This is a genomic window from Methanosphaera sp. (assembly GCF_022768985.1).
In the GTDB taxonomy this organism is placed as follows: domain Archaea; phylum Methanobacteriota; class Methanobacteria; order Methanobacteriales; family Methanobacteriaceae; genus Methanosphaera.
The window spans coordinates 1-115,343 of record NZ_JALEKL010000009.1; the positions used below are offsets into that span (position 1 = coordinate 1).

At 29.4% G+C, this 115,343-nt stretch carries 92 protein-coding genes and 2 tRNA genes (1 of these 94 running past the window's edge); 57 read left to right on the forward strand and 37 right to left on the reverse strand.

The genetic code is table 11. The features are described 5' to 3' along the window. Nucleotides 1–621 precede the first annotated feature (621 nt). Nucleotides 622–1,644, forward strand: a complete 1,023-nt coding sequence (locus MRZ80_RS03365) for a class I SAM-dependent methyltransferase family protein (protein ID WP_292536171.1) — start codon at nucleotides 622–624, stop codon at nucleotides 1,642–1,644. Nucleotides 1,645–1,685: 41 nt separating this feature from the next. Here the strand turns inward: MRZ80_RS03365 and mtnA are convergent, their stop codons facing one another. From mtnA to MRZ80_RS03420, 11 genes are all read right to left on the reverse strand, one after another. After that, entirely contained in the window at nucleotides 1,686–2,627 is a 942-nt protein-coding gene (mtnA, locus tag MRZ80_RS03370) for an S-methyl-5-thioribose-1-phosphate isomerase (RefSeq protein ID WP_292536917.1), read from the reverse strand. Nucleotides 2,628–2,699: 72 nt separating this feature from the next. Further along, nucleotides 2,700–3,572 carry a radical SAM protein gene (locus MRZ80_RS03375; RefSeq protein WP_292536172.1) on the reverse strand — a complete coding sequence of 291 codons (873 nt, stop codon included), beginning with the start codon at nucleotides 3,570–3,572 and terminating at the stop codon, nucleotides 2,700–2,702. A 109-nt stretch (nucleotides 3,573–3,681) separates the two neighbouring features. Continuing rightward, entirely contained in the window at nucleotides 3,682–4,236 is a 555-nt protein-coding gene (locus tag MRZ80_RS03380; protein WP_292536173.1) for a methanogenesis marker 17 protein, read from the reverse strand. A 24-nt stretch (nucleotides 4,237–4,260) separates the two neighbouring features. Then, entirely contained in the window at nucleotides 4,261–5,517 is a 1,257-nt protein-coding gene (locus MRZ80_RS03385) for a methanogenesis marker 15 protein (RefSeq protein WP_292536174.1), read from the reverse strand. A gap of 4 nt (nucleotides 5,518–5,521) precedes the next feature. Next, on the reverse strand, nucleotides 5,522–5,971 hold the full coding sequence (locus MRZ80_RS03390; RefSeq protein WP_292536176.1) for a methanogenesis marker 5 protein: 450 nt from the start codon (nucleotides 5,969–5,971) through the stop codon (nucleotides 5,522–5,524). Between the two features lie 93 nt (nucleotides 5,972–6,064). Continuing rightward, nucleotides 6,065–6,676: a DUF2112 family protein gene (locus tag MRZ80_RS03395; protein ID WP_292536178.1), complete on the reverse strand. Its 612-nt coding sequence runs from the start codon at nucleotides 6,674–6,676 to the stop codon at nucleotides 6,065–6,067. A gap of 157 nt (nucleotides 6,677–6,833) precedes the next feature. Then, the gene (locus MRZ80_RS03400; RefSeq protein WP_292536180.1) at nucleotides 6,834–7,373 is read right to left on the reverse strand and encodes a methanogenesis marker 6 protein; all 540 of its coding nucleotides are present in this window, start codon (nucleotides 7,371–7,373) and stop codon (nucleotides 6,834–6,836) included. After that, nucleotides 7,357–8,889: a methanogenesis marker 3 protein gene (locus MRZ80_RS03405; protein ID WP_292536182.1), complete on the reverse strand. Its 1,533-nt coding sequence runs from the start codon at nucleotides 8,887–8,889 to the stop codon at nucleotides 7,357–7,359. The genes MRZ80_RS03400 and MRZ80_RS03405 overlap by 17 nt, the downstream gene beginning before the upstream one ends. 262 nt (nucleotides 8,890–9,151) lie before the next feature. Next, on the reverse strand, nucleotides 9,152–10,138 hold the full coding sequence (locus tag MRZ80_RS03410; protein WP_292536920.1) for a methanogenesis marker 2 protein: 987 nt from the start codon (nucleotides 10,136–10,138) through the stop codon (nucleotides 9,152–9,154). A gap of 120 nt (nucleotides 10,139–10,258) precedes the next feature. After that, the gene (locus tag MRZ80_RS03415) at nucleotides 10,259–11,392 is read right to left on the reverse strand and encodes a DUF2117 domain-containing protein (RefSeq protein WP_292536184.1); all 1,134 of its coding nucleotides are present in this window, start codon (nucleotides 11,390–11,392) and stop codon (nucleotides 10,259–10,261) included. 27 nt (nucleotides 11,393–11,419) lie between these two features. Then, nucleotides 11,420–11,944, reverse strand: coding sequence for a ribonuclease VapC (locus tag MRZ80_RS03420; protein ID WP_292536186.1), 525 nt, complete (start codon nucleotides 11,942–11,944; stop codon nucleotides 11,420–11,422). A 285-nt stretch (nucleotides 11,945–12,229) separates the two neighbouring features. On the opposite strand from MRZ80_RS03420, the gene MRZ80_RS03425 reads away from it, so the two are divergent. The 3 genes from MRZ80_RS03425 (at nucleotide 12,230) to MRZ80_RS03435 (ending at nucleotide 13,833) form a co-directional block, all read left to right on the forward strand. Next, on the forward strand, nucleotides 12,230–12,508 hold the full coding sequence (locus MRZ80_RS03425; protein WP_292536188.1) for a PRC-barrel domain-containing protein: 279 nt from the start codon (nucleotides 12,230–12,232) through the stop codon (nucleotides 12,506–12,508). Between the two features lie 46 nt (nucleotides 12,509–12,554). Then, complete coding sequence (gene pyrE, locus MRZ80_RS03430; RefSeq protein WP_292536190.1) at nucleotides 12,555–13,100, forward strand: orotate phosphoribosyltransferase; 546 nt, start codon at nucleotides 12,555–12,557, stop codon at nucleotides 13,098–13,100. 196 nt (nucleotides 13,101–13,296) lie between these two features. After that, nucleotides 13,297–13,833: a hypothetical protein gene (locus tag MRZ80_RS03435; protein ID WP_292536191.1), complete on the forward strand. Its 537-nt coding sequence runs from the start codon at nucleotides 13,297–13,299 to the stop codon at nucleotides 13,831–13,833. A 72-nt stretch (nucleotides 13,834–13,905) separates the two neighbouring features. Here the strand turns inward: MRZ80_RS03435 and MRZ80_RS03440 are convergent, their stop codons facing one another. Both MRZ80_RS03440 and MRZ80_RS03445 read right to left on the reverse strand, forming a co-directional pair. Continuing rightward, nucleotides 13,906–14,253: a hypothetical protein gene (locus MRZ80_RS03440; RefSeq protein ID WP_292536193.1), complete on the reverse strand. Its 348-nt coding sequence runs from the start codon at nucleotides 14,251–14,253 to the stop codon at nucleotides 13,906–13,908. 45 nt (nucleotides 14,254–14,298) lie between these two features. Continuing rightward, nucleotides 14,299–15,147, reverse strand: coding sequence for an MBL fold metallo-hydrolase (locus tag MRZ80_RS03445; protein WP_292536194.1), 849 nt, complete (start codon nucleotides 15,145–15,147; stop codon nucleotides 14,299–14,301). A gap of 325 nt (nucleotides 15,148–15,472) precedes the next feature. On the opposite strand from MRZ80_RS03445, the gene MRZ80_RS03450 reads away from it, so the two are divergent. Further along, on the forward strand, nucleotides 15,473–16,996 hold the full coding sequence (locus MRZ80_RS03450) for an Ig-like domain repeat protein (protein WP_292536196.1): 1,524 nt from the start codon (nucleotides 15,473–15,475) through the stop codon (nucleotides 16,994–16,996). A 416-nt stretch (nucleotides 16,997–17,412) separates the two neighbouring features. Here MRZ80_RS03450 and MRZ80_RS03455 read toward each other — a convergent pair whose 3' ends face one another. Next, entirely contained in the window at nucleotides 17,413–17,556 is a 144-nt protein-coding gene (locus MRZ80_RS03455; RefSeq protein ID WP_292536198.1) for a hypothetical protein, read from the reverse strand. Nucleotides 17,557–17,587: 31 nt separating this feature from the next. Between MRZ80_RS03455 and MRZ80_RS03460 the strand changes: the two genes are divergently transcribed. From MRZ80_RS03460 to MRZ80_RS03470, 3 genes are all read left to right on the forward strand, one after another. Then, the gene (locus MRZ80_RS03460) at nucleotides 17,588–18,955 is read left to right on the forward strand and encodes an Ig-like domain repeat protein (RefSeq protein WP_292536922.1); all 1,368 of its coding nucleotides are present in this window, start codon (nucleotides 17,588–17,590) and stop codon (nucleotides 18,953–18,955) included. 190 nt (nucleotides 18,956–19,145) lie between these two features. Further along, entirely contained in the window at nucleotides 19,146–20,447 is a 1,302-nt protein-coding gene (locus MRZ80_RS03465) for a phenylacetate--CoA ligase (RefSeq protein WP_292536200.1), read from the forward strand. Between the two features lie 22 nt (nucleotides 20,448–20,469). Beyond that, the gene (locus tag MRZ80_RS03470; protein WP_292536201.1) at nucleotides 20,470–20,913 is read left to right on the forward strand and encodes an acetolactate synthase; all 444 of its coding nucleotides are present in this window, start codon (nucleotides 20,470–20,472) and stop codon (nucleotides 20,911–20,913) included. Between the two features lie 174 nt (nucleotides 20,914–21,087). Here the strand turns inward: MRZ80_RS03470 and MRZ80_RS03475 are convergent, their stop codons facing one another. Further along, on the reverse strand, nucleotides 21,088–21,675 hold the full coding sequence (locus tag MRZ80_RS03475; protein ID WP_292536202.1) for an indolepyruvate oxidoreductase subunit beta: 588 nt from the start codon (nucleotides 21,673–21,675) through the stop codon (nucleotides 21,088–21,090). A gap of 3 nt (nucleotides 21,676–21,678) precedes the next feature. Further along, nucleotides 21,679–23,544, reverse strand: a complete 1,866-nt coding sequence (gene iorA / locus MRZ80_RS03480; RefSeq protein WP_292536203.1) for an indolepyruvate ferredoxin oxidoreductase subunit alpha — start codon at nucleotides 23,542–23,544, stop codon at nucleotides 21,679–21,681. Between the two features lie 308 nt (nucleotides 23,545–23,852). On the opposite strand from iorA, the gene tfrB reads away from it, so the two are divergent. Next, nucleotides 23,853–25,364, forward strand: a complete 1,512-nt coding sequence (gene tfrB, locus MRZ80_RS03485) for a fumarate reductase (CoM/CoB) subunit TfrB (RefSeq protein WP_292536205.1) — start codon at nucleotides 23,853–23,855, stop codon at nucleotides 25,362–25,364. Between the two features lie 109 nt (nucleotides 25,365–25,473). On the opposite strand, the gene MRZ80_RS03490 is transcribed toward tfrB, so the two are convergent. After that, the gene (locus MRZ80_RS03490; protein ID WP_292536206.1) at nucleotides 25,474–25,794 is read right to left on the reverse strand and encodes a YbjQ family protein; all 321 of its coding nucleotides are present in this window, start codon (nucleotides 25,792–25,794) and stop codon (nucleotides 25,474–25,476) included. A gap of 217 nt (nucleotides 25,795–26,011) precedes the next feature. On the opposite strand from MRZ80_RS03490, the gene MRZ80_RS03495 reads away from it, so the two are divergent. From MRZ80_RS03495 to MRZ80_RS03510, 4 genes are read left to right on the forward strand one after another with little or no spacing between them, the layout of a single operon-like run. After that, complete coding sequence (locus tag MRZ80_RS03495; RefSeq protein WP_292536207.1) at nucleotides 26,012–26,731, forward strand: RNA methyltransferase; 720 nt, start codon at nucleotides 26,012–26,014, stop codon at nucleotides 26,729–26,731. Between the two features lie 3 nt (nucleotides 26,732–26,734). Then, entirely contained in the window at nucleotides 26,735–27,325 is a 591-nt protein-coding gene (dcd, locus tag MRZ80_RS03500; RefSeq protein ID WP_292536209.1) for a dCTP deaminase, read from the forward strand. 6 nt (nucleotides 27,326–27,331) lie between these two features. Next, nucleotides 27,332–29,068: a glycine--tRNA ligase gene (glyS, locus tag MRZ80_RS03505; RefSeq protein ID WP_292536211.1), complete on the forward strand. Its 1,737-nt coding sequence runs from the start codon at nucleotides 27,332–27,334 to the stop codon at nucleotides 29,066–29,068. A 46-nt stretch (nucleotides 29,069–29,114) separates the two neighbouring features. Then, complete coding sequence (locus MRZ80_RS03510; protein WP_292536213.1) at nucleotides 29,115–29,885, forward strand: TatD family hydrolase; 771 nt, start codon at nucleotides 29,115–29,117, stop codon at nucleotides 29,883–29,885. Between the two features lie 160 nt (nucleotides 29,886–30,045). On the opposite strand, the gene MRZ80_RS03515 is transcribed toward MRZ80_RS03510, so the two are convergent. The 5 genes from MRZ80_RS03515 to MRZ80_RS03535 form a co-directional block, all read right to left on the reverse strand. Beyond that, complete coding sequence (locus tag MRZ80_RS03515; protein ID WP_292536214.1) at nucleotides 30,046–30,522, reverse strand: hypothetical protein; 477 nt, start codon at nucleotides 30,520–30,522, stop codon at nucleotides 30,046–30,048. Beyond that, complete coding sequence (locus tag MRZ80_RS03520) at nucleotides 30,522–31,583, reverse strand: DUF1611 domain-containing protein (RefSeq protein WP_292536216.1); 1,062 nt, start codon at nucleotides 31,581–31,583, stop codon at nucleotides 30,522–30,524. Before MRZ80_RS03520 ends, MRZ80_RS03515 begins: the two co-directional genes overlap by 1 nt. Before the next feature lie 246 nt (nucleotides 31,584–31,829). Beyond that, nucleotides 31,830–32,837, reverse strand: coding sequence for an SIS domain-containing protein (locus MRZ80_RS03525; RefSeq protein ID WP_292536218.1), 1,008 nt, complete (start codon nucleotides 32,835–32,837; stop codon nucleotides 31,830–31,832). Between the two features lie 199 nt (nucleotides 32,838–33,036). Then, nucleotides 33,037–33,411 (reverse strand): hypothetical protein, encoded by a 375-nt coding sequence (locus MRZ80_RS03530; protein WP_292536219.1) that lies wholly within the window; start codon nucleotides 33,409–33,411, stop codon nucleotides 33,037–33,039. Nucleotides 33,412–33,417: 6 nt separating this feature from the next. Then, nucleotides 33,418–34,263 carry a zinc ribbon domain-containing protein gene (locus MRZ80_RS03535; protein WP_292536221.1) on the reverse strand — a complete coding sequence of 282 codons (846 nt, stop codon included), beginning with the start codon at nucleotides 34,261–34,263 and terminating at the stop codon, nucleotides 33,418–33,420. Nucleotides 34,264–34,500: 237 nt separating this feature from the next. On the opposite strand from MRZ80_RS03535, the gene MRZ80_RS03540 reads away from it, so the two are divergent. From MRZ80_RS03540 to MRZ80_RS03580, 9 genes are all read left to right on the forward strand, one after another. Next, complete coding sequence (locus MRZ80_RS03540; RefSeq protein WP_292536223.1) at nucleotides 34,501–35,115, forward strand: hypothetical protein; 615 nt, start codon at nucleotides 34,501–34,503, stop codon at nucleotides 35,113–35,115. A 181-nt stretch (nucleotides 35,116–35,296) separates the two neighbouring features. Then, nucleotides 35,297–35,572: a hypothetical protein gene (locus tag MRZ80_RS03545; RefSeq protein WP_292536225.1), complete on the forward strand. Its 276-nt coding sequence runs from the start codon at nucleotides 35,297–35,299 to the stop codon at nucleotides 35,570–35,572. Nucleotides 35,573–35,579: 7 nt separating this feature from the next. Beyond that, nucleotides 35,580–35,786 carry a TIGR04165 family Cys-rich peptide gene (locus tag MRZ80_RS03550; protein ID WP_292536227.1) on the forward strand — a complete coding sequence of 69 codons (207 nt, stop codon included), beginning with the start codon at nucleotides 35,580–35,582 and terminating at the stop codon, nucleotides 35,784–35,786. A 36-nt stretch (nucleotides 35,787–35,822) separates the two neighbouring features. Continuing rightward, on the forward strand, nucleotides 35,823–35,987 hold the full coding sequence (locus tag MRZ80_RS03555; protein WP_292536229.1) for a 4Fe-4S binding protein: 165 nt from the start codon (nucleotides 35,823–35,825) through the stop codon (nucleotides 35,985–35,987). Nucleotides 35,988–36,006: 19 nt separating this feature from the next. Next, on the forward strand, nucleotides 36,007–37,188 hold the full coding sequence (locus tag MRZ80_RS03560; protein ID WP_292536231.1) for an NAD(P)/FAD-dependent oxidoreductase: 1,182 nt from the start codon (nucleotides 36,007–36,009) through the stop codon (nucleotides 37,186–37,188). 106 nt (nucleotides 37,189–37,294) lie between these two features. After that, nucleotides 37,295–38,224, forward strand: a complete 930-nt coding sequence (locus tag MRZ80_RS03565) for a DUF5591 domain-containing protein (protein WP_292536233.1) — start codon at nucleotides 37,295–37,297, stop codon at nucleotides 38,222–38,224. A 93-nt stretch (nucleotides 38,225–38,317) separates the two neighbouring features. Beyond that, nucleotides 38,318–38,611: an iron-sulfur cluster assembly protein gene (locus MRZ80_RS03570; protein WP_292536235.1), complete on the forward strand. Its 294-nt coding sequence runs from the start codon at nucleotides 38,318–38,320 to the stop codon at nucleotides 38,609–38,611. Between the two features lie 116 nt (nucleotides 38,612–38,727). Beyond that, nucleotides 38,728–38,802: transfer RNA gene (locus tag MRZ80_RS03575), tRNA-Ile, on the forward strand. Between the two features lie 59 nt (nucleotides 38,803–38,861). After that, a tRNA-Ile gene (locus MRZ80_RS03580) sits at nucleotides 38,862–38,936 on the forward strand. A gap of 169 nt (nucleotides 38,937–39,105) precedes the next feature. On the opposite strand, the gene MRZ80_RS03585 is transcribed toward MRZ80_RS03580, so the two are convergent. Continuing rightward, entirely contained in the window at nucleotides 39,106–39,333 is a 228-nt protein-coding gene (locus MRZ80_RS03585) for a HypC/HybG/HupF family hydrogenase formation chaperone (protein WP_292536237.1), read from the reverse strand. Nucleotides 39,334–39,696: 363 nt separating this feature from the next. Between MRZ80_RS03585 and MRZ80_RS03590 the strand changes: the two genes are divergently transcribed. Next, nucleotides 39,697–41,070: a YhgE/Pip family protein gene (locus MRZ80_RS03590; RefSeq protein WP_292536238.1), complete on the forward strand. Its 1,374-nt coding sequence runs from the start codon at nucleotides 39,697–39,699 to the stop codon at nucleotides 41,068–41,070. 137 nt (nucleotides 41,071–41,207) lie between these two features. Here MRZ80_RS03590 and MRZ80_RS03595 read toward each other — a convergent pair whose 3' ends face one another. Further along, nucleotides 41,208–41,708, reverse strand: a complete 501-nt coding sequence (locus tag MRZ80_RS03595; protein ID WP_292536240.1) for an amino acid-binding protein — start codon at nucleotides 41,706–41,708, stop codon at nucleotides 41,208–41,210. A gap of 197 nt (nucleotides 41,709–41,905) precedes the next feature. Between MRZ80_RS03595 and MRZ80_RS03600 the strand changes: the two genes are divergently transcribed. From MRZ80_RS03600 to MRZ80_RS03645, 10 genes are all read left to right on the forward strand, one after another. Next, entirely contained in the window at nucleotides 41,906–42,511 is a 606-nt protein-coding gene (locus tag MRZ80_RS03600) for a hypothetical protein (RefSeq protein ID WP_292536242.1), read from the forward strand. An 11-nt stretch (nucleotides 42,512–42,522) separates the two neighbouring features. Continuing rightward, the gene (locus MRZ80_RS03605) at nucleotides 42,523–43,278 is read left to right on the forward strand and encodes an anthranilate synthase component I family protein (protein WP_292536924.1); all 756 of its coding nucleotides are present in this window, start codon (nucleotides 42,523–42,525) and stop codon (nucleotides 43,276–43,278) included. Between the two features lies 1 nt (nucleotide 43,279). Continuing rightward, on the forward strand, nucleotides 43,280–43,849 hold the full coding sequence (locus tag MRZ80_RS03610) for an aminodeoxychorismate/anthranilate synthase component II (protein WP_292536244.1): 570 nt from the start codon (nucleotides 43,280–43,282) through the stop codon (nucleotides 43,847–43,849). A gap of 17 nt (nucleotides 43,850–43,866) precedes the next feature. Beyond that, complete coding sequence (locus MRZ80_RS03615; protein WP_292536246.1) at nucleotides 43,867–44,661, forward strand: indole-3-glycerol-phosphate synthase; 795 nt, start codon at nucleotides 43,867–43,869, stop codon at nucleotides 44,659–44,661. 52 nt (nucleotides 44,662–44,713) lie between these two features. Further along, nucleotides 44,714–45,400 (forward strand): phosphoribosylanthranilate isomerase, encoded by a 687-nt coding sequence (locus MRZ80_RS03620; protein ID WP_292536248.1) that lies wholly within the window; start codon nucleotides 44,714–44,716, stop codon nucleotides 45,398–45,400. Between the two features lie 70 nt (nucleotides 45,401–45,470). After that, nucleotides 45,471–46,652, forward strand: a complete 1,182-nt coding sequence (gene trpB, locus MRZ80_RS03625; protein WP_292536250.1) for a tryptophan synthase subunit beta — start codon at nucleotides 45,471–45,473, stop codon at nucleotides 46,650–46,652. A gap of 2 nt (nucleotides 46,653–46,654) precedes the next feature. Then, the gene (trpA, locus tag MRZ80_RS03630) at nucleotides 46,655–47,464 is read left to right on the forward strand and encodes a tryptophan synthase subunit alpha (RefSeq protein WP_320786664.1); all 810 of its coding nucleotides are present in this window, start codon (nucleotides 46,655–46,657) and stop codon (nucleotides 47,462–47,464) included. Between the two features lies 1 nt (nucleotide 47,465). After that, complete coding sequence (trpD, locus tag MRZ80_RS03635; protein ID WP_292536254.1) at nucleotides 47,466–48,521, forward strand: anthranilate phosphoribosyltransferase; 1,056 nt, start codon at nucleotides 47,466–47,468, stop codon at nucleotides 48,519–48,521. A gap of 165 nt (nucleotides 48,522–48,686) precedes the next feature. Further along, nucleotides 48,687–49,994 (forward strand): NAD(P)/FAD-dependent oxidoreductase, encoded by a 1,308-nt coding sequence (locus MRZ80_RS03640; protein WP_292536256.1) that lies wholly within the window; start codon nucleotides 48,687–48,689, stop codon nucleotides 49,992–49,994. Nucleotides 49,995–50,196: 202 nt separating this feature from the next. Further along, the gene (locus MRZ80_RS03645; RefSeq protein ID WP_292536258.1) at nucleotides 50,197–51,174 is read left to right on the forward strand and encodes a cell wall biosynthesis protein; all 978 of its coding nucleotides are present in this window, start codon (nucleotides 50,197–50,199) and stop codon (nucleotides 51,172–51,174) included. 136 nt (nucleotides 51,175–51,310) lie between these two features. Here MRZ80_RS03645 and MRZ80_RS03650 read toward each other — a convergent pair whose 3' ends face one another. Together MRZ80_RS03650 and MRZ80_RS03655 are read right to left on the reverse strand one after the other, a co-directional pair. Then, the gene (locus MRZ80_RS03650; RefSeq protein WP_292536260.1) at nucleotides 51,311–52,366 is read right to left on the reverse strand and encodes an acyltransferase family protein; all 1,056 of its coding nucleotides are present in this window, start codon (nucleotides 52,364–52,366) and stop codon (nucleotides 51,311–51,313) included. Between the two features lie 303 nt (nucleotides 52,367–52,669). Beyond that, on the reverse strand, nucleotides 52,670–53,125 hold the full coding sequence (locus MRZ80_RS03655) for a thermonuclease family protein (protein ID WP_292536262.1): 456 nt from the start codon (nucleotides 53,123–53,125) through the stop codon (nucleotides 52,670–52,672). 146 nt (nucleotides 53,126–53,271) lie between these two features. On the opposite strand from MRZ80_RS03655, the gene galE reads away from it, so the two are divergent. The 3 genes from galE to fen all read left to right on the forward strand — a co-directional run bounded on the left by galE (nucleotide 53,272) and on the right by fen (nucleotide 56,330). Further along, complete coding sequence (galE, locus tag MRZ80_RS03660) at nucleotides 53,272–54,243, forward strand: UDP-glucose 4-epimerase GalE (RefSeq protein WP_292536264.1); 972 nt, start codon at nucleotides 53,272–53,274, stop codon at nucleotides 54,241–54,243. A 13-nt stretch (nucleotides 54,244–54,256) separates the two neighbouring features. Then, nucleotides 54,257–55,264, forward strand: a complete 1,008-nt coding sequence (locus MRZ80_RS03665) for a glycosyltransferase family 2 protein (RefSeq protein WP_292536266.1) — start codon at nucleotides 54,257–54,259, stop codon at nucleotides 55,262–55,264. A 79-nt stretch (nucleotides 55,265–55,343) separates the two neighbouring features. Continuing rightward, nucleotides 55,344–56,330: a flap endonuclease-1 gene (fen, locus tag MRZ80_RS03670; RefSeq protein WP_292536268.1), complete on the forward strand. Its 987-nt coding sequence runs from the start codon at nucleotides 55,344–55,346 to the stop codon at nucleotides 56,328–56,330. A gap of 154 nt (nucleotides 56,331–56,484) precedes the next feature. Here the strand turns inward: fen and MRZ80_RS03675 are convergent, their stop codons facing one another. The 4 genes from MRZ80_RS03675 to MRZ80_RS03690 all read right to left on the reverse strand — a co-directional run bounded on the left by MRZ80_RS03675 (nucleotide 56,485) and on the right by MRZ80_RS03690 (nucleotide 62,211). Continuing rightward, nucleotides 56,485–57,738 carry an adenosylhomocysteinase gene (locus MRZ80_RS03675; protein ID WP_292536270.1) on the reverse strand — a complete coding sequence of 418 codons (1,254 nt, stop codon included), beginning with the start codon at nucleotides 57,736–57,738 and terminating at the stop codon, nucleotides 56,485–56,487. 281 nt (nucleotides 57,739–58,019) lie between these two features. Continuing rightward, on the reverse strand, nucleotides 58,020–60,206 hold the full coding sequence (locus tag MRZ80_RS03680; protein ID WP_292536272.1) for a CDC48 family AAA ATPase: 2,187 nt from the start codon (nucleotides 60,204–60,206) through the stop codon (nucleotides 58,020–58,022). A 244-nt stretch (nucleotides 60,207–60,450) separates the two neighbouring features. Next, nucleotides 60,451–61,782 (reverse strand): prephenate dehydrogenase, encoded by a 1,332-nt coding sequence (locus MRZ80_RS03685; protein WP_292536274.1) that lies wholly within the window; start codon nucleotides 61,780–61,782, stop codon nucleotides 60,451–60,453. Between the two features lie 120 nt (nucleotides 61,783–61,902). Continuing rightward, nucleotides 61,903–62,211 (reverse strand): hypothetical protein, encoded by a 309-nt coding sequence (locus MRZ80_RS03690; RefSeq protein WP_292536276.1) that lies wholly within the window; start codon nucleotides 62,209–62,211, stop codon nucleotides 61,903–61,905. 166 nt (nucleotides 62,212–62,377) lie between these two features. On the opposite strand from MRZ80_RS03690, the gene MRZ80_RS03695 reads away from it, so the two are divergent. The 3 genes from MRZ80_RS03695 to MRZ80_RS03705 all read left to right on the forward strand — a co-directional run bounded on the left by MRZ80_RS03695 (nucleotide 62,378) and on the right by MRZ80_RS03705 (nucleotide 66,726). Beyond that, nucleotides 62,378–64,162: a DNA methyltransferase gene (locus MRZ80_RS03695; RefSeq protein ID WP_292536278.1), complete on the forward strand. Its 1,785-nt coding sequence runs from the start codon at nucleotides 62,378–62,380 to the stop codon at nucleotides 64,160–64,162. After that, entirely contained in the window at nucleotides 64,159–65,247 is a 1,089-nt protein-coding gene (locus MRZ80_RS03700) for an Eco57I restriction-modification methylase domain-containing protein (protein WP_292536927.1), read from the forward strand. The genes MRZ80_RS03695 and MRZ80_RS03700 overlap by 4 nt, the downstream gene beginning before the upstream one ends. Before the next feature lie 423 nt (nucleotides 65,248–65,670). Further along, nucleotides 65,671–66,726: an mRNA surveillance protein pelota gene (locus MRZ80_RS03705; protein WP_292536279.1), complete on the forward strand. Its 1,056-nt coding sequence runs from the start codon at nucleotides 65,671–65,673 to the stop codon at nucleotides 66,724–66,726. A 122-nt stretch (nucleotides 66,727–66,848) separates the two neighbouring features. On the opposite strand, the gene MRZ80_RS03710 is transcribed toward MRZ80_RS03705, so the two are convergent. Next, the gene (locus MRZ80_RS03710; protein ID WP_292536280.1) at nucleotides 66,849–67,904 is read right to left on the reverse strand and encodes a glycosyltransferase; all 1,056 of its coding nucleotides are present in this window, start codon (nucleotides 67,902–67,904) and stop codon (nucleotides 66,849–66,851) included. Nucleotides 67,905–68,170: 266 nt separating this feature from the next. Between MRZ80_RS03710 and MRZ80_RS03715 the strand changes: the two genes are divergently transcribed. After that, nucleotides 68,171–68,404, forward strand: coding sequence for a ferredoxin (locus tag MRZ80_RS03715; protein WP_292536282.1), 234 nt, complete (start codon nucleotides 68,171–68,173; stop codon nucleotides 68,402–68,404). A 255-nt stretch (nucleotides 68,405–68,659) separates the two neighbouring features. On the opposite strand, the gene MRZ80_RS03720 is transcribed toward MRZ80_RS03715, so the two are convergent. Continuing rightward, complete coding sequence (locus tag MRZ80_RS03720) at nucleotides 68,660–69,130, reverse strand: hypothetical protein (RefSeq protein WP_292536284.1); 471 nt, start codon at nucleotides 69,128–69,130, stop codon at nucleotides 68,660–68,662. 361 nt (nucleotides 69,131–69,491) lie between these two features. On the opposite strand from MRZ80_RS03720, the gene MRZ80_RS03725 reads away from it, so the two are divergent. The 4 genes from MRZ80_RS03725 (at nucleotide 69,492) to MRZ80_RS03740 (ending at nucleotide 76,152) form a co-directional block, all read left to right on the forward strand. After that, nucleotides 69,492–70,637 carry a DNA double-strand break repair nuclease NurA gene (locus MRZ80_RS03725; protein WP_292536286.1) on the forward strand — a complete coding sequence of 382 codons (1,146 nt, stop codon included), beginning with the start codon at nucleotides 69,492–69,494 and terminating at the stop codon, nucleotides 70,635–70,637. Between the two features lie 65 nt (nucleotides 70,638–70,702). Beyond that, complete coding sequence (locus tag MRZ80_RS03730; protein WP_292536288.1) at nucleotides 70,703–72,223, forward strand: ATP-binding protein; 1,521 nt, start codon at nucleotides 70,703–70,705, stop codon at nucleotides 72,221–72,223. Continuing rightward, nucleotides 72,224–73,399: a DNA repair exonuclease gene (locus tag MRZ80_RS03735; RefSeq protein ID WP_292536290.1), complete on the forward strand. Its 1,176-nt coding sequence runs from the start codon at nucleotides 72,224–72,226 to the stop codon at nucleotides 73,397–73,399. A gap of 20 nt (nucleotides 73,400–73,419) precedes the next feature. Beyond that, nucleotides 73,420–76,152, forward strand: coding sequence for an AAA family ATPase (locus MRZ80_RS03740; protein ID WP_292536292.1), 2,733 nt, complete (start codon nucleotides 73,420–73,422; stop codon nucleotides 76,150–76,152). A 285-nt stretch (nucleotides 76,153–76,437) separates the two neighbouring features. On the opposite strand, the gene serB is transcribed toward MRZ80_RS03740, so the two are convergent. Beyond that, nucleotides 76,438–78,012 carry a phosphoserine phosphatase SerB gene (gene serB, locus MRZ80_RS03745; RefSeq protein ID WP_292536294.1) on the reverse strand — a complete coding sequence of 525 codons (1,575 nt, stop codon included), beginning with the start codon at nucleotides 78,010–78,012 and terminating at the stop codon, nucleotides 76,438–76,440. 250 nt (nucleotides 78,013–78,262) lie between these two features. After that, nucleotides 78,263–78,814, reverse strand: coding sequence for a TATA-box-binding protein (locus MRZ80_RS03750; protein WP_292536296.1), 552 nt, complete (start codon nucleotides 78,812–78,814; stop codon nucleotides 78,263–78,265). 405 nt (nucleotides 78,815–79,219) lie between these two features. On the opposite strand from MRZ80_RS03750, the gene cyaB reads away from it, so the two are divergent. The 3 genes from cyaB to hacA all read left to right on the forward strand — a co-directional run bounded on the left by cyaB (nucleotide 79,220) and on the right by hacA (nucleotide 82,466). Continuing rightward, complete coding sequence (gene cyaB / locus MRZ80_RS03755) at nucleotides 79,220–79,789, forward strand: class IV adenylate cyclase (RefSeq protein ID WP_292536298.1); 570 nt, start codon at nucleotides 79,220–79,222, stop codon at nucleotides 79,787–79,789. A gap of 250 nt (nucleotides 79,790–80,039) precedes the next feature. Next, on the forward strand, nucleotides 80,040–81,209 hold the full coding sequence (locus MRZ80_RS03760; protein ID WP_292536300.1) for a homocitrate synthase family protein: 1,170 nt from the start codon (nucleotides 80,040–80,042) through the stop codon (nucleotides 81,207–81,209). 9 nt (nucleotides 81,210–81,218) lie between these two features. Further along, on the forward strand, nucleotides 81,219–82,466 hold the full coding sequence (hacA, locus tag MRZ80_RS03765; protein WP_292536302.1) for a homoaconitase large subunit: 1,248 nt from the start codon (nucleotides 81,219–81,221) through the stop codon (nucleotides 82,464–82,466). A gap of 156 nt (nucleotides 82,467–82,622) precedes the next feature. Here hacA and MRZ80_RS03770 read toward each other — a convergent pair whose 3' ends face one another. Then, nucleotides 82,623–84,014, reverse strand: coding sequence for an MATE family efflux transporter (locus MRZ80_RS03770; RefSeq protein ID WP_292536303.1), 1,392 nt, complete (start codon nucleotides 84,012–84,014; stop codon nucleotides 82,623–82,625). A gap of 358 nt (nucleotides 84,015–84,372) precedes the next feature. After that, nucleotides 84,373–86,850: an Ig-like domain repeat protein gene (locus tag MRZ80_RS03775; protein WP_292536305.1), complete on the reverse strand. Its 2,478-nt coding sequence runs from the start codon at nucleotides 86,848–86,850 to the stop codon at nucleotides 84,373–84,375. Between the two features lie 280 nt (nucleotides 86,851–87,130). Between MRZ80_RS03775 and MRZ80_RS03780 the strand changes: the two genes are divergently transcribed. Together MRZ80_RS03780 and galU are read left to right on the forward strand one after the other, a co-directional pair. Continuing rightward, nucleotides 87,131–88,204, forward strand: coding sequence for a glucose-1-phosphate thymidylyltransferase (locus tag MRZ80_RS03780; protein ID WP_292536307.1), 1,074 nt, complete (start codon nucleotides 87,131–87,133; stop codon nucleotides 88,202–88,204). A gap of 32 nt (nucleotides 88,205–88,236) precedes the next feature. Beyond that, nucleotides 88,237–89,085 (forward strand): UTP--glucose-1-phosphate uridylyltransferase GalU, encoded by an 849-nt coding sequence (gene galU, locus MRZ80_RS03785; RefSeq protein WP_292536309.1) that lies wholly within the window; start codon nucleotides 88,237–88,239, stop codon nucleotides 89,083–89,085. Nucleotides 89,086–89,275: 190 nt separating this feature from the next. Here galU and MRZ80_RS03790 read toward each other — a convergent pair whose 3' ends face one another. Further along, nucleotides 89,276–92,680 carry a hypothetical protein gene (locus tag MRZ80_RS03790; RefSeq protein ID WP_292536311.1) on the reverse strand — a complete coding sequence of 1,135 codons (3,405 nt, stop codon included), beginning with the start codon at nucleotides 92,678–92,680 and terminating at the stop codon, nucleotides 89,276–89,278. A gap of 450 nt (nucleotides 92,681–93,130) precedes the next feature. On the opposite strand from MRZ80_RS03790, the gene MRZ80_RS03795 reads away from it, so the two are divergent. The 8 genes from MRZ80_RS03795 to MRZ80_RS03830 all read left to right on the forward strand — a co-directional run. After that, nucleotides 93,131–93,832 carry a DUF2162 domain-containing protein gene (locus MRZ80_RS03795; protein ID WP_292536313.1) on the forward strand — a complete coding sequence of 234 codons (702 nt, stop codon included), beginning with the start codon at nucleotides 93,131–93,133 and terminating at the stop codon, nucleotides 93,830–93,832. Nucleotides 93,833–93,909: 77 nt separating this feature from the next. Beyond that, nucleotides 93,910–94,554 (forward strand): MotA/TolQ/ExbB proton channel family protein, encoded by a 645-nt coding sequence (locus tag MRZ80_RS03800; protein ID WP_292536315.1) that lies wholly within the window; start codon nucleotides 93,910–93,912, stop codon nucleotides 94,552–94,554. Between the two features lies 1 nt (nucleotide 94,555). Then, nucleotides 94,556–94,873: a DUF2149 domain-containing protein gene (locus MRZ80_RS03805; RefSeq protein ID WP_292536317.1), complete on the forward strand. Its 318-nt coding sequence runs from the start codon at nucleotides 94,556–94,558 to the stop codon at nucleotides 94,871–94,873. Nucleotides 94,874–95,202: 329 nt separating this feature from the next. Beyond that, on the forward strand, nucleotides 95,203–100,284 hold the full coding sequence (locus tag MRZ80_RS03810; protein WP_292536319.1) for an Ig-like domain repeat protein: 5,082 nt from the start codon (nucleotides 95,203–95,205) through the stop codon (nucleotides 100,282–100,284). A 201-nt stretch (nucleotides 100,285–100,485) separates the two neighbouring features. Then, nucleotides 100,486–103,050 (forward strand): Ig-like domain-containing protein, encoded by a 2,565-nt coding sequence (locus tag MRZ80_RS03815; protein WP_292536321.1) that lies wholly within the window; start codon nucleotides 100,486–100,488, stop codon nucleotides 103,048–103,050. A gap of 227 nt (nucleotides 103,051–103,277) precedes the next feature. Beyond that, nucleotides 103,278–105,803, forward strand: coding sequence for a hypothetical protein (locus MRZ80_RS03820; protein ID WP_292536322.1), 2,526 nt, complete (start codon nucleotides 103,278–103,280; stop codon nucleotides 105,801–105,803). A 243-nt stretch (nucleotides 105,804–106,046) separates the two neighbouring features. After that, a complete protein-coding gene (locus MRZ80_RS03825) occupies nucleotides 106,047–113,861 on the forward strand; it encodes a right-handed parallel beta-helix repeat-containing protein (protein WP_292536324.1) in 7,815 nt (2,604 codons plus the stop codon). A gap of 285 nt (nucleotides 113,862–114,146) precedes the next feature. Further along, on the forward strand, nucleotides 114,147–115,343 hold the start of the coding sequence (locus tag MRZ80_RS03830) for a cobaltochelatase subunit CobN (RefSeq protein WP_292536325.1). The gene runs 4,332 nt beyond the window's last position; 1,197 of the gene's 5,529 nt are visible here — the first part of the coding sequence; its start codon is at nucleotides 114,147–114,149; its stop codon lies off the right edge, out of view.

Consider the following 115,343-nt stretch of genomic DNA (forward strand, 5'->3'; position numbering starts at 1 on the left):
CAGTAGCTTCCGCCAGGATCAAACGGATTTACACATCTAATGTTGTAAATCAGTATCAATCTAAGCAGATTTTGTAGTAATTTACACACTGTTTTTATATTGTCTAGTAAATAAGAAGTATTTATTAGAAAAGTACAAAAAATTTCTTTTAAACTTAAAAAAAATTTAGCAGTTTTTCACAATACATTATTTGCGGATGTATTGCACCACACAACCAAACTTTCAAACATAGTTATGTTTTCAAAGTTTTAGTTGTCTACACTTTGCGTTTAACATACATCAAACTAAATCACTACTTAATTTTAAGTAGCTTTACTTTAGCTTTCAATATTATAAATGTTTCGTTATAATATAATAAGAAATATTATTGCTACACTTGGAAAAAACATTCAATCATAACAAAACATACTTAATGTTCTTGTTCATGTGTCTCGCTTTTTGTAGCACATACTATTCTCACAACATCTACCATAACAATATAATTAGAAAATATTGCATAAATTATTAATTGAAAGTACATAAAAAAGTAGTATTATTATAACTTAAAAAACAAAAATATTTAATAAAAAATTTAACTAACAACTCACCCTAGAAAAAAATAATACAAAAAAGCTGTTTGATATGAAATGTATAAAATCTATTAAAAAAAATGCAAATGATATACGAAAAATTCTACTTAAAAATAATCATATAAGTAGAGACTATAAACTAATGACAGATGAAAAATATGTATACATACCACTTATTGATGAATATGATGAAAATCTAATAGATTCAATAAAAACACAATATTCATTTGAAGTTACAAATCATAACTTCACACAATCCCAACACAGAGCACGTAACTTTATAGACTATCTTGACAATAAAATAGATCCTGAAAAAATTAATGATATAGTAAAATCATTTGATATAATAGGAGATATAGTAGTTGTTGAAATACCTGATGATCTTGAAGATGAAAAATATAACATTGCAGAAGCAGTTCTTAAGTTTACAAAAAGACGAAGTGTATATGCAAAGAAAAGTAAGATACAGGGAATTATGAGAACACGTCAATTTGAATATCTTGCAGGTGAAGAAAATCTTGAAACTATACATAAAGAAAATGGTATAAGATTTAAACTTGATATATCAACTGTATATTTCAGTCCAAGACTTGCAACAGAAAGAGAAAGAATAGTAAGTCAAGTAGAAGATGGTGAGATAATAATTGACTTCTTTGCAGGTATAGGATCATTTCCTATAAATATTGCACATAAAAAGAATGCAACAATATATAGTGTAGATATAAATCCTGAAGCATACAAGTATACAAAAGAAAATATCAAACTTAACAAACTTAAAGGTGAAGTAATACCAATAAATTCAGATATTAATAAGGTAATAGATACTCTTCCAAAAGCAGATCGTATACTAATGAATCTACCAGGAACATCAAAAGACTTCCTTGATGTAGCAGTAAATCATCTAAAAAAGGGTGGAATACTAAACTACTATGAATTTGCAGCAGACTATGAAACACCAATAAATAGAGTTAAAAAAATAGCACATCCACGTGAAATTGAAGTTATAAATAAAAGAAAAGTAAAATCACAAAGTCCTGGAATATGGCATATGGCTGTGGATATAAAAATAAATTAAAAGTATTTAAAAATAAAAAAAAGTAAAGAGGATTAGATGTATTAGAATGGTTTTTTAATACCTTCCTCTGTAATAATCCCCGTAATAAGATCTGATTCTACAATATCAAATGCTGGATTTGAAACTTCTGTATTTTCATTAGCAATAAATTTATCATTAATACATAAAACCTCATTTTTATCTCTTTGTTCTATTGTTGTATCAAAGATATTATTTTCAAAGTCAAATGTACTAATTGGTGCTGCAACATAAAATGGTATATCATAACGATTAGCAGCAACTGCAACCATAAGAGATCCAATCTTATTTGCAACTCCACCTTCAGCTACACGATCTGCACCAATAACTACCTTGTCAACTTTTCCTTGTTGCATCATAAATCCTGCTGCTGAATCTACAATAAGTTGTACTGGAATATTTTCTTGTTGCATTTCAAATACACTTAATCTTCCACCCTGAAATAGTGGACGTGTCTCATCACATATTACACTGATATTTTTACCACTATTATGTGCTGTGCGAATAACACCAAGAGCAGTTCCATACCCTGCACATGCTAAAGCACCAGCATTACAATGTGTAAGAATTGTATCTCCATCATCAATTACTGTATTTCCATATTCTCCAATTTTTTCATTAACTTTTATATCATCATTATACATCTTATTTGCAGCATCAATTGCACTACATCCACTATCAACTGCTTTTAGTACTTCATCAACAGCCCAGAAAAGATTTATAGCAGTAGGTCTTGCCTGTTTTATTTTAACTGCAGCTTCATCTAAGTTAACATTATGACACTCTGCTAATGCCATAGCATATGCTGCTGCAACACCAATTGCTGGAGCTCCTCGTACTTTCATAGTCTTTATTGCATCTATTACATCTTCATATGTTAAACATTCACAATATTTTATATCCCTTGGTATTAATGTTTGATCTAGAAGATATAGTTTATTATCTTTCCAATATAATGTTTCAATCATAATAATCAATATAAAAAAATTTTATTTAAATAAAAAAGGGTTTTGGTGGTGAGTTTAAAGTACTACTCACTAGTAATGACTATTTGGTATCATCTCTAGTGAAAAGTCACTTTCTTTTTTTCCCGGTATTCCAAATGCATCTGCCCTACACTGGGTACATGCCCTAAATACTGGAAGATATTTTTCAACTTCTTCACGTACACAGCTAAGTTCTCCACATCCAGGCTTTTTAAGATCTGCAAACTTATTAAGTGGTATGAGTGGAAGAACATTCATCATAGATGCACCTTTATCTTTTACACAACGTGCAATATCAACTATGTGTTCATCATTAACACCTGGAATTAATACACTGTTAACTTTTACAATTACTCCAAGTTGTGTAATTTTTTCAATTCCTTTTAGTTGATTATCAAGAAGTAGTTGTGCACCTTCAACTCCATGATATACTTTTCCTTTATAGTTTATATCATCATATATCTTAGCACCAATAGTACTATCTACTGCATTTACTGTAACAGTTACTGTTTTAACTCCAGCATCTGCTATTTCTTGTGCATAGTCTGCAAGAAGAAGTCCATTAGTACTCATACATAAGATAAGATCTGGAAATTCATCCTTTATTTTATTGAAAAGCTTAAGTGTATCAGGATTACATAGTGAATCTCCAGGACCTGCAACACCAACAACACTTATAGGCATTGACTGTGTTGTTTTTCTAATATGTTCTAATGCTTCATCAACACTCATAATACATGAGGCAACACCTGGCCTGTTTTCTTTATCTGATATTTTTCTTGTACAAAAACCACACTGTATATTACATGCAGGTGCAATTGGTATATGTATACGTCCTACTTTATCATGTATTTTTTCATTAAAACATGGATGTGCTTGTGTAACATGTGCAAAATGTCTCATCTTTTTTTCATCATCTGACATGATTAATACATTCCTCCCTAGTTATAATAAAAGGGGAAAATATGTTTTTTTGGAGAAAAATATTCCCTTTACTTATTTCTCCAAAAAATATTAAATTGTTAGTACTTATTTATTTTCTATTTTTAACTTCATCTATTAGTTCATCAAATTTCTCATACCATGAATCATCAATGATCTGATCACTACACATAAGACATACCATATTTCCTTCACTAGCATTGTATGTTATACGGAATCCTTCTGGTACAATTCTGAAAAGTGCATCATATACTTTACGTTTAAGTTCTTCATGTGAATTTATAATCATTAATTCATCAGGATCAAAACTTGGATATGGAATCTCTATTTTATAACGACTAGGCTGTGATACATTACTACGTCCTTCAAGATCCCATAATACTCTAAGTAGATCTGGTGTATAGTCTTCTTTTTCAACTTTTATTTTTAATATATCTCCTTCAACTTTATATGAAGCCATATCTTTTAGATATATAGGAGCAGATGGAGGTGCAAGTTTTACAACTCCCATAAATAGTGCATCTCTAGGTTCAATAAATACTTTGATATCATCTATTGCTTTTGCAAGTTTAAGTTCTTGTAATGTATATCTTAGTATTGTATCATATGCCTGTGCACCTTGCTCATCGTAACATTCTACATACATAAGCTTAATACACTCCCTTTAGTTTTAGAATCTTTTACTGTCATCTATATCTGTATCTTTAAGTCCTGATACAAGAAGAGCTGATCCTACAGCACCAATAAATTGTGAATATTCAGGTACTATAATGTCCATTCCACCAAGTACATCTTGTACTGCATCTACAAGTCCACCAAGAAGTGATGTTCCACCTACTTGTATTAATGGTTCACGTACATCAATTTCCTGTAATTGTTGTTCATATACCTGTTCTGCTACAGAATGACATGCTGCACTTGCTGCATCTACATTTGATGCTCCACCTGCAAGTGTTGTTACAAGGTCTTGAATACCAAATACTATACAGTAACTTGCAAGTTCTGCATTTTTAGGATTTCCACGACGAGCAAGTTCTCCAAATTCAGAGATATCTACACCAAGACGTCCACTTGCCATATCAAGGAAACGACCACTAGCACCAGCACAGATACCTCCCATTGTGAAGTTATCAGGTATACCATTGTTTACTGTAATAACTTTGTTATCCATACCACCAATATCTAGTACTGTTGCTTCACCTTTCTGTGCTCCTGCAAGATATACAGCACCTTTACTATTTACTGATATTTCTTCTTGTATAAGTTTTGCACCTAATTCTTTTCCTATTGTTATACGACCATAACCTGTTGTACCTATTGCTTCTACATCATCAAGTGTATAGTCTGTTTCTGCAAATGCTTCATTCATAGCATCATGGGTACATCCCATAATATTTCCAGTTTTTACCCATCCTGTTCCTATAACTTCATCATTTTCCATAAGTGCAACTTTTGTTGTTGTTGAACCACTATCTATACCAAGAGTAAGTCCTTCTTGTTTTTCACGTGCAAGAACACTTTTTCTTGATACAATTGTTGTAAGTGCTTCCATACGAATAAATAATTCTGATGCTTTTGTATTTTCTGTAAATGAATATGTTACAACTGGAAGATCAGTATATTCCTGGATAAGACGACGTACTTCATTTCTTGCAATAGCAGCTTCTGCACATCTGAAACATGTACATATAAATACTGCATCTGCTTCATTTTTACCTTCAACTAGTGACATTGCACGTGCAATCATAAGCTTTAAACTTGAACTTGCACAGTTAAGTCCGAACTTTTCATATGCTTCATCAATTTCATCTAAGTTTACATCAGGAAGTACAATTTCTGCTCCAAACTTCTCTGCTGCTGTTTCAATTTCTTTTTGTACTCCACTGTATTCTGTTCCACAGGAAAGTTGTGCTATTTTTATTGCCATATACTTATTCCTCCTCTGATTCATTTAAACTTTCAAGAAATGTGTTAATTTTATATACCATTTCTATGGTTTCATCACGTGATGTTGGGAAGTCTAACTCTAAAATTGGTACATCTCTATGTCTCATTGAAAAGAGTGTTAATTCATTTGATCTTGCACAACCTACACATCCAAAGCCATATGGTGCATTTTGCATGATAATTGCTGCTTCTGCATTTTCAATAATAGGACCAAATATAGCCATACGTCCACGTACACCTGATGGTACTTCAATTGCTGCATACTTAAGTCCTTTTATTGGATCATCCTCTGTTATGTTAAATGGTGGTGCATCTATATCTGGACTTGTTACTCTTTGATGCATTTCTTTTTGAACAACTAATGCTTCATGTCCATTTCTTTCAACTAGATCAGCTAAGATCATTGAATTTGGTGGAAATACTGCAACTTTCATATTTTTTAAACCTCAATATTTTTTTTCTTATATAAATTCTCCTAAAATAAAATTCTCATAGTATTTCATATGAAAATCATAGGGTGGTGATTTTTATGCTTTTGTAATTTTATTTATTTCATCTTCTATAACATCCAAACTAACCCTGTCATCATAATGATACTTACGTCTGTCAACAACTGTTCCCATTGGCATATCTTCTACATTTTCTAGAAATTCATTTACATCATCTATAATTGATATTAGATCATCACGACATTCAGGATATGAAATTTCAAGTCTTGGAATTTTTTTCTCTTTAAGTATATGTACAATTAAGTCATATGAATTTGGACAACTAATGCAACTAAATAATATTAGCTCATTAAGTTTATCATACATTCCCGTTGCTCCTGTCTGATTTCTTGGATAATCAAGAATAATTGCAGCTTCAGCTTCACGTATTACATTCTCAAAGAGTGTTAATCTTCCCATTACACCAGATGGTGCCTCTGCTGGTAGAAATTTCATAGATTCAAGTAAGTTATATCCACCCATATTAAATGGTGGTTTTTCATAGTCAAAGTTTTTCTCATCACCCTCTTTCACTTCTCTTTTTTCAAGATCTGCCTGTGAAACTGATGATGCTGATAAGTATTCATGACCACTTTTATTTATTAAATTTACAATAAACATTGCAAAATCTGGCATTAAAGCTATTTTCATAATCCTCTAAGTTCCTCCTAAATTTTATTTAATAATTATCTAATGAACTTATATATTGATTATTAAATATGCTATTTTCATAAATTTAATTTTAATATTCATGAAAACTTAACAGTTTATATAAATTAACTTTGAACTTTCCATATTGATACAAATTTTAATCAAATTTAAGATTAAATCTTGACTCACTTTTTTGTTCTTCTTTTTTTGGTGTTATTTCATCTACAACATCTGCAAATTCTTTAACAGATACTCTTTTCTTTGGTGTAATATCAACATGTTTTGGATGTTCAAGAGCATATGATACATCTGCAAGCATTTCATATTCAGCTTCAAGTTGATGGAATCCTTCACGTGCACCTTTCCTTTTTGCTCTACAACGTCTTGGATCACCAACTGGAAATCCTCTGTTTTTTATGAAAATATGTGTTTCATCAAGTTTACGTGCATGTTCTGCTGCAACTTTAACATCTTTTGCTGTACCATTAATATGTGCCCCATAACATGTAAGTCTTACATTAATTGGTAATTCAAGCATGTGAATGTGTGTTACAAGCTCTTTTGTACTTACTTTACATCCAGGTCCAAGTACTACCATTCTATTTATTTTATCCATTTCATTAGATAGACGATATGATCCATCTCCCATTGGAATACGACAAAATCTATTATCTATACTGCTATCTTTCTTTGACATATACTGTATCTCCATCTTTAAAGTTTTTCATATTGTCAAATCCACCAACAATTCTTCCTATAACATTTGTTCCATCAAATGATTCTCCTGTAGGTCCAAAGTCTGAATTATCTGTAAATCTTATACCAATGTTTCCAACTTGTTTACATGCAGTGTTACTTACACAGATATCCCATGCATTTACTTTACCATCTGGTAGTTTTTCTGGAATTAATCCTTTAGCTTCACGTCTTACTGCTTTAAACATTACAAGCTGCATCTCTTTAATTGCCATGTTAACTTGTAGATGTCCAATATCTCCATCAAGTAGTCCTGTAATTTTTCTGAAATACCATACAGAACTTGGACTTTCATCTTCATATAACTCAATTTCTACAAAGTCACCTTTTGGAACACCAAGAGTTTTAATTTTATTTTGTTTTGCAACATCTACAGTATATTGTGGATCTTGTGCAACAATTACAGCATCATCATCTGTAAGTCCATCACGTGTATGTTTAATTGATCTGTCTCCAAGATATTCTCCAGCATCTTTTTGTGTAAGACCAATTGTTGAGATTTTAGCAGGCTGTGTTATGGTTGTGATTTTGTCACCTTTTTGTGCAATATCAAGAAGTTCCATACCCTGTGTTACATAACCTATTTCATTATGTGTTGGTACAAGAATTCTGCTTTCACGGTAGATATATACACGTCCTACACCATGTCCCTGATTTCTTAGTGTTACACATCCTCTGTTTCTTTTTGCTGGAAGTTCTGTGTCTTTTTCAAGTCCTTTAAGTGCATCGTTTTGTATGAATGTTTCAGCTTCATAGTCAACATGGAATGTTCCATCACTTATTATTTTAAGGAAGTGTTCAAAAGACATTGGTGCATCATCATTTGCTGTTACTTCCATGTATGTGTATAGTTCATTGCCTTGTTCTAGTTTTGTTGACAAATCACTTACCTGTGTTGAGTTTGTAACAGTTTTTCTTTCAAGAACCATTTCAATATTTACTACTTTATCAGTATTTTTTAGTTTTTTAATAGTTCTTTTTCCACCCACAACTTTTGCAAGAATACCTTTATTTTCATCAGGAACTCCATAGATTGCTTCATGTTTATCTTTTGAAAATATTATATGAGTACTTTCATTTGAAAATGCTGATAAACTTACAATTACATCCCATTTATCGTATAAATACTCATTATTTGAAGGTTCTAAATCTGATACTATAGAACCAATTGCTGCTTCTTTAGATGAAGTCCATCGTATTGATGTATCTATAAATTTTTCATAATTTGCCTTCCAAAAGTCTGCTAATTTTCCTGCATTGTCATCTAATTCTATAATAATACTACCTTGTGTGGTTGTAATTTTATATTTATTTACATGACCTTCAAGTTCTTGCCTTCCTTTAATTAGGGCAATTGCAGATCCTGGAACATATGGGGCATTAGAAGCATTTATAGCATCTTCAATAGTTGAATCAGCATCCACATCTATTTCAACATTATTGATTTTAACTTGCATTTCTTTCGCCTCAAAAAAAAGTTTGGTAAAATGTATATAGTATAGTTTCTATATGATTTCCATCCTTCTTTTATGTAATTAAATAAATCTTTTTTTCTACAATAAAAATGTTTTATATATTTATTAAAATTTTTATTCTATGATGTTTATTTATAGTAATTATCTTATTAATATGTTATAATTTAATAGAAAAAAATATGGTAAAAAAATAGCTAATTATTAAAAAAAAATTGAAGGGGAAGAATAATAAGAAGTGTGAATTCTATTTACCACTAAATCCCATTATTATATCACTACTAAAGTCAAATACTGTTTTTTTCTCATTTTCATGTTGTAGTGTTAGTTTTGGTTCCTCTGTTACACTTCCTACACATGCAGCATTTATATGTGTTTTTTCAAGCATACTTATTGTTTCATCTGTATTTTCAGGATCTAGTGTCATTACAAATGCACTTCCTGGATACATTTTAAGCCAGCTTATCCAATCTACATCGTCAGGTTTTGGTATCATGTCAAGATCTATTGCTGCTCCCATCTCTGATGCTTCAAGCAGCATACCTAATGTTCCTACAGCACCTGGATTACTTATATCTTTTGCAGCATGTACTAGGTGTTTTTTTCCAATGGTATTCATTACCTTTATCTGATCTTGTACATATTTTGGTGTTTTATCACTTGTTGAATCCCAGTTTATCTCTGTTCCTGGATAAATACTTCCATCAAGATCTATTGCTATGATTACATCATCACCTGCTTGTGCATTTGAACTTGGTATTACACTATCTTTATCTACAATTCCACTTATTGCAACATCTAGTGCATCATATGGTGTGTCAGGATGTGTATGTCCTCCTACCATTGGTACTCCAAATTTCTTTACACCTTCTTTTATTCCATCCATAATTTCATCTACTGTATCTGGATTTGATGATGATAATACATTTGTCATTCCAACAGGTAGTCCTCCCATTGCTGCTATATCATTTACATTTACAAGTACTGAACAGTATCCTGCCCACCATGGATTAAGATTCATTAATGCTCCCCATATTCCATCTGTTGCAAGTAGCATTAGTTGATTGTTTCCTATATTTATTGCTGCTGCATCATCTCCAAATGCTAGATGTACATCTCCTGATATATTAAATACATCATCAAGTTTTTTTTGAACATCTGCTATTGAATGTTTACGTGTTACTCCCTTAAATGTTCTTATTGATTCTACAATTTCATTAAAGTCTGTTATAATTACTCCCCCAGTATTGTATTATTTAAAAATATTTTTTCTCCTTTTTATGATATATTTAGGTTTTTATTTATTGTAGTATAAAAAGTATGATTTAGTTTCATATTAATAAAAAAAAATTTTTCATAGTTTTGTTTCATTTTCAAATTTAAATTCATATTCTATATCTGATTTATTAATTATTTCTATGATGTTATCTTTTAGTTGATCTATTGAATTTATATTTACTGAATTTTTCATATTAAATATCTTTTCATGTATAACTTTTCCTATTTTATCATCATGTCCTGGTGTTAGTTGTATTATTGTTGATTTTTCATGTTTAAATCCTTCAACTACTACACGGTCAAGATCTCCATCTGTTATTCCTATTATTGGTATGTTAAATCTATATACTATATCTGATGTTAGTAGTGTTGTATCATCACCTATACATACAATTACATCAGCATCACGATATTTATATACATCTTCTGCTGCATGGTCAAGATAGATTGCATATAGCTCTTCATTTTCCTGGTGTTTAAGTACTCTTGGTGTTATGTTATCATTACGTCTTAGAAGTCCTGTTTTTATGATTGCACTTTTAAGATCAACACTTCCTAACTTTTCAAGTCCGTGTTGTTTTATAACTCCTCCTTGCATGTCAACAATTTCATCATCTTTTGCAATAATTATAAGTTCATCTGCTGTAACTTGTCCTATTATTGTACCGTTTAACATGATGTTTTCACCAATATTAACACCTGCTACTTTTCTTTTTATAATATTTTCATCTGTAATATATCCTGTTTCATCAACTACCTGATTTTCTACATCTTCGGCATCTGTTATTGGAAGTTTAAGATCACAACTTACACTTTCTATAAGTTCATTATCTGTATTTTTATTCCATTTTATTATTATTCCATCATCTTTATCTGGTCTTTCAATTTGAATAAGATTTACATTAAAATCTATATGTGATAATACCTTATATCCAAATGTATGTCCTGTAAGTGTTGATTTTCCAGAATTTAGTAGAAATACTACATCTGAGTTTTCTGCAAGTATTTTTATTGACTCACTTGGAAGAAGCTTATCTTCTATATTTATTATATCTTCAAGATTTGCATCAATAACTGCTGTTCTTCCCATTGTTCCACCAAGACGTGATGTTACATTTCCATAATTTTCTAGTATTTTAATTATTTTAAGTGCATATCCTGAATCTATAATTCCAGGTCCATGTACAACTACTCCAATTTCTAGCATCATAAATTAATCTATTCTCCTAATATCTTTTTAGTAGTTACTTCGTCCACCAACACGTTTTTGTATAATTGGTGATCCACAAATTTCACATACTTCATCTTTACTATCTGCAGGATACTGTTTTCTACAGCCTTTACATACTCTTTTCCATTTTATTGTCTTTTTTATTCCCTGTGTATTTACAGATTTAAATCTGAGACCTAATAGTTTTAATGCATTTTGCATGGAATAGTCATCTGTTACTGTTGTTGTATCATATCCCATATTTTTATATTTAAGTGATATTGCAACAATTTCCTTATCAGTATCAGATAGTCTTAGAAAATCTCCACTTCTAACAAGAGACTCTTTTATTGATTCATAGTCTTTTTTTGTTATATCTTCAATTGTTATAAATCCCTTTGCTATACAATCTTCAAGTCGTATCTGTGTTTGCATATCTTTTATTTCTGCTACTGTTTTTGATGTCATGATGTTAGGATGTGATTTTGAATAAAATCCATTAATTATTCCTGATGCATCTAGAATAAAAATTTTTTCACTAATAAGAAACACTCCCCCATTTTTTCTATTATTATTTTTTTTATATTTTGATAAAATTTTAATTTTTACTATTATTATGTTCTAGTTTTATGTTGTTTTATTTTTATCTAAAATTTAATAAAACAGTTTTAAATTATAATAAAATGTATTTGTTATAAAAAACATAAATATTAATAATTAAATGAATACTTAACATTCTATTTTATCATCAACTAAATATGAAGATAAAAACTTGTTAAAAGAAGTATTCTTAATTTAAATTAGAAGATTTTTATAATTTATAGGAATTGATTAAAGATGCGCTTAAATAAAATTATAGGAAAAGAAGTGTTAAATGAAAAAGGATCTGTAGTAGGAAAAGTTACAGATATAGAAATTGACACAGCTTCAAATAGAATAGAAAACATTGTTATATCACCCAAAAATAAGGAAAAAGGATTAACAGCATCTTTTATGAAACCAAAAGGTGAAGTTTTAATTCCATATGAAAATATTAAAAAAATTGGTGATATGATAATTCTTAAAAAGCCAATTAGTGAAATTGAAGAAATTATTGAAGAAATTCAAAATCTATAATTAAAAACTAATAACATACTACAAAAAATTGGGGGATTAATTTAGAATGAATGATTATAAAAACAAGTTAATGCAATTACTTAAAGAAAATGAAGTTATTAAATTTGGTGATTTTACACTTTCATCTGGAAAGAAAAGTAACTACTATGTTGACATGAAAAAGGCAATAACAGAACCTGAAATTCTTAGTTGTGTTGCACATATGATAACTGATGAAATTAAAGATTCAGACATTGATAAAATTGCAGGTCCTGCTCTTGGAGCTGTACCTATTGCTACTGCAACATCACTTATATCTGGAAAACCTATGCTTATGATTAGAAAAGAAAAAAAATCATATGGTACAAGTAAACAGATTGAAGGTGAACTTAACTGTGATGATAATGTAATTATTGTTGAAGATGTTACAACAACAGGTGGATCACTTCTTAAAGCTATTGATGTAATAGAAGATAATGGTGGAAAGATTGTTGAAGCATATGTGATTGTTGACAGACAAGAAGGTGCTGTTGATACATTCAATGAACGTGGAATTATATTTAAGCCTTTAATTAAAATAGATGAATTTAAAGCTTTTCTTGATGAAAACTAGAGGTTTAGAGCTTGAAGTTTCTATTAAATCATAATAAGGTTTATATAGAAATATAATAAAAAATATTTAACATGATAAAAATTATTAGTATTTAAACTTTACTAATAATCATAAATAAGATAATTATTATTATTTTATTTTTGGGACTAATCAAATTAGTACAAAAAAATATAGAAAAAAAGAATATGGTGATAAAATGAATGTAAAAGAATTACTTGGAATTAAAATTATAGACAAAAACGGTAAAGAAGTAGCTAAAGTTGCAGATTTAAGATTTGATGTTAAAACATACAACATCTCAGCAATATATGGATCAGCAGGAAACCCAATTAGTAAAAAATACTACGAAGTAGATCCAGCATCAATCATTGCAATGGGAGAATACTTATTAATTAGTCAAACAATTGAAGAATTAGAAGAAACAGTAGTTACAAAAATCCCAACAGAAGATGGAACATCAACAATAAACCAAGGTCTTGAAAAAACAGTTATTGACAAAGAAGGTAACATTGCAGGTAAAATTACAAACATAGAAATTGAAAAAGATCCATTTGCAGTAACAGGAATTATCGTAGAAAAAGCTGGCGGATCATTCGGAAAACCTAAAGCAAAATACAGCATAAACAAAGAAGACATCACAACAAACGGTGACTATGTAATATTAAACAAAGTTATCGAAGAACCAAAAGAAGAAGAAGCAGAAGAAGCAGATGCAGAAGCTGATGAAGAATAGATTCATAATCTATTCCCATAATCCCCATTTTTTATATTAAAAATTCTATTTTTTCTAAAAAGAAATATTTTCTTATAATTTATTTGATATTAATTTTTTAAGTTCATCAAGATTTTTTTCTATGAATTTTTTTGAATTTTTATCTGCAAGTATTTTATATTGTTTTATATTTGATTTTTTATATGCTTCATCCATAAGTTGTTGTATTTCATCTACATTCATGTTAAATACTTTTTTTATTAATGATTTCTGATTATCATTAAGTCCACTTGCAACTAGTAATATTTTTGTTTTAAATTTTGCAACTACATCTGCTGTTGTTTTTATCATTACTTTTAATACCATTGTTGGTGCTTTTGAAAATATAAATTCATATTTTTTAATATCCTCATATGTTATTTTATCATTATCATCTGCCATTATCTATTCACTCCTATTTTATTTTTTAATTTTCTATATTTAATGTTATATATCATGTCCTGGTATTATTTTTATTTCATATTTATCTTTATAATCATCATATAGTTGTATTATTTTCTCAAGTGTTATTTGTGCTTGTGTTATATTTTGCATATAATCAGTGGGTGCTTTTTTATATTTTAATGAATCTTTTATATAGAATACATCACCTGCTATTATTGTTTTTATGTCAGAATTTATTAGATATGCAAGATGTCCATTTGTATGTCCTGGTGTATGTATTGCAAGTAGTGAATTATCACCAAAGATGTCATAGAATGTGCCATATTTTGTAGGTGTAAAATCATTAATATCAAGTATTGCTATATTTTCTTTGTTTTTGAAGTATTCACCATAATAGTATGGTTTTAAGTCCATACTTTTTTCAAGTGATGAAAAATATATTGGTATATTATCATCTAAATCTAGGATTCCAGATACATGATCAAAGTGAAGATGTGTAAGAAATATACCACTTAGTTTTATATCATTTTCTTCTATATAATCTGCTATTGGTTGATGTTGATGTTGTATAATTTCTGTTGCATATTCATTTTTTAGCAATCCTTTCTGTGATCCATATTTATCATCTATAAATGATCTATCAACACCAGCATCAATAAGAAAATAACCATACACATCATGATATATAATATGTGCTAAAACAGGTGCCATAAATGAATCTTTAGCATCATCAGACTTACAACTATGATCTCCCCCTATACATCCTGAATAATTTAACATTACCCTACCTGTAATATGAGAATTTAGTAAATGTATATTTGAACTATCTTCTAGTATCTCATCTAATGTCATTGTAGAATTACTTTTCATTGTATGTTTAAAAATTTGCATAAATTTGATTTTACTCCTAATTGTTAATAATATCTTAGTATAATCTATAATAGATGATTGTATTATAATTTTTACTAAAAACTACTTTAAAAACCGATAGATTATAATTTAAGTTATTTATTTGAATATTTAAATATTATTAAATTCAAAATATTTATAAATGATAAAGAAAATAAGAAAACACTAAGTTTTAAATTATTTTTTTTACATTTAAGAAAAAAAAAGTAAAACTTAAAACAGATGTAGAATAACTTATTTATCCAAATTATATTATGTATAAGGAGGTTTTATAATTAAGGGATACATTGGAATCATCCTAGCATTCATGGTAATATGTTTGATAGGATGTGCATCAGCTACTAACAACACAGACATACCATCAAATCTTGATGAGATACAATCAGACAATTCAGTAACACATACCAGTAGTAATGATGTTGTTTTAAACAGTGCATCAAAATCTGTAAAACAAGCACCAACAACTACCTCAAATTCAGTAAATAGTAGTAGCTCAAAAGCAGTGAAAACTGCAAATAATGCAAAAATTACAACAAAAACATCAGTGGGAAGTCTTACAAGCAACCCTGGAAGTACTGTTACATTTAAAACTACAGTAAAAACATCAGATAATAAAAATGTTAATACAGGAAAGGTTGCCTATAAGATTAATGGGAAAACAATTGGAACATCATCAGTATCTGAAGGTGTTTCAACACTTAAATATAAAATTCCCGCATCTTACACATCAGCTGAATATCAGATAACAGCAAAGTATGGTGAAAATGATAAATATAAAGAATCATCTGATAGTGCAACACTACATTTAAATAATGTTACTAAGACTAAAACAACAGTTGGAAGTCTTACAAGTCATCCTGGATCTAAAGTTACACTTAAAGCTAATGTTAAAACATTAAATAATAAAGCCGTAAATTCAGGAAAAGTATCATTTAAGATTAATGGTAAATCTATTGGAACAAGTAAAGTTTCAAAAGGAGTAGCTACAATAAGCTACACTATACCAACTTCATTTTCATCATCACAATACCAGATAAGTGCCATATATGGACAAAATGGTGAATTTAAAGAATCATCTGATAGTGCAACACTACACCTTAATAATGTTACAAAAACCAGCATAAAAATAGAAACAAATTCTATTATTGCAGGTGAAACTAACAAGATTAAGGCAACAATTAAAAGTTCTAAAACCGTTAAAGATGGTAAAGTATCTTTTAAATTGAATGGAAAGACAATTGGAACAGTAAAAGTTTCAAATGGAGAAGCAGTACTAGATTATGCTGCGCCAGGAACACTTAAAGGATCATACACACTAACTGCAATTTATGGTCAGTGTGGTGAATTTAAAGAATCTCAAACATCTATGAAGATAGATGTAGCTTCATCACAATATCTTAAACCATCAAAAAACTGTGAAGTTGGAGATGCATTATTTAAGAAAGTTGTAAAAGAAGTTACAGCAGAATGTACCACTACATATCAAAAGGCAAAAGCATTATTTGATTATGCAAATCGTAAACTTGTATATAGTGGATACTATAATACACGTTATGGTGCAAAAGGTACACTGCAAAGAGAATATGGTAACTGTTGTGACATGGCACACGTAGTTGTCGCTTTAATGCGTACAGCTGGAATACAAGCAAGATATAACCATGCAAAATGTTACTTTAGTAGTGGTCTTGTTACAGGACATGTGTGGGCTGAAGTACTTGTTGATGGAGTATGGTATAAATGCGATGCAACATCAATAAGAAACTCATTTGGAGTTATAAAAAATTGGTATAAATGCGGTACAATAAATAAATACGCATCATTACCATTTTAGATGAAATTATACTCCCACTTTATTTATTTTTTTTAATCTAACACTTTACTATTTTTTAATTTAATTTTTCATGGCAAAAAAACTCTTTTTTTATTAAATTACATGTTATGTGTAAACTTTCAACCATATATTTTAAAACTAACTTATAAATTCTATTTTTTATATTAAATTTCATTAAACTATACTTTAATAATTAAATAAAAATATATTCATCTAATTTTAATTAAAAACCATATTTTAAATATCTATTTTTTAATTTAATGAACTATTTTTAAAATTTAAATACTATTAACTCTAAAAACTAATTTAAATAATAAAAAAACTAATAATTAATAAGTTTTTATTAAAACAAACCTTAAAAAAGCTTTACATAAATTATTAGAAAGAATACATGGAGGTTTTATAATTAAAAAATACTATGCAATTATTCTATCATTCATAATAATATGTCTGATAGGATGCATATCGGCAGCAAATACTACAGATACACAAATAAATTCCAATAAAATACAACAAGACACACCAACAACACATACAAGTAGTGATAATATTTCAACCAATACAACAAAAAAAGTAACAACTACAAATAAAATAACCACCACATCAAAAGTAGCAAAAACTGCACCTAACACAAAAGTTGCAACAAAAACATCACTAGGATCACTTACAAGTAAACCAGGAGCAAAAGTAACACTAAAAAGTACAGTGAAAACATCAAATAATAAGAAAATCAACACAGGAAAAGTAACCTATAAAATCAATGGAAAAACAATTGCAACATCAAAAGTTTCAGATGGAATTGCAACAATAAAATACACCATACCAAAATCATTTACATCAACAAAATACACAATAACTGCAAAATATAGTGGAAGTAGTAATTATAAAGACTCATCTGATAGTGCAACACTACACCTAAAAAATGTGATAAAAACAAAAACATCACTAGGATCACTTAGTAGCTATCCAGGATATAAAGTTACACTAAAAAGTACAGTGAAAACATCAAATAATAAGAAAATTAACACAGGAAAAGTAACATTTAAGATCAATGGAAAAACAATTGCAACATCAAAAGTATCACATGGAATTGCAACAATAAGATACATAATACCCAAATCATACAGATCACCAACATACCAGATAAGTGCCATATATGGACAAAATGGTGAATTTAAAAAATCATCAGACACAGCAACACTACACATGAAAAATGTGATAAAAACCAGTATAAAAATAGAGACAAAAACAATAAAAGCAGGTGAAAATAATAAAATAAAAGCAACAATTAAAAGTTCTAAAAATATCCCAAATGGTAAAGTATCATTTAAATTAGATGGAAAAACAATTGGTACTGTAAAAGTATCAGATGGAAAAGCTGTGCTAAATTATAATGCACCAAAAACACTAAAAGACAAATACACACTAACTATTATCTATGGACAGCATAATGAATTTAGAAAATCTCAAAATTCAATAAAAATAGATGTAATAAAACCATCACCAACACCATCATCTAAGTATCTTAAACCTACACGTAATTGTCAAGTTAATGATCCATTATTTAAAAAAGCTGTAGGTGAAGTTACATCAGGATATACCTCAACATATGCTAAAGCAAGAGCACTATTTAATTATGCAAAGCAAAGACTTTCATATAGTGGATATTATAATACACGCTATGGTGCAAAAGGCACATTTACTCGTAGATATGGTAATTGTTGTGACATGGCACATGTAGTTGTTGCCCTAATGCGTACAGCAAAAATTGAGGCAAGATATAATCATGCAGTGTGTTACTTTAGAAGTGGTCTTGTTACAGGACACATATGGGCTGAAGTACGCATAGATGGCATATGGTATAGGTGTGATGCAACATCAAAGAGAAATTCATTTGGAGTGATAAGAAATTGGTATAGTTGCTATAATCTAAGACGCTATGTATCATTACCATTTTAAAATATTATAGAAGAAATTATTATACTCTTCATCTAACTTTTAACTTTTTTTTTAAATATTAATATGAACCACCCCTCTTTTTTTAAATTAAATATTCTAAGTTAATAAAATACCTACTTTTCTTTAAATAGATTAATTAGTAAGGATATATAAAAATATAATTTAGTAATTTATAAGGAAGTAATAAATAATGATATGGGATGAAGAAATTGAGTGCTTACCACAAGAAGATATGGAGGAATTACAACTTAAAAGATTACAAGATGTTGTAACTCGAGCATTTAATGAAGTACCCTACTACCATAAAAGATATTCAGAAGCAGAAGTATACCCAGAGGATATACAAACACTATCTGATATTGAAAAATTACCATTTACAACAAAAACAGATCTAAGAGCATCATATCCCTTTGGATTATTTGCTGTAGATCAGAAAGATATTGTAGAAGTTCACACCTCAAGTGGAACAACAGGAAAACCAACAGTATCAGGATATACAAAAGAAGATCTTGACATCTGGGGAGAGGTTATGGCACGTGGACTTACAATGATGGGTGTTGATGAAAATGATATTATACAAAACACTCATGGATATGGTCTTTTTACTGGTGGATTCGGAGTACATTATGGTGGACAGAAAATTGGTGCAACAGTAATACCAATATCAACAGGACAAACATTAAGACAGATAGAATTAATGCAAGACTTTAACACATCAATGTTAATATTTACACCATCATATGGTCTTCACTTAGCTGAAGTTCTAAAAGAAAAAGGTGTAGATGTTGATGATTTAAATCTTAAAGTTATAGGATTTGGTTCAGAATCATGGACAGATGAAATGAGATCAAAAATTGAGGAAAAATTCCATGTACCAGCATATAACATCTATGGACTTACAGAAGTTATAGGTCCTGGTGTTGCAATGGAATGCTCAGAGCAAAACGGTCTTCACATAAATGAGGATCATTTCTATCCTGAAGTAATTAATCCTGAAACACTAAAACAAGTACCTGAAAATACATCTGGTGAACTTGTACTTACTGCATTAACACGTGTTGGTATGCCACTTATAAGATTCCGTACAAAAGATATTACAAAAATACATCATGAAGTATGTGGATGTGGAAGAACACTTGTTAAAATGGATAAAATTAGTGGAAGAACAGATGACATGCTTAAAATTAAAGGTGTTAGTGTATTCCCATCACAGATTGAAAAAGCATTACTTTCAATTGAAGGTGTAGAACCACACTACCAGATCATACTTACAAGACCTGACATGCTTGACCAGATAGAAATTAAAGTTGAAGCATCACCTGAAATATTCTTTGATAATGTAAAAGAATTAATTGGTATACGTGATAAACTTGCTCAAGCTATCCATGATGAAATTGGTCTTAGAGTAAATGTAACACTTGTTGAACCTAAAACTATTGACAGAGTAGAAACTGGAAAAGCAAAACGTGTAATTGATAAAAGAAATGAATAAAATTAATTAGGAGTATTTAATTATGATAGAAGATGCATATATAGATCAATTATCTATATTTCTTGAAAATAAGGAAGGTAGAATTCTTAGTACATTAGATGTTATTGAAAATCTTGGAATAAATATAAGAGCATTATCTCTTGCTGATACATCAGAATTTGGTATTTTAAGATTAATTGTAACAGATCCATATAAAGTTAAAGAAACTCTTGAAGAGAAAGGATTCATTGTTAAAATTACAAAAGTATTTGCTGTAAGTATTACAGATGAACCTGGAGGATTAAACACTATCCTCAGATTACTTGATGAAAACAATATTAATCTTGAATATCTCTATGCATTTGTTGAACAAAAAACTTATGCTGCTATTGTAATACTTAAACTTGAAGATATGCCAAAAGCATACGATATTCTAGTAGAAGGTAATGCAAATATTATAAATTCTGATGAATTATATTCATTATAATATTTTTTTTTAGAATTTAGAAAAAAAACTTTCTCCACCCAAACCTTATTTTTTTTAGATTAAATTACTTGTTTTGAAATTTATTACATTATTTAAAAAAAATAGAGTAGTAGATTTATTATTTTCAGATAAAATTAGTTTTTATATAAAAAAAAAGAGATTAGTAGAAAAATATTATTTTCTACATTTTTCATATCCTGCCATGAATGCTTTAAGATTTGTTTCAATTGACTTTTCAGGTAAGTTATTTTTCATTGTCTCTTTTACATCATCAATTTCAAGTGGGAATGTTGACACAGCACATGCTCCACCAACCATTGCCATGTTCATTGACAGTGGATGTCCAGCATCAACTGCTATTTTATTTGCATCCATACTATATACTTCATTCATCTTTGATGATAATTCCTCAAGTATTTCATCAATATCTGGATATTCAACATCCTGCTGATTTATTGTTGATGGATATACAGCTGATGTATTTACAATTGCCACTGTATTTTCATTTGTTTTTTCAAGTGCTCTTAGTGCTTCAACAGGTTCAAATGCAAGAAGTATATCTGCTGTACCATTTTGAATTATTGGACTTTTATCATCACCAATTTTAAGTTCTGTTGATACAACACCTCCTCTTTGTGACATTCCATGAATTTCACTCATTACAACATTTAAATCCTCAGATAGTGCTGTTTCTCCAATTACAATTGATGTTTTTATAATTCCCTGTCCACCAATTCCACAAATATAAATATTATATGCCATAATCTATTCACCTTCACATTTTTCTATTGCACTTATTGGACAAACATCAACACATACTCCACATTTTATACATGATGCATCAATTTGTATTTGATCATCAATTAATGAAATACTTGGACATGCAAGATCATTAATACATTTATCACAACGTATACATTTTTCAGTGTTTACTTTTATATCATAGTTACGTGCTCTGATTGCTGGTTTATTTATTAAGTTACATGGATATTCAGCAAGTATTACTGATACTCCATCATATTCTAGTGCATCTTGATATACTTTTATCATTTCATTTACATTTAGTGGATTGATTCTTTCAACAAATCCTACACCAATAGATTTTACAAGTGCCTCTATTGATATTGCAGGTGCTTCATCTCCCATACCATCAATTGGTATACCAGGATTTGTCTGTCCACCTGTCATTGCTGTAATTCTGTTATCAAGTATTACTAATGTAAATTTCATCTTATTGTGTATTGCATTTATAAGAGGTGGTATTCCTGCATGGAAGAATGTTGAATCTCCAATAAAGCTTATTATTGGCTGATCTTCTGTAGCTTTACTAAATCCACAACTTGCACCTACACTTGCCCCCATTGACATAAGATAGTTTGCCATCTTATATGGTGGTGCAATTCCTAGAGTATAACATCCTATATCTGATGGATGAATACTTTCAATATATAAATTTAAGCTTTTAATTGCCTCACGTGCTGCATAAAATGATGCTCTGTGTGGACATCCAGAACAGAGTGTTGCAGGTCTTGATGGAAGTGCAATTCTACTTTCTGAATTTACTTTCTGTGGTTGTGCATCAAGAATTTCTAGTTTTCTTAGTGAATCAATTATAATATCTGGTGTATATTCAAATACTTCAGGTAGTGATCCATCTTTTTTACCATGTATTGTTGTATCTATATGATTTGCACCTGCTATTGCTAGTGTTTCAATTTCATGTATTGGATCAACTTCTTCAACTACTAATACTTCACTATTTGCTCTTAGGAAGTCTGCTACAAGTTCATCTGGGAATGGATGTGTAAATCCAAGTTTTAGTATGTTTACATTTAAGTCATACTTATTTACTACATCTGCAACGTAGTTATATGCTCCTGATGATGCAATTATACCAAAGTCTGCTCCATTGTCAAATACTTGATTTAGTGGTGAGTTATTTGATACTTTTCGTATATCTGCAATTTTTTCTACAAGATTTTTATGCATTAGGCGTGCTGCTTCTGGTACTGGTACATGCATTCCTATATTTTCATATTCACCATGTGTTATTGTGTTTTTATTATATTCACCAGTTTCAACTACTCCTCTCATATGTGATACTCTTGTTGTTGTTCTAAGTATTACTGGTGTGTTGAATTTATCTGATATTTCATATGCATATTTTATGAAATCCTTAATTTCCTGTGGATTTGATGGTTCAAATATTGGCATGTTTGCTTGACGTGCAAAGTGTCTTGTATCTTGTTCATTTTGTGATGAAAATGTTGATGGATCATCAGCTACAAGTATAAGAAAACTTCCCTCAACTCCCATATATGCACTTGTCATGAGTGAATCTGCTGCTACATTTACACCTACATGTTTCATAAATGAAAATGTTCTTAGTTGTGAACATGCAGCTGATGCTGCTACTTCTACTGCTACTTTTTCATTTGCTGAAAATTCAAAGTAGATATTTGCATCTTTTGCAATTTTGTAGAGTATATCACCTATTTCTGATGATGGTGTTCCAGGATATGTTGCAGCAAGTGAAACACCTGCTTCTAGAACTCCCCTTACAGCTGCTTCATTTCCTAGCATGAAACGTTTCTGTCCTTGTTTTGGATCTAATAATTCTTTTATATTCATATTAATTCCCTTGAATTTTTGATTTCAAATTTTTATCTTAAAACATAGTATTTTAATAATAATTAATCATTATATATTATTTTCTTTTTTATAACTATTATATTTTAAAGTAAACATCTACTATATCTTACCTTCTTTTTTGTATTTAATATGATAATATTATAAGTTGTAAAAAACAAATATAGTACATAATAGTAATAAATTTTACTGAACTTAAATTTAGGAATATATTTTGATAAATATATATGGAAAAAATATATTAGATGAGATTAATTTTTTTTATAAATTAAAACTTTTAGGGGTATTGCATGATAATAACTGTGAATGTTAAACGTTATGATCCAGTAGAAGATAAACATTACATGGAATCATATGAAATAGAAAAAACAGAAAAAATGAAAGTACTAGATGCTCTACAGCAGATAAATGATAAATACGATGCAAATATAGCATTTAGATTTTCATGCAGAGCAGGACAGTGTGGATCCTGTGCAATTAAAATTAATGATAAGGCAAAACTTGCATGTAAAGCTGAAATTGAAGATAATGACACACTTGCACCACTTGATCTTGAAGTATTAAAAGACTTAGTTGTAGATAGAGAACCACTTAATGATAAAGTACGTGACTACAACCTTTATATGATATCTGAGGATTCATATTCTGATATGGAAAAACCATCAGTTATAAATCCTGAAACATATGAAAAAATTGGAAATCTTAGTGATTGTATAGATTGTTATTCATGTATCTCAATGTGTCCTGTACTTACAAAAACAGATGACTATGTAGGACCATACTTTATGAGATTCTTATCTGAATTAACATTTGATCCAAGAGAAGATGCATCAAAAACAGATGAAGCAGTAGATCTTGGAATGTACTACTGTACATCATGTGGACAGTGTAGTGTAACATGTCCAAAAGAAATAGACATATATGGTAAAGCTATTGAAAAACTACGAGAACAAGCATGTCGTGAAAAACAAGGTCCACTTAAAGAACATAAACTAATACGTGACTCAGTTATTACAACAGGAAGAAGTATTAATCCTAAAAGTGAGAAATACCCAGAAGGATTCATTAAAGCATACAATGAAAACCACAAAAAACCTGAAACTAGCGATGATAAACCTAAAATTGCATTCTTTACAGGTTGTATGATCGACTACAGACTTCCATGGATTGCAGAATACACAATAAATATTCTTGAAAAACTAGGATATAGTGTAGATGTACCAGAAACTCAGGTATGTTGTGGATCACCACTTCTAAGAACAGGACAGACAGATATTATACCAGAGCTTGTTGAGAAAAACTATGAAACATTCAAAGACTATGATATTGTTCTTACAGTATGTGCAGGTTGTGGATCAACACTTAAGAAAAACTACCCAGAATATGGTGTAAACTTAAATGTTATGGATATAACAGAGTTCTTAGATGATAAACTTAACTATGATGATATGAAAGAAGTTGATGTTAAAGTTACATATCATGATCCATGTCACCTTGTACGTGGACAGGGAATATCACAACAACCACGTAATATTCTTAAAAATATGAAAGGTGTAGAATTTATTGAAATGAAAAATGCTGATAAATGTTGTGGAGCAGGTGGAGGAGTAAAATCTGGTATGCCTCAACTTGCAGAAGAACTTGCTGATGAAAAAGTAGAAAATATTGAAGCTTTAGATGTTGACTATGTTGTAACTGTATGTCCATTTTGTGAACGTAACATCCAAGATTCAATAGATAAGAAAGAATCAGATAAATCAGTTATTAACCTTATGGAATTGTTAAATGAAGCATATCAATAAGTATGCAAAAAAAATATTAGTTGAAGTATTGAATTTACTTCATTTAACTTTTTTATTCTCTTTTTTTTGGAAATTATTATTTATATTTTAAAATATCACTCACTTTTTTTTAGTAGCTTACAGCTGTACCATTTACACTTATAAGTATTGTATTTCCCATGGTACCTCCAAGGTTGCTGTAGTTAATACGTACATTTAATATTGCATTTGCACCTAGATCTATTGCTTTTTGTTTCATTGCCTCTAATGCTTTTTCTCTTTCTTTTTGAATTTCTTCTTCATATGTTGATGTTCTTCCACCTACAACATCACGAACACCAGAAAAGATGTCTTTATATACATTAGCTCCAATTAATCCTTCACCATTAACAATACCATGATATTTCTTAACAGTTTTGCCTTCTATATTTGGTGTTGTAACAATAATCATATAATTTACCTCCTTCTTATTTTATTTATTTTAATAGTAAAATATCTTCTATAATCTTAATATTATAGCTTATTCCACCAAGAAATCGAATTAACTTATAAAAATTATTAAATTAAAATATAATATTTACTTAATATATTATATTGTTTTAATGTATATAAAAATTAAAAGCAATAAAAAACAAATATATTATTATAAAATTTTATAGTGATTCTATTTGACAATTTATACAGTATTTGTACAACCTAAAACATCAGGAAATATCGGATTTCTTGCAAGATGTATGAAAAACTTTGGATTAAAAAGACTAGTTTTAATTGATCCATGTGAACTTCAAAACGATGCATATTATCAGGCAATGCATGCACGAGAATTAGTACAAGATGCCCTGGTATATGATACACTTGAAGAATTTATAGAAGATAAAAATATAACACAAACCATAGGTACATCAGGTACAGCAGGTGGAAGTTATAACGTTCCAAGAATACCAATAACACCAGATGAACTTGGACGTAATATTGATATTGAAACAAACAATGTTGCACTAGTTTTTGGACGTGAAGGTGATGGACTTTCAAATGAAGAACTTAAACTATGTGATGTACTTGTAACAATACCAACAAGTGATGAATATCCTATAATGAATATTACACATGCAGCATCAATTATTTTTTATGAAATATTTAAAAATCAGAAGAAAGATTATCCTGTAGAAGATATAGACATAGCAGATTTTGAGGATAAAAAAATATTAGATGAAACAATAGATGAAATAATCTCAAAACTTGAATATGCCGAACATAAACAAGACCAAGTAGAAATTCTAATGAAACGTATAATTGGACGAGCATTTATGACAGGACGAGAACTTCGTACATTTCGTGGAATACTTAATCGTATAAACAAAAGAATCAAAAACTCATATGAGGAATAAGTAATGGCAATACTTAGTGATATTGATATAAAGAAATATTTAGATGAAGAAAGGATTGTAATTGATCCTATATTGGATGAAAAACAAATACAACCATCATCAGTAGATTTAAGAATAGGTAATAAATTTAAAGGATTTAAAATTATAACAAAACCATACATCGATCCATTCGATGAAACAGACCTTGAATCTTATATGAGTGAAATTACAATAGATGAAGATCAACCTTTCATAATACATCCTGGAGAATTTACACTCGCTACAACACTTGAAACTGTAAAACTTCCAGAAGATATTGTTGCAAGAGTAGAGGGAAGATCCTCCATTGGAAGACTTGGTATTACAATGCATGTAACAGCAGGATATATTGACCCAGGATTTGAAGGTAAAATAACACTTGAAATATCAAACATTGGAAAAATGCCAGTAGCACTATATCCAAATCAAAGAGTTTGTCAGATAGTGTTTGAAACCATGACATCACCATCAGCAAGACCATATGGACATGAAAGTCGTGACAGTAAATATATGGGACAGTCAGGTCCACAGGTAAGTCGTATAAAAGAAGACTTTGACATTAAAAAAGGAGAATAAGATACAATGGTAAATGAAGAAATGATGAGCATAGCAAGAAAAAGAGGATATCTCTATCCATCTTTTGAAATCTATTCAGGAGTAGCAGGTTTTTATGACTATGGACCTCTTGGTGGAACTCTTAAAAATAATATAATGAATCTATGGAGAAAATACTATGTAAATGGTGAAGGATTCTTTGAAATAGAAGCACCTACCATTATGCCAAAACCAACACTTAAAGCATCAGGACACGTTGATAACTTCACAGATCCAATGACAAAATGTAAAGAATGTAAAGAAATTTACCGTGCAGACCATGTTATTGAAGCAGTAATTGATGATGATGTAGAAGGACTTCCAGATGAAACACTAACACAGATTATTAAAGATAACAACATAGTATGTGAAAGTTGTGGAGGAGAACTTGACGATGTTGTAAGTTACAACTTAATGTTTAAAACCCAGATTGGTGCAAGTGGAAAACAAACAGCATTTATGAGACCTGAAACTGCACAAGGAATATTTATTGCATTTAAGAGAATTAGCAGATTCTATAAAGATAAACTTCCATTTGGAATTGTACAACTTGGAAAATCATATAGAAATGAATTATCACCAAGACAGGGTGTTATCAGACTTCGTGAATTTACACAAGCTGAAGCTGAAATCTTTGTAGATCCATCAGATAAAACACATGCAAAATTTGAATCTGTTGCAGATCATGAACTTAAATTATATTCACAAAAACAACAACAAAACAGAGATGAACCACTACAAATTACAGCAGGTGAAGCTGTAGATGCTGGTATTATTTCAAGTGAAACTATAGCATATCAAATTACAATTGCTCATAACTTCCTACATGATCTTGGAATTGGTGATGATGCAATAAGATTCAGACAACACTTACCTGATGAAATGGCACACTATGCAATTGATTGTTGGGATGCAGAAGTTAAAACAGACCAGTATGGATGGGTTGAAATTATTGGTATTGCAGATAGAACAGACTTTGACCTTAAATCACATATTAAACATTCAAAAGAAGATTTATCTGTATTTAAAGAATATGATGAACCTAAAACTGTTACAACAACAAAAGCAAACTTTAACATGAAAAAGTTCGGACCTACATTTAAGGGAGATTCACCAAAAGCTAAAGAAATCCTTGAAAATACAGATGTTGATGTTATAATGAAAGCATTTGAAGATGAAGGAGTATTTAAATTTACAATTGGTGAAAATGAATATGAAATAGATGATTCATTCATAACATTTAAAACAGAAGATGAACAGATTCGTGGAGAAAGAATTATACCACACGTTATTGAACCATCATATGGTATTGATCGTATAATTTATTCAACACTTCTTCATTCATATACAGAAGATGAAAATGATGAAGGAGAAAAAAGAGCATATCTTAAATTACCAGCAAAAATTGCACCTATCAAAGCTGCAATACTTCCACTTGTAAATAAAGAACCACTAGTATCACTTGCAAGTGATATTGAAGATATGATAAGAGCATCTGATATTATTACAACATTCGATGTAAGTGGTACAATTGGACGTCGTTATGCACGTGGTGATGAAATAGGAATTCCATATGCTGTAACTGTTGACTATGACAGTATTGATGATGAAAAAGTAACAATAAGAAACAGAGATAACCTTAAACAAAAACGTGTAAATATCTCAGATGTAGCAGATATTATTAAAAAACTAGTTAATGATGAAATAGAATTTGATGATATATAGACTAGTTGATATAAAATAGAGCAAATTATAGGGAGGATGTATTATTATGATTATTGATGCTCATTTACATGCAGATACAAGACCAGTTGAAAACTTTATGGACATGAAAATGGCAGGAGTTGAAGCTATTATTTCATGTGCACATGACCCACTTGAGATGCGAAAATCAAATGTTACAATAGAACACTTAAATCGTATTGTATATAGTGAGCCTAAACGTGTATCAAAGCATAATATAAAACTCTTTGCAGCAGTAGGTGTACATCCACGAGCAATACCTGAAGATTATGAAAATGTAATAGCAAAACTTCCAGATTACATGGCAGAGGATCATGTAATAGCAGTTGGTGAAATTGGACTTGATGAAGTTACAGATATACAAAAAGAAGTTTTCATAAAACAATTACAGTATGCTGATGAAAATAACTACAATGTTATTGTTCACACACCACGTACAAATAAGGCTGAAGTTACAAAATCAACAATAGAAGTTCTTGATGAATATATAGATCCTAGAAATGTACAACTTGATCATATTGACTATTCAATTGTTGATATGGCAATAGATAAGGATTATACATTAGGTATTACTGTTCAGCCACAGAAGATGTCAGTAGAAGGTACTGTAGCTATGCTTGATGAGTATGGATTTGATAAATTTGTTGTTGATACAGATATAAGTTCTGCTCCATCCAATCATATGGCTCTTGCACAACTTAAACATAAACTTATCCAGGATGGATATAAAAAACAAGATATTAACAAGGTTTTATATGAAAATGTTATGAAATTCCATGGAGATAATCTTAAAATTTAAATTCCCCACCTATAAACCCTTTTTTTACTTTTTTTGAATTAAAAATTTATTATTAAAAAAAAATGAGAATTTAGAAATTATTTATAAAAAAAAGAAAATGTAGAAAGAGTGTTGATATGGCTATCAACATTAATGTATTCAATATATTTTTATCTAAATTTTATGATTTAAGTAGTACTATTTCACTAGGTACTATCACTACAACATTTTTTGTACTTCCAAGAAGAACTACTTTTGCATCTGTTGCTTGTTTGAACTTATTTAACATATCTCCTACATCTTTAAGTTCAGATTTCCTTCTTTTTTGAATATAGTCAAAATCAACAATGAGAGGTACACGTGTTTTATCAAGTGTGTCAAGTTCATCATCTAGTTGATCTATTGTTTTTACCTTTACAAGTCTTATAGTATCAATATTTGATGGTTCATCAGGTGCTATTATAAAGTCATCATCATAGGAATGATCTACAATAATATCATCTTCATAGTCATCATCATATGATTTTTCAATTGATGATATAAGATTATCATCATTTAACATCTTCTGATCATCATCAAAGTTTGGCTGTAAATCTTCTACATATTCACGGTCAATAGACTTTTTAATATTGATAGTAAGATCTCTAAAGTTTTCCATTATTTTTCACCTACATACTCCAGAACTGTTTCAAGTAAACGTTTAATTCCACCATTTGAATCTGTATGTAAATCCACTGTCGGTAGATTAAATTCATCTTCTATATCTTCAAGTGAAAGATCCTCTGCATTACGTCTGTTTATTGATAATGCAATTACTTTTGTTGTTGGCTCTACTGCTTCTATTGCATTGAGTTCTGTCTGAATTCCTACAGGTTCACGGAATGGATGGTTTTCTCTGTGACATAATACTACAGCATCAGGTTGTGCTCCAAATAGTATTGATGCTGATAATCCTTTAGGATGTGGATTTCCAGTTTCTGTAAGACTTGATTGTCCTTCAACAAATATAATATCTGCATCTTCTTCCTCTTCAAGATATTTTACAGTTCCCATAATTGCTGCTGGTACATCCATTACAGATAAACTTCCTGCTCTGAAGTTAATATCTGTTGGTTCTTCAAGTCCCATTTCATCTGTTGAAAATATTTTAGCATTCATTCCAAGTTCTTTTGCAGCTTCTCCTAATTTTTTTGTGGTTGTTCTTTTTCCACATTCCTGGGAGGTTCCACCTACAAAGATTAATGGTTTTTTATGTTTATATGTTATTTTAGGTAGTACTTCTGTTACTTTTTCTGGTGCTTTTCCCATAACTTTTTCTACATTGTCAAGTCTTGAGCTTATCTCTTTTATTTGTACACCATTTTGTTGTGCAACTTTTAGTAATGTTTGATTTTCATTAAGTGGTAGGGATCTAAATGATGTTAATACATTTTGTCCAAGACACATTGCTTCTACTGCATATTTTAGTGCTGTTGCTTCTGCACCTATTGGTAACATTATTGCTACTGTTTTTGAATCTGTTGTTTCTACTAATTCTTTAAGGTCAGATCCAACAATGTGTCCACAGAATTCTGTTCCCTGTTTTGCTGGTGCATCATCTAGAAATCCTGCTGTTTCAACACCTTTGAAGTTTGAGAGTTTTTCTCCTCCCCCACCAGCTCCAATTATAATAAATGGGCTTAATTCTTCAAAATCTTTGCTTGATGTTATTGAATACAAAAAATCACTTCTCCAAAATTATTTGTATAGCTTTTTTTATTTTTAAAATATTAAAACTATACTATTGTTTGTAATATATTTATTATTTTATTTTTAATATAATTTAAAGTATACGAATATAGCCAGATAATAAAGATTATAAAATATTATTAAATTTAATAAAAAGCAGTGAAAATGAAATTATTTGAAAAGTTATAAAAAAAGTGGATGTTTTTAAAAAAAAGAATTAAATGCAAGATATAAAATTTAATATCTTACTTTTCCTATGTGTCTTGTACTTCCAGGATCTTCACCATTAAATATTGCAAGGTGGTATATGAACCATTCAAGTGGTACAATTAAAACAAATGGTGTAAGTAGTGGATCAATATCATAGTAATCTTTTATATCAAAGATTATTGAGTTAACTTTTAAATCTCCACAGAAGTTAATTGCACGATCTGTTACTTCATCCCAGTCATCACCAGATTTTAGAAATACTACTGTTACTCCTTCTTCAACACGTTCAATTAGTCCATGACGGAATTCTCCTGAATATACAGGACATGCATGTTTTAAAGCTCCTTCCATAAACATTGTCATTGCAAGTTTATATGCAAGTCCAAAGTTAAGTCCACTTCCCATACAATAGAATAGGTCAACATCCTTGTTTTCTTCTGCAATTTTCTTTGCATCTTCTTGTGTTGTTGCTATTAATTTTTCCATTATCTTTGGAACTTCATCAAGTTGTGCTAGAACATCTTTTGCTCTTTGATTATCTATCATATTAAAGAATATGTAGTATAATGAAAATAGCTGTGTTATGTATGTTTTTGTACCAAGGATTGCTACTTCTTCATTACATAATGTTATAATTGCATCATCTGCTTCTTTTGCCATTGAACTTTCTGGCATGTTTGTTATTGATAATGTTTTAATATTGTGTTGTTTTGCTTTTCTTAGTGCAGATAGTGTGTCTGATGTTTCCCCAGATTGTGATGTTAATATTACACCATAATTACAATCATTTTCTAGGTATTGATGATCTACAAAGTCAAATCCTGTCTGTACATCAATATTTATATCTGCTATTGATTTTACTGCATCTCTTATTGTGTAACATGTTGAAATAGAACTTCCACAACCAATTAAAAAGATTTTATCAAATTTACTATATTGTTCTGCTAGTTGTTTCATATGGTCTTTTTCTGATTCTATTGTACGTTCAAGAGAAATTGGTTGATCTAAAATTTCTTGATACATTTCATATTCCATGACGTCCTCTCCATTAATTAAAAAAATAATCATTATCTGAATATTTTTATTATTTTCTCTCACTGACTTAAAATATTTAATAACAGTAGTTAGTTAATTAGTATATTTAGTATTTAATTTATTTAAATATTAATAATTAAATCATTTTTATTATATTTTCATTATTTAAATAATATGATTTTTTGGATAAAATTATTAGTTATTTTTTATTAGATGAAGCTATCTTATAACAATCTATTATTTGATAGATATAAACTAATACTATTATAATTATTATCATATATGCTGCAAGTGATACTCTTGATGGTATCATCATGGTATAAAATGATAAAATAAATGCAAAGCTAAAAAATATTAAAGGAAATACTAAAAGAAATACTAATGCTCGTAGATACTGTCTTAGATAGAGATATGAAATTCCTGGAAGTATTATACTTAATATTAGTGGTATTATTTTTATTTTATGCTGTGTTGTTGAATTCATATTATTTACTTGGTTTGTAAGGTTATTTCCACATTTTATACAAGTTGTATTTGTATTATTATTTTCACAGCCACACACATTACATTTCATATATCATCATTCTCCTGCCTTTTTATATGAATCTACTATGGAATATAGATAAATTATCATATTTATTATAAAAATTAAATCAAATACACCATTATTACCACTAATATTAATTGATACTAGTAGATATACAACTAGTAACATTACAACTTGCAATACTATGTATGTTATAAATTTCTGCATATTTCTAAGATATACAAATCCTAGTCCTATAAAGATCATTGAAAGTATTGTTGCAATAGCCTGTCTTTTTGATGTTAATTGTTCTACTCCACCAATATATGTTTTTGTTGATTTTTTAACTTCATTTCCACCAAAATATGTAGCATTATTATTGTTGTTATTTGAAATATTATCTTCTACATTATTACCTGTTGGGGATTTAGTACTGGATTTTATTGTTGGTGTTGGTATTGTTGTAGATGTTTGTGTTTGTATTGGTGTTGGTTTTTTAACAGTTGTATGTGTTGTTGTATCTTCTTGATTTATTGTTTGTTTTTTATTTGCATCAACAACTTCATCTACAGCTGCACTAGTGGTAGTTGTTAAATCATCAGATGTTGTAGTTATAATATCTTCTTGTGGTTGTTTTGTGTCATCTAATGTGGCAGTTGTTGTATCTGGTTGTGGTTGTTTAATTTGTTGTTGTATTTTATTTGTATCATGTATCTGTTGTGATGGTTTTGTTTCATTATTTTTATTTTTCATCTCATTTATTAAAAAAGAATAGTATAATTCATTAAGTTGTACTGTTTTATCATTTACATCGTTGTTATCTGATAATTTCTTAGCACAACGAACACAATATATGTCATCATCACTATTTTTAAATCCACAATTGCTACATTTAATCATCTTAATATAATTCCCAAATATTTTTATATTATCTAAATTATAATTTGCCAAAAAAATGAAAGGCTAATTAATATAAGATCTTAATAATACTATTTTTATATATCTTATAATATAACAATTATTTTATATTATAAATAGATTTAATACTATAAAGTTAGATATAATAGAATTTAATAAAAAAAATTGAAAAGATAATCATAATCTAATTACACATATATAATGGAGTTATGAATCAAGATGAAATGTAAACGTTGCAATTTTGATAATGAAGATGATGCACAAAAATGTATCAACTGTGGTATGAAACTAGAACCAAGAAAAGACAATACAAAAAAAGAGGAGTTTCAAAAACCAACAGTGACAGTTGAAATACAATCTGCAAATACACAAAATAAAAACAATGACATAAAAAAGATGCAGATGAGAAAATCAGAAAATGACTACTTCCAAAGCCAATACCGAGGACCTGGAAGTAACACTAACAATAGTAGTAATTTTAATGAAAATTCAAAGATAAAAGCAGCAAATAATAATATACAAAAAAGAGATGAAAATCCAAGAGCTGTAAATGACTACTATCTTACAGAATATAAAGGTCCTCAAGATCAACAACAAAAAGTTCCAAAGAAAGGTAAAAAACTATGGATTACTGTAGTTCTTGCAATACTTTTTGTAGGATTTGGACATATCTATCTTAAAGAATATAAAAAAGCATTAATCTTTATAATAATAGCTATAGTAACATCACTATTATCTGTTAAAATAGCATTCTTTACAGTAATAGGTGTATTTAATACAATGTATCAGCTTCTTGATGCAATAAATACATACAAAAGCAACTATATCAGCTAAATTAGTTGTTTTTAGTTAAATATAATCCATATTTATATGTGTAATAGTTAACATTACAATTTAAAAGGATTAATTTTTTTGTTAATAAATTTAATATAATACAAAACAATTAAATATATAATATAAATTAATTAATATTTAGTTAATTAAACTAATACTATTATTTTTATACGATGATAATATGGCTGAAAGAGTTATAGAAGGATATAATTTATATAAAAACAATGATGTTGAAGTAAAACATTATGAACCAGATCATATTATCTTTGAAGTTAAAAAAGACAATACAAAATTATATATTGTATCAATGATTTATGGATACTGGAATTGTGATTGTGCAGACTATATGTATAGAAACCAAAGACAACCTGGTAGCTTTTATTGTAAACATATGCAAGCAGCACAATTTAAACTTCTAGACATATTAAATGAAAATGAAAAAAATATGAAGGAGTAATATAAAAATGAAAATGGAAGACTTATTAAGACCATGTCCAAAATGTGGATCACAAAATAAAACACAACACAGAGACTTAGATAAACAATTCTTAGCATACGGACAAAATGGAGAACTTAAATGTTCAGATTGTGGACATATCTTTGTAACAAGAGATGAAGCAATAGACATTAGACGTGCTGAAGAAGCTAAAGAAGAAGCAGAAAAAGAATAGGAATAATAAAATAATAGATATGGGGATTTTAGTTTTATGATAATAAAAGAACATTGTATGTATTGTGGTGCTTGTGCTGGGGTGTGTATTGTAGATGCAATAGAAGTACAAGAATTAAAAATTGTAATTGACGAAGAAAAATGTACAAAATGTGGAATATGTGTAAAAACATGTCCAATTGAAGCACTTGAACTTCAATAGAATAAATTTTGGTGAAAACATGATAGAAACAGATATTTTAGTAGTAGGAGCAGGACCATCAGGATCTCTTGCAGCAAAAGAAGCAGCACTTAAAGGAGCTAATGTTTTATTAATCGATAGAAAATCTGAGATAGGATCACCAAAAAGATGTGCTGAGGGAGTTTCAAAAGAAGGTCTTAAAGAGCTTGGTATTAAACCTGATAAAAGATGGATCGCACGTGAACTTGACGGTGTAAGACTTGTATCTCCAAACAATACAAGTGTATGGCTTGATACATCAACAATACCAATTCCAGAAGCAGGATATATTCTTGAAAGAAAAGTATTTGATAAACATATGGCTATGGATGCAGCACGTGCTGGTGCAAAAATTATGATAAAAACAAATGCAACATCACTTAAACGTGTAGATGATGGATTTATACTTAAAGCAGAACGTATGGGAAAAGAAATTGAAATTCATGCAAACATTATCATAGCAGCAGATGGACCTGAATCAAGAATTGGTCGTATGGCAGGACTTAAATGCAGTACACCTGCAGAACACATGGAATCCTGTGTACAATTTGAAATGGCAGGACTTGAAATGGAAAATAACCGTGACATTGCATTATTCTTTGGAAGTGCAGCACCTGGTGGATATGTATGGATCTTCCCTAAAGGAGATGATGTTGCAAATGTAGGTATTGGTGTTCTTAAATCAAAAACAGATAAAAGTGCACTTGAACACTTAGTTGAATTTATAGAAAACTCACCTGAAACTAAAAATGCACAAGCAGTAGAAATGAATGTTGGTGGAGATCCTGTTGCTGGTGTAATGGAAGATAGAACAGGAGATAACATTCTTGTTGTTGGAGATGCAGCAGGATTTGTAAATCCACTTACAGGTGGAGGAATTAACTCAGCACTTGAATCTGGTGTATATGCAGGAATTGTAGCAGCAGATGCAGTTGAAAGAAAAGATTATTCAAAAGCAAGCTTTGATGAATATCTTAAATTAACAGATGAAAATATTGCTAAAAACTACAGAAAATATGATGCTGCTAAAAAATACTTACTTTCACTTGAAGATAGTGAACTTGATGAAATTGCAGAAGCATTTGCAAATGAAGAATTTACAGAAGTTACACCAAAATCACTTCTTAAAAAATTAGTTAAAATCTCTCCTAAAGCTTTACTAAAACTTGGTAAAATATTCTAGATAAAAGGGATTTAATAATTTTTCACCACCACTTTACTACTTTTTTTTATTAAGAAGAGTGAAATTTTTTTATATATTTAAATAAATTTTTAGGGAAAATAAAACTATGAAACATGCAAAAATACCATGTATAACAGAACTTTCATTACAACGTCCAGAAGTAATAAGATGGCAAGAACGTATGGCTCTTCTTGAACCATTTAGTGATACTATTGTACTTCTACCATGTAGTATGAAAAAACCTTATTCTCAGTCAAAATCACATACACTTTATAGAAAATATACTAAAGGATTACAGGAACTTATTGTAACATCACCATTTGGTATATGTCCAAGAGAGATGGAAAAAACTTATCCAATCCAGTCATATGATGCATCAACTACTGGTGATTGGTCTGATGAGGAAATTAAGATGACAGCACGTTGTCTTAAAGAATATGTTAAAGATCATAAAGTTATTGCACACTTATCTGGCGGATATCGTCAGGCTTGCCAGGAAGCTCTTGGTGATGACAATGTTGTTTACACAGCAGAAGATGGAAATTTAAGATCTAATGAATCACTTGCTAATCTTAAAGCTGAAGTTAAAAAGGCTGATAAAGTATCATATAAAAATCATAGAATTCATGATTTAAGATCTATTGCAAGATACCAGTTTAATAGTACTGATGCTGATGCTCTTATTGCAGATAATACTACTACACGTGGAAGATTTAATACTCAGATTTTAAATGGTAAAGAACAAATTGCAACACTTCACTTTGAAACAGGACTTTATACACTTAATATGGCTGGTGGTGAAATTCTCAATGAACATGAAATAAATCGTGTATTTATTGACTTTGAACTTCAATCTAACACACTTTTCACACCAGGTATTGATGATGCTGACAGTAACATTATTCCTAATGATGAGGTTGTTATTGTATATAAAGATCAAGTTGTTGGTGTAGGTAAAGCTATGATGAGTGGGGATGAACTTGCTAATGCTACAAAAGGTGTTGGTGTTAAAATTAGACATCAAATTAAACAGTAGTATAGTAATGTTTTAATATATATGAAAAATAGATATTGATTTAATAGAATTTATATATTGATTGTTATAGAATTAATAATTGAGGAAATTAAAATGGCAGATGAAATAAAAAATACAATTCAAGATAAAATCGCAAAAATAGCAGACCCTCATATGGGTGTAAGTATAGTTGAAATGGGAATCGTACGTGAAATTGAAGTAGATGAAGAAAAAAAATACGCAAAAATCACACTATCACCTACAAACCCAGGTTGTATGAGTATTGCAAACATTGCAATGGCAGCAAGACTTGAAGCTGAAAAAGTTGAAGGTATTGACAAAGCTGAAGTTAATGTTATTGACCATATGATGTCTGATACTATCAATGATATGGTTAACAAAGAATAAGTATGAAGTTTTTGATGTTATTTACATCATTAACTTTTTTTTATTAAAACATAACCGTAAAGTATATATACTATGAACAAATAATATAATAATAGTTCTTATTTCAAGACATACAAGGGCGCGTGGCTCAGCTTGGTTAGCGCGCACGGCTGATAACCGTGAGGTCCTGGGTTCGAATCCCAGCGTGCCCACTTGAAATAAACTTCTTTTTAAAATCCATGTTTAGAAATAAACATTTTTATTTGTATTAGGGCGCGTGGCTCAGCTTGGTTAGCGCGCACGGCTGATAACCGTGAGGTCCTGGGTTCGAATCCCAGCGTGCCCATTTAAAATAAACTTCTTTTAATAAATAATTTTCTAAAAATTTTATAAACTATTTTACTAAATTTAACATATTATATACTAATTTAGGCGTCTTTTTTTAATTTAAAATATTATCTAAGAAAAATTAGCTCATATAAAAAGAATATGGGTGGGGAAAAAGGTTATTTTATCTATTCATTTTCAAGTTCTGTGAGTAATTCATTCCATGTATTTAATGTTTCTTTTGCTGCTTCTTCTGTTAATACTTCAATTGCATATCCTGAATGAATTAATACATAACTTCCAATATCTGCATCTACGAGGTCAAGTTTTGCTTCCTGTTTTACTCCACCAAAGTCACAAGTTGCTACGTTATTGTTATCTATTTCTAAAATTTTTGCAGGTGCTGCTATACACATTATATCTTCCTCCTAATTTAAAATTTAAAAAACATAGATTATATTTTTAATTTTTTTCACTCAAATAATTTAGAAATTTATTTTTTCATTTATACTCTATATTATTATTTTTGTATTATTTAAATTATATTATTAAATCATTATGAATTATATTTTCAACAAAAAGATATGTATAAAAAATTATATAAAAAAAACTTTATATATAATAAAAGTTTAATATTATTTATTGATTAAAAAGTTACAAATTACTTCAAATAATATTAATTAGAAAAGGTTTTAAAATTATCTCTTTTATTTTAAGTACACTCATAAAGACGTAAATTTAATAAAATCTTAGCAAATTAATTTATATAAAGTGATTAAATGATAAAGAATATTAAAGAAATAATCAATAAAGATTTAAGAGCTATGTTTAAAAACCCCGTAGTTACGGTTGTTCTTATAGCTTTAATTATTCTTCCATCATTATATTCAATTGTAAACATCTACAGTTGTTGGGATCCATATGAAGATACAGATAATATGGAATTTATCATAGTAAACAACGATAATCCAGTAACTGTAAATGGTACAACATATGATTATGGAAGTAAGGTAGTATCTTCACTGCAAGAGAATGATAAGTTTAATTGGATCTATAAAGATGAAGATGAAGCACGAGATCTGATTAAAAATGGAAGTAATTATGCTGCCATTATAATTCCTGCAGGTTTCACAGAAGATATTTTATCTGTTCAATCTGGAAATCCACAACAGGCAACAATACAATATATTACAAACGATAAAACAAGTCCTGTAGCACCAAAAATAACATCTAATGCTGCAAACAAAGTTAACAATGAAATTAGTGATTCAATAATGGAACAGTATGCAATGCAGAATTATCAACCTGTAGTTGCACAACAAGCTGCAGCAGCACAGATGGCACAAAGTTCAGCAGCACAATCTGCTAATCAGACCACAGCAAATGCTCAGGCAAATGCACAGATGGCAAACCAGACAGCTTCAGCTCAGATGGCAAATCAAAGCACTGCTGCTCAAGCTACAAACCAAAGTATTAGTAATGCTCAAAGTTATTTCCACTCACCAACAGTGTTAAGTAACTACAGCTACTATGAAGCTGACAATTATGGTCAACAAGTTACACCATTTTACACAGCTCTTGCTCTTTGGGTAGGTTGTATTATTCTTATTGCTCTTCTTTCAACAACAGCTGGAAAAGATGAAGAAAAATACAGACCTGTTGAAGTATATCTTGGAAAATTAGGATTATTTGCAATCATGAATATATTACAAACTGTTGTAATGTTTATTGCACTTAATTTACTTGGAGTAACAATGGTTGATCCTACTATGACATTTATTTCAATGTTCATTATAGGTTTATCATTTATGATATTAACATATACACTTGTTTCCTTATTTGGAAATGTTGGAAAAGCTATTGCAATTATTATTCTTGTATTCCAAATTTCAGGTACAAATGGTATTTATCCAATTCAAATTATGGCACCAGCACTTCAATCACTTATGCCATTTTTACCAATGACATATGCTATTGCTATGCTTAAAGATGCAATCTTTGGTATTATTTGGCCATCATTTATTGGTAATGTAACATGTTTACTTATATTCCCAATTGCTGCAATCATATTAGGTTTCATAGCAAAAGAAAAACTTGATAAGAATTGTAAATATGCAAATAAAAAACTTGAAGAAAGTGACATATTCCAATAATAAAAAAAAGGGGATTTTAAAAAGAGGAGTGGAGATTTAATATCTTCATTTTTTTTTCTTTTATTTTAATTCTTTTTTTTAACTAATTTTTTTTTATTAATTTAATAATAATTTATTTTTAATTAACTATTTTTTTCTTAGTATAATGATACTTTTGACACTCCATCTATTTTTATTAGGTGATTTATTAGTTTTCCTTCTACTGGTTTGTCTGTTATTATCATTATGTGTGGTATTGGATCTATTTCTGGATCACTTACATATGCTTGTCTTATACTTACTTTTTCATCTGCTAGTATTTTTGTTACCTCACTTAGTATTCCTGATTTTTTTCCTTGTCCTTCTATTTCTATTACTCCAAGTCTTAATTCTGATGCTATGTTTGATAATAGTGGTCCTGATGGTTTTAGGTTTTGGAATATATTTTGTAGCTGTTCATCGTTTTGTATGTTTTTTATTGTTGATACTACTACTCGTCTGTCTGTTTTTAGTGTTTTTGCTAGTGATGATACGTTTATTTCTACATCATCACAGTATATTTTATCATTTTCTACTTTTAATCCTAGTTGAAGTAGTTTTTTTACTACTTTTTGTTGGGATGGGTATTTGTCGAATTTTTCTATTAGTTTTGCCCACATAAGTCTTTTTCCTTTTATTTAGTTATTTTTCATAATTTCGTTTATTGTTATTATATTATGTTTATTGTTATTATATTATGTTTAATGTTTAATATATATTATTAATGTATAAATTTATACACTAAAGTTTTATATACTACATTAATGTAAATATATTAAATAGACACAAAAAATGAGATGATAAAAAATGAATAAGAGTGAATGTTTTTGGCAACCTTAAAAGCCTAATTAAAAAACCAACAACAAAAAAGATCGCAATAGACGATCCATTTAAATTATTTAAAAACTTATACTACAACTACAAAGATACATTCTTACTTGAATCAAAACAAGACGATGAAGAACTTGCAAGATACTCAATAATAGGATTTAATCCAGTAGCAAAAATAAAAGCACACAACCACATCATAACAATAACAACAGATGATGGAGAATATGAATATGAAACAGAAAATCCATTCATAGACATAAAACCACTACTAAATAACGACTTCCAAGAATCAGGATTTAGAGGAGGACTACTTGGATATGTTTCATATGAATCAATAAAATACTTCGAAGATGTCACAACCTATGAAAGTATCTATCCAGACTTTGAATTTGGACTATTTCTAGACTGTATAGTATATGATAACATCAACAAAACCTGTGAATACACAACACTAAAAGATGACAGATCAGAACTAATACTAAAAATCTATGAACAACAACATACCAATGGAATTTTAGAATACAAACTCATAGATGAAGACTTCCAGAAAATGGAATATGAAAATGCAGTAAATGATACAAAAAACTCATAGAAGAAGGAGAAATCTTCCAATGTGTACTATCAAATCCACAAAACCTAGTACTAAAAGGAAGCAAACTACCATTCTATGAACATCTACGAAAAATCAACCCATCACCATACATGTATCACATAAAACTCAACCAACGTGAAATAATAGGATCAAGTCCAGAGATGCTAATGCGTGTAGAAAACCAGAAAGTAGAATCATATCCAATAGCAGGATCAAGACCAAGAGGATGTGATGAAAAACAAGACAAACAACTTGAAGATGACCTACTATCTGATGAAAAAGAATTAGCAGAACACTTAATGCTAGTAGATCTTGCACGAAATGACATAGGAAAAATAAGTCAAATGCAAAGTGTACAACTAGAAGAATTCTACCAAATCCGTAAATTTTCACACATACAACACATAGTATCACATGTAACAGGAAAACTAAAAGATGAATACGATGCAGTAGATGCATTCATGTCACTATTTCCGGCAGGAACACTTAGTGGAGCTCCAAAAATAAGAGCAATGGAAATCATCAACAAATCAGAAAAAACAGCAAGAGGACCATATGGTGGAGCTGTAGGATACTTCTCACTAAATGGAAATGCAGACTTTGCAATAACAATAAGAACACTAACAACATACAATGAAAAAGCAGAAATCCAGGCAGGAGCAGGAATAGTCTATGACTCAGTAGCAGAAAATGAATACATAGAAACAAGAAACAAGATGAAAGCATTAATTGAAGCATTAAAACAATCAGCAGATGAGGTGATGTAGAATGATACTAATAATAGACAACTACGACTCATTTACATACAACCTATATCAGTTAGTTGGAAAATATACAGATGACATCAAAGTAATACGTAACGATAAAACAACAATTAATGAAATAGAAAAACTTAACCCAACACACATAATAATATCACCAGGACCAGGAAATCCAGAAAATGAGGAAGACTTTGGAATATGTCATGAAATACTAGATGAATTTAAAATGACACCAATACTTGGAGTATGTCTTGGACACCAGGGAATATATTCACACTATGGTGGATGTATACATAAACTAAAACCTGTACATGGAAAAAAAGATACAATAATTCATGATGAATCAAAACTATTTAAAGATATACCAGATGAATTTGAAGTAGTACGATACCATTCACTAGTATGTGAAAAAGAAAACATACCAGATGACATAAAAGTAACAAGCTACAACAAAGATGGAATAATCATGGCAATAGAACATGTGAAATATCCAACATATGGAATACAATTCCATCCAGAATCAATATCAAGTAGCTATGGTGATGAAATAATAAGAAACTTCCTAGATATAAAATAGAGGAGGATTGTTATATAATGACTGTTGTAAGTGAAATTGTAAAAAATAAGAAAATACAAGTTGCAAAAGATAAAGAAAAAAAATCATCAAATATAATAAAAAAAATTGCAACAGATATTGCATCAACAAGATCAGAAAATTTCAGATTCCAGGAAAAACTTAAAGATAAAACATCAACCAAACTCATATCTGAATTTAAACCAGCAAGTCCATCAAAAGGAGATATAAGTTCACTATCAATTGAAAATGTAATTGGAATCTATGATGAATATGATGCTGATATGATATCAATCCTAACTGAGGAAAGCTTCTTTAAAGGAAGTATTGATAATCTTTCACGTGCTGTAGGACTTACAGATAAACCAATACTTAGAAAAGATTTCTTTATTGATGAATACATGATATATCAAGCTGTAGCACATGGAGCATCAGCAGTACTTCTAATTAATGGAGTATGTCCTGACATGGAAGGATATCTTAACTTATGTGCAGATCTAGGAGTTGATGCTATAGTTGAATGTCATACAAAACAGGACTTAGATGATGTTATAGATTTAGATCCAAAAATTATAGGAGTAAATAATCGTAACTTTACAGATTTAAGTATTGATCTTAACACAACAAAACAACTTGCAAAGTATATTCCAAACTACATGATATCAGAAAGTGGAGTAAGATCAACAGATGATGCAAAACTTCTTAAAAGCTATGGAGCAGATGCACTTCTAATTGGAACAGCAATTCTTGAAAGTAATAGTGAAGATAAAATTGGTAGATTTATAAAACAATTAAAAGAAACACTGAAAAATTAAATAATGAAAAAAAAATGGAAAAATAAATAATAATAATTGGAGTATTGATAATATGACTCTTGAGGTAAAAGTATGTGGAATAACACGAAGTAATGATATTGAAAAGATTCAAAAACTAGATGTTGACCATATAGGCTTTATAAATATTGAAAGATCAAAAAGAAACGTAACACTTGATGAAATATGTTCTCTTAAATATGACTTAATTGATAAAACAATGGCAGTACTTGTTGTTGAACCAGAAAATCCATATGAGGCAATAATGAAAACAAGTTTTACAAAAATAGGAAATATACAACTACATTCACTTAACTGTTCAGATCTTAAATTTATCTCATGGTTTAATCAATACTACAGTCCTAATGGACTAAATATTACAAAAGTTGTACCAATAACTGGAAAACTTACAGATGCAAAGATACATGAAATTGTTAACACATCACTATGTGCAAATAACATCCTATTTGACTATGAAAAAGATGGACTTAGTGGTGGAACAAACACACAAATTCCAATAGATACAGCAGTAAAGGCATCAAAACTTGTTAAGCAAAACTATCCAACAACAAAAACCACACTTGCAGGTGGAATAAATCTAGAATATCTTGAAGAGATTTATGATAAACTACACTACTTTGATAGAATTGATATTAACAGTGGAGTAGAAGATGCTCCAGGATGTAAAAATATAGGCGAAATTAAAAAGATTTTAAAACTAACAAATGAATTTAACAACTAAAAATAAAACTACACTACTTAAAAAAAAATAATTTAAACAATTAAAAATAATTAAATGAGATGATTAGAAAATGATGCAAAAGGGAAAATTTGGTAAATATGGTGGAGTATTTGTACCAGAACTATTAATACCAGCAATTGAAGAATTAGAGCAAGCATACTATGAATGTATAAATAACAAGGAATTTCTTGAAGAATACAATGAATATCTACGTGAATTTGCAGGAAGACCAACAGGACTATACTATGCAGCAAACCTCTCTGAACAACTAGGATGTAAAATATACCTAAAACGTGAAGATATGCTTCATACAGGAGCACATAAAATTAACAACACAATAGGTCAAGGACTTCTTGCAAAATACATGGGAAAAACAAAACTTATTGCAGAAACAGGAGCAGGACAGCATGGAATTGCAACAGCTGTAATTGGTGCAAAACTTGGACTTGATGTTAAAATCTACATGGGATCAAAAGATGTAGAACGTCAAAAACTTAATGTGTTCCGTATGGAATTATCAGGAGCAGAAGTTGTACCTGTAGATATTGGATCAAAAACACTAAAAGATTCAATTAATGAAGCATTCCGTGACTGGGTTGCAAATCTTGACACAACACACTACCTTATAGGTACAACAATGGGACCACATCCATATCCATCAATGGTAAAATTCTTCCAAAGTGTAATAGGAACAGAAGCAAGAGAACAAATACTAGAAATTGAAGGCAAACTTCCAGATACAGTAATTGCATGTGTTGGTGGAGGAAGTAACTCAATGGGAATCTTCAGTGGATTTGTTGATGATGAAGATGTAGAACTTATAGGTGTTGAAGCAGGTGGTGTGAGTGTTGAAACTGATGAAAATGGTGCAACACTAACAAAAGGACGTGATGGAATACTTCATGGATCACTATCAATTGTACTTCAAGATGAAGAAGGTCAAATACAGGATACCTCAAGTGTATCTGCAGGACTTGACTATCCAGGAGTAGGACCTGAACATGCATATCTTAAAACATCAGGACGTGCAAAATATGTACCTATAACAAATGATGAAGCACTAGATGCATTCCAACTATTATGTCAGACAGAAGGAATTATACCAGCACTTGAAAGTTCACATGCTGTAGCATATGCAGTAAAATATTCAAAAATGCCAGAAAATAAGGGTAAAACAATCATTGTAAACCTTTCAGGACGTGGAGATAAAGACATGTTTACAGTAGCAAAAGAATTAGGGGTGGAAATATGAGCATGAAGAGTTATTCTCAACTATTTAAAGAAGCAAAAGAAAATAATGAAGGAGTATTTATACCATTTTTAGTAACAGGAGATCCTGACTATGAAACATCAATGGAAATTGCAAAAATACTATGTGATAATGGAGCAGATGCTCTTGAAATAGGATTTCCATACTCAGATCCTGTAGCAGATGGACCAAGTGTACAAAATGCTGATCTTCGTGCATTTAAAAGTGGAATGAATGTTAAAAAATCACTTAAATTCCTCGAAGAATTACGTGAATATACAGATAAACCATTTGGACTTCTAATGTATTACAATCTCATATATCAGTATGGTATTGATGAATTCTATAAAAAACTTAGTGAAATAGGAGTAAATGCTGTACTTGTTGCTGATCTTCCACCAGAAGAAGCAGATGATGTACTTAATGCATCAGAAAAATATGGAATTGAACAGATCTTTATTGTATCACAAAAAACAACAAATGACAGACTTAAATATATCACAGAAATTGTTGGAGGATTCATATATGTTGCATCTGTAATGGGAACAACAGGTGCACGTAGTAGTGTTGAAAGTAATACAACAGATCTTATACGTAGAATCCGTGAACATACAGATGTACCACTATGTGTTGGATTTGGAATTTCAAAAGCAGAACACATAAAAGAAGTACTAGATAGTGGAGCAGATGGTGCAATTATTGGAAGTGCACTTATTAACATAATTGAAGAAAATCTTGAAAATAAAGATGTAATGTATTCAAAAATTAGTGATTATATATATGAAATGAAACAAGCAACAAAAAAAGATGATTAACATGATTCATGACATACTAGATGATATTATTGAACAAAAACGTGACCTTACATATGATGAATCATATGAATGTATGAACGACCTTATTGGTGGAGAATATCCTGATAGTGTAGTTGCAGCATTTCTCACAGCAATGAGAATTAAAGGAGAAATCATTGATGAAATTACAGGACTTACCCAGTCAATGCGTGATCATGCACTACAAATTGACTATGACCCTGCAGATGGAGAATATCTAGTTGAAAGTTGTGGTACAGGTGGAGATACACTTAAAACATTTAATGTAAGTACAACAGCATCAATTATTGCATCAGCAGCTGGTGCTAAAATATCAAAACATGGAAATCGTAGTGTAAGTAGTAAGTTTGGAGGAGCAGATGCACTTGAAGCACTTGGTGTAAACCTTGAATTAACACCAGATGAGGTTGCAAATTCTATTGAAAAATGTAACTTTGCATTTATCTTTGCTCCAATTTATCATAGTGCAACAAAAAATGTTATGCAGATAAGACAACAACTTAAAACCAGAACAATATTCAACCTACTAGGTCCTATCTCATGTCCTAGTCATGTAACAGCAAGAATTACAGGTGTATATGATCCTGATGTTGTTGAAGATATTGCAAAAGTATCAATGAATCTTGGAGTTAAACGTGGAATGATAGTTCACGGATTTGATGCTGATGGTAATCCTGCAATGGATGAAATATCAAATGTTGGAAAGACAAAAGTTGCATTTATCAATGATGGTAAGATAGATGTTAAATATATTACACCAGAGGATTTTGGACTTGAATATTCAGATGCAGAAGATATCACAGCTCCTGATAGTGCTGATGAACACCTAGAAATTATTAAAAATATTATATCAAATAAAGTTGAAACAAAAAGTGATAAGGCACGTATGGATCTTGCTCTTATGAATGCTGCAGCAATATTATATGTTGCAGATAAGGTTGATTCACTCAAAGAAGGTGTTAGTGTTGCACGTCGTTGTATTGAGGATGGATCTGCACAAAAACAACTTGAATTAATTGTTAAATATTCAAATTGCTAAAAACTTAACCACCACCTTTTAATTTATCATCTCACATAACCCCCATCATCTCATTTATCACCACCCCTCTTCTTTTCATTTATTTTTTTAGAGTATCATTTTTTATATTAATGTTAATATATTCAATAATTAATTATTAAATAAAAAAATGTGAATTGATTTTTTATGGTAAAAATTGTTATTATAGGAGCAGGACCTGCTGGACGATTTGCATCAATGTATGCAGCAGAAGCTGGTGCTGATGTTACTCTTATTGAAAAAAGTCATATTGCTGGTAAATGTTTAAATCAGGCATGTATGGTTGTATGTGCATTTAATGATGTTGCACGTCACATACAAGATAGTCGTAATCTTAATGATCTTGGAATTATTAAATCAGATGTTGAAGTTGACTTTGAAATGATTACAAAACAGATAAAAGAGTCACAAAAAAAGATTCGTAAAATTTCAGAACAAGAAACTACACTTTGTGGTGTTGACTATGTACGTGGTGTTGCAGAAGTTGATGCTGAAAATAAGGTTGTAATTGTAAATGATGATGATGAATATGAATATGATAAACTTCTAATTTGTACAGGATCAAATCCACATATTCCAAATATTAAGGGAGCTGAAAATGCCTTCACATATAAGGATGTTTTAAAACTTAAAGAAGTTCCTGATGACTTAGTTATTATTGGTGGTGGAAGTACTGCTGCTGAATATGCAAATATCTTCTCAACCTTTGGAAGTAATGTTAATGTATTATGTAGAAGTCAGTTCCTTAAAATGCTAAATGACTCTGAAGCTGAGGAATATATTGTATCTAACTTGCTTAAAAATACATTGATACATGAAAATGTAGAAATAAAAGAAATTACAGATAGCTCAGTTATTACAAACTTTGGAGAAATCAAAGGTAAATGTATGCTTGCAACAGGAGTAGTTGCAAACTCATCAATTGTAGATGGAATTGTAGAACTTGATGAAAATAAAAACATAATAGTCGACAGATACATGCAAACATCAAATGAAGACATCTATGCAGCAGGTGATGTAATAGGTGGAATACTATCAACACCAGTATCAAGAATGGAGTCAATAACAGCAATACGAAATATACTAGGTGAAAAAGTAGAACCAGACTATTCAATGGTACCTATGACAGTATCACTAGGATATGATGTAAGCTACCTGCTAGGATATGACATATCAGATGTAGGAACTAAAGTAAAACTTCCAGGATCAGCAGGACCAGGAAGCTTCTGGAATCTACTAAATGGAAAAACAGGATATACAAAAGAAATAATAGATGATGATGGAAAAATAACAGATATACTCTCAATAAGTCCAACATCAAACGTTGCACTACCATACATGGTAAAAGCAATAAAAGATGGAATAAAAGCAGATGACTTTGAAAACTTCATAGAAATCCATCCAACAACAGACATAATAGAAAAACTAGCAGAGTATTCAAAAAGATACTCCTAGATGATCTACACTAGATAATATGTGAAAAGAATCATCGACACAAGCACATAAACAGTGTGGAAATAGTGTGGTTGTTGATGTTTTACAATATATTTTAAAAGAAGTTATTGATAATTGTTTATTATAAAAAAAAGTTTATACTTTATATAATATAACTAATAAACACATTAGAAAAACAAAACTTATAGAAAGGTGAATAAATATGGAAATCTATCAAATGTGGATAGTTGCATTTATTCTCACATTAATCTTAACAATAGTATTTACAGTGCTATTTTCTAAGATTAAAGGAAATTTATTTGAAGAAATACGTGGTGGAATTCCAAAAGCTGTAGGTATTGCACCGTTTATTGTAATGGTATTGTTTTTCCCAGCACCATATAATTATCTTATAGCAATTATTGGTATTGCTGGATTTATAGATGATTTAGTTGGACGTAGAAAACTTGGATCATACATGGAGGTAGGTCAGTTCTTCCGTGGAATTGGTATGCTTATTGTTATGATCTATGGTTATTATATTATGGGTCCTGTTGCAATTCTTGTAACTTTAATGGTTCAAATATTAAATATTGCAGATATGCAGCCAGGTACAGCATGTATGACAGTTGTTATTATGTCTATTATTTCAACTATAATTCTTGCATTTTTGGGATCACATGCATATTATGTTCCATTACTTCTTCTATTAATTTGTCTTGGATATATGTCACAGGACTATTCTGGATATATTATGCTTGGAGAAGTTGGAAATCATTCATTTGCAGTAGCATTAGGTATCTGTTTTGCTTTAGTTTCAGCAGCAGTTACAAAAACAGTTGCACCTCATGCATTCTATCCTGTTGAATTCTTAATAATGCTTGTATTATTCTTATTTACAGCAATACTTATTGCAGAATTAAGAGAAGATACACTTAAGTATTATCTTGAAAACTATCTACACATAAAAGATCCTACATATGGTGATTATGTAATGGATGTTCTAACAGGTGGAGGTCTTGGTGATCTTATACGTATGTTAGTATTAGATGATGCACAGTATGAAATTAAAAATAAAACTCTTATTAGTCTTGGTATGAGACGTCTTGTCTATAATCCTGTGAGAGTTAAAAAGAAAGCTAAAAAGGTTTCACTTAACAAGAAGGATTCACTAGGATATGATGAGGAAGGATTTCTTTAAATGAATAAATTCATGCATCAAAATTTAACCACCCCACAAATTTCTTTTTTTATTTTTTTTATTTAGATGATTAAATATTGTATTTTTAAAAATTTTATTAGTTAAAAAAAGAGTAAAATTTAGGAAATAAACTAAATTATGTTATTCCTGTTATTTTATTTAAATATGGTATTTTATTAAGAATTAAAAGCATTACACTACATAGTAGTATTGTTATAATTGTAAAGATTGGAACATTAATAAATGGTGATACTGCTACATTATAGAATCCAAATTTGAAAAATAGATTTATTAGCAGTATGTTTGATAGATATATTCCAAAGCTTAATATACTAAGATATGTTGCAAGTTTTGTTATACTACTTTCAAATCTTCCAAATACCTTTGTATAGTCCATATTTTTCAGTATTATAAACATTCCTGTTGCCTGCAATGCTGAATTTAGTGTTAAATCTCCTAGTTTTATAAATGTATAATTATTTGATCCTGCAAAATATGATGTTAGTATAAATCCAAGTAGTGTAATTACAACACCAAGTAAGTATAGTAGTAATCCTACTCTTGGACTTCTAAGGTAGACATTTTTTGTATTATGCAGGTAGTGTCCTAGTATGAAATATCCTACAAATCCCATGAAACAGTTAAGATATTCAACTAATATAAATCTAAATTCCACCATACTAATTATAATTAAGGCAAACCAGATTGCAAGGAAGTATCTTATTTCACTTCTTTTTGCATGTTCTACCCATGTTGATATAATTGGAGATACCAGATATACTCCAACTATCATGTATACAAACCAGAACTGTACAGATAGTATTGTAGGATCAGCAAGTGCTGTGATAAGTAGATTTAATGTGTTGCTTATTGAAAGCATATAACTTATTCCATGAACTTTCACCATCTTAACTATGAAATAAATTATAAACCAGAAAAGATATGGAAGCAGTACTCGCTTCAGACGTCGGGGTAGATCTTCTACTGTTTGTTTTTTACGCAGAAGAAGTACTCCTGATGCCATTACAAATAGTATAATACTAAATCTTACAAACGATTCAACAGCAACACCTTGTATCCATATTGGACTTAGAAATTGTGTTTCTGTAAGATATTTTGATGAAAGATGTATTATTATAACACCTATAATTCCTAATGCTTTTAGATAATCAACATAAACAATTCTCTTCATAAAATCATTGAATAAATTTTTAATATAATCAAATAAATTCTAATATAACTATGCTAATTGAGTGTTATATTAAAATTAAAGCGATTAAATTACATTAATTTTATTTATATAAAAAAATATATTTAAATCTATTTATTTACCCATAAAAGAAATTAGATAAAACCTACATTAAATATCTAATAGTTAAGTTATAAATTAATTAAAATAGAATAATTAGAAAGAGTTAGAATGAAAAAATCATAATTAAAATATAGAATTTTTTTAGAAATAATAAGGTGGTGGTGAGGGGAAAATTTGTAAATTCTATGTCCATCCATATGGATTAAATTCACTTGGTGGCATATACATTATCTCTGCATATCCCTGTTTTAGAAGTTCTTGGTTGAGATTTTGACCATCTACATATACAACACCTAAGATACGATCATATTTATCATAATGTTTTTGATCATCTACATCTACTGTTACTTCTTTATTAAGACATTTACTTTTTACAAATTCTTTAGCTTCCTTATATCCATCTTCTCCACGTTCTGGTGTATTTACACATACAAATCTTATTCTTCCAACACCTTGAACATCTATTGTATCTCCATCTATAACTTTTGTACATACTCCTGTTACATTTGATCCATCAATATTTACTGTTGTTGCTGGATAGTTTTTTGTATTTGCCTGCCATGCACTTACACATAGAAGTGAACTTAAAGCAATTATAAGAACAACTATTGCTACTGGTAGTTTCATAGATTTCTTCATACGCTTTCACCCCCTGTTTTTTAGTTGTTTTTTTTAGTATTAAATTCACTTTATTTTATACTATTAATTATATTTAATAAAAAACATATATTTATAATAATTTTTAATTTAAAAATAAAAATAAAACATTTTTTTGGAGGAATTTTTTGATATTAATTGTAGGTGGAGCAGGATATATAGGATCCCACACAAATAAAGCATTAAATGAAGCAGGATATGAAACAGTTGTACTTGACAACTTAAGTTATGGACATGAAGAATCAATTAAATGGGGAGAGTTTTGTAAATGTGACCTTGCAAATATTGATGATGTAGATGAAGTATTTAATAAATACGACATTACAGCAGTAATGCATTTTTCATCATTCATAGATGTGGGAGAATCAGTAACAAACCCAGAAAAATACTACACAAACAACGTAGTAAATACAATGAACCTACTTCATGTAATGCTAAAACATAATGTTAAAAAATTTATATTCTCATCAACATGTGCAACATATGGAGTACCACAAAAAATACCACTAGTTGAAGATCATCCACAAAATCCAATAAATCCATATGGAATGACAAAACTAATGGTAGAAAAAATACTAAAAGACTACGACAATGCATATGGACTAAAATCTGTAATACTAAGATATTTCAATGCATCAGGAGCAGATGAATCAGGCGAAATTGGTGAATGGCACAACCCTGAAACACACCTAATACCATTAATACTAGATGCAGCAATAGGAAAAAGAGAAGATATTAAAATCTTTGGAACAGACTATGACACAGAAGATGGAACATGTATTCGTGACTACATCCATGTAACAGATCTTGCAGATGCACACATCAGAGCACTAAAATACCTAGAAGATGAAAATACAAGTAATGAATTTAACCTAGGAAATGGTGTAGGATTTTCAGTACGCCAAGTTATAGAATCTGCTAAGAAAGTAACAGGACGTGACTTTAAAGTTGAAGAAACAAAAAGACGTCCAGGAGATCCAGCAGTATTAATTGGAAGTTCAAAAAAGGCAAAAGATACACTAGGCTGGAATCCACAATATACAGATATTGATGACATTATAAAAACAGCATGGATTTGGCATCAAAAACTAAATAAATAAGGAAATAGGAAATATGACAAACACAGTATGTGCTGTAGTTGTAACATACAATAGAAAACAATTACTACTAAAATGTCTAGATTCACTAATAAATCAGAAACTAAAGCCTGATGCAATCTACATAGTAGATAATAATTCAACAGATAACACAGAATCTGATCTTAAAGATGCAGGATACATCACAAAACTACCACAAAAAAACAATACTACAGAAATAATTGAAAACAGTGTAAATGATATAAAGATAAAATACATCCACTTACCTGAAAATATAGGAGGAGCAGGTGGATTTTATGAAGGCATAAAAGCTGCACATGAAGATAACTATGACTGGGTATGGATAATGGATGATGATGCATTTCCAACACATGAATGTCTAAGCAAGCTAAGTGCATACTATGATAGTGATGCTGTAGCACTTGCAAGTCTAAAAGTTGACCTGGATGATAACATACTCTATCATCACAGAGGATATTTTAACTTTAGTCATGGACTTCCAGTTCAAAGACATATTACAGATGAAGATCTTAAAGATGATGTAGTTGACATTGACATGGTATCATTTGTAGGACTTCTTGTAAGATCAGATGCAATAAGCAAGATTGGCTATCCAAAACGTGAATTCTTCATACATTCAGACGACCTTGAATACTGTATACGACTTCGCCAGGTAGGAAAGATAAAACTAATACGTGATAGTATAATTAAACATGCAGAAGGTAGTGTGAAGGGAACATATGCAAAGACAAAGTTTCACATAACAGCACAAAGAAGACCATATGATAAACTATGGATTAACTACTTTATGCAACGAAATCTTATATGGCTTGGATGTAAATATTCAGAAAATAAGCTTTCATTATATACAACAATTATTAAAAACTTCATACTAACAGTAGGTGGAATCATAGTATTTGATGATCACAAATACAGACGTATAAAATTCTTTGCAAATGCATACCTTGACGGCTTAAGAGCAAACTTTGACAATAGCAAGCCTAAAAAAATACTATATGAATAAGTATATAATGTTAAATTTTTTATATGTATTTCAATATAATATAAAATTAGAAAAAAAAATTATATGAGGGGAGCTTATCATGGGAGTGAAGTTTAAAGACATAACTAATCCTGATACAATAGAAATGCGAGAACTAGATGGTAAAATATTAACAGTAGATGCATCAAATCTAATCTATAAATTTCTCACAACAATGAGACAAGGTGATGGATCACCACTAAGAGATTTGAATGGAAACATAACATCACATCTTAATGGAATAATGTTTCAAACATCAACACTAATTGACTTAAATATTAAACCAATCTATGTATTTGATGGAAAAGCCCCAATACTAAAGAAGAAAACACAACAAGAAAGAATTGAAGTTAAAAAAGAATCAGAGGCAAAGTATCTCAAGGCAAAAGAAGTTGGAGATACAGAAAAAGCAAGAAAATATGCAGCACGTACAGCACAACTAACACATGAAATTCTTGAATCATCAAAGAAACTTCTTGAACTTATGGGAGTACCATATGTTGAGTCAATAACAGAAGGAGAAGCACAAGCAGCATACATGGCAAAAAGATCAGATGCATGGGCAGTAGTATCACAAGACTATGACTGTTTACTCTTTGGTGCACCACGTGTTATTCGAAACTTCCGCTTAACTAAAAGTAACTATGAAATGGAAATTATTTCACTACAAAAAACACTTGATGAACTTAAATTAACACAACAAGAACTTGTAGATGCAGCAATACTTGTAGGTACAGACTTCAATGAAGGATGTTATGGAGTAGGAGCTAAAACTGCAATAAAACTTATTCATGAGTATAAAAATGTTGAAAATGTATTGAAAAATACAAAATATAGTATGGATGATAGTAATGTTGATGAAATTCGTGAAATATTCCTAAATCCACAAATTCAAGAATACTATGATACAACATTTAAAAAGCCTAAAAAAGATGAACTTATGGATTTCCTATGTGGAGATCATGACTTTGATGAGGTACGTACAGAACATGCAATTGCAAAAATCCAAAATAAGTGTGCTCAGACAAATCTAGAACAATGGTTCTAGAACACTCTCTCCCTTTTTTTACTATTTTTACTAACTACTATTTTTTAGAAATTATTACAACTATTTTTTTTATTTTTTTGAATTTAAATTTAAAAAAAAGAAAAAGAAAATAATATGGGGTGGTGATAGAATTATCTGTACTTAATTTATCGTCTTATGTTCCTACATCCCAACTATTCATGTATACTTTCTGATCATCTGATAATTCATCAATTTCAACATTCATAGTTTGAAGTTTTAATCTTGCAATTTCCATATCTGTTGAATCTGCTGTTTTATATACACCAGGTTCCATGTCTTCTTCAACTAAGCGTCTTGCAGATAATGCTTGCATAGCAAAACTAAGATCCATAATTTCAGCTGGATGTCCTTGTCCATGTTCTCCTGCAAGATTTACAAGTCTTCCACCAGCAAGGAGGTAGATTTCACGTCCATCTTCCATTGTGAATGCTTCAATATCAGGTTTAAGTTGTTCACGTGCTACACATTGTGCTGCAAGATCGTTTTCATTAACTTCTACATTGAAGTGTCCACTGTTTGCAAGCATACATCCATCTTTTACGTATTTAAAGTCGTCACCTGAGATGATGTCTTTGTTTCCTGTTGCTGTAATTACAAGATCTGCTTCTTTAAGTGCATTTTGTACTGTCATTACACGGTATCCATCCATTTTAGCTTCAAGTGCTCTTATTGGATCTACTTCTGTTACAATAACATTTGCACCAAGACCGTCTGCACGCATTGCAATTCCACGTCCACACCATCCATATCCACATACTACTACTGTTTGTCCAGCAATAACTGTGTTTGTTGTTCCCATGATTGAATCAAATGTGGATTGTCCTGTACCATATCTGTTATCAAATAAGTATTTCATGTATGAATCATTTACAGCCATTACAGGCATTTTAAGAGCGTTGTCATTGAACATTGCTTTTAATCTGTGAATACCTGTGGTTGTTTCTTCACATCCACCTCTTAGTTTTTCAAGAAGTTCTGGTCTTTCTTTATGAATTAAAAATATTAAATCTGCACCATCATCAATAACTATGTCTGGTTCATAGTCTAATACTTTATTTAGTTGTTCATAATATTCTTCATTTGTTTCACCAGTCCAACCATACATGTTAAGACCCATTTTTGCTCCTGCTGCTGTTGCATCATCTTGTGTTGATAGAGGATTACATCCTGTCATTACAACTTCAGCTCCTCCTGCTTGGAGTGTTAAACCGAGGTTTATTGTTTTAGGTTCAAGGTGAAGACATGATCCTATTGTAATTCCTTCAAATGGTTTTTCTTCCATGAATTGTTTTTTGATTGTTTCAAGTACAGGCATGTGTTTTTGTACCCATTTAATCTTTTTTTCTCCTTGTGGAGCTAAGTTAATATCTTTAATATCATATGCCATATTTATTACCTTTATAATTTTTTTATAATTTTATATTAAATTGTATATAATGTATAGTTTTTATTTTTTAGGGATATTATGGGCATTTTATTAAATAAATTATGTTCATATTTCAAAAAAAGTAGAGTTTTAATAATTTTCAATAAAAATAGAATTAATTTTTTTTTGTAGGTGATTGATTGAATAGGAAGATGTGCTAAAAATAATAACACATACTTCACAATCCAATACTAGTTTAATTTGATTTATGTTTTCATTTAATAGTCTTATGTTTTTTTTACTTAGTTGTATGATACTGATGATTCTTCTTCATGTTTTGGTTTTACTTTCTCCATTGCTTTTTTAAATGCATCGTTTGTTACAACTTCTGAGTCAAAGTTTTCTCTTAATGTTAACATTACAGCTTCACGACATACAGCTTCAATGTCTGCTCCTACAAATCCATCTGTATCTTGTGCTAGTTGTTTTATGTCTACATCATCTGCTATTGGCATGTCTTTTGTATGTACTTTAAATATTGATTCTCTTGATTTTTCATCAGGTAGTGCTACTTCAACGTGTCTGTCAAATCTTCCTGGTCTTAGTAGTGCAGGGTCTATTATGTCTTCACGGTTTGTTGCTGCTATTACTGATATGTCATGTAATTCTTCCATTCCATCCATTTCTGTTAGGAGTTGGTTTACTACTCTTTGTGTTACTCCATTGTCTGCTCCACTTCCTCTTGCTGATGCAATTGAGTCGATTTCATCGAAGAATATTACTGTTGGTGCTGTTTGTCTTGCTTTTCTGAATACTTCTCTGATTCCTTTTTCTGAATCTCCTACCCATTTAGATAGTAGTTCTGGTCCTTTTACTGATATGAAGTTTGCATTACTTTCATTTGCTACTGCTTTTGCAAGGAGGGTTTTTCCTGTTCCTGGTACTCCTGTTAGTAGTACACCTTTTGGTGGTGTAATTCCGAAGTGTTTGAATTTATTAGGATTTTTTAGTGGCCATTCTATTGCTTCTTGAAGTTCTTGTTTTGCATCCTCAAGTCCTCCTACATCATCCCATGTTACGTTTGGTACTTGTACCATTACTTCTCTGAGTGCTGATGGTTGGATGTCTTTTAGTGCATCTTTGAAGTCTGCATTTTTAAGTACCATTTGTTTTAGTACTTCTTCTGGTACTTCCTGGTCTGTCTGTATATCTGGTAGTACACGTCTTAGTACACGCATTGCTGCTTCTTTACAGAGTGCTTCAAGGTCTGCTCCTACAAATCCATGTGTTACTTCAACTAGGTCATCAAGATTTACTTCATCATCTAGTGGCATGTTTCTTGTGTGTACTTCAAGTATTTCTTTTCGTCCATTTGCATCTGGTACTCCGATTTCTATTTCACGGTCAAATCTTCCAGGTCGTCTTAGTGCTTCATCTATTGCATCAGGGCGGTTTGTTGCTCCTATTACTACTACTTCTCCTCTGCTTTTTAGTCCATCCATGAGTGTTAGTAGTTGTGCAACTATTCTTCTTTCTACATCTCCTGTTACATCTTCACGTTTTGGTGCTATTGCATCTAGTTCATCTATGAAGATTATTGCTGGGCTGTTTTCTTCTGCTTCTTCAAAGAATTCTCTTAGTTGTTCTTCTGATCCTCCCACGTATTTACTCATGATTTCAGGACCATTTATTACGATGAAGTGTGCATTTGTTTCATTTGCCACAGCTTTTGCAAGGAGTGTTTTACCTGTTCCAGGTGGTCCATGGAGTAGTACTCCTTTTGGTGCTGATATTCCTAGTTGTTTGAATAGTTCTGGTCTTTTGAGTGGTATTTCTACCATTTCTCTGATTTTTTTTACTTCATTTTGTAGTCCACCAATATCTTCATATGATACATCAATTAGGTTTTCTACTCCTTCAAATTTTGATGGATCTACTGGTTTTGTTTCCATTTCTATTTCTGTTGCTGGTGTTATTTTTACAGCACCTAGTGGTTTTGTATTTACTACTGCGAGTTTTATTTCACCTATTGATGGTGTTGGCATCATATCTCCAAAGATGTCATCAAACATTGTTGATGGTCTTGGTTGTTGTTTTCTTATTCCTGTTACTATGATGTCACCTTTGTTTACTACACGGTCTGCAAATACGTTTGTTAGATCTCCACGTATTGCAATTTCCTGATCTACTGGTGCGAGTGTTACTTTTTTTGCAGCTTTAATTTGTGGGATTCTTACTGTTACTTCTTCCCCTATTGAGGTTCCTGCATTTTTTCGTATGTAGCTGTCTATTCTTATGATTCCTAGTGTTATATCTGATTTGGATGCAATTACTGTTGCTGTTGTTATTTTGTTTCCTTCTATTTCTATTTTATCTCCATCTTTCAGATTTAACTCTGACATACATTGAGGGTCAAGTCTTGCTACAGATCTTCCAATATCTGCTTGGGAGAAGGCTTCGGCTACTTTTAATTTTAATTCATTTTCCATCCTTATCTCTCCATTAATTTTTTTTATAATAATTTTATGATTGTTTTAATAAATATATTCTTTTAGTTACCTTTTGTAATAATAAGTTTATATGAAAGTTATATTTATACTTAATGGTTATTTCAAAATAAATTTAAAAAAAACTAGAAAATAAAATAAAACATAATTAACTAATAAAAAGAAAATAAAACAAAAATAAGACTTTAAAAAAAATAAAAAATATAAAAAAAAGAATTAAAAGAAATTATCTAATTTCAAAGCCTAAAGCTTTAAGATAATCCTCAACTACTATACGTCCATCAGGACTAAATACATGATATGAAAATGTAAAACTCATAAAGCCATCTTTAATCTGTTTTCCATCATAAACATCGATGAGTTCAACATCAAATGCAGGACCAATCTTTGAAATCATATCAACAAACACATCACCCTCACATTCTTTTGGAAGAAGTAGTGAAACATCATATCTATGAAGTGGCATGTTCTCCTTTTTCCATGTGAAAATCTCATCATCAGATAATATATTAACATTTGAAATTTTAAGATTAACAGTTTTACCTTTAAGATTTACTAATTGCACATTATCACTATCAGCCTTTATAACTTCACCAATGTGAATATTACCTGAGTATTGATGTTTAAGTCCTATCTCTTTTCCTATAGAATTTTTAATAAATTTCACATCTTCTGTAAGTATACTAATTGCCTTATCAGATCGTCCAAGTGCTTCTTCAAACTCATCAAGATAACGTGCTGATTTTATCATATTTTCAACAAATTCATCCTCATTTGAATCAAGCACAAGATCTGCAAGATATCTCATCTCACCAATTAATACTTCACGTGAATGTGCTGTTTGATTGTTTGACTTTTGTATTGAATAGTAAAGATATGGGTTTTGTGATACAATACGACTTATCATATCAAGCATCAGGCTATATACAGGACTTGCAAAATCTCTTGACTTTTTAACACTCACACCTAATTTACGTATAGTTGATGCTATTGAAATGTAGGAAAAGTGTGTAAGTCCCTGTACAACACTCATTGTTTTATCATGTTCTTCTGGTGTTGATACAACAATTTTTGCACTTTTTTCTTTAAGATATGAATATACCCTACTATACCACATGTTACATCGATCTTCAATTGGTGTAAGTATTACTACCTGTCCATCAAGTGATGATATACGTGGTCCAAACATTGGGTGTGTTGGTAGTATTTCAACACCATCTGGTGCATATTTTGATAGTGCATCTGATGGCTGCATTTTAACAGATGTTACATCAATAAGTAGTGATCCAGGCTTTGCATATCCTGCTGTATCTGCTATTGTATCTACCATGTATTCAATTGGTACACTGTATATTACAATATCAGAGTTTTCTATAGCTTCGATATTGTCATCTGTGTAGTTTACTTTTAGTTTCTTTGCAACTTTCATTCCTGAGACTTTATTACGACTTGTAATTGTTACATCAAAGTTGTCATATCTGAGTTGTTCGGCAATCCATTTACCAAGACCTCTTGTTCCTCCTATAACACTAATTTTAATATCTTCATTACAAGTCATAATTTAATCTCCTTCAACCTTTTTTTTAATATCCATATACATGTAGCTTTTTTTGTGTATTTTGGATATCTTCTCTAAAAAAAATCTTTAATGAATATAATTTTCTTGTTTTTAGTATTATTATATTTCTATTTTAGTTGCCTTGTTTTTTCCATAGAATTCACTTACCACCTTTAGTAGTTCTGCTATTTTTGGATTTCCTATTAGTTCTATAAATGCTTCATATTCATTTAAGTTTTTAAGATATACTCCACGTTTTTTTAGTGGTTGTCCATTTACTGATGGATTTAGTTCAACAAATACTGTCTGGTAGTTTTTCTGTTCTGGAGTTTTTACTAGAAATACTCCCTCTACTGATGTTGGAATTCTCTCCCATGGCATTGTTTGTTCAACTGTTTTTACTAATATCTTTTTTTGTTCTTGATCCATAATGTCTGAATTTTTCACCTTTAATTAGTTTTGTAATATTATATTTTATTATTACTACTATAAAAAGTATTACTATTTAATAGTAAAAGTATTACTTATTGGGGGAGATAATATATCATGTGAAAATCAAAAATAATAATAACAATAATAAAGTAAGTGAATGTGCATGAATGAATATATTGAAAATAATCTTTTTGACTTAAAACTGATGGATCAATACATAGAAAAGTATGAAGATAATCTTGAAATTACAGATACAATAAATGAAGCAGTAAATAAATGGATATCAATGCTAAATTCCAAAGAACTAGAATCAGAACTAAAACACCACAAAGACTTCCACCATATCATACTTGAAGAAATATTAGGATATCCATATGACAGTTACAAATGTGAAGAAAACATAGGAAACAACAAACGCCCTGATGTAATACTATACGATAATAAAAAGCCATATGTTGCATGTGAACTTAAATCAACAACAACAAGATTTAATAAAAAAGAAGGAATGAATGCAATAGATCAAGTAACACTATATGCAAGTAAAAAAGAAGAAACAAAATGGGCAATAGTATCAAACTATGAAGAAATAAGACTTTTTAATCCAGCATACAATGAAAAATATATCTCATTTAAATTTGAAGAACTAACAGATACAACAATCCTAAAAAAATTTCTACTAGTTTTCAGTAAATTTAGTCTAATTGATGAAAAAATACCAATCAAACTACTTGATGAAACTAAGATAATTCAAAGACAATTTGAAGATAACTTCTATGAACTATTCTGTGAAACACGTCTAATGTTAATTGAAGAAATAAAACATCAAAATGATTCATTTTCAAATGATGAAATAATAAACTATGCACAACTTATTTTAAATAGATATCTCTTCATATGCTTTGCAGAAGCCCTATCAATAATCCCTCGAGTAACAAAAGACACAATTACCACACCAATTATTAATGAAAATCTATCTGAAGATACTATATGGCAGAGATTAAATGAATTATTTAAATTCATATACAAAGGTAATTCAAAAAAACAAATTTTAAGTTTTGAAGGTGATCTTTTTAAAGATGACCTATATAATAAATTTAAAATTTGTGATTTTATTAAAGATCCAGAAGTATTCTTCAAAGGCTGTTATAGAAAATACAAATTCAATGATAAAGATGTTGAAATTGAAAAGATTCTATCAATTTATGATGATGATGAAACATATGATCCAATAAATCCTATCTTTAGAAATTTACTTCTAATATCATCATTTGATTTTAGTACAGAACTTGATGTGAATATATTAGGGCATATATTTGAAAACAGTATTGGAACTCTTGATGATATTTTTGATGAAACTCAAGATGAAAATGAGGAAGAAGATGGGAATGTAACTCAAAGACAGAAAAATGGAATATTTTACACACCTGAATATGTAACTAATTATATGTGTAAAAACACTATTATATCCTATTTAAGTAAAACATCAGAAGCATTAAGTATTGCAGATTTAATTCAAGAATACCAAGATGATGATGAATTAGACATACTTGATGAAAAACTTAAAAATATTAAAATACTAGATCCTGCATGTGGAAGTGGAGCATTCCTAAATAAAGCAGTAGATATTCTTCTTGATATTCATCAAAGTATTCATGATTCTAAAAATTATTCAAAATCTAATCTTGATAAATGGATAGATAGTATTGAAACAAGAAAAAACATACTTCAAAATAATATATATGGTGTAGATCTTAGTGAAAACTCAGTAGAACTTACTAAATTATCACTATTTCTAAAACTTGCAAGTTCAAAAAATGTAAAAGAAGGATTTAAATTACCTGATTTAAACAATAATATAAAATGTGGAAATTCACTAATAACCAGACTATTTGACTGGGATGGAGAATTTAAAGAAATAATAGAGGGGGGGGCTTTGATGTTATTATAGGAAATCCACCATATTTAGGTTCTAATCATAAAGATGAATATCAAAAACAAAGAGAAGAATTAAATAAATCTGATGAGTATGAAACTTTGTATGGTAAATGGGATTATTATATTGCTTTTATTGAAAAAGGATTAAAATTATTAAAAGAAAATGGTGAATTATCATTCATTATATCTAATGCATATGATCATGCTGATTTTTCTATAAAATCAAAAGAGTGGATTTATAATAATTATCATTTCAAACAGCTGGATTTCTTTAAAAATATTAAAATATTCAATGATGCTAGTGTTGGAAGTACTATATTAACAATTCAAAAAAATAAAACTAAAGAATATACAAAAAAGATCATACATTATGAAGAATTTAATAATATAATAACTTCAAATGTTAATGAATTTGATAAATTGTTTATCACTGATAAAATATTTGATTTAAAAGAAAATATTGAAGAATATAATTTATTATCTGAAATATGTTTTATAAGTACTGGATTAAGGTTAAATTCGTCTGAAAAGTATGAAAAAGAATTTAATAAAAAGTTTAAAAAAGATAAAGTTTTATCTGATATTAAAACTGAAAGATGTACTAGAAAATATGTGGAAAATAAATTTATTGAACCGTATTTTATTAAAAAAATAAGATATGTTGAATATGGTACTGATTTAGTTCCTGAACATATATATACTAAGACTTTTCCTGAACTTTATATTTATCCTAAGATCATTTTTGGTGAAATGAGTAATTGTGCAATATATGATGAAGATAAATTATTATGTGATAATACTTGTACAATTTTAGTTCCTCATAACTCTTTAAAAGGAGTTAAAAATAGAAGTATTAATAGAGGGATTAAAGAAGCTAATAAGATTATAAAAAGTAGCTTTGGTAAAGAAAAAAACAGAGAAAAATTAGAGTTAATTTCTAAAAAATTTGAATTAAAATATATTTTAGCACTTTTAAATTCTAAAGCTTTCAAATACTATTCTAGTTCAAAAGCACGCCATACAGTAGAAAATAGATCATATATTTTAAATATTGTGAAGAATTTATTGATGAAGTTAATGGTTTTATTAATTATTTAAATCGTGAATATAATACCAATATTGATTTTTCTAATTTAAATATTAAATCTAAATTAAAAAGATATTATGATTTAGATTTTGATGAGTTCTTAGAAGAGGTTAAAAAGAAAAGTAAACCTAAATCTATTCTTAAGAAACGTGAAAATATTGAAAATTTAGAAGAAGAATTTAATAAAAGTAAGGAAATACTTCTTCCTCTTAAAGTTGAAATTAATAAGATAAATGATACTATTAATAGTGAAGTTTACAAGTTGTATAATTTAAGTGATGAGGATATTCGAATTATTGAAGCTAAATATAATCAAACATTAGTATAATTTTCCCACCTATACTTCTTTTTTTATAAAATATAAAAATTATGATTAACTATCAAATAACATAAATATATAATAACAACACTTTTTATGGGGAAGATGAATTAAAATGCAGATTAAAAAACAAGACAGAAAAAATCAACTAATAGAGGTAGTAGCCGAAAGTACAGATGATCTATGGCACCTATCACACATAGTAGGAGAAGGTGATGTAGTATCAACACTAACAACACGAAGAATACAAGATACAAACTCAGGAAAAACAAGAGCAGATCGTGGTGTTAAAAAGACATTCTATCTGACTGTAAAAGTTGAAAAAGTAAGCTTCCATAAATACACATCAAATCTACGATTTACTGGAACCATACAAAATGAAGTAGAAGATCTGATAACTGTAGGATCATATCATACAATAAATGTAGAAATAAACAAGCCAATAAAGATAATTAAAAACTGGGATAAATGGTCATTAAGACGACTTAATACTGCTGTTGATGCATCAAAAAGACCAACAGAAATAATTGTAGCAATAGAAGATAACACAACAGATCTTGGAATAATAAAACAATATGGAATAGAATACCGTGGACCTATAACTGGTGACATATCAGGAAAACGTAACATACAAAAAGATAGAAAATCAAAGACTATGGACTACTATGCTGATATTACATCCACCATTAAACAACTTGGTGATGTAAACAAGCTAATAATTGTAGGACCAGGATTTACAAAAAATGGCTACTATGACTATCTTCAAGATAAAGAACCATCTCTTGCTAAAAAATCAGTACTTGAAGCAACAGGTGCAGGTGGACATGCAGGAATAGAAGAAGTTCTTAAAAATGGACTAGTTGAATCACTCTCAAAGGATGCAAAAATAGCAAAAGAAACAACTGCTGTAAATAAATTACTAGAAGCTATAGCTAAAAGCATGGGTGATGTAACATATGGTAAAAATCAATGCCTTAGTGCTGCAAATATGGGAGCTATAGAAAAGCTACTTGTAGTTGATCATATGATACGAGATAACACAATACAAAACATCATGAATACAACAGAAAACATGGGTGGAAGTGTTGAAATAATAAGTAGTGAACATGACGCTGGAAAACAACTAGAAGCACTAGGAAATCTAGGAGCATTTCTAAGATATCCAATATAAATAAGCTAAAAATAAAATAATATAAAAAAAAGAGAATATAATCTCCCCTAAAAAAAAGAAGGAAGTTTAAAAGTATAGAAAGAAGAATTATTCTTTCAATTAACAATTTTTTTCCTTAAAATCTATTTTTCCCTAATATGTTTTTTAACAAAAGCAACTAAATCATTAAGACCATTTAATATACCGTCTGAATAATTAGCAGCAGCAGTTTGCATTTCATCATGATGTTCTAGTGCATATGATACTTTCTCTGTTATATCATCAACATGACTTTCAAGTACAGCACCATTAAATACTTTTGAAAGTGCATGATAACGACCATATTTTACACCAATAACAACAACTACTGGAAGTTTACATGCTATTGTTTCATGAAGTGTAAGACCATCATCTGTAATAACTGCAAGATCTATAAGATCATATAAATCCTTAATATAATTAATATATCCAAGATTTATAATGTTAGGATGATCAATAATTTCATCAATACCATCATGGAGAGGTGCACCAATAATGAAGATATTCACATCATCATTTTCCTCAGCAAACTTACGTGCAGCTTTTGCCATATCATCAAAAAGAGTAGATCCTGATGAGAAAAGTACACTTTTATGTTCTGGATTGAAATTTTCAGGCATTTTGTCAATAATATTATGGTAGTCACCATTTACAATATCTGTTTTTATTGGTGAATACTGCTTTTTAACATCATATTTTGATTCAACATTATCATCTGTAAATCTTGTTGACTCAGGAAGTAGAAGTGTTGGATTAAGCATAAGTGACATCTTAGTATCAGTAGGTGTTGCTGCAACACCAATTGATGGAACACCAGCAAGCTTTGCAGATAAACATCCAATAACAAGTCCTCCACCAATAACACCAATTACACCATCAGCATTTTGTTGTTTAATAAGACTACGACCAGCAAGTGCAGCCTTTATTGACTTAAATGCTGCCTTAATTAATGTCTTCTTAGATGCAGCATGTCCTCCTGCTGCTGGAATTGGACACTTAAGCCATTCTACATTACGTTTTTTAAAATAATATCCAGGTGCTGATGGATCAAGAACTACAGTTGCATCAATACCATGATCATTTAAAGCTTCTGTTATATTATATGCTGTTACTGCATCTCCACCAATACCTCGTCCTGTTACAAAAACTAATAACTTCATATTTCATATACCCTCTATTTGCTATATTCCCTTTAAAAAAAATAATAATAATTAAAAAAAATTCTTAAGTCCTTAATTTATTTATAAATTTCATTTAAATTTATTAAATCTAATATAAACTTTAGTTAATATTATTTATTAAAGTAATGTTATTATTTAATTAAAAACCATATTTAGGCTATTGAAATAAACAAAAAGTTTATATATAGAATATATTAAATTTATTTTTATATTTATAATAAAAATATTTTTGGGAGATATTAATAATGTATGAAGTAATACTAGAAAGAGAAGATTGTACAATGTGCGGAAACTGTGTAGAAATTGATGATACAATATTTACATTTGACTCAGATGATATAGCAACAATTATTGGTGCTGAAAGAGACGATGATGTAGATGAAATCGAAGTAGATGATCCTGAAGTATACAAAGAAGCAGCAGACAATTGTACAGGTGAATGTATAGAAGTTTACGATGAAGATGGAAATCCAGCATAGGATTATATTCTTTAAAAATTTAAACTTTAAAAAATTTTTACAACAAAAAAAGAGAAATTAAAATTATATAGAAAAAATATGGGATGAATAAATCCACATCCCTTTCAACTTTTTTTCTAATATAAAACTAGATTTTTTTTATAAACTTGAAATTTTTCAATATTATTTTATAATATTATTTATCTAAAACTATTTTTTTTAATCATCCAAATAAATAAATATTTTTTTTTATTTTAATACTTATTTTTCAAAATATTAAATTGTGTAGTATTCACCATCAGCACGCATTACCTTATTTAGTAATTTCTGATTTTCAAGAGATACAACAATATTATAAGTTCTCTTTGGTGAAAGTTCAAGATCTCCATATAAAAGAGCACCCTCAATAATATATCTTGGAGCATATCCTCTATATTCCTCGATTACATCACGTATTATTTCATAGGCATCCTGTTCTGTCTTATTTAACATATACTTTTCAAGTTCTGATTTATCCTCAACAACCTTAAATTCCTGATCTAAATCGTCATATGTTATTGTTTTTGAATTTAAATTAATACCTACAAAATTCTTTTTTTCAAGTGATTCAAGAAGATCAAAAACCTCAGTTTCAGATAAATCAAGAAATTCACGAATAGTATCAAATGACATACCAGTAGGATAACTATCTAAGTTATTATTAATTAAAAGAAGTATTTTATTTTCATTTTTTGTAACAATCTGCAATCTTAAAACCTACCCATGTATTTTTTCTTATAGATGTAAATATGCATTTTATAATTAATAATTCTTATAGTATTATAATAAATTTTAATGTGAAAATAGGGTAATTTAGAATATCTATACATAATTTTTATTTATAGCAAAAATAAAACATTAAATTATATGATCAAATAATTAAAAAATAGTATTTTAAATTCTATTTTTAATCAAATAAGTATAAAATTAGACAACATCATATACAAACAAATAAAAAATAAACTATATTTATGAAATAAGATGATTAAATATAAACTTTTTTTTATTATTATACTACTTTAAAAAAAAATTAACCAAAAAAAAATTGTAGATGGAGGCGAAAATATAGATGCTTGATATTTTATATGAAAAGGTAATTGTAAATCGAAGCCAGATAAATGAATTTTTTGACAATATCCGTGGAAATCTTGATGTAGATAAAATAAGAAGTTCATATAATGAATGCAGATTTGATAAAACAATACCAGATAAGACATTTGCAGCAGTAGATGGAAGTCTAAATAAGAAGAAACTAATGGCAGCATTTATCTATGCACTTTCAAGTCAGACAATAATCTATGATTCAAAAACACATATAACAAAACATTCACAAGCAGCAGATGTAAACTACATATCATCAACACAGACAAGCCATATCAACGATATACTCTCACACCAGATGAGCATACTAGAACTTAAAAGTACAATAGATACACTACAAAAACATCCAGAAATAGACTACATGCTTCTTGATGGAATGATCTCAGGAAAAATACTGTATCTATCAATAAATTATGAATTTCCTCAACAAATAGAAGATATGATACAGGATAAAATAGATGAAATTGAACAACAACTCGAAGATGGAAACTTTCCAATAGAGATAGTTATGAATGAAACAATAGTTAATGAAATAATGCAAAATGGAAAATTTAAGCCACAAGAGGAAAATGAAATAAAAGAACAGATAATAAAATATTCACAAACTCTTGAAGAACTTGCATGTATTAACTATCTTCTTGAAAACTATTCAGAAAAAATAGTAGGAGTATCAAAAACAAGCAGTACACATAATCAATTTGAACAAATAATACCTGATGCTGCAGCAGTTGAATATGTATGTCAAAATTCAGGATATACAAATCCAATTGAAAATTCAAATATAAAACCATTAAGACGTGTTACTACACAAAGACGTAGGACAAATGAATTTCCAAAATATAGAAGTCTTTCAGATAGAACATTTACAACATTCTTTACAAGAATTAACAATCATGGAAATGTCCTAAAAATTGAACTTCCATATAAGATATATTCAGATAAACATGAAACAATACAAACAATATTAAATGATCTTAATAGTATAAGTGTTGATGGATATCCATACATACTAAAAAAAGCTCATGATGAAGTTGTAATAAAACAAAGAGATATGGATTCTATAATGAAAGAACTTGGAATATTTGAAAAAACAGGACGAGACATGCTCGAATAAAAAAAAATAAAAATATAGTTGAAAATTTTAGTTAAAAAAAAAGTAATTAGTTTATGTGATTTAATATGACAGAAATAATAGGACGCTCAATAGGTGAAACAGAAACAGGAAGTCTGGAATTTATATCAAAGAAGCTATCTGCAATTGGTGAATATGTATGTATAGACTACAATGATATGACAGTACTTGGTATGATAACAGCAGTAAATAGGGGAAGTTTAACAATAGATTCAGATATACGAAATCCTGACCTTGTTGAAAAAATACATGCACTAGAAGGTGATCTTGAACACTACGTACGTGGATATATTATGATACTTGGTGATATTCATACACTTAAAATACCAAGAACACCAGCACCACCTGGAATTGCAATAAGAAAAGCAACAAAAGAAGAACTTGAAATAGTGTTCCAAAAACCTGACTCAATACGTGTTGGAACAGTACTTACACAGCCTGAAGTTGAAGTTAGAGTAGATGTAAATAAGATGGTATCCAGACATCTTGCAATACTTGCTATGACTGGTGCTGGAAAATCAAATACAACAACAGTGATAATAGATCAACTACTTGCAAAAAAAGGAACACTACTTGTATTTGATATGCACTCAGAATATGGAAGTATAGACTTCTCAAATGGTAAAAAGAAAACAATTGCACCAAAGATCAATCCTAAAGACTTGACAATTGGTGAATTTAAAAGTCTTATGCATATAGGTGAAAATGCTGTAAATCAGGAAAAATACCTGCGTGATGCATATAATCATGCAAGAAGTAAAGTAGTAGATGGACATAAAATCAACTTTATCAAGGAAATGGGAGAGTATATATCTGATCTTGCAAGAAGAATTGAAGATGAAAATAAAAAACATGAATCCATAAAACAGGTCAATAAAAAACATTATGAATCCATAAAACAGGTCGAATTTAAGCTTGACTCACTTGCAAAAAGATACTATAAACTCTTTGATTCAAATGATGAAGCAGATATTGTTGAACTTATAACACCAGGACGTGTAAATATTATCTCACTTGGAAGTGTTGATGAAAGAAGTGTTGATATTATTGTAAAACATACACTTACAAAGATTCTAAGACAACGTAAAAGTGGAGAACTTAAAGTTCCAGTATTTTGTATAATAGAAGAAGCACACATGATAGTATCAGAGAGACGTTCAACAGAATCAAAATATATTATAAGTAAAATTGCACGTGAAGGACGTAAATTTGGTGTAGGACTGTGTCTTGTAAGTCAAAGTCCAAAATCACTTGACTCTGAAACTCTCTCACAGGTAAATAATCTTATAATACTAAGACTTGTTGAGCCTAATGACCAGAAACATGTACAAAATAGTAGTGAAAGTTTAAGTTCAGATCTGCTCAAACAACTTCCATCACTTAACATTGGTGAGGCAATACTACTTGGGCAGATGACAAATATTCCAACAATGGTAAAGATTGATGAATTTGAAGGTAAAGTTGTAGGAACAGACCTGGACATACTAAAAGAATGGCAAAATAGTGTAGTTGAAGAAGAAGAGGAAGAAGATAGTCAATTTGACTTTATAGATGATATAGGGATTTAAATGATGAAAATAGCACACATGGCAGACACACACCTTGGACACAGACAATATGGAATAGAAGAACGTGAAGATGACCTTTATGAGGCATTTAAGAACGTTATTGATGATATGATAGAACGTGATGTTGATGTAGTTCTACATTCAGGTGATCTATTTCAGAATCCAAAACCACAGATAAAAGCAATACTTGCAGCAAAAGAAGGATTTGAAAAACTTAAAAAGCATAACATACCAGTATATGCAATTGCAGGAAATCATGACATAATGCGTAAGTCTGGTACAAAAATTCCACATGAACTATTCATTGATGATAATTTCCATGTACTTACAACACGTAAAAATCACGTAGTAGTTAATGGAGAAGTCTTTATTGCAGGACTTCCATTTCTTCAAAGATCAGAAGAAAAAGTTATAGAAAGACTACTTGAACAAATACAGGAAGCATCACAGGGTTATAAATATAAAATACTCATGCTTCATGGTGGATTGGAGAAATTCAATGAAGGTACATTTGAATATGAATTTAGTAACAAAGCATTACCAGAGGGATTTGACTACTTTGCAATGGGACATATTCATCAGAAACTAACAGGTGACTTTAAGGGTGCTGAAGTTGCATATGCAGGATCAATTGAAAGAATTGATAAAAAAGAACAACTAGATCATCAAAATAAACCAAAAGGATACAATCTTCTAACACTAAGTGATGGAAAAGTTGAATATGAAGAAATTGCAGTACCACTAAAGCGTGAATTTCTTATACGTGATATAGAATATCCTAAATTTGATGAACAACTAGAAAATCTTGTTAATGAAATCACCACTATTAATGAAAAAACAAAACAAAACCCAATACTTCACCTTACAATTAAAGATGGAAGATTTGAAAAAAGTGAAATATCACCAATACTACACAAAACACTTGATGATATAACACTAACACTTAAAGTTAAATACAGACCTATAGAAGATGAAGAAGAGGAAATATTTTCAAATGTTGAAAAAGAACATCTTACACCTGAATATTTCATTAATGAAAGAGTTATGGCAGAATTTGAAAATGAAACAATATCAAGATATGCAGTTGACTTATATGAACAACTAGCACAGAAAAATATGGAAGAATCTGGAAATCTAGCATCAAGGCTATATAATGAAATATATAATGAAAACTAGAAAAAGGGGATTATTGGTAAATGATATTAAATAAACTTGAAATTGAAAACTTCAGATCACACAAGGATACAACAATTGAATTTCCACGTGGAATAACATTAATAGTGGGAAAAAATGGTGCTGGAAAATCATCAATACTTGAGGCAATAAGCTTTGCACTCTTTGGAGAGATTAACACATCACTTGATGAGGCAATACGTCAACCATCAAGTAGTAGTGATATTGTAGATAAGATGAGTGTAAAACTTACATTTGAACATGGTGGAAAAACATATGTTGTAATGCGTCAAAGACGTAAAAATAAGACAACTGTAAGACTTACAGAACTACTAGATGGACACATTAAGCTTATCTCAGAAAAAGTTAACGATGTAAATAATGAAATAAAAGCTAAAATTGGTCTTGATAAAGAATCATTTAAAAATGCTGTATATATAAAACAGGGTGAAATTACAAAACTTACAGATGCCACACCTGCTGAAAGAAAAGAACTTGTATCTAAACTTCTCAATATTGAATCTGTTGCAAAAGCATATGATAATATGAAGGGAGTTATTGATGACTATCAAAAAGAATATGAAAAAAATACTGGAAAGCTTGAAAGCTATACACAAAAACAGGAATCAGAAACTAAGACAAAATCTGAAATTGAAACTTTAGAAAAGATTATTAAAGAATATGAAGTTCAACTTAATGAGTATGAAAAGTTACGTGATGAAAACATAAAAATAAGAGATGAACTTGAAGATAAGAAAAATAAGTATGAAAGAGTTGAAATAGAACTTAGAAATACAAAAGCTCATCTAAATGAAAAAGAATCATTACTTAAAGATTCTGATGAAAGACTTAAAGAGATTAAACATAAAGAAGAGTTAATTAAAAAGATAGAAGTTGAAATTAAACCACTACCTAAACTTAAAGAACTTATAGAACTTAAAAATGCAAGAGATAACGATATTGAACATCTTAAAAATATAACTAAAAGTATTGATGATGTTGAAAAAAATAAGAAAATTATTGAAAAAACACGATCTGGACATGAAAAATACACATCATTAAAACAACAACTTGACATAAAAGAAAAACAACTCAGTGAAGTACAACTTGAAGTTAATGAAAATTCTAAAGTTAAACATGAAATTGATAAGTTATCTGAAAGATGTGATGATATATTTAAAACTATTGCAGGTGAACTTACAGGTAGTATGAAGTTATTTGATCTTAAAAAGCCATTTCCAAGTCCTGCATTATATGATGAATTTCTACTAGAAGAAAAACAAATAACACAAAAATCAATTGATGATATTACAAATACAATCAATGAAAATATTGCTAAGATCCGATCATATGAGTCAATTATAAAAACAACACAAAAATCACTTGAAGATCTCAGGAAAGTTGAAGGTAAATGTCCTATATGTCAATCTGAAATTACACATGAAAAACACGCACAACTTCAAGATGATTATGAATCAGAAATTAGTCAAAATAAGCAGTTAATAGTAAAACTTGAAGATACAAATTCTAAACTTAAATGTGACCTTAAAGTAAAACAGGAGTACTTAGATAAATTATTAAGTGTTAAAATTGATGTTATTAAAAGCTATGATGAAGAATATAGAAAATCATCAAATGAAGTTAAAGAAAAACAAAAGCTTCTCCCTGAAATTGAAAAAGTTGAAGCTAAATTTATACAGATGCAAAATGATATAGCATCTATTAAAGTAGAGATTGCTGAACTTGAAGATGTTAAAAAATCATATGATGTAGCATATGGTATAGTTGCAAATAGTAGTAGTGATTATGAGGCTAATAAACTAAAAGAAACACAGCTAAGATCAAAGATTGAAAAAGCAAAACTAAAAACTGCACACCTTATGAGTGAAGTTCAAGTTAGGGATAATGTTGAAGTTAAAGTTCAATATCTTGAATCAAGAAAAGATGAGTTAAACACCCTTAAAGGTGAAGTTACAAGAAAAGATGACATCCTCAATCAACATGAAGATACTCTAAAACAAATAAATAAATTAAAAGATAAGTATTCAAATTATAGTACAGAAATTAATAAATTACAATATGATCCTAAAGAATACGAAACAATTAACAGTACATGTACATCATACAAACAAAAATGTGAATCTTTAGAAAAAATTCTCATTGAAAACAGAACAGAACTCAGAAAAGAAAATGAAAAACTCACAGAAATAAAAGCAGAACTAAAAGCTCTCGATGAACTCAGAGATGAAAACCAAAACCTCTATGACTACATAAAACTACTTAAAGAAATACGTGAAATCTATGGAAAAGATGGAATACAAAGTGACCTAAGACGTGCTGTAAGACCAAAAATAGAAAAACGTACACAGAAAATCTTTGATGAATTTGGATTTGACTACTCAGAAGTAACACTAGATGATGACTATGAAATAACAATAACACGACAAAGTGAAACACTAACAACAAAACAACTCAGTGGTGGAGAAAAAATAGTAATAGCACTAGCACTACGCCTTGCAATAGCAAGAATACTATCAAATAGAAACAAACTATTAATACTTGATGAACCAACAATACATCTTGACTCAGAACGTAAAGAAAACTTGCTTTACATCATCCAAAAAACAAGTATTGTATCACAGATGCTTGTTATAACACACGATGAGGAAATGGAATCATTATCAGATAACATCATAAAAATATCTAAAAAAGATGCAATATCATACATTGGTGATGATGAAGACGAAAGTATGTAAGTAAATAAGATAAAATTAGTACAATAATAAGTAAGTATTAATAAAAAATAGCTTGAAGTTTAGGTTTAATATATAAAAAAAGGAGAGGTTTAGAATAGATTTTTAGTAGTAATGGAAGTAAATACTAGTATAAATAAATTTTAAACCCTTCAAACTAGCCTAAAAAGAATTCCACACCCAAAGTAAAAATCATTTAGTTACTCTACTCTTTTTTTAAAACTAAAAAAGAAGAAAAAATATTTTTTTTTTCTTATCTTTTTAAAAAAATATTTTAGAAGAAAATATTTACATTATGTTATATTTTTGTAATAATAAAAATTCTTCAGTTGTTAATTTTTTACCATCTTTGAATTTTTGGAAGATTTCTTCTGCTTCTTCTTTTTCTTTTGTTTCATCAGGTTTTCCTTCACCTTTTCTGGATCTGGATGATGATTTAGCTTGATCCATGAATTTGTTAACTTTTCTAATTTCTGTTAATTTAGCTTTAACTTCTTCATGTTTAGCTGTTGCTGCGTTTCTTGAGTTGATGAACTCTTTGTGTTTTTCGTCAGCTTTTTCTCTGATTCCATCGATTTTGTTGAATGATTCAATCATGTCTTCGTGTACTGCTTGTGCTTTGTCAGAAAGTTCTACTACTTTTTGGTGGTATTCTTCTGATTTTTCTTTTAAGTCACCAGCTGATTCTTCATCATCAACATTTGTCTGGATTTTTTTGAGTTGTTTTGTTAAATCAGATACTCTTTTTACAAGTTCATTTTCTTTTCTGATATCTAATACTTTTGTTTGTATTGTTTTATCGATTTTGTTAATTTCAGCTTGTATGTTTGAGATTTCTTTTTTACCGGAACCCCATTCTGATTTTTTGAGTTCTTCATTACATTCGTTTCTTAATTCTTTGAATTTGCGAACTTCTTTGTTGATTTCGTCTCTTTCATTTCTTTTTTCAAGTGCTTTGTTGAGTGTTTCTTTAAGCTCTTGGTTTAATTTGTCACGTTCCTGTCTGAATGCTTTTGTGTTTTCATTCATGTTGTCACGTACATTTTTGAGTTCTGTGAGTTCTGCTTCAAAGGTTCTTTTTACTTGTAGTAATTGTTGGAAGTTTAATTTGGAGTAATCCATTGCATCTTCCTGTTCTTCTGGTTGAGCTTCAGCATCTTTTGCTTCTACTTCTTCAGCTTGAACTTCTTCTTGTGCATCTACTTCTTCTACTACTTCTTCTTTAGTTATCTTTTCTTCGTCTGTCATTATATCAAGTACCTTCCTTAGGTCTTTTTCATTGATTTGAATATCGGCGTGTTCTTTTAATATAGGTTTTGCATTGTATGCTATTCCAATTTTAGCTTGTTTTATCATTTCAAGGTCGTTTGCCCCATCTCCAATTGTCACACATTCATCTAAGGTTATTCCTAGTTCGTCAACTAGGCCTTTTAATACATCAACTTTGTTCTGAGTTACAAGAGGTCCGGATACTTCTCCTGTGAGTTTGCCATCTTCTACTTCAAGTGTGTTATAGAATGCATAGTCTGCACCTATCCATTCTTTTACTTTTAATGCTATTACATCAAAACTTCCTGTAATAATTGCTATAGTATATCCTCTTTTTTTAAGTTCAGCTGCTGTCTCTTTAGCACCTGGATTTAGGGATATATTATTCATTTTAGCATCAATATCATCAACACTTATACCTTTAAGTATTTTTACGCGTTCTCTGATGGATGTTTCAAATGGAATTTTACCTTGCATTGCTTGTAATGTTATTTCACTTATTTGTTCTTCATTACCATTTATTTCTGCTATTTCATCTATTGTTTCTGTATCTATTAAAACATTATCTAGATCAAATACTACCAATTTAATCAAAAGATCACCAATATTTTTTTTAATAAGAATAAAACTTAGAATAAAATTCTATTCTAAAAAGCCTTATTAAATATAATATTTATCTTTTTATGTATATTCTTTTTTCGATTTTTTTCAAGATATTTATCATTTTATAGGGCTTAGCTATGTTTTATTTTATTAAATATTTTGGAGATTATGTGTGGTGTTTATGTTTTATTCTGGAGTATAAATAAATTAACTCATTTAATATTGGATCATTTATACCTAATTATTCTTCAATTAAGTATAATTCAATTAAGCGTTCTTTTGTTTTTTGAACACCTAATAATGCTTGATCAGCTGTTTTTGCTCCAGTACATACAACTTTTCCTGAACCGAATAATAGTAATACTACTTTTGGATCTTCAAGTCTGTATACTAATCCAGGGAATTGTTCTGGTTCATATTCTGTATTTTCAAGATCTAATGCTACTGCTTCTAGGTTTAATACTTTTCCTAGATTTGCTGATGCTACGATGTTTTGAATTTTTATTTCAAATTCTTGAGGGATTTCAGGATCGAGTTGTCTAATTTTATCCACAGTCATGTGAATTGCTTTCATAGAATCGTCGATACATTTTGCCCCTGTACATACTAATTTACCAGATCCAAATATTAAAGCAGCTGTTTTAGGTTTTTTAAGTTTAAATACAAGTCCAGGGAATTGTTCTAGGTTGTATTCTACGTTTTCTAAAGCAGGTGCGATTCTAGGTAGTTCTAAGGATTTACCTAGTGTTGCGGATGCTACTATATTTTCAACTTTTATTTTTACATCTGCCATTATTTCTCCTCCATTGTTGTGATAAAAAAAATTAAGCATTTTTTATTATTTTATTGTATAAATTTATACTTCAAAAAATTCGTGATTTAAAAGACTAATTTATAATATAATTTAATTTAACTTCTCTAGAATAGTTTAATTTAAATTTAAAATAATATTTATAAAAATAATCTTCTTAGAATTATCTAATCCATTTTTGGGGTTTAAAGAATCCAACTCATCACTCATCTTTCTCTCTATGCTTATTTATTATAATATCTATTTAAAAAATACAAAATAACATATTATGTCTTTATTTATGTACTTTTTTATTTATATATATAACTATATAACTTATGAAAAAATTAAATAAAATTATACTTATCTTAATACTAGAATATACTATATAAGAGGAAATTTGATAATATGATAGAAATTGAAATAAAAGCAAAAATTAATGATTCAAAAAAAGCAATGGAAGATCTAGGCAAAATTGGTGCAACATATTCACATACAGAAAGACAACATGACATCTACTTTAATGCACCAGATAAAGATTATGCAAAAACAGATGAAGCATTAAGAATACGTCAAATTCCTGATGGTGATGACTTTAAACGTATCCTAACATATAAAGGACCTAAAATCAACTCAAAAAGTAAAACAAGAAAAGAAGTAGAAGTTGAAATTTCAGATGTAGATGCTATGAATGAAATACTAGTAAATCTTGGATTTAAGGCATCTGCAATAGTATCTAAAATTAGACGTATATTTAACTATGAAGACTATACTATCACACTTGATAAGATTGAAGAATTAGGATACTACATGGAAATAGAATATGTAACAGATGATGAAGCTAAAGTTGATGAAATGTGTGATAATATAATGGGAGTATTTGAAAAATTAGGTATTACAGATGGTTTTGAAAGAACCTCCTATCTTGAACTTCTAGAACAAGTTAAAGATGTATCAGTTAAAGATAATGAAGAATAAATAAAATTACATCATTGTCCACCATATTTTTTTTTATTAATTTAGTTAGTATTAATTAAAAGATTATATAATTTAAAAAATATAGAATATACTATTATTAACTAATAAAATATATAAAAAATAATGTTATAATTTTAGTGTTAAAAAAAAATTCAATGGGATGGAATTTAAAAAAACACATATGAAAAATGATAATATTTCATTTTTTTAAAAACAATTTACACAAATTAAATCAAGGGATGGTAAACCAATGGATAGATTTGTAAGTATATACAACCAAGAAGTAGAATACGATTTTCCTAAGAAAATAAACATATACGATACAACTCTAAGAGATGGAGAACAAACACCAGGTGTATTTTTCTCTGTTGATGAAAAATTAGAAATAGCACATAAACTCGATGAACTTGGAGTAGGCCAGATTGAAGCTGGATTTCCAAGAGTTTCAGAAAATGAAAAACTTGCAGTAAAAACTATTGCAAATGAAGGACTTGATGCAGGTATCATATGTCTTACACGTACAAAACAAGAAGATATAGATGCAGCTCTTGATGCAGATGTTGATGGAGTAATTACATTTATGGGACTATCTGATCTTCACCTAGAAGTTAAGATGAACAAACCAAGAGAAGAAGTAAATGAAATCTGTATGAATGCAGTAGACTATGCAAAAGATCATGGACTATTTGTAGCATTTTCAGCAGAAGATGCAACAAGAACAGAACTTCCAAAACTAATAGATATCTACAAACAAGCAGAAGAACATAAAGCAGACAGAATACACATCGCAGATACAACAGGATCAATAAATCCATCAGCAATGAGATATCTAGTACGTAATATTAAAAAAGAAATCAATACAGAAATTGCACTTCACTGTCACAACGACTTTGGAATGGCAGTAATTAACTGTATTGCAGGACTTCAAGAAGGTGCATCTGCAATTTCAACAACAGTAAATGGAATTGGTGAAAGAGCAGGAAACACATCACTTGAAGAGCTAACAATGGCACTTAAACTATTATATAACAAAGATCTTGGATTTAAAACAGAAATTATCCATGAACTATCAACAATTGTATCAAAATATAGTGAAATACCAATAGCAGACAACAAACCTGTAGTTGGAAATAACATATTTAGACATGAATCAGGAATACATGTAGATGCAATACTTAAAAATCCACTAGCATATGAACCATATGTACCTGAAATGGTTGGAACAAAAAGACAAATTGTACTAGGTAAACATTCAGGAAAAGCAGCAGTAGCAGAAAAACTTGACACATTAAATATAAAAGTTGACGATGCAAAACTTCTTGAAACTGTAGATCTTGTTAAAAAAGAAAGAGAAAAAGGAGAAAATATAACAAACGAAAAATTCAATGAAATACTCCAAAAAGCAAATATTGATGGATGAGGAAAACATATGAATATAACTGAAAAAATACTGGCTAAATCTGCAAATAAAACAGAAGTGCAACCAGATGAAACAATAAATGCAAATATTGATATTGCAATGAGTCATGATGGTACATCACCACCTACAATTAAAGTATTTGAAAAACTAACAGACAAAGTATGGGATCCAGAGAAAATTGTACTTGTATTTGACCATAATGTACCTGCAAATACAATAGGATCAGCAGAATTCCAACAAGTAGTACGTGAATTTGGAAAAAAACAAAACATAAAAAACATGTACATACAAGGAGAAGGAGTATGTCACCAAGTACTACCAGAAATGGGACATATTAAGCCTTCAACTGTTGTTGTAGGTGCAGATTCACACACATGTACCTATGGTGCATTTGGTGCATTTTCAACAGGTCTTGGAGCAACAGATTTAGCATTAGTATATGCTACAGGACAAACATGGATTAAAGTACCACACTCACTTAAACTTAATGTTAATGGTACACTTGGTGAAAATACCTACTCAAAAGATGTTATATTAAATATCATTAAAACTCTTGGATCATACGGTGCAACATATAAGGCACTTGAATTTCATGGTGATACAATAGATAATATGTCACCTGATGCAAGAATGACAATGACAAATATGGCAATTGAATGTGGAGCAAAAAATGGTATAATGATACCAAATAAACAAACAGAAGAATATCTTGCAGCACGTGGTGTAACAGATTATGAAATTACAACACCAGATAAAGATGCAGAGTATGAAAAAGTATATGATTTTGATGTTGATGATTTACAACCACAAGTTGCATGTCCACACAATGTAGATAATGTTGAAGATGTAGATAAAGTAAGTGGAACTACAATTAACCAAGCAGTACTTGGTTCATGTACAAATGGACGTTATGAGGATTTAGAACAAGCAGCTGAAATTCTTAAAGGAAACAAAGTACATCCTGATGTTCAACTTCTAGTATTCCCTGCATCAAGAAAAATCTATCAAGATGCAATAGATTCAGGAATTATTCAAACACTCCTTGATTCAAATGCTATAATTTGTAATCCTGGTTGTGGACCATGTCTTGGTGCACATATGGGTGTAATGGATGATAATATGAGTTGTATTTCAACAACAAATAGAAACTTCCTTGGACGTATGGGTAGTGCAAAATCATTTGTATATCTATCAAATCCAAAAGTTGTAGCAGCATCAGCTATACGTGGTGAAATTACAAATCCTAGTGATATATAATTTCACAAATTTTACATAACCTCCTTTCAATTACCTTTTTCTTTAATTAAATTATTTTAAAAATCAGTAGTTAAAAAAAGTTTTTTATCTAAAAAAAAGAGAAGATTAAGGGTATTTCTCCCAAATTATTGAGAAAAATAGATTATACATTTTTTTTTATACTGGTGTTGTTTTAATATCAATATCTTCATGTGATTGTTTCATAATTTTATTTATATAGTATTTTGCATATACTAATGCTACTATTCCACCAATAAATCCACCTATTACAATTCCTCCATAGATTCCAAATTCACCAAGTCCAAGTGTTACAGCAAAGAGTATTGCAAATATATATTCACATACTGTACATCTAAACATTTTAATTACAAATGCTGTTATTCCTTTTCCTATTCCTTGGAAGAACATTACAGATAGTGTTCCGAAACATACACCATAGAATTTAAGTACCATTATACGTAGTGCTAGTGCTATGTGTGGTATCATTGATGCTGTTTGTTGATTTGTAAATGCTGTACATAGTTGTGGTGCAAATACTAAAAAGATTACTACAAGTATTGTTGTTATAGTTAGTGTTAATTTTAGTCCATATCCAAATGATTGTTTTAGTTTTTTGAAGTCTTTTGATCCATATGCTGCTCCTGCTACTGTAATTAATGCAAATCCTATTCCTGATATTGGTAGATCTACTACTTCAATTAGTCTTAGTACTGCTGCATATGTTGCAACTCCATTTACTCCTCCTGCTGTTACAAAGAGCCAGTTTCCTATTATACTTAGTGAACTAAGCATGATACATTCAATTGTATATGGTATTGCTATGTTAAATAGATCAAGTACTATTGCTTTGTTAAATTTAAAGTTACTGAGTGATAAGTCAAGATATATGTCTTTTTTATACTGTATCCAGTAGAAAAGTATTAGACAACTTATAAGTGTTGAAAGTACTGTTGCATATGCTGCTCCACTTATTCCCATGTGAAGATAGTATATGAATATTGGATCTAGTATCATATTTAGTATTGATGTTGCCATCATTGCATACATTACACGTTTTGCATTTCCTTCTGCTCTTAGTATTGCTATTGCAATGTTGTTATATAGTGTTATAAATAAGCATCCAAACTGTATATAACTATAATTTAATGCTGCTTGTGTTGCACTTCCTGCATTCATCCACATTAGTATTGTTGGTAATGCAAGACATAAGGATATTCCACATATTATTGATATTATCAGTGTTATTATCATTCCATGTAATGCCGTGTTATTTGCTTGTTTATAGTTATTTGATCCTATAAATCTTGCAATTAAACTATTTACTGCTATTTCTGTACCACTTCCCAGACTCATTGCTATCATTAAAAGTGGTGCTACAAATCCTATTGCAGCTAATTCTTCCATTCCTAATCCTGCAACCCATATTTCATCTGCTATATTGTATAATGTTACAAATAGCATACTAAATATTATTGGCCATGCTAATTTTTTTATTGCTGTTTTATGATCGCCCATTATAAGATCGATATTGTCGTTTGTCTCTGCCATTTTTGGATCCCACTCCTTTTATTGCATTAGAATAATTATTAAAAAATTTATTTTATTTAAATTAAAAATTATTAGTTTTAATTATCTATAAAAACATTTTATAGCGTTATGATATATAAACTTAAAGTAAAAAAGAGAAATTCATAAAATATTTAAAATTAATTAATTTATATAAAAAATAGTTCGTATTTAAACGTATTTTAATTTTATAAGAGTAAATAACAACTATTTAGACTAAATAAACAACCATATAAGCTATAAGTTATATGTTAATATTAAAAAAGTAGGTGTAAAAAAAGTAAAGATGAAAGAGTAAAGTGAAATTTACTCTTGTTTGTATTTAGAAATTAAATATTCTTTATTCAATTATAAGTGGAATATTAAGTATTGCCTCATTATATCTTTTTGACTCTCCAACTTTTATTGTAAGAGTTTGTTTTAGTGATGAAGATTGTGCAACCACAGGTGTTATATAATCAAAATAAAACACTCCATCAACTAGTGTAATGTTGGTTTTATATGTGATATTGTTAATTTTATAACATAACTTAACTTCTCCAACATAATTGTTATGTGAGTCAACAAGTGTAATTGGAACTCTAATACCACTATCACTCATAAGATAGAGTGTTGAGTTATCTTTAAGATAGATGTTATCTTTTGCAACTTGAAGTATTTGAGTTTGCATATTTGCATTCTTATTTTCATCACCTGAATACTTAATTGAAATTGTATAGTTTCCAGGATTAAATGTATATGGAATAGTATAATTTATCACTGCTTTTCCATCAACAACTCTAATATCTGACTGTTGTGTTTTTCCATTTATTTTAAATACAATTTTTCCTGTTGTAATGTTTTGATTTGCCATTTTTACTGATACAACTATCTTAATTGTATCTCCAACTTTTATTGGCTTTTTATTGTTATCTATACTTATTTTAATTGAAACATCACGTTTTGGAATCATTACTGTAATATTTTTATTAAGTATATCACCATTATTATTTGCAATAATATTTAATATGTAGCTATTATATCTCCAGGATGTTGGTATGTCATATATAGCTGTAAGTTTTCCATTTACAATTTTCTGATTTTTAATAATTGTCTTTGAATTAACTTTTATTGATGTTTTAGCATTAATATCACTAGGTAAGTTATATGTAACTTCTATTGTTTGATTGTTATTTATGAGTTTATATGTAATATCTGATTTTATAGCATTAAGTATAAGTCTTTGATTGTCAACTCTTACTGTTATATTAGTTGTATCGTTTGCAACTACTATATTTTCAACACTACCATTAATACTTTGGAAATTTTCATTATATGTAGCATTACATGTAGGATATATTACATCACGAACTGGAAGAGGTTGTGTAATTTCATTGCCATTATTTAATGTATTAAGTGTTACTTTTATGTGTGATTGTAGATTTTCAATGAGTGGTGTTGTATTCATAAACTTCATAACAACCCAACTATTTGGTGTTACTCCCATCTTTTTAAAGTCTGGATTATTTAAGCTCCACCAATTATTTTCAACTGATTTAATTTTATATCCATTATATACTTCTTTTGAAGTTTCTGCATCATCATTTAAAAACACATTATATTCAAGGTCAATAAATCCAACAGAATATATTGCACCACCACAACTTCCTGCACTATTTGAATCGTATATACAACGTCTTGATGTGATTGTTCCATAGTTGTTATCTACATCTGTAGAGTTAAGTGTTATTATTGCACCACCATTTATACCTGCACTATTTTCTGTAAAGTTACAATCAATTAATATAATATTACCATTTTCTTTTGCTGTCCATGGTATGTTTTCTATTGCTCCACCACTTTCACCTGCTGTATTTGATGTAAATGTGGAATTTATTGCTGTGAAGTTATTTGTATTTGTTATTGCACCACCCATATAATTTGCATTATTATATAGGAAGTTTGAATTTAAGACATTACATATTCCTGTTGTATAGATTGCACCACCATAGTATGTTTGTGCTGAATTTTTAAGAAACATTGAATTTTCAATATCTAATTTTCCAAATGCATTATATATTGCAGCACCACTTACTGCTGTATTTTGTATAAATCGTGAATTATTAACTGTCATATTTCCACGAATATTATAGAGTGATCCTCCAACATTATAGGTGTGATCAAGACGCATTAATGAATTATTAATATTTACAACTCCACCATTATTATATACTGATGCTCCCCATGATGCTGTGTTTGATTCAAATGTTGAATCTTTAACATCAACTTCTCCTGTTGTATAGATTGCACCACCTTTTGCTGTTCTATTAAGGCATGTGTTGTTTATTATATCAACACCAATTAGTGTGAGTTTTCCCTGGTTGTTTATTGTAGCTATAGTTTCAGATTGATGATTATTTATTGTTAGATTTATTAGTGTAAGATGTGAGTTTTTAGTTATATTAAAGAGGTGATCTGTTGAATTTGTTGAAATATATGTATTTGTTGTGGAATTTCCAATTATTGTCACGTTATTGTCAACTATTATTGGATCAACTTTGTAGTTTCCTTCATCGAGATTTATTATTGTATTGTTTTTTTCATTTACCTGTTTTTGTGTTATTGTTTTTGTTGAATCTTCTTTTTTAGATGTTTTTTGATTTGTATATATCCTATTATCTATGCTTTTATCTACATCAGCTGCTGTATTTATTTCATCTGTATGATGATCTTTAAGTTGAATATTATCTACTGTTAGATTATCACTACTTTCAGCTGCTGCTGTTGATATAAATATCATTAAAACCATGCAAAATAATAGGAAATATTTCTTATTCATTTTAAAATTTCTCCTATTTTTAGTTTTTAATTAAATATGATATTATATATAACACAACCAATATTTTAACTATTTCAATTTATTTAAAAAATTATAAAAAAAACTTTAACAATTATGGAAAACTAATATTATACTATTGAAAACTATTCATGTAACTAATATTTAATAAAGATAAAAAATAGAGTTAACAATAAGATAAACAATCAAAACCCTACTATATAAATTATAGAATTTGGAAGATTATTTATTATATCAAAAAAATATAAAGGAGATTAAAATAATGAAGGGAGTTATTTTAGCAGGTGGACATGGAACACGTCTAAGACCATTAACACACACCGGACCTAAACAACTAATACCTATTGCAAATAAACCAGTAATATTATATGCAATAGAAGATCTACGTGATGCAGGAATTACAGATATAGGAATAATTCTTGGAACAAATATGCCAGAGAAAATAAAAAATGCACTAGGTGATGGATCAGAATTTGGTGTAAATATTACATACATCATGCAAGGTGAACCAAAAGGACTTGCACATGCAGCAGCAACAGCAAAAGACTTTGTAGATGGAGATTCATTTGTAATGTATCTAGGAGATAACATACTAAAATCTGGAATTGAAGAATTTGTAGATGGATTTGATGAATCAGAATTTGCATCAAGACTACTACTTCAAGAAGTTGAAGATCCAAGACAATTTGGAGTAGCAGAACTAAATAATGAAGGAAAAATCATAAATCTTGTTGAAAAACCAGAACATCCAAAAAGTAACCTAGCACTAGTTGGAATATACCTATTTAAAAACAATATCTTCGATGCAATAGATAAAATAAAACCATCCTGGAGAAATGAACTAGAAATAACAGATGCAATACAACAACTAATAGATGAAAAACAAAGTGTAGATTCATTTGTTGTAGAAGGATGGTGGAAAGATACAGGAAAACCTGAAGATGTACTAGATGCAAACCAATTAATACTTGAAACAATAGACGATGACATCTCAGATGAAGCAATAATAGAAGATGATGTAAAACTTAAAGGACGTATCCAGATAGGTAAAAATACCACAATAAAATCAGGAACTGTGATAAAAGGACCTGTAGTTATCGGTGAAAATTGCCAGATAAAAGGATATGTAGGACCTTACACCTCAATTGGTGATAATACAGAAATTATAGAAACAGAAATAGATTCATCAATAATAATTGGAAATTCAACAATACACTCAGATAAAAGAATAACAGAAAGTCTTCTTGGTGAAAACTCAAAAATAATAACAGACAATGAAAGCTATCCAAAAGGAAGAAGCTTTGTAATTGGTGAAAACTCTATTGTAAAACTATAAAAAATAAAATAAAAATTGGAGGATGATAAGAAATGAAAGCAGTTATACCAGCAGCAGGACTAGGTACAAGATTCCTACCTGCTACAAAAGCACAGCCAAAGGAAATGTTACCAGTATTTAATAAGCCAACAATTCAGTATGTTGTTGAAGAAATTGTACAATCAGGAATTGATGACATACTTATAATTACAGGAAAAGGTAAAAGATCAATAGAAGATCATTTTGACAGATCATTTGAACTTGAATATACACTTGAACAAAAAGGAAAACTTGACTACCTAGAGCAAGTACAAGAAATTACAGATATGGCAGACATCCACTACATTCGTCAGAAAAAACAAAATGGTCTTGGTGATGCAATACTATGTGCTGAAAAACATATTGGTGATGAAGCATTTGCTGTACTTTTAGGTGATACAATTACACATTCAAAAGTTCCATGTACAAAACAATTACTTGATGTATATGAAAAATATGGTGGATCAACAATTGCAATAGAAACACTACCTGATGCAAAAGTAGAAAGATATGGAATAGTTGATGGAGTAGAAGTTTCAGATAACATCTATGAAGTTAAAAATCTTGTTGAAAAACCAAAACTTGAAGATGCACCATCAAACCTTGGAATAACAGGACGATACATTCTTACATCTGACATATTTGACAAACTTAAAAATACAAAACCTGGAGTAGGTGGTGAAATTCAACTTACAGATGCAATAAATGCACAAGACAACGTATATGCTACAACATTTGAAGGTGACATATATGATATTGGAAATACAGTTGAATGGCTTAAAAGTTCAATAGATATGGCACTTGACTCTGATGATCGTGACCTTATAATTGAATATATGAAATCAAAACTAGATAATTTATAAAAGAAAGGTTTTTTTTATATTCCCTTCAATATCTCCCCCATTCTAAATATTTTTACTTTTTTTGAAAATACTAAATTTAAGATAAATAATGAAAAAATAGTTTTTTTATTAAATTTGAAATTTTAATTAAAATAATAATAAAATAAGAAAAAAAATAAAAGAAGAAAAGATTTAATTCCATCTTCTTTATTTAATGTGTAATTTTTGTTTTTGAATAACTTTTAGGTGCATTTACACCAATTAAAAGTTTTTTCCATTGTGGATTATTTGAATTCCAGTAGTTGTCCTCAATAGTTGTTGATGAACCACTTACTGCTGTTATTGCATTTCCTGCATTTGTTGCATTGTTATCTATGAAGTTTGTTTTTGTAACTGTCATATTTGCAAGGTTTGCTATTGCTCCTCCACCAATATTTTTACCAGATACTTTATTTTTCATAAAGTCACAATGATATATGGTTGTATTTGCATGAGCATAGATTCCTGCTCCTATTGAAACATTTGCTGAATTTGCCTCATTCATGTTAAAGCGACATGATGAAACTGTTAAGTTTCCAAGTTCATAGTAGATTACTCCACCAAATGAATTTGTAGCTGTTGCTTTTGCCATATTTTTTGTAAATGTACAATTTACATAGTTTGAAAATGCATAATATCCTTGTATTGTTCCACCCATTACAGTTTTACTTTGTGCAAGGTTATCTTTAAATACACTACTATATGCCATCACTGCTGCATATTGAGTATATAATGCTCCTGCAGCTGATGTTACTCCACCATAGGCTTTGTTAGATTCAATTGTTGATAAGTTAAGATATACACCTGTTGCAAGACTGTTTATTGCACCACCAATTCCATAATCTGTACCATTTACAACGTTGTCTTTAAAGTTAGTACTTGTTACTACAAGGTTTCCATAAATACCTTTTATTGCACCACCAAGTGCTGTTTTTCCTGTTGCTTTGTTTGATTTGAAAGTTGATGCTTTAATTGTTAATGATCCATCTTGCATGTAGATTGCTCCACCACCAGATGAATTTGTTGCAACTGCACGATTTTCTGTGAAGTTTGAATTAATAATATTTGTTGTATTGTTAATTAAACGTAGTGCTCCACCTTCTGCATTTGTATGTGTGAGGGTGTTGTTTATAAATTCACAGTTTGTTATGTTAACTTCACCTGTTGAATAGATTGCTCCTGCTGATGAATTTCCTCTTGCTTTATTTGAGATAAATTTACAATCAGTTACATTAACTTTTCCATAGTTATGTAGTACTCCACCAGATTTTTCAATGTCTGATCTTCCATTTCTAAATGTAATTGATTTTACAGTTAAGAATGAATCACGTTTTGTAATTGTTATTATTGGTTTTCCTGATGCTCCACCATCAATAATTGTTTTTGCACCATTTCCAATGATTTTAACACTACTATTTAGAAGTATTGAATTTTCACGGTATGTACCATCAAGAATATGTATTGTTCCAAATGTTGCTACATGTCCCATTGCATAGTAAAGACTTCTAAATGGATGTTGTTTATCACCAAGATTATCATTATTTCCATTTGTTGATACATATACATCTTTAAGTGATGATATTGTAATGTTATTTACAGAATATGCTGATGCATAGTATTCATTTGCTTTAAGATTTGCAATAAATCTTAGTGTTAAACCACTGTATTTATATGGTGGTTTGTATTCAATTGTTGCTGAACCATTTTTAACTTTTGCTTTTCCAATAAGTGTACCATTAATTGTAATGTTTATTTCACCATTTTCTGCATAATGGCTTGTTTCATCCATTACATATACTGTGATATTTACTTTATCTCCTACTGTTACATGTACAGGTTCTGTTACAAGACGTGATGTAAGTCTTGTTACATTTACATAGTTTAAGTTGTTACTTGAATAGTATGATGCACTACCCATGTATGTTGCATTAAGTCTGTATACTCCTGTAGGATAACGTGGCATTATAAATGTATAGTTTGCTGCACCATCTTTTACTGTTGCATTTCCAAGATATGTTCCATTGAGTGTAAATACTACAATTCCACCATTTACAAGTACTTGATTTTTATCTTCTACTCTTGCTGATACTGTAGTTTGCATTCCACTTTTTGCATCTGTATATCTTGTTGTTGTTATTGTACCAATTTTTGTAATTTCCATTGTAGAATTAGTTTGACTATTTGCATATTTCCAGTTTCCCTGATATATTGCTTCTATTGTATAGTTTTTTGCAATATTAGTTTCTGGTGTGTATCTAAATAGTGCATATCCATTTGTTATATTTACTAGTTTTTGTGAAACACCATTGATTTTAAATAATACTTTTCCTTTATGTGCATTGTTTTTATTTTCATCAATTGGTGTTGCTGTTATTGTTACTGTTTCATTTATTTTTGATGTAATTTTTGATAGTGATAGTGTTGTTTTTAGTTGTTTTAGTGTGAGTGTTGCATTTTCTGTTGCAATATTTACTTTTGATGTTCCATTACTTATTACATTTACAGTGTAGTTTGTATAGTCAAATACTGATGGTATGGTATATCTGTACTCTGCAACTCCACGTCCATTTGTTGTTGCATTTCCTATTGTTACACCATTTACCTTAAATACTACTAGTGATTGTACAACTGGTCTGTTTAATTCATCAATAATTTTTGCATTTAGTGTTATTGTTGATCCTGCCTTTGTTGTTCTATCTGGTATTGTAATTGTTGAGTTTAGTTTTTGAATATATAAATTTCCACGTATTGTTTCATTTTTAAATTTATAGTTTCCACTATATACTGCATCAAGTCTGTATTTTCCTGGTGTGTATGATGCATTGAAATTATATCTTGCCTCTCCATTTACTACTTGTATTTTTGGTGAAATTGTTGATTTATTTAATTTAAATACAACAGTTCCTGTAGCATCTTTGTCAAGTTTTAATACTATATCACCACATGATAAGTATTTGATATTAGGATTTTTTAGGGCAAGTTTTGGATCTAAATCTTTTTCTTTTGGATTTAATTTAAGTGTTGATTTAGCAGATTGTGATTCATATTTTGAATCTCCAGAGTATATAAATGATAGTTCATATGTTGGATTTTGATATGATGTTGGTACTTCATATTGATATCTGATAAATCCTTTATTTTCTGCTACATTAATTTTTTCAGATACTGTTTTTCCATTTATCTTAAATACTCCATATCCTGTTGCATCACTATCCATTATTACGATAAATGTTGTATTTTCACCAGGTGTAATTGGATTATCACTTATTCTTATGTCTGGTATTTGTTTTACTGTTGTGTTTGTATTATCTGTGGTTGTTGTGTCATCTTTTGTAGTTGTTGTTGTGTTGGTTGTGTTATCTTTTTTTGGTGTTTTTTTATTTGTTGTAGTTGCAGTTTGTATGGTTTTATTTGTGTCTTTTGATTGTTTGTTTTTTAGTGAATAATGTTTTTGCATATCTTCCATGTTATGTGTTGAATCTGTATGTTCTATGGCCGAATTTGTATTTAATGTCATGTCTGTTGTATTATCAGCTGATGCTGCATTTATTGTTGACATGCCTAGGAAGATGAACATTATGCATAAAACAACCAAAATATGACTGTTTTTAATGTTAATAATTTAACCTCCTTTTACTTTTAATACTTGAAAAATATTTCTTCCATCCTTTTAAATATTCTCCATGAACTTTATTATAATTAAAGTAATATATATTTTTATTTACAAAATCTAGAATAGTTTATAATTCGCTTAAATACTAACTAGAAGCTTATTTTTATACCATTAAAGTTTATTTTAAAAATGTATCAAAAAACTACATAAAACATGATAAAAATGATAAATCATGACAAATTATCACCTAATTATATAATAAAAGTATGCAATTTTATTAATACTTAAAAAATTAAATATTATTTTATAAAAATTCAAAAACAATAATTTAATACACATTGATAAAATATCAATAAAAATTAAATTAGTATTGTGTTTTTATTATTAAACAAAAAACAAAGGAGGGAAATATAGATGTTAGATCAATTGATGCAATATGGAATACTTGCAGCAATACTAGTATTTGGTGTAAAAATAGGACTTGCATTAGGATTTTCAGGAATAAAAAAACGAAATGTAGGATACATACTAATAGCATATGCAGTAGCATTAATAGTACTATCATACCTAATGGAACCATACACAGACCAATTATACTTCTTTGTATACAACTACTCATCACAAATATTTGCAGTAATAGCAGTTGTAATTCTACTAACAGGATTTAAAACAATCTATGACTGGAAAGTAACAGGATCAGATGTAGGAAGTGCAACGTGTATGGCAGTAGTTGCACCATGTCCATGCTGTTTTGGAGCAATTCTATCAACAATACTCCTTGTAGCACCTATGACAACAATTCCTACAGTAACAATGGGTGCAGTATCATCATTAGCACTAGTTGCAGTTATGGGTTTAACATATATATTATCAAATAAAATAGTTGCAAAAATACACAGACCATATCCTATTGTACTTGGAGATTTTATGATATTTATAGGATTATATTTTGTACTATGTTTACTGATTTTACCTAATATTGAACTTTTAACATTAGGTACCCCAATAGAAATACAATCACTTGGTAGTGTAATTAAGATGGTTGTAGTAATAGCAGTTGTAATGCTAATTGGAGCAATATATACAAGACGTAATAATAGATTTATAAAATACTAAAAAAAGGGAATCTATTAAAAAAAATAAGAGAGAAAGTCTTATATTTTTAAATTAATTAAAAAAAATGGAGGCCAATTATGGCAAGCACAATTCCTGGAGGAGAAGCTTTATCAGGAATTTTGAATGTAATATCACAGAGTTTATTACTTCCAGTAATGATATTACTGGTTATATTTATTATATTTGCAATAATAGAGTTAGGATCAATAATTGCAGAATATACAAGTCGTAAGAAAATTACAGCAGAAGATAAAGAAAAACTTATAGAAAATATTACAATTTCAAAAACAAAAGAAGAAATAATAGATGCAATCAATAAATCAGCATTTTCAAAATATGATAAAGAACTACTATGTAAAGTAGCAAAACTCGACCCAGAAGCATATGATAAAAAAATACGTGAAGTACTAGCACGTAACCTTCTCGAAGATCAAGAAGGTAAAATAATACGTACACTTGAAAAAGATGAAATTGTTGCAAAAGTAGGATCAGGATGTGGACTTCTAGGAACAATTATACCTATGGGTCCTGGACTTGCAGCATTAGGTTCAGGTGATATGACAACACTTACATCAAATCTTACAGTTGCATTTAACACAACAACTACAGGTCTTGCATCAGGAACATTATGTTTTGTTATAGCAAAAATACGTCGTCGATGGTATCAAAAAGATATAGATGACCTTTATGATATAGCAGAAGTAATTCTTGAGGTGATATAAGATGTCACTTAGACGAAGTAGACTGCGTGGTGAAGTTGATGATACAGATCCAATGTCATCAGCTGTAAATATGACAGATATCATGCTTGTACTTGCTGTTGGATTTCTAATATTTGCTGTTATGTCAACAGGAGCTGAAAGTATATCTCAAGCACAACAACAGCAACAAAGTGCAGCACAAACAACAGAATTAGACCAGCAGACAACAGAACTTGACACAACACCTGAAGCTGTTACATCATCAGGTTCTGGTTATGAACAGAAAGGTACAGTATACCAAGATCCAAAAACTGGAAAGATGGTAATGGTATCATCTTAATAGTTAATGAGTGTTATATATTTACACTCATCTTCCAATAATCTCCTTTTTATAATTTTAAAATCCTACTTTTAATGATTTATTTCTATTTTAAGGTTAAATTAATCCGTATTTTTTTATTTACACATTTATAAAAGTTCTATTTAAATAAAATTATGTAAATTTTGCTACATAAATTAATAAAATAAATTTTAATTAAAATTTAAGAAACCTTATTAATTGTTTAGTATATAAATAAATAGTACATAAAAGATAAAAAATTAAAAAAACTTGAATAGGTATTAGTTTTTTATAATTTATGCAAATATCTTAACAAAATAGGTGAGTAGATGAAAACCACAAAAAAATTACTCATAGTTAGTGTAATTTTATTGACAGTTATGATAACAGGTTGTGTATCTGCTGCAGATAACAGCACAACAACATCAGATGATACACAAACTACAACCATATCAGATGATATTTCAACTACCCAGGCAATACAAACTACAGATACAGTTAAAGAAAAAACTGTAAAAAGTAGTAGTAGTGAAAATATCAAAACAAAAGACAATAAAAATACAACAACTAAAGTAGAAAATAAGGAAATAAAAAAAGATTCACAAAAAACAGTTGAATCTACTACTAAAACAACAAAAAAAGGTGCAAAATACGATGTAAGAAGCAGTGACTACGACCTCTATTTTGCATTTAATGAAACAACAAATATGACCCAGACAACAAATCTTGTAAGAGCTGGAGATACAATCAACCTACTTGGTGAATTTAAAAATGTAAACTTTACAATAGACAAACCAGGTATGACAATAACAAGTGAAGGACGTAATGCAAGATTATACAACTGTTCAGTTCTTGTAATGGGAATAAACTCATCAAATTCAACAGTTGAAAACTTAACAATAAACAACTCAAACTTCTATGGTACAGGAATACACACAAATGTAACAAAAAACATCACAATATACAACAATAAAATACATGTAAATGGTCCATTTGCATTTGCACTAGCTGCAGATTCAATGAACAACAGTTATGTATATAAAAACTACTTTGAAACATCAACACGTGAAGATACATTCCGTACACATACAGCAGCAGCATTTGGTTCATGTTACTACAACTTAATTAAAAACAACACAGTAGTAAGTGACTATGCAAACGGTATATACTTCTCAGTATATGGATCAGGAAAATTCCTTGGAGGATACTGTTATGATAACAACGTTACAGGAAACGATGTAACAGGAGGAGATACATCCTGGTCATACACAATCCAGATTATGGGAACCAGAAACATCATAGACAACAACAGAGTACGTGGTGGATATCGTGGAATATCAACACAGGACTTTACAAACAACACAATTATAAACAACGATGTTAATGGTACAAATGAAGGAATATATGCATGTGAAGGTGCAATTGTATTAAACAACTCAGTACGTGTAAATGGTTCAACAACAGGTATTACAGTTGGTGGAGATGGAGTACTTCTTGAAGGTAACTACATATCATCAAACAATGGAAGCTGTGTTGTAATAAGTGCAAACAACGTAACAATAAAAGACAATACAATGTGGTCAACAGACAGCTACTGTATATATTCAAAAGGTAAATATACCCAGATAAATATTACTGGAAACGATATGAGAAGTAAAAAAGCTGGAATTCTATTTAGAAAACAATCAACAACAAAAAGAATAAACCATGTAAGTGTAACAAAAAATAGAATTCAATCATATGGAGATTGTGCAATAGACTTTACAGAAGCAGGAGCACTAAATCCGGCAGATGTAAATATAACAGTTGCAGATTCAAATGCACTTAACTGTTCTGCTGGATCAGGACTTGAAAAAGCATATCTTCCACCAGCAGCAGGAAGTAGTGAAAATACATCAGATTCAAATAAAACATATGTAGTAACAGAAGATACATACTACCAATACTTTAATGATGATTTCTCAGTAAATACACGTAAAGTTCTAAAAAATGACACAATCATACTTCAAGGAACATTTACAAATAAAGACTTCCTATTCCCAATAAAAGTACATGTAATTGGAAGAAATTGTATAATAAATGAAGGTACAGTAAGATTTTCAGAAGATGCATCAGCATCAACAGTATGTAATGTTACAATAATAAACAAAGGAAATAAAACATACAATAGACATGGAATAGAATTACTTGAAGTAAACAACTGTAATGTTACAAACAACACAGTATACAACTATGACTTATGGGAAAGCTTTGGAATATGGGTATATTCATCAAGTGGATCAAGAATTACAAAAAACATAGTTGTAACATCAGGTGACTATGTAAATCATGGAATTTTATTATATGCATCAGATCTAAGTATAGTTGCAGATAATAAAGTACACCTAAATCAGTCAGCAAAACCAGTTCAATATGCTGATGAAATCATGTATAATGAAAAAATGGGAACAATAGGAGAAGTTCTACACAACTATGGAATACTTCTATTATATTCATCATATAACACAATTGAAAACAACAATGTAACAACAAAATCATTATTTAAAGAATACACATTCCCAACAACTGATTGTAAAAACAGTGTTGTAGGAATAGATGTATACTATGACAGTAACTACAACCTTATCCAGAACAACAACATTAATGTAGATAGTCTTGGACCATATGCATATGGTATGGGAGTTCTTGGAGCACCATGGGGAAGTTCAATAACTGCTATAAATGCAACAAACAACACATTTACAAAAAATAATGTAACAGTAAAAGGTGGATACTTTGCAACAGGATTTATTGCAGGACTTCACAGTGTATATACACTCGTTGAAGATAACCAATTTACAGTAAGTGCTGTACATAATTCTACACAAAAAGGTGACTATGTATATGGATTAACACTTGAAGCTGCAAGAAATACAACAGTAAGAAGTAATACATTTAATACATCAGGAGCTGCTGTATATAATGTAGAAATCTTTGATTCAAATAACAATGAATTAATAGGAAATGACTTCACATCAATTGGATCATACCTCTATGGAGTTGCAGGATACCGTGCATGTGACAATAAAATAATATCAAATAACTTCTCACTTAAAAATGCAAAATATGGAGATGTAGCAAAAGCAGTACATAGTGATGCAATACCATATGGTAATGCTGGAGTTCTTCTAATGTATGACAGTTTCAGAAACAATGTAACATTAAATACAATAAACTCAACAGCACCATACACAGTTAACCTTACAGTACAAGCAATTAACAACACAGTTGTTGAAAACTCATTAAGATCAGCAAAACTTATAGGTGATGCATCAGTACTTAATGATCATGCAACAAATAAAGTTGAAAGAAACTTCCTACATTTTACAACAGCAAGTATGTCACCAATTAAGGCAACAGTAGGACAACCATTTACAATAAATGGAGTAGTATCAGCAACAACAAGTGATCTTTCAAATATCACAGTACAACTTAAAATGGGAACAACACTTCTTGGAACTACAAAAGTAGCAAAAGATGGTAAATTCTCAGTAAAAGTAAATGAAACAAGCTTCTTTAAACCAACATCATATACAATTACAGCATATGTAACAGGTACAAACTTCCAAAATGCAACAACAACAGCAACACTTAACTTAAATAGAACACTTAAAGATCCAACAGTAACAGTTACAAAAGTAAAAGCACTACCTGGTGCAAATGTAACATTTACAGTAAATGTTGAAGGACCACTAAGTGATAAACCAGCAGGACAAATCATACTTAAATTAGATGGTAAAGTTCTAACAACACAAAATCTTACACTTGGACGTATAACATACAAATATAAACTTCCAATGAACATACAACCAGGAATACACAATATTACTGCTGTATATAGTGGAGATGATAAGTATTCACCAGCTGAAGGAAGTAACATCCTAGGTGTACTTACAACATCAGTAACAACAACAGATGCTAAAAAAGGTGCAATTGGAGATAAAATTAACATAACAGCAAAAGTTACATCAAATGGAGCAGCAGTAAAAACAGGAAAAGCAACAATAATAGTAAATGGTATGAATGTTGCAAAAGTAGATGTAGTAAATGGAAAACTATCATATCAATACACCATACCTACAAACTTCACAACTAAAGTATATAACATAAAAGTAAAATATGAAGGTAATGATACAATAGCAGCATCTACAGGAAACAATAATCTTACAGTTGTTGCAAAACAATCAAAAATTAACTTCAACACAACATATGCAACAGTAGGTGAAAATACCAACCTTAAAATCAGTATATCTGATATGTCAGGTAAAATCCTTGCAAAAGGTGGAAGTTTAACAATTAAAATTAATGGTAAACAACTTAAAAATCCTGATGGAACACCAGTTACAGGAAAAGTTGACTCAAAAACAAATCTTGTAGTATTTACATTTACAGCTCCATCATCACTTGTAGGTAAAAATAATGTATCATTTGCATACTCTGGTGATAATCAATTTACATCATCTGAAGGAACATTTACAAATGCACTTATTATAAATCCTAAAGGAACACCAACAAAAATCGTAGTTAATAATGTAACAGCAAAATATGGCTCAAATGCTACATTTAAAGCTACAATATATGATAATAATGGTAACCTTGTAACAAGTGGTAAAGTTGTATTTAAATTAAATGGTGTTACACTTAAAAAAGGTGGACAGCCAATAAAAGTTGACGTAGTAAATGGTGTTGCACAACTTACATACTTTGTTAAAAATACAGCAAAAGACTATAAACTTACAGCTGTATTTTCAGATAACAAAGTAAGACTTGAAAAACAAGTAACATTTAAAGTAATACGTGCAGATAAATACCTAAAACTTGATGGTATAATAACAACAGGCAACAGTGCTAAAATTACAGGTAAAATCTATGATGAATTTGGAAACCTCGTATGTGGTAATACAAAAGTAACAGTTAAAATCAATGGTAAAACAGTTCTTAGTAAAGTTGCAGTAGCTAATGGAACTATGAATATTAACCTTGACACTAAAAACTATAAAGATGGAGTATATAATGTTACAATTATTGCAGGTGAAAATAACATGCAAAATATGGTATCAAATAACACTCTTCTTATGAAAAATGTTAAAGATGCAATCGTTGTAATGCCACAAACTGCAAAAAGAGGAACAACCATAACTCTTACATCATATGTATTTGATAAAAATGCAAATCGTATGAGTACTGGTGATGTTGTTTATAAATTAAATGGTAAAACTATTGCTACAAAAACAACAGTGCAAAATGGTATTGCAACAGTACAATATACTATACCTGAAAGTTATTCAGCAAAAGATTATACTCTTACTGCTAACTACTCAAATGGTAGTATGAAACTTACAAATTCAACAGTATTATGTATTACTAAATAATTGAAATAAATTAGATAATTTATTTCTTTCTATTTTTATTTTTTTTTAAAATTTAATTAAAATATTAACTTATCAGCTATTTTTTAATAATTAAGTATAATATTTATTAACATTATAAGTATACTTAATGTAATCAATTAATTTTTATAAAAAATTTAATATGATTGATTATATCGTTTAACTAAAAAGAAGATGAATAAAATGGCAAATAAAAAAACATTAATTTTTGCTGCTATTTTAATTGTATTTCTAGTAGGAATAACTGCAACATCAGCAACAGATGATGTAGACACTCAAGTATTATCAGATAATAGTAATACACAAGATGTAGTATTAGCTGATAGTAATGCAGAAGATAATATTGCATTAACTGATAATATGAAGGAAGTACCAACAGTATCTGAAGCATCAGAAAAAAATATTAAAAAACCTGCTGTTACTTCAAAAGAGGATACAACAAAAAGTAGCACAAAAGACACAAAAAAAGATGGAGAAAATAAAACCTATAATGTAACAAATTCTAACTATAATAAGTATTTTGCATCTACAGGTGAAATACTCTCAGCAGTTAGTGCAAATTCAACACTTATATTAAGTGGAGAATTCCAAGATAAAGACTTTATTATTACAACAAATGGATTATATGTTACAGGAGATAACACAACACAAATTAACAATGGTAAAGTCTACATTGATGGTATGGCAAGTAATGTAACTGTAACAAATCTTAAAATTACAGTAAATAATGTTGATGAAATAGAAGCAGCAATTGATATTGAAGGATTAAATACAGCAGTATCAAATAATATCATACACATAACAAAAGATAATGGAAAAGCATATGGTATTAGAAACAATGGTGGAGAAAATGCTACAATTATAGGAAACCATGTTGAAGTATATGGACCTTCCATGGATATTGACTGGACTGGATCAGAACCAATGGCTGTTACAAGTGCTATAATATCAATATATGCAAACAATGTAGTAATTGCAAATAACACAGCAAAAGCATCAAAAGGTGAAAATGCAGAATCTGATTATTATGGTACAATTGATGCTGTTGAATTAAAAGGTGAAAATATAACAGTTGATGGAAACAGAATCTCTGTTGAAGGTGCAAGATTTGGATATGCAGTAAATGGTCTTGAATTTTCAAATTCAAACATTACAAACAATAAAATTGAAGCATATGGTGAACGTTACATTGATGGTATCCAAATAGGAAATGGAGCACATAACCTTTTAATTGCAAATAATGAAATTACAGGTGTATGTCAAAATAAAACCATATTTAAAGATGATAATGAAGCTATGTCATTTGGTATTATCTCAACAAATATGGGTGGAACAACTAGTGAAAACATAAATATTACAAACAATACAATTAACATGAATGCTACAATTGCATATGGAATGGAAATTTATGGTGTATCAAACAACTTAATATCAGATAATAAATTAAATCTTCAAAGTTCAGCATTTGCAATGGGTATTGGTCTTGCTCATTCAAAAGGCATTACAATTAATAACAACACAGTAATAACAAAAGGTAACAGTGGACTTAAAGTAAATGAAGTTGTTGAAGAAATCAGACCAGCAAACCATGGAATTCATGTACAACAACAAAGTGATAATGTAAAAATTACAAACAATGTTGTATTAACAGAAGATGCAGTAGCTGAAAATGCAACTGCAGTTCTTATAAATTCATCAGCAAATCCTATTGTTAAAAATAATGCTCTTGATACAAATACACAAAGTGGAGCTGATGCAATAGTTACAACAAATGTTACAGGAGCTACAATTGAAAACAATACAAGTAATAAAACAGGAAAAGCAAAAGCTGAAATTAGTATTGTTCTTCCAAGTGAAGCTGTAACATCAACAACAATAAAAATTAAAGCAAATGTTATTAATGAAGCAACAGGTGCTAAAGTAAATGAAGGAACTGTTGTATTTAAAATTAATGGTAATACTATTAAAATGAATGGTAAAAGTGAAATGAAAGTAACAAATGGTGTTGCTGAAGTTAGCTACTACCTTAATGGTCTTACAGCTAAATCATATAAAATTACAGCTACATATTCTGGTAGTGATAATTATGATGAAGCAGAAACTACATCAAATCTTAATGTATTAAAAACTAATATTTCATTTACTCCTAAAACAATCACAGGATATTCTGGTGAAACAATAAAACTTAATGAAACATTATGTGATGTTAGTGGTAAAACATTAATTGGTAAAAATAAAATTGTTATTAAATTAAATGGTAAAACATACTATAAAGGTACAATTGAAGATGGAAAATTAGATATTAGCTTAAAACTTCCAGATGGACTTAGAGCTGGTGTAAATAATCTTACAATTATAATTGGTGAATCAAACAGATACAACCAGGCATCAACACTTTATACAATTAATACACCAAAACAGGATACAATTATTACAATTGAACCTGTAAGTACATATGGTGCTGTATATACTACATTTAAAGCTACATTTAAAACAGCTCATACAGGTACAAATGTTTTAAGTGGTAAAGTTGCATTTAAAGTAAATGGTAAAACTATCCAGAATATGGATGAACAGGGAAATGTTATTAAAGAACCTGTTCGTGTAGTTGATGGTGTTGCTATACTTCACACATTCTTCCCACTTGACATGAAATCTAAAAATTATAATATTACAGTTACATACTCAGGTAACAACTATGCAAATAGTGGTCGTGAAACTTTAGTTGATGGACTTACAATATTATAAATTAAAAAGTATGTAAATATTGATTACTACATACATATCACCCCCCCCTCTTTTTTCTTATTTTTTAGATACTTTTTTTTGAATAATTCTATCCTATTGAAACTATCTTTTAACTAAATATAATAATGATTAAACATTATAAATTAATACAAGTAATCAAACAATTTTAAATATAATTTTAAAATAATTGATTAATTATCTAAAAAAATGAAAAAATGTGATTTAAAATGTTTAATAAAAAAGCTAGTTTTATATTCATAGCTTTAGTTATCATACTACTTTTTGCAACAACAATATCAGCAAAAGATGATACAACAAACACAATAATAGATCATGATACTAAAATAATAGATTATAATAATAACTTAGATGCTGATATAAATGTTGACACAAAAGAAGATGTAAAAACTAAAACTATAGATAATGATAATAACTTAAAAACTTACACAGAAAATAAAAAGACAACAAAAAGTCCAAAGAAAAATACAAACACAACATCAGTTGTAACAAATATGAATTATAATAAATATTTCAGCTCATCTGATGGAAAAATACTAAATACAATAGATGAAAATTCAACAGTTATACTTAGTGGAGAATTTACAAATAAGATATTTAAAATTACAACAAAAAATCTCTACATAACAGGAGACAATACAACACAAATAAGAAATGGACGAATAATACTTGACACAGGATCAAATGGAACAACAGTCGTAAATATCAAAATTAACAATACAAATCCCTCAGATACAATAAATGATGCAATTGAAGTAGTAGATAGTAATATAACAATAGCAAACAATACAATCTACATGGAAAAAATAAGTGGAATAACATGTGCAATACGAAACTATGGAGATAACAACAAGATAATAAATAACAATGCAACAGTATCAGGACCATGTTCAAATATAAACTGGGCAAGTGGAAGTACAATAGCAGATACAATAACAATAGCAATACAGTATGGATCTAATATTACAATAGAAAACAACAACGTAGCAGTACTACAAACTAAAAATTCTGCAAGTGACCCCTATGGTACAGTAAATGCTATAATGGTAAGTGGTGAAAATATAAAAGTTGCAAACAATAACATAACAGCAAATATATCACGACTAGTATATGCAATAGATACAAAATCTGCAACAAATATCACAATAATAAACAATAAAATCAACCTTACAAGTCAAAGATATACAGCAGCAATACAAGTAGGTGATGATAGTAGAAATGCATACGTGGCAAACAATGAAATATACTCATACTGCTACAACACAACACCACAAACAACTTATGATGAGGCTATATCATATGGAATCATAGCATCAAATATGGGTGGAACATTCTGTGAAAATGTAGTAATAAATAACAATACAATAGTACTAAATTCAAGAGTAGCATATGCAATTGAGGCATATTCAACAAAATACATCAATATTACAAACAATAAACTAAATGCAACAGGAGCATATGCAATGGGAATAGGACTATCTGATAATATCATAAATCGTATAGATGGAAATATAATACATACAACAGGTAACAGTTCAATAGCTATAAATCAGGCATATGAGGCAATAGATCCAGTAAATACTGCAATTCACATACAGCTTGGATGTCATTTTACAAATATTACAAACAATAAAATTAACACAACAGATGCAAATAATAAATCATTAGGTATTAATTCATCAGCATCAAATGATGTTATAATAAAAAATAATAAAGTTGACACAAATACAAAAACTGGAAGTAATGCAATAGTATATACAGGTAGTGATGTAGTAGTTGAAAATAATACAAGTTCAATTACAGGAAAAAATAAGGTAGAAATAAAAATTATACTACCAGATAATTCTGTTACATCAACAACAATAAAAATAAAAGCTGAAGTATTAGATGCAAATACAAAAGCTAAAATAAATAGTGGTAGTATTATATTTAAAATCAATGGAAATACTATAAAATTAAATGGTAAATCATCACATGCCATAAAAGATGGTGTAGCTGAGGTTAACTATACACTAAATGGATTAACTTCAAAAAACTATACAATCACAGCAATATATTCAGGTAGTGAGATGTATGATGAAGATGAAAATACAACCACATTATCTGTTTTAAAGACAAATATTACACCTACATCTAAAACATTAAATTCATATTCAGGTAGTGAAGTTCAAGTTAATGAAACATTATATGATATATCACAAAAACAATTACTTGGTAGAAATAAGATTGCAGTTAAATTAAATGGTAAAACTATCTATAATGGTGTAATTGAGGATGGAAAATTAAATCTTAAATTAAAACTTCCAGATGAGATAAGGGCAGGTTCTAATAATTTAACAATTATTATTGGTACTTCAAGTCGTTATAATAAAATTATTTTAAATTATAATCTTTCAATTGCAAAACAGGATGCTGTAATTGTATTTGAACCTGTTAAAACATACAATGAGGTATATACAACTCTTAAAGCTACAATAAGAACATCACATACAAATAAAACAGTAAATAGTGGAAAGTTCACATTTAAGGTTAATGGTAAAACAATTCCTAATATGAATTCTGATGCAACACTAAATTTAACAACTCTCAGTGTTAAAGGTGGTATTTGTGAAATTCACACATTCTTCCCATTTACTATGACATCAAAAGAATATGATATTATGGTAATTTTCTCTGGTAATAGTTTTATAGCACCGAGAAGTGAAACATTTAAAGCTTCACTAAAAATACTATAATATTACTTTTTTAATCACCACCCCTTTATCTTCTCCTCTTTTTTATTTTAATTAAACTTTATAGCATGTTTAACTAAAATTAGGTTTCTAATTTTTCTTTTCAATTTTTAATAATAATTAACTATAATATTAATAAAAGTTAGATATTAATTCATATAGTCAAGTTTATTTTATTTTAAATGAATTTCATTTGAATATTACAACTTCTATTAAATAAAAAAAAACTTAAGGAATTGATTTATAATGCTAAATAAAAAATCAAGCTTTATTTTATTAGCTTTATTAATTGTATTTCTTACAGGTCTAACAGCAGCAACTGCAGCTGACACAAATGATAGCCAAGCAATATCAGAGAGTGTCAATGTAGCAAGTGCTGATGTAATTAGTCAAGTAGATGTAACTACACAAACAAACGATGTAGTAACAACAACAGCTAATAAGCCAACACAAAAGAAAGCAATTAAAAATGAAAAAGTAGTAAAAAAAGATGATACTACAACAAACACAACAACAAATATTAATAAAGATAATTATAACACATACTTTGATAGTACAGGAACAACACTTGATACAATCAAAGAAAACACAACAATAATACTAAGTGGAGATTTTGAAGATAAAAACTTCCAAATCACAACACCTAACCTGTATATAACAGGTGATGATACAACAAACATTAAAAATGGACAAATCAGAATTGATGTAGCAGCAAGTGGTGTAACACTAACAAACATAAAAATAAACAATACAAACATAACATCATTTGATTCATCAATTGAAAATTCAGCAGAAAATGTAACAATATCAAATAACAATGTATTCATGGAAAAAGTAAGTGGATTTACATATGCTATACGTAACTATGGAGCAAATACCAAAATTACACAAAACAATGTAACACTAAATGGACCATGTACAGATATTGACTTTTCAGGTGAAGGACTTGCAAATACAATAGCAATAGTAACACTATATTGTGAAAATGTTTCAATAGCAAACAATAATGTTAGTGTAAATCAAGCAAATGGAACAACACCAACAAGCTATGGTACAATTGAATGTATTGATATGAAAGGTAAAAATATTACAGTTAACAACAATACATTATCAATTAAAGCTAAAAAATTTGTATATGCCGTAAATGCACTTGGTGCAGAAGATGTAAAAATTACAAACAATAAAATCCATGCAGAAAGTGAAAGATACACAGCAGGAGTTCAATATGGAACAGACTACTCTGGATTATATGAAAGTAAAGGTTTATATCTTGCAAATAACAACATCAAATGTATCTCTAAAAAAGCATCAGCATCAGATGATGAAGCAATAGCATACGGTGCAATTGCATCAAGTAATCCTGGATATAGTTGTGAAAATGTAACACTAGAAAACAACACAATTAACTTAAATGCAAATGTAGGATATGGTATTGAAGTATACACAGTAACAGGCAGCAAAGTTAACAAAAACAACATAAATGTAAATGGTAGCCGTGCAATGGGTATTGTTTATGCTCATTCAATAAACAATATGGTAGATTCAAATATCATAAATACAACAGGAGACAACTCAACAAAAATAGGTTCTGTTGTTGAAGAAATCACACCTGTAAATGTAGGTATACAACTACAACAAGGAAGCCACTTTACAAACATAACAAACAACCAAATCTATACAGAAGATAAAAAAGATCAAGCAAAAACAATCAATGTAGCAAGTGTAAATGATGTAATTATCAAAAACAACATACTTGATACAGACAAAGAACATGGACAGGCAACAATATCAGCAAAAGGAACAGATATAACACTAGAAAACAATACAAGATACACAATTATAATAACAAAAGAAAACTACTCACTATACTTTGATGATGATGGAGTTATAACAGGTCTTGAAGAAAATGATGCAATAACTCTTAGTGGAGAATTTACAGATAAAAACTTCATAATTACATTACCAGGAATTAATGTATTTGGAGATAATACAACAATAATTCGCAATGGAAGAATCTTAATTACTGAAGATGCAATGAATGTTGTAATATCAGGAATTAAAATTAACAATACAAACACAACAATAGAAGCATCAATTGAAAACCAGGCAGATAATACAGTAGTTGCAAATAACACAGTATACATGACAAAAAAAACTGGAACAACAAATGGTATTAAAAATACAGCATCAAATGTTGTAATATCAGACAATAATGTAACAGTATATGGACCATCTGAAAATATTGGATGGGATTCAGGTAGTAGTCTTACAAATACAATTGCAATTGCAACACTTGATGGATATAATGTAACAGTTACAAACAACATAGCAAAAGCATTACAAAATCCAAATACAGAAGCTGAAGCATACGGTACAATTGATGGAATAGAAGTTAAAGGTACAGAGGTACGTGTTAACAACAACACAATTGTAGTTGAAGGTAAATATACATCATTTGTATATGCAATAAATGGTCTTGGAATGGCTGATGTAAACATTACAAACAATAGAATTGAAGCATACAGTGAAAGATACATTGCAGGTATACAAGTTGGTAGTGACTTTACATCAGGTATTGATGGAGCAAATGTATTAATTGCAAACAATACAATTATTGGAAACTCTAAAAACCTAACAGATCTTCCAGATAATGAAGCTATGGCATATGGTATTATATCATCAACCATGGGTGGAAGTGCATGTGAAAATATCACAATTATCAACAACAACATTGCTATGAATGCAACTGTAGGATATGGTCTTGAATTATACACAACAAACAAAGTAAAAGTTATAAACAATACAATTACAATGAGAGCACCATATGCAATGGGTATGGGATTTGCTCATGCAACAGAAAATATAATTGATTCAAATAATATTACAACATATGGAGATAGTTCAGTAGGAATACAGGGAGTTGTTGAAGAAATTCAACCTGCAAATGTAGGTATACAAATACAACAAGAAAGTGATGATACAAACATTACAAACAACAGAGTAATTACATTTGATGCAGCTAGTGGAGCATTAGCAATTAATGTAGAAGATAGTAATAATTTAGTTGTTAAAAATAACATAATCGATACAAATACAGACCATGGAACTAAAGCAATGTCAATTCCAAAAGGTCAAAGTGTAGAAAACAACACAGGATACATAACAACAGTAACAAAAGATAACTACTCACAATACTTCAATGCAAAAGGTGAAATGATAAATATTCCAGAATGTTCACAAGTAATACTTAGTGGAGAATTTACAGATAAAAACTTTACAGTTACAGTACCAGGAACTCTTATAACCTGTGATGAAAATGGTATAATTAGAAATGGTAAAGTAAGAATTGATTCAAATGCAACAAGTGCAACAATTTCACATATAAACATTAACAATACAAATACAACAATCGATGCATCCATTGAAAATGCAGCAACAAATGCCATAATTGTAAATAACACAATTTACATGCAACAGGCAACAGGAATTACACAGGGAATTAAAAACTATGCAGGATATACTTTAATTAGAGCAAACAATGTAACAGTATACGGTCCATGTGTAGGTATTGACTGGAATGGTGAAGCTATTGCAAATACAATAGGTATTGTAACACTTTATGGTGATAATGTAAGAATTCTAAATAACAACATAAAAGTATTCCAAACAAACGGAACTACAGCAGAAGCATACGGTACAACAGATGGTATTGATGTACGTGGAAATAGAGTAAGTGTTTTAAACAATAACATTGAAGTAAATGCACAAGTATACACCTATGGTATTAATGTTATGGGAGAAAAACTAAAAATTCAAAACAATACAATTAATATGAAATCTGAAAGATATGTTGCAGGAATTCAGGCAGGTAGTGACTACAGTGGAATATATAATTGTAAAAATGTAAATATTACAAACAATAAAATTACAGGAATTGCAAATAAAACAAGCAAAAATGCATCAGATGCAGTAGCATATGGTATAATCTCATCAAGTATGGGAGGAAGCATGTGTGAAAAAATAAAAATAGACAATAACACAGTAGATCTTAAATCTAATGTTGGATATGGTATGGAAATCTACACATGTATAAATACAAATATTACAAAAAATAACATAAAAGTAGATGCAATCTATGCAACAGGTATTGGTGTTTCAAAATCAATAAACAACAACATTAAATTAAATAATATAACAACACATGGAAACTCTCTTAAAACAATAGGAGCAGTATCAGAAGATATAGAACCTGCAAATGCTGGTATAAACCTTGATAGTGGAAGTCATTACACAAACATTACAAACAATAAAATATACTCAGATGATACAAACAACACAGCAAAAACAGTAAATGTAAAAGCTAACAACAATGACATCCTAATTGCAAACAACATAGTAGATACAAACACACTTAATGGTCAAGATTCAATAGCACTTGCAACTGGAGTAGATGTAAAATCAGAAAACAATACACGAAACATAATAATTATAACACAAGATAACTACTCACAATACTTTGATGCAAATGGTAAAATGCTCGATACAATACAAGCAAACCTAGCAATTACACTTAGTGGAGAATTTACAAATAAAACATTCAAAGTAACAAAAGCAAATCTTCTCATTACAGGAGATAATACAGCACAAATTATAAATGGACAAATCCTAATTAACTCTAAAAATACAACACTTAAAAACATAAAAATTAATGATACAGATGCAACATTTAACTATGCAATACAAAACAATGGAGAAAATACATTAATTGACAACAACACAGTATACATCTCAAAAACAACAGGTATTGTAAATGGTATACAAAACAATGCAGATAATGTAACAATTGCAAATAACAATGTAACAGTAGAAGGACCAAGTAATAACATCCCATGGAGTTATGATGTAAGCTATGCTGATACAATAGCAATAATAACAGCAGATTCAGAAGATGTATTAATTGAAAATAACACAGTTACAGCATTACATAATAATAAAACAACACCAGCATCAACAGGTACAATCTATGCAATTGAAGCATATGGTATGACAGTTACAATTAATAACAACACAGTAGTTGTATATTCACCAAAATATGCATATGCAATAAATACAGTAGGATGTGAAGATGTATATGTTACAAATAACAACATCAAAGCAACATCTGAAAGATACATTGCAGGTATACAACTTGGAGATGCACCAGATGCAGAAGTATTAAACAACACAATTAATGGTGTATGTGCAAATACAACAGCATTAACAAATGAAGAAGCAATAGGATATGGAGTAATAGTACAAAGTATCATGGGAATGTGTGATAACACAATAATTAACAATAACATAATTAATATTAACTCAACAATAGCATACGGTGTTGAAGTATTCTCATCAAGATATTCAAACATTACAAACAACAACATTACACTCAATGGTGCATATAGTATTGGTGTAGGATTAGCACTATCAAGACCTGTAAATATTACAGCAAACAACATAAAAATATGTGGTGATAGTTCACAAAAAATAAATCCAATTACTGAAAATGTTCAACCAGCAATTTCTGGAGTTGTAACAACACAAGGTGCATGTAATGCAACAATATTAAACAATAACATCCATGTTATCGACTTAAATGGTAATGCAACAGGTGTTCTTATTGGTAATGTAACACTTAAAAATTCAATTGATGCTACAGTTAAAAATAACATTATTGATACAAACACATTACATGGAAATGATGCAGTATTAAATACTACAACATCAAATATGATTGTAGAAAACAATACAGGACTTATAACAACAATAACAGAAGATAACTACTCACAATACTTCAATGAAAATGGTGAAATGATAAATATTCCACAATATACACAAGTAATACTTAGTGGAGAATTTACAAATAAAACATTCACAATCACAACACCATACATTACAATATCAGGTGATAATACAACAATATACAATGGTAAAGTAACAATTAATAATGCAGCAATGGGAGTAATCCTATCTGGTATTAAAATTAACAATACAAATACAACAATAGAAGTATCACTTGAAAACAATGCAGACAATACAGTAATTGCAAATAACACAGTATACATGGAAAAAGTAAGTGGTACAACAAATGGTATTAAAAACAAAGCATCAAATGTTGTAATTTCAGGTAATAATGTAGTAGTATATGGACCATGTGCAGGTATTGACTGGGCTGGTGATGGTATTGTAAAAACAATTGCAATAGCAACACTTGGTGGAGATAATGTAACAATTGCAAACAATACAGCAAAAGCATTACAAGCTCCAAATTCAGTAGTTGAAATGTATGGTTCAATTGATGCTGTAGAATTAAAAGGTACAAATATACGTGTTGAAAACAACAATATTACAGCAAAAGCTGAAGGTGCAGGATTTGTATATGCATTAAATGGTCTTGGAATGGCTGATGTAAACATTACAAACAATACAATTGAAGCATACAGTGAAAGATACATTGCAGGTATACAAATTGGTAGTGACTTCATATCAGGTATTGATGGAGCAAATGTATTAATTGCAAACAATAGAATTATTGGAAATTCCAAAAACTTAACAGTACTTGCAGATAATGAAGCTATGGCATATGGTATTATATCATCAACCATGGGTGGAAATGCATGTAAAAATACAACAATTATTAACAACACAATTGATATGAATGCAACTGTAGGATATGGTCTTGAATTATATGGAACACAGACAACAACAGTTAAAAACAATACAATTATAATGAGAGGCATATATTCAATAGGTATGGGATTTGCTCATGCAGCAGGAAATATAATTGATTCAAATAATATTACAACATATGGAGATAGTTCATTAAAAATACAGTCAGTTGTTGAAGAAATTGTACCTGCAAATGTAGGTATAAAACTACAACAAGGTAGTGGTAATTCAAATATTACAAACAACCAAATATTAACAATTGATGAAAATAAAAAAGCTACAACAATTAATGTAGTTGGAAGTGACGATGTAATTATTAAAAACAACATTGTAGATACAAATGTACTTAATGGTGAAGAATCAATATCTGCAAATGGAACAGGTGTAAAATCAGAAAACAATACAAGTTACAAATCAAAAACACAAACAGTAGTAGATCTTCCAAGTGAAGCTGTAACATCAACAAACATAACAATAAAAGTTAATGTAATTGACATAAATACAAATGAGAAAATAAACTCAGGTTATGTTGTAATTAAAGTGAATGGTAAAACAATACAAGTGGATGGTTCATCAAAAATCAGATTTATAAATGGAACAGCACAAGTTACATATTCACTCCTAGGATTTACAGCAAAAGACTATGATGTAGTTGTAAAATACAGTGGAGATAATTTAAATCTTAAATCTGAAAATTCAACAACATTCACAGTAGTTAAAACTAACATGACACTTGAAAGTAAAACACTTACAAAGTATGCATCAGAAGAAATAGAAGTTAATGAAACACTAAGAGATGTAAATGGAAACGTGCTTTCAGGACGTAACAAAGTTGCTGTAAAACTTAATGGTAAAACCATATACAATGGTGAAGTAATTGATGGTAAATTATACTTTAAAGTAAAACTTCCAGCAGATCTTCGTCCAGGAGTAAGTAATCTTACAATTATTATTGGTGAATCAAAAACAACAAATGCAAACTCAGTAAATTACACAATTAACGTTGAAAAACAGGATGTAATTATTACAATTGAACCTGTAGCATCTATGCCAGGAAGATACACAACATTTAAAGCAACAATGAGAACTGCTATTTCAAATATGACAGTAAATGGTGGTAAATTCTCAGTAAAAATAAATGGTAAAACAATTACACCAATGAATACTGATAAAACACCAAGTAATGAAACTCCAAGAGTATATAATGGTGAAGCAGTGCTTAAAACATTCATACCTAGTGATATGTCAGCTAAAAAATACGATATTACATTCACATATGCTGGTGACAACTATACTAATGGATGTAAATGTACACTTAATGATGGATTAATAGTTATTGCTAAAGTTAAAGCATAGCTTAATCTATTCAACTCTCCCCCATATTTTTTTTATTTTTTTTTTGAATTACTATTTTAAAATTTCCTTTAAATTACTAATGTCTTTTTTAATTTTTCTTAAAATTACTTAATTAATTATGGTTAACTATATTAGTTATATCAAATTAATATTGTTATCAGTGTATAAAAGAAATTTTAATAATTATCAACATTAATTAAAAGGTTTTTCAATGCACTAAAAAAGGAGTTATATATGATGAAAAATAAAAAGATCTTTTCATTATGTATGATGATTTTTATAATTTTGATTTGTATAACGGCAGTAAATGCACAAGAAACACAAAACAATAACACACAAACAACAATAGAACAACTAAATAATACAACAGCAGACATACCAACACTAGCAACTGATGATAATATAGATAAATTATCATTAAAAGAACCAACGACGGTATCAAAACAAACTGAAACTAAAAATATAAAGCAGAAAAAAAGTAGCAGTACAGATAAACAATCAACAACTACTACTACAACTAAATCTGCTAAAGAATCAAAAGACAATATAACTCAACAAGACGATAATGGAAACATTAAAGTTCCAACAACAAACAAACAAATCAAAACTGACTCAGTAAAAGTAATTAAAACCGAAAGCACCAAGTATAATATACAAGGTAATGTAACTTGCGTATTAAACAAAACAACAGGAAAATATGTTGGTGGTGAAGAAGACGGTTACGGAGTTAAGGATGCTAAAGTAACACTTTATGATGCAAAAGGTAAACTCATAGCTACAACAAAATCAGATGAAAAAGGTAATTATATCTTTAGCAAACTAAATCCAGGAAAATATAAAGTAAAATATGAATATGGTACATATCTTGCAGGTGATGAAGAAATAACAATCACCAATGAAACAGTTCTAATGAACCATGTATTTATACCAGATATAGTATTTATAACATCAAGTCAAGGACTAGAAGAGGGACAATATAAGAAGATACAAATTCTTAAAAGTTTAAGTGATCGTATCTTGTTCCTTGAATCATACAACCTAGATAGTACATATGATACATCTGCACATTGGATGCTAGATTATGCAAACTTCATACTAGTTGACATGTACAGCCAAGGACTTGGATTTGGAGTAGATCCTAACCTTATACGAGACTCTCCAGCTTCCAAAAATCATATGATAGCATATACCTTTGGTATGTATAATGATGCTATGCTACTATCACTTGGATGGGGATATCTAGGAAATAACCCACATTCAATAGAAAATACATATATGGGTTCATATTGGCAAGCAGAAGCTACCAAAAATGAAACTGTAACAAGAATTAACATGCAAAATATGCTTGACTATATCAGATTCCTTCTTGGAGAAACTGACATAAATCCTACACTTGTAGGTAATGGACCAAGAATGCCAGGACCACAATGGGGTGTATACTACCCAGGTTATACAAGAACAGTTCCATCACCAGATGCAGAG

Excerpts from the sequence above, each read along its gene's own strand:
- MRZ80_RS03365 (WP_292536171.1), top strand. The coding sequence starts at position 622 with ATGAAATGTATAAAATCTATTAAAAAAAATGCAAATGATATACGAAAA.
- MRZ80_RS03375 (WP_292536172.1), bottom strand. The coding sequence starts at position 3,572 with ATGTCAGATGATGAAAAAAAGATGAGACATTTTGCACATGTTACACAA.
- MRZ80_RS03380 (WP_292536173.1), bottom strand. The coding sequence starts at position 4,236 with ATGTATGTAGAATGTTACGATGAGCAAGGTGCACAGGCATATGATACA.
- MRZ80_RS03385 (WP_292536174.1), bottom strand. The coding sequence starts at position 5,517 with ATGGCAATAAAAATAGCACAACTTTCCTGTGGAACAGAATACAGTGGA.
- MRZ80_RS03390 (WP_292536176.1), bottom strand. The coding sequence starts at position 5,971 with ATGAAAGTTGCAGTATTTCCACCAAATTCAATGATCTTAGCTGATCTA.
- MRZ80_RS03395 (WP_292536178.1), bottom strand. The coding sequence starts at position 6,676 with ATGAAAATAGCTTTAATGCCAGATTTTGCAATGTTTATTGTAAATTTA.
- MRZ80_RS03400 (WP_292536180.1), bottom strand. The coding sequence starts at position 7,373 with ATGTCAAAGAAAGATAGCAGTATAGATAATAGATTTTGTCGTATTCCA.
- MRZ80_RS03405 (WP_292536182.1), bottom strand. The coding sequence starts at position 8,889 with ATGCAAGTTAAAATCAATAATGTTGAAATAGATGTGGATGCTGATTCA.
- MRZ80_RS03415 (WP_292536184.1), bottom strand. The coding sequence starts at position 11,392 with ATGATGCTAGAAATTGGAGTAGTTGTACATGGACCTGGAATTATAGAT.
- MRZ80_RS03425 (WP_292536188.1), top strand. The coding sequence starts at position 12,230 with ATGCGCTTAAATAAAATTATAGGAAAAGAAGTGTTAAATGAAAAAGGA.
- pyrE (WP_292536190.1), top strand. The coding sequence starts at position 12,555 with ATGAATGATTATAAAAACAAGTTAATGCAATTACTTAAAGAAAATGAA.
- MRZ80_RS03435 (WP_292536191.1), top strand. The coding sequence starts at position 13,297 with ATGAATGTAAAAGAATTACTTGGAATTAAAATTATAGACAAAAACGGT.
- MRZ80_RS03440 (WP_292536193.1), bottom strand. The coding sequence starts at position 14,253 with ATGGCAGATGATAATGATAAAATAACATATGAGGATATTAAAAAATAT.
- MRZ80_RS03445 (WP_292536194.1), bottom strand. The coding sequence starts at position 15,147 with ATGCAAATTTTTAAACATACAATGAAAAGTAATTCTACAATGACATTA.
- MRZ80_RS03450 (WP_292536196.1), top strand. The coding sequence starts at position 15,473 with ATGGTAATATGTTTGATAGGATGTGCATCAGCTACTAACAACACAGAC.
- MRZ80_RS03465 (WP_292536200.1), top strand. The coding sequence starts at position 19,146 with ATGATATGGGATGAAGAAATTGAGTGCTTACCACAAGAAGATATGGAG.
- MRZ80_RS03470 (WP_292536201.1), top strand. The coding sequence starts at position 20,470 with ATGATAGAAGATGCATATATAGATCAATTATCTATATTTCTTGAAAAT.
- MRZ80_RS03475 (WP_292536202.1), bottom strand. The coding sequence starts at position 21,675 with ATGGCATATAATATTTATATTTGTGGAATTGGTGGACAGGGAATTATA.
- iorA (WP_292536203.1), bottom strand. The coding sequence starts at position 23,544 with ATGAATATAAAAGAATTATTAGATCCAAAACAAGGACAGAAACGTTTC.
- tfrB (WP_292536205.1), top strand. The coding sequence starts at position 23,853 with ATGATAATAACTGTGAATGTTAAACGTTATGATCCAGTAGAAGATAAA.
- MRZ80_RS03490 (WP_292536206.1), bottom strand. The coding sequence starts at position 25,794 with ATGATTATTGTTACAACACCAAATATAGAAGGCAAAACTGTTAAGAAA.
- dcd (WP_292536209.1), top strand. The coding sequence starts at position 26,735 with ATGGCAATACTTAGTGATATTGATATAAAGAAATATTTAGATGAAGAA.
- glyS (WP_292536211.1), top strand. The coding sequence starts at position 27,332 with ATGGTAAATGAAGAAATGATGAGCATAGCAAGAAAAAGAGGATATCTC.
- MRZ80_RS03510 (WP_292536213.1), top strand. The coding sequence starts at position 29,115 with ATGATTATTGATGCTCATTTACATGCAGATACAAGACCAGTTGAAAAC.
- MRZ80_RS03515 (WP_292536214.1), bottom strand. The coding sequence starts at position 30,522 with ATGGAAAACTTTAGAGATCTTACTATCAATATTAAAAAGTCTATTGAC.
- MRZ80_RS03525 (WP_292536218.1), bottom strand. The coding sequence starts at position 32,837 with ATGGAATATGAAATGTATCAAGAAATTTTAGATCAACCAATTTCTCTT.
- MRZ80_RS03530 (WP_292536219.1), bottom strand. The coding sequence starts at position 33,411 with ATGAAATGTAATGTGTGTGGCTGTGAAAATAATAATACAAATACAACT.
- MRZ80_RS03535 (WP_292536221.1), bottom strand. The coding sequence starts at position 34,263 with ATGATTAAATGTAGCAATTGTGGATTTAAAAATAGTGATGATGACATA.
- MRZ80_RS03540 (WP_292536223.1), top strand. The coding sequence starts at position 34,501 with ATGAAATGTAAACGTTGCAATTTTGATAATGAAGATGATGCACAAAAA.
- MRZ80_RS03545 (WP_292536225.1), top strand. The coding sequence starts at position 35,297 with ATGGCTGAAAGAGTTATAGAAGGATATAATTTATATAAAAACAATGAT.
- MRZ80_RS03550 (WP_292536227.1), top strand. The coding sequence starts at position 35,580 with ATGAAAATGGAAGACTTATTAAGACCATGTCCAAAATGTGGATCACAA.
- MRZ80_RS03555 (WP_292536229.1), top strand. The coding sequence starts at position 35,823 with ATGATAATAAAAGAACATTGTATGTATTGTGGTGCTTGTGCTGGGGTG.
- MRZ80_RS03560 (WP_292536231.1), top strand. The coding sequence starts at position 36,007 with ATGATAGAAACAGATATTTTAGTAGTAGGAGCAGGACCATCAGGATCT.
- MRZ80_RS03565 (WP_292536233.1), top strand. The coding sequence starts at position 37,295 with ATGAAACATGCAAAAATACCATGTATAACAGAACTTTCATTACAACGT.
- MRZ80_RS03570 (WP_292536235.1), top strand. The coding sequence starts at position 38,318 with ATGGCAGATGAAATAAAAAATACAATTCAAGATAAAATCGCAAAAATA.
- MRZ80_RS03585 (WP_292536237.1), bottom strand. The coding sequence starts at position 39,333 with ATGTGTATAGCAGCACCTGCAAAAATTTTAGAAATAGATAACAATAAC.
- MRZ80_RS03590 (WP_292536238.1), top strand. The coding sequence starts at position 39,697 with ATGATAAAGAATATTAAAGAAATAATCAATAAAGATTTAAGAGCTATG.
- MRZ80_RS03595 (WP_292536240.1), bottom strand. The coding sequence starts at position 41,708 with ATGTGGGCAAAACTAATAGAAAAATTCGACAAATACCCATCCCAACAA.
- MRZ80_RS03610 (WP_292536244.1), top strand. The coding sequence starts at position 43,280 with ATGATACTAATAATAGACAACTACGACTCATTTACATACAACCTATAT.
- MRZ80_RS03615 (WP_292536246.1), top strand. The coding sequence starts at position 43,867 with ATGACTGTTGTAAGTGAAATTGTAAAAAATAAGAAAATACAAGTTGCA.
- MRZ80_RS03620 (WP_292536248.1), top strand. The coding sequence starts at position 44,714 with ATGACTCTTGAGGTAAAAGTATGTGGAATAACACGAAGTAATGATATT.
- trpB (WP_292536250.1), top strand. The coding sequence starts at position 45,471 with ATGATGCAAAAGGGAAAATTTGGTAAATATGGTGGAGTATTTGTACCA.
- trpA (WP_320786664.1), top strand. The coding sequence starts at position 46,655 with ATGAAGAGTTATTCTCAACTATTTAAAGAAGCAAAAGAAAATAATGAA.
- trpD (WP_292536254.1), top strand. The coding sequence starts at position 47,466 with ATGATTCATGACATACTAGATGATATTATTGAACAAAAACGTGACCTT.
- MRZ80_RS03640 (WP_292536256.1), top strand. The coding sequence starts at position 48,687 with ATGGTAAAAATTGTTATTATAGGAGCAGGACCTGCTGGACGATTTGCA.
- MRZ80_RS03645 (WP_292536258.1), top strand. The coding sequence starts at position 50,197 with ATGGAAATCTATCAAATGTGGATAGTTGCATTTATTCTCACATTAATC.
- MRZ80_RS03650 (WP_292536260.1), bottom strand. The coding sequence starts at position 52,366 with ATGAAGAGAATTGTTTATGTTGATTATCTAAAAGCATTAGGAATTATA.
- MRZ80_RS03655 (WP_292536262.1), bottom strand. The coding sequence starts at position 53,125 with ATGAAGAAATCTATGAAACTACCAGTAGCAATAGTTGTTCTTATAATT.
- MRZ80_RS03665 (WP_292536266.1), top strand. The coding sequence starts at position 54,257 with ATGACAAACACAGTATGTGCTGTAGTTGTAACATACAATAGAAAACAA.
- fen (WP_292536268.1), top strand. The coding sequence starts at position 55,344 with ATGGGAGTGAAGTTTAAAGACATAACTAATCCTGATACAATAGAAATG.
- MRZ80_RS03675 (WP_292536270.1), bottom strand. The coding sequence starts at position 57,738 with ATGGCATATGATATTAAAGATATTAACTTAGCTCCACAAGGAGAAAAA.
- MRZ80_RS03680 (WP_292536272.1), bottom strand. The coding sequence starts at position 60,206 with ATGGAAAATGAATTAAAATTAAAAGTAGCCGAAGCCTTCTCCCAAGCA.
- MRZ80_RS03685 (WP_292536274.1), bottom strand. The coding sequence starts at position 61,782 with ATGACTTGTAATGAAGATATTAAAATTAGTGTTATAGGAGGAACAAGA.
- MRZ80_RS03690 (WP_292536276.1), bottom strand. The coding sequence starts at position 62,211 with ATGGATCAAGAACAAAAAAAGATATTAGTAAAAACAGTTGAACAAACA.
- MRZ80_RS03695 (WP_292536278.1), top strand. The coding sequence starts at position 62,378 with ATGAATGAATATATTGAAAATAATCTTTTTGACTTAAAACTGATGGAT.
- MRZ80_RS03705 (WP_292536279.1), top strand. The coding sequence starts at position 65,671 with ATGCAGATTAAAAAACAAGACAGAAAAAATCAACTAATAGAGGTAGTA.
- MRZ80_RS03710 (WP_292536280.1), bottom strand. The coding sequence starts at position 67,904 with ATGAAGTTATTAGTTTTTGTAACAGGACGAGGTATTGGTGGAGATGCA.
- MRZ80_RS03715 (WP_292536282.1), top strand. The coding sequence starts at position 68,171 with ATGTATGAAGTAATACTAGAAAGAGAAGATTGTACAATGTGCGGAAAC.
- MRZ80_RS03725 (WP_292536286.1), top strand. The coding sequence starts at position 69,492 with ATGCTTGATATTTTATATGAAAAGGTAATTGTAAATCGAAGCCAGATA.
- MRZ80_RS03730 (WP_292536288.1), top strand. The coding sequence starts at position 70,703 with ATGACAGAAATAATAGGACGCTCAATAGGTGAAACAGAAACAGGAAGT.
- MRZ80_RS03735 (WP_292536290.1), top strand. The coding sequence starts at position 72,224 with ATGATGAAAATAGCACACATGGCAGACACACACCTTGGACACAGACAA.
- MRZ80_RS03740 (WP_292536292.1), top strand. The coding sequence starts at position 73,420 with ATGATATTAAATAAACTTGAAATTGAAAACTTCAGATCACACAAGGAT.
- MRZ80_RS03750 (WP_292536296.1), bottom strand. The coding sequence starts at position 78,814 with ATGGCAGATGTAAAAATAAAAGTTGAAAATATAGTAGCATCCGCAACA.
- cyaB (WP_292536298.1), top strand. The coding sequence starts at position 79,220 with ATGATAGAAATTGAAATAAAAGCAAAAATTAATGATTCAAAAAAAGCA.
- MRZ80_RS03760 (WP_292536300.1), top strand. The coding sequence starts at position 80,040 with ATGGATAGATTTGTAAGTATATACAACCAAGAAGTAGAATACGATTTT.
- hacA (WP_292536302.1), top strand. The coding sequence starts at position 81,219 with ATGAATATAACTGAAAAAATACTGGCTAAATCTGCAAATAAAACAGAA.
- MRZ80_RS03770 (WP_292536303.1), bottom strand. The coding sequence starts at position 84,014 with ATGGCAGAGACAAACGACAATATCGATCTTATAATGGGCGATCATAAA.
- MRZ80_RS03775 (WP_292536305.1), bottom strand. The coding sequence starts at position 86,850 with ATGAATAAGAAATATTTCCTATTATTTTGCATGGTTTTAATGATATTT.
- MRZ80_RS03780 (WP_292536307.1), top strand. The coding sequence starts at position 87,131 with ATGAAGGGAGTTATTTTAGCAGGTGGACATGGAACACGTCTAAGACCA.
- galU (WP_292536309.1), top strand. The coding sequence starts at position 88,237 with ATGAAAGCAGTTATACCAGCAGCAGGACTAGGTACAAGATTCCTACCT.
- MRZ80_RS03790 (WP_292536311.1), bottom strand. The coding sequence starts at position 92,680 with ATGTTCATCTTCCTAGGCATGTCAACAATAAATGCAGCATCAGCTGAT.
- MRZ80_RS03795 (WP_292536313.1), top strand. The coding sequence starts at position 93,131 with ATGTTAGATCAATTGATGCAATATGGAATACTTGCAGCAATACTAGTA.
- MRZ80_RS03800 (WP_292536315.1), top strand. The coding sequence starts at position 93,910 with ATGGCAAGCACAATTCCTGGAGGAGAAGCTTTATCAGGAATTTTGAAT.
- MRZ80_RS03805 (WP_292536317.1), top strand. The coding sequence starts at position 94,556 with ATGTCACTTAGACGAAGTAGACTGCGTGGTGAAGTTGATGATACAGAT.
- MRZ80_RS03810 (WP_292536319.1), top strand. The coding sequence starts at position 95,203 with ATGAAAACCACAAAAAAATTACTCATAGTTAGTGTAATTTTATTGACA.
- MRZ80_RS03815 (WP_292536321.1), top strand. The coding sequence starts at position 100,486 with ATGGCAAATAAAAAAACATTAATTTTTGCTGCTATTTTAATTGTATTT.
- MRZ80_RS03820 (WP_292536322.1), top strand. The coding sequence starts at position 103,278 with ATGTTTAATAAAAAAGCTAGTTTTATATTCATAGCTTTAGTTATCATA.
- MRZ80_RS03825 (WP_292536324.1), top strand. The coding sequence starts at position 106,047 with ATGCTAAATAAAAAATCAAGCTTTATTTTATTAGCTTTATTAATTGTA.